This window comes from Geodermatophilus sp. SMS 5-13 (assembly GCF_059428245.1).
In genome coordinates this window covers 1,241,767-1,351,340 of sequence record NZ_CP165729.1, presented here as the reverse complement: position 1 = coordinate 1,351,340, position 109,574 = coordinate 1,241,767, and the positions used below count along the sequence as shown (strand labels likewise).

The following is a 109,574-nucleotide window of genomic DNA, read 5'->3' as shown; positions in this document are numbered from 1 at the left end:
CGACCTGTCCTTCGAGGCCGGCACGCCGGTGGAGAACCTGGACACCAACGGTCACGGCACCGCCATGGCCGGCATCATCGCCGGTCGCGACGCCGACGCCACCGCTCCCTACAGCGGTGACTCGGACAGCTACGTCGGCATGGCGCCGGACGCCCGGATCGTCAGCATCAAGGTCGCTGACGCCATGGGGCGCACCGACGTCTCGCAGGCGATCGCCGCCATCGACTGGGTCACCGAGCACGGCCAGGAGAACGGGCTGAACATCCGGGTGCTGAACATGTCGTTCGGCACCGACGGTGTGCAGAGCTACCTGCTCGACCCGCTGGCCTATGCGGCCGAGCAGGCCTGGCACAAGGGCGTCGTCGCCGTCGTCGCCGTCGGCAACGAGGGCTTCGGCACCCAGAAGGTGAACAACCCGGCCTACGACCCGTACGTCCTCGCCGTCGGCAGCGCCAACGCCAACGGGACGGCCACCACGGCCGACGACACGGTCTCGTCGTTCTCTAACGACGGTGACGGCACCCGCAACCCCGACCTGGTCGCTCCCGGTGAGCGCGTGGTCAGCCTGCGGAGCCCGAACTCGTTCCTCGACCAGGAGCACCCGGCCGCGCGCATCGGTGACCGGCTGTTCCGCGGGAGCGGCACCTCGCAGGCGGCCGCGGTCGTCTCCGGTGCCGCGGCGCTGCTCATCTCGCAGCGTCCCGACATCACGCCGGACGAGGTCAAGGCGCTGCTCATGGGCTCTGCCCAGGAGATCCCCGGTGCCAGCGCGGCCCGTCAGGGCAGCGGCCTGCTCGACCTGGCCACCGCCCTGAACACGCCCACGCCGACGAACGCGGTCCAGAACTACCCGCGCTCGACGGGTGACGGTTCCCTCGAGGCCGCGCGTGGCTCGGTCCACGTCGAGGTCGACGGTGACAAGGTCACCGGCGAGGTCGACGTGACCGGCACGGACATCGAGGACTCCTCGGCCGAGACGATCGCCGAGGGCGTCACCGAGCAGCAGGCCGCGCCGGCCGAGCAGCCCGAGCTCTCGGGCGTGACGTGGTCCGGGGTGACCTGGTCCGGTGTCACGTGGTCCGGGGTGACCTGGAGCGGCGTGACCTGGTCCGGGGTGACCTGGAGCGGCGTGACGTGGTCCGGGGTGACCTGGTCCGGTGTCACGTGGTCCGGGGTGACCTGGAGCGGCGTGACGTGGTCCGGGGTGACCTGGAGCGGTGTCACGTGGTCCGGGGTGACCTGGTCCGGCACCGACTGGTCCTGAACCGATTCTGAACCGATAAGGAGGTGACGACGATGGCGAACGGTGTTCCTGCTCAGGGATCGCGTGCGATCCGGCTCAATGTTCCCCAGCGGATCATGCTGCTCACGGCCGCACTGGCCGCGGTGGCGGTGGCGCTGTTCGCCGTCGTCGTCCGTCCGCTTCCCGGAGCCCCCACGGCCGTGTCCCTGCCGTGGGTGCTCTGGGCGGCAGCCTTCGCGATCAGTGAGGCCTTCCCGGTCCACGTCCAGGTCAAGAAGGACTCGCACAGCTTCTCCGTCAGCGACCTGGTGATGGCCGCCGGGCTGATGCTGACCACCCCGGGCGACCTCGTCATCGCCTACTTCGCCGGCGTCGCGGCCGCCCTGTTCATCCACCGCAAGCAGCGGGGCCTCAAGCTCTGCTTCAACACGGCCCTGTGCGCGCTGACCGGCTGCGTGGCCACGGTCATCGACGCGGTGCTCTCCGCGCCGCTGGCCACGTCCTGGTACTGGCTGGCCGCGCTGGTCGCCGTCGTCACCGCGACGCTGGTCGGCAACGCCTGCATCTTCGCGGTCATCAGCGTCTCCGAGGGCCGCGTCGACCTCAGCAAGTTCGTGGAGATGTGCACGCCGACCGTGCCCGCCGCGATCGCGGCGGCGGCCGTCGGCCTCGTCGTGGCCCGCACCGCGACGGACGACCCGGCCGCGCTGGCCCTGCTGGCCCTGCCGACCACCCTGATCATCGTCGCCTACCGCGCCTTCACCAAGGCCCACCAGCAGCAGGAGAACCTGCGCCGGCTGCACGAGGTGACCGCGCTGCTGCACCACAGCGACAGCCACGCCGCCCTCGGCGAGTTCCTGACCTCGGTGCGGTCGGCCTTCCGGGCCGAGATGGCCGAGCTGGTCCTCCTGGACACGACCGACCGCGAGGCCATCACCGTCAGCAGCAGCCGCGAGGGCGTCGAGCCCACCGTGCTGGCCCCGCTCGAGGACCGCGAGGCCTTCCAAGGCCTGCTGCGCCTGGCGATGGCCGCGGGCGTGCTCACCACCCGCACCGGCGTGGGCCGGGGCGGGCTGGAGACCTACGCCTCTGACCGCAGCCTCAAGGACGCCATCGCCGCGGTGCTGCGCACCGACGACCGGGTGCACGGCCTGCTCGTGATCGGCGGCCGCCACGGTGAGGTCTCCACCTTCACCGACAGCGACCTCGCGCTGCTCGAGACGTTCTCCCGGCACGTGGGCACGTCCCTGGAGCGCGGCCGCCTGGAGGAGACGCTGCGCCAGGTCACCGACCTCAAGGAGCAGCTGCGCCACCAGGCGCTGCACGACCCGCTGACCGGGCTGCCCAACCGCACGCTGTACCTGGACCGCGCCAAGCAGGCGGTCGAGTCGGCCGCGCGCTCGCAGGTGTGGCCGGCGATCCTCTACATCGACCTCGACGGCTTCAAGCCGGTCAACGACACCTACGGCCACGACGCCGGCGACCTCCTGCTGCGCACGGTGGCCGACCGCTTCCGCGCCTGCCTGCGGCCGTCGGACACCGCGGCCCGCCTCGGCGGCGACGAGTTCGCGATCCTGCTGGGCGGCCCCATCGACCGCGAGGGCGTCGAGCGGGTCATCGGGCGGATCCGCTCGCAGCTGGAGGTCCCGGTGGACCTCGGCGACGGCCGCATGGCCACTGTCGGCATGAGCATCGGCATCGCGCTCGGCGAGGAGGGCATCGGCGACGCCGACACGCTCATCCGCCAGGCCGACGCCGCGATGTACGCCGCCAAGCGCGGCGGCGGCAGCGCGCACCTGTTCTACGAGCCCGGCATCGGCGAGCACACCGACACCCGGCAGGACGCCGAGTCCGAGCTGGCCGCGGCCGTGCGCAACGGCGAGTTCGTGGTGGCCTACCAGCCGCTGATCGACATGCGCACCGGCCGGCCCATCGGCGCGGAGGCCCTGGTCCGCTGGGAGCACCCGACCGACGGCCTGCGGACGCCGGACCAGTTCATCCCGCTGGCCGAGGACACCGGCCTGATCACCGACATCGGCGTCATCGTGCTCCGCGACGCCTGCCGGCAGGCTGCGCGCTGGGTGCGCTCGATCGCCCCGGACGACGAGCTGCTGGTCACCGTGAACCTCTCGGCGCGGCAGCTGCAGCACGCGGAACTGGTCGACGAGGTCCGCGCCGCGCTGAGCGAGTCGCAGCTCGAGCCGCACCGGCTGGTCCTGGAGATCACCGAGACGATGCTCATGCACGACCGCGACACCGCGGCGACCACCCTGTGGGCGCTCAAGGGCCTCGGCGTGCGGATCGCGATCGACGACTTCGGCACCGGCTACTCGTCGCTTGCCTACCTGCGCCGCTTCCCGATCGACATGCTCAAGGTCGCCCGCGAGTTCGTCGACGGCCTCGGCCGGGACGCGCACGACGACGTCATCACCCGCGCGATCGTCGAGCTGGCCGGCACGCTCGGCCTGCTCACCGTGGCCGAGGGCATCGAGACGACGCAGCAGCAGGAGCACGTGGCGGCGCTGGGCTGCGACCTGGCGCAGGGCTACCTGTTCTCCCGGCCGGTGGACGCCGACATGGTCATGTCGCTGGTCCGCGGCGAGTCCTGGGAGGAGATCCCCGGCCAGGAGACGTCAGCGCAGGAGACCTCGGAGGACCTGACCACCAGCGCCTGACCGGCTACGGGACCAGGCCCGCGGCCTCGATGAGGCGGGCCTGCTCCCGGCACCACGGGGACCAGGCCTCGCCCTCGGTCTCCTGCCGGCGGCGGAACGCGGCCCAGTCGAGCAGCTCCCAGTCGGCGACCTCGGTGGGGTCCGGCGCCGGGGTGCCGCCGAACCGGCCGAGGTAGACCGGGCACACCTCGTTCTCGACCACCCCGCGGAACTCCGCGCGGTACCGGTAGCCGGGCAGCGCCGGCCGCAGCTCGGCGACGTCGAGGCCGAGCTCGAAGTCCGCGCGGCGGGCGATCGCGGCGGCGTCGTCCTCCCCCGGGCCGGGGTGGCCGCAGACGGTGTTGGTCCACATGCCGGGGAACGTCTGCTTGTCCTCCGCGCGGCGGGTCACCAGCAGCCGGCCGGCGTCGTCGAACAGGTAGGCGGAGAAGGCGCGGTGCAGCGGGGTCTCACCGTGGTGCACCTGCGCCTTGGGCAGCGTGCCGATCGCCGTCCCCTCGTCGTCGACCAGCACGATCAGCTCCTCCGCCACGCCCCCATCGTTCCAGGCGGCCGCCACCTGGGATCAGCCCAGCTGATCCCAGCTGCTCCTGGCTCACGGTGCACCGTGAGGGAGGACCCGCTGCGGTGAGCCAGGACGGCGGCCCGCGCACGCGGACCGGTGCGCCGAGCGGCAGAGTGAGCCCGTGGACAGCTTCCGGCGCGGTGACATGGTCTTCGACGTCCAGGACGGCGGACCGCGCGACGGCGAGGCCGTCGTCCTGCTGCACGGTTTCCCGCAGGACTGCACCGCCTTCGACCGGGTCTCCCCCGCCCTGCACTCCGCCGGCCTGCGCACGCTGGCGCCCGACCAGCGGGGCTACTCCCCCGGCGCGCGGCCGGTCGGCCGGGCGCACTACCGGATCCGGGACGCGGCCGACGACGTCCTCGCACTGCTGGACGCCGCGGAGATCGACCGCGCGCACGTCGTCGGGCACGACTGGGGCGGCGCGGTGGCCTGGGCGCTCGGCGCCTGGCACCCCGACCGGCTGCGCACCCTCACCTCCCTCTCCACGCCGCACCCGGCGGCGATGCAGCAGGCGCTGCTGCGCAGCGACCAGGGGCTGCGCGCCTGGCACATGGCCTTCTTCCAGCTGCCGTTCGTGCCGGAGACCCTGCTGATGGCCCGGGACGGCGCGGCGCTGCGCCGGGCGCTGACCCGCGGCGGCCTGCCGCCCGAGAAGGTCGACCAGTACGTGGGCCGGCTGCAGGAGCCGGACTGCCTGTCCGGCGCGCTGAACTGGTACCGGGCGATCCCGTGGAGCGCCCGCCACCCGGTCGGCACCGTGCGGGTGCCGACGCTGCACGTCTGGAGCACCGGGGACGCCTTCCTCGGCCGCGCCGCCACCGAGGCCACCGCCGCCTTCGTCGACGCGCCCTACCGGCTCGAGGTGCTCGAGGACGTGCCGCACTGGATCCCGGAGCTGGCCCCCGAGCGCACCGCCGAGCTGATCACCGCGCACGTCCGGACGGCGTGACCCCCGGCTCAGGCCCCTGACTCGACGCGCGTGCGCAGGCCGGCGGCGAACTGGTCGAACGAGGGCTGCAGATCGGGCATCGACCGCCCGATGAGCCCCAGCAGCGGGCCGGTGTACTCCTCGCGCATCCGGAACAGGGTGCCGTCGCCGTCGGCGGTCAGCGTGTAGGTGCGCTCCCCGCGGAACAGGCCGAGCGGCATGCCGCCGCTGAACACCAGCCGGCGGAACGGCTCGACCGTCGTCACCCGGACCGGAAACGCGCGGCCGGGCGCGGCCGCGGACCGGATGGTGATCTTCTGCCCCTCCGCGATCGTGCCGTCGACGGCGGTCACCCCGGAGTCCCAGGACGGCCACGCGGCCGCGTCGACGAGCACCGCCCAGACGTCGTCGGGGCTCGCGGCGATCGACGCCGTCGACTCGTAGGACCTCATGCCGGCTCCTCGGCTCGGTGGCGTGGCGGCTGCCGCAACCCGCAGGTTACGGAGCACGAACTCCCGCCGCCGCGTGACGGGCGGCGCGCACGCGGGTATCCGGGCCGGTCATGACGACCACGACCGGCGCGCCGACCCGCGCCGAGCGCCTGGACCGGCTGCCCTTCACGCGGGAGCACGGCCGGCTGGTCGTCGGCTCCGGGCTGGGCTGGGCGCTCGACGCGATGGACGTCGGGCTGATCTCCTTCGTCATGGCGGCGCTGGCCGCGCAGTGGTCGCTGTCGGCCGGCCAGCTGTCGTGGATCGGCTCGATCGGCTTCGTGGGGATGGCGCTCGGCGCGACCCTCGGCGGGCTGCTCGCCGACCGGTTCGGCCGCCGCCAGGTCTTCGCGCTGACCCTGCTCCTCTTCGGCGTCGCGACCGGCGCCGCGGCGCTGTCGTGGTCGGTCGGCGCGCTGCTGGTCTTCCGCTTCCTCATCGGGCTGGGCCTGGGCGCCGAGCTGCCGGTCGCCTCGACGCTGGTGAGCGAGTTCGCCCCGGCGCGGGTGCGCGGCCGGGTGGTCGTCGCGCTCGAGGCGTTCTGGGCGGTCGGCTGGGTGCTGGCCGCGCTGATCGGCTACCTCGTCGTCCCGCGCAGCGACGCCGGCTGGCGGTGGGCGCTCGCGCTCGGTGCGGTGCCCGCCGTCTACGCGGCGCTCGTCCGGCGGACGCTGCCGGAGTCGGTGCGCTTCCTCGAACTGCGCGGGCGGACCGACGAGGCGGAGGCGGCGGTGCGGCGTTTCGAGGACGCCGCCGGCGTCCCCACGCCGGCCGCTCGCGCGGTCGCCCCGGCCGCCGCACCACGGGCCCGCGGGCTGTGGGCGGCCGGCACGCGGCTGCGCACCGCCGCGCTCTGGGCCGTGTGGTTCAGCATCAACTTCTCCTACTACGGCGCCTTCATCTGGCTGCCGACCCTGCTGGTCGAGGCAGGCTTCTCGCTGGTGCGGTCGTTCGGCTACACGCTGGTCATCACGCTGGCGCAGGTGCCCGGGTACGCGGCGGCGGCGTTCCTCATCGAGAAGTGGGGACGGCGGCCCACGCTGGCGGTCTTCCTCGTCGGCTCCGCGCTCGGAGCGGCGCTGTTCGCCGCGGCGGACGGCGCGACCGCCGTCCTGCTCACCGGGATGGTGCTGTCGTTCTTCAACCTCGGCGCGTGGGGCGCGCTGTACGCCGTGACCCCGGAGGTCTACCCGACCGCGCTGCGGGCCCGGGGCGCGGGCGCCGCCGCCGGCTTCGGCCGGATCGCCTCGATCCTCGCGCCGCTGTCCGTGCCGCCGCTGCTCGACGCCGGCGGCAGCGGGCTGGTCTTCGGCGTCTTCGCCGCCTTCTTCGCCCTCGGCGCGCTGGCCACCTGGGGCCTGCCGGAGCTGCGCGGCCGGGCGCTGGAGGGATGACCGAGAGCTGTCAGAGCTCGAACGCCAGCGGGTGGCGGGCCTCGTAGACGCCCAGCCGCCCACCGCCGGGCAGCCTCAGCGTGGTCACCCGGCCCCAGCCCTCGTCGCTGACCGGCGTCTCGAACTCGACGCCCTTGGCGCTCCACTCGGCGACCGTCGCGTCGACGTCGTCGCACACGAGGTACAGCTCGACCGCCCCGGAGGCCTCGGCCGGGTGGACGGCGACCTCGGCCGGCGGCAGCTGGGCGATCAGCCACCCGCCGCCGGCGTCGACCGACGGCCGGTCGAGCAGGTCGAGCAGGAACGCCCGGTCGGCGTCGGCATCGCTGCTGTACAGGATCACGTGTGCGCCCTTGATCACGGGTGCGACCGTAGGTTCCCGGCGGTCCGGATGGGTAGCGGCAGCGCATGGCGAAGCTCTCTCCCGGCCACCTCCAGGGGCTGACCGTCGCGGTCACCGGCGCCAGCGGCAACGTCGGGACGGCGCTGGTGCGGCGGCTGACCGCACCGGGGAGCGGCGTGGCCGAGGTCCGCGGGCTGGCCCGCCGGCAGCCGCCCGACCTCGCGCCGTACGACCGCGTGCGCTGGCACCACGCCGACCTCGGGGAGGCGGCCAGCGAGCAGGTGCTGCCGGAGTTCCTCGACGGGGCGGACGCCGTCGTCCACCTGGCCTGGGCGCTGCAGCCGGGGCGGCATCCCGAGCAGCTGCGCCGGGTCAACGTCGAGGGCACCCGCCGGGTGGTGCGGGCCGCGGTGGCGGCCGGCGTCGGCCACGTCGTCCACATGTCCTCGCTGGGCGCCTACGCCGCCGGCGCCCCGGCGCGGAAGGTGACCGAGGACTGGCCCACCACCGGCATCCCGACGTCGCAGTACAGCCGGGACAAGGCGGAGGCGGAGCGGGCGGTCCGCGAGATCATGACCCGTCACCCGGACGTCGTCTCGAGCATCGTGCGCCCGACGCTGGTGCTGCAGCCGGAGGCGGCGAGCGAGATCGGCCGCTACTTCCTCGGGCCGGTGCTCCTCGGCCTCGGCCGGATGCTGCCCCCGGCGGTGGCCCACCTGCTCCCCCTGCCGCTGCCGGGCGTCTCGGTGGCGTTCGTGCACGCCGACGACGTCGCCGACGCGGTCAGCCGCATCCTCGACCGGCGGGCGTCCGGCGCGTTCAACCTGGCGGCCGAGCCGCTGATGGACGGCGACGCCATCGCCCGGGCGCTCGGCGTCGTCCGGGTCCCGGTGCCGGCGGTCGCGCTGCGGACGGCGCTGCGCGCGGCGTTCACCGCGCGGCTGGTGCCCACCGAGCCCGGCTGGCTGGACATCGGCCTGCAGGCGCCGGCGCTGGACAGCACGCGGGCCCGCAAGCTGCTCGACTGGGCGCCGTCCCACCGCGGCGACGAGGTGCTCGCCCAGTTCGTGGCCGCGCTGGGCCGCGGCGAGGGCGCGCCCGGGCCGCTGCTGGAGCCGGCCGGCGGCCCCGCGCGCGACCCCGCCGGCGATCCCGCGAACGCCCCCGGCCCCCGCGCGCACTGACCCAGGCGTGCTTTCGCGCGATAAAGCACGCGTGCTTTATCGCGCGAAAGCACGGGGAGACTGGGCTCAGCCGGGGAACGCCTCGGGGCTGGGGCCGAAGGAGCCCGGCGGTCGTTCCGGCCAGACCACCGTCTGCGCGGGCGCGCTGCCGAGCAGGACGCGGGTCATCGCGTTGCGGCTGTCGAGCAGCTCGTCCAGCGCCTCCGCCAGGTCGTCGGCGGAGACGTGCAGCGCGGTGGCGTCCGGGGTGCGGGTGGCGGCGACCAGCGCGGCGCGGCGCAGCAGCTCCTTGAGGAAGGAGGCGGTCACGCCCTCGGTCCGCACGAGGACGTCGTCCAGCCGGGAGGTGTCGACGTCGAGGTCGCCGCGGTAGAGCTCGAACAGCGCCCGCCGCGCCCCGGCGTCGGGCAGCTCGAGGGCCACCGCCTGGTCGACCCGGCCGGGCCGGGCGGCCAGCGCCGGCTCCAGCAGGTCCGGCCGGTTGGTGGTCAGCACGAAGACGACGTCGGCGTCCTCGGCCAGCCCGTCCATCTCGTTGAGCAGCTGGAACAGCAGCGGGTGCTGGCCGGGGTGCATGCCGCGTTCCTCGGCGATGAGGTCGACGTCCTCGACGACGACCATCGCCGGCTGCAGCGCGCGGGCGATCGAGCAGGCCTCGGCGACGAACCGCAGCGCATCGCCGGTCAGCTGGACCACCGTGGTGCCGACCAGCCGGCTCATCAGGAACCGGACGGTGTGCGTCTTCCCGACCCCCGGCGGCCCGAAGAGCAGCAGCCCGCGCTTGAGGTGCTGGCCGGCGGCGAGCAGGCGGTCCTTGTGCCGCGCCACCTCGACGGCCTGCCGCTCCACCTCGGCCAGGGTCGCCGGGTCCAGCACGAGCTGGTCGACCGACAGGGTGGGACGGCGGTGGAAGGCCAGCAGGGCCTCGCTGGGGCCGAACACCTCCCCGCCGAACACCTCGCCACCGAACGAGAGCACCTGGCCGCGGAAGACGTTGCGCGCCAGCGCCTCCGCCCGGATCTCGGCGGCCGCCCGCCGCGCCCGCTCCGGGTCGGTGCCGGCGAGGTGCAGCGACGTGATCGGCATGCCGATCTCCGGCTCCGGCCCGCGGAAGAACACGGCCAGCCGGGTCTCCCCCTCGGTGACCAGGTACAGGGCGCACCGGATGCACGCCCGGACCTCGCCGTCCGGGCCCGCCGCGCGGTTGATCCGCGACGGGTTGCCCGGCCGGGGTCCGAACGGGTCGTGTCTCGAGCCCTCCATGCCGGTGAGCAGCTCCCCCAGCCCGAACGGCCGGTGCTGGTAGCCGACGATGCCGATCAGCTGCGAGGTGCGCGCCGGATCGGCGAGCCACGCGTCGAGCCCGGCCTGCATGTTGACGTGCTCGTAGCTCGGCCCCCGCTCCTGCACGACCTCCAGCTCGGCGGCGCCCTCGCCGAGGTGGTCGGCCAGGATCCGGGACAGCGTGACCGGCTCGTCGGCGCGGGCGGCGCCCACCACCGCTTGCACACCACGGCGCAGCAGCCGGCCGACGTCGGCCAGCTCGGGCCGCAGCGGCTCGGGCGCCCCGCCGTCCGGCGCCGGAGCCGAGCCGTAGGTCACCCATCCCGCACCGTGCTCCACGGCCGCGGACGGTAGCCGAACCGAACCGCGTCGTCAGCCGCCTTTCGCCCGGTCAGCCGTCCGAGGACTTCGACGTCCAGGCGCCCACCGCGCGGCCGGTCCGGGCGAAGACCTCCGACGCCCGTTCGGCGCGCAACGACACGAGCACACCCTCGGCCTCGGCCAGTGTCGTGGCCGGGTCGTCCTCTGCCACGAGGCGCCCGACGGCCCTCGCCCGCCGGCCGTCGACCGACTGAAGCTCGCCGGTGACCACGAGCGGGACCCCGAGGTGCACCGGTCGCCGGTAGATGACCGTGAGCGTCGCGGTCAGGCCGCCGTGGCCGGTGACGCGGGCCGACCGGGCCACCACGTGGTCCAGCAGCGTCGCGACGACGCCGCCGTGGACGAGGCCGGGCGGCCCCTCGTGCGGCTTGCCCACCGTGACCCGGCCGACGCAGCGGCCGTCCTCCGGAAAGTCCTCGACCGCCATCGGCGGCGACACCGGGCTGCCCGGCCCGTACACCGGGCTGTACCAGCGCTCGCCCGTCTCCGGGTCGTCGACCGACGCGATCTCGTGCACGTCCCGGAGGTCTGCCGCCAGCAGCTGGGTCACCTCCCTGGCCAGCAGGGCAGCCTTCTCGAGGTCGGCCACCGGCACCTCGGTGCGGACGGCGACGTCGACCAGCTCGCGCAGCGCCTCGCCCAAGGCCGAGACCGCCTCCCGACGGGCGGCCCGCTCCTCAGCCACGGGCCATGCCGGCCTCGCGCAGCAGCGCACCGCCGATGATCAGCCGCTGCACCTCGCTCGTGCCCTCGTAGAGCCGGAACAGCCGCGCGTCGCGGTAGAAACGCTCGACCGCGGTGGTGCGCAGGTAGCCCATGCCGCCGTGCACCTGCACCGCCCGGTCGACGGCGCGGCCGACCATCTCGGTGCAGAACAGCTTGGCCGACGACGGCCCGACCGAGGTGTCCTCGCCGGTGTCGTAGCGGGCGGCGACGTCGAGCACGAGGCTGCGGCCGGCCAGCAGCTCGGCGTGCATGTCGGCGAGCATCGCCTGGACCAGCTGGAACCGGCCGATCGGGGCGCCGCCCTGCTTCGCCGCGGCCGCGTAGGCGACCGACTCGTCGAGCACCCGCTGCGCCATGCCGACGCAGAGAGCGGCGATGTGCAGCCGCCCGCGGGAGAGCACGGTGAGCGCCTTCGCGTAGCCCCGGCCCTCCTCGCCGATCAGCGCCTCGGCCGGCACGTGGACGTCGTCGAAGAACACCTCGGCGGTCCACGCGCCGGACTGCCCCATCTTCTTGTCCTTGGGGCCGACGCTCACGCCCGGCGCCGACGTCTCGACGACGAACGACGAGATCCCGCGGCCGCCCTTCTCCTCGGGGTTGGTGCGCGCGAACACCATGAAGACGTCGGCGATCGGCGCGTTGGTGATGTAGCGCTTGGACCCGTTGATCACCCAGCCGTCGCCGTCCCGCCGGGCGGTGGTGCGCAGCCCGGCCGGGTCCGAGCCGGCCTCGGCCTCGGTGAGCGCGAACGAGCCGATCAGCTCGCCTGCGGCCAGCCGCGGCAGGTAGGCCTTCTTCTGCTCCTCGTTGCCGAACTTGGCGATCACCTGGCCGGCGATGCCGTTGTTGGTGCCGAACAGCGAGCGGAACGCCGGCGTCGTGTAGCCGAACTCGAAGGCGAGCTGCACGTCCTCGGACATGGTGACGCCGAGCCCGCCGTACTCCTCGGGCAGCGCGTAGCCGAACAGGCCCATCGCGGCGGCCTGGGCGCGCAGCTCGTCGGGCACGCGATCGTCGTCCTCGATCTGCTCCTCGCGCGGGATGACCTCCTCGCGCACGAGCTGGCGGACGGCGTCGCGGATCTGGCGGAAGTCCTCGGCGTCCATGCCGCTCATGGTGGCCCCTCCGTGGCGCTGCGGCCGCGCCGGGTCACGGCCCGGCGCGCGGTGGCCGGCTGGCGAACTCCTCCAAACACAACGGAGTCAAGTCATGACAATGTGTTGTGCCCAGGCAGTGGAACGGCATAGGGTCGGAAGCGGCTGCAGCCCACCGGCCCCTGACACAGCGCCCCGTTCGGAGACCCTGTGCCACTGCTCAACGTCGTCCTCGTCCCTGCTCCCGACCAGGTCGTCGTCCGCCTCACCGGCGACGCCGACCTCTCCACCGTCCCGCTGCTCTCCGACGCCCTCGCCCAGGCCGCCGGCCTCGGCACGCCGCACGTCGTGGTGGACGTCGCCGCCGCCCGCTTCTGGGACAGCTCGGCGCTGCGCGCGCTGGCCGACGTCAGCGCCGAGCTGGCCGGGACCGGCCGCGGCTGCCGCATCGTGGGCGCGAGCGCGGCCACCCGGAGGCTGATCCGCGCGGCCGGCCTGGGCGACGTCCTCACCCTCGACGGCCCGGTGTACCAGCGGGTCGCGCCGGAACCGCCCGCGCCGGCCGGGCCGGGACGGCGCCCGGCGAGCCTGCGCACGCGGCCCAGCCTGCGGCCCGCGCGCACCCCGGTGGGCGCGATCCCGCTCCACCGCTGGAGCTGACCGGCCGTGGAACGGTAGGAATGGCCCCGTGGGCGAGCTCGTCGTGCTGCGGCACGGGCAGACGGAGTGGAGCCGCAGCGGTCAGCACACCAGCGTGACCGACCTGCCGCTGCTACCCGAGGGCGAGGAACAGGCGCGCGGGCTGGGGCGCACCCTGGCCGGCCGGTCGTTCGCCGAGATCTGGGTCAGCCCGCGACAACGGGCCCGGCGCACCGCCGAGCTGGCGGGCCTGTCCCCGACGGCGGTCGACGAAGACCTCGTCGAGATGGACTACGGCGGCTACGAGGGCCGGACGACGAAGGAGATCAGCGCGGAGCTCGGCCAGGAGTGGTCGGTGTGGCGCGATCCCGTGGTGCCGGGGACGACGCCGGGCGAGACCCTGCAGCAGGTCGCCGCGCGGGTGGACCGGGTGCTGGAGCGGCTCCGCCCGCGGCTGGCGGACGGCGACGTCGCCCTCGTGGCGCACGGGCACGTGCTGCGCGTGCTCACCGCGCGCTGGCTGCGGCTGGGCCCGGAGGCGGGCGCGCTGTTCGCCCTGCCGGCCGGCTCCTTCGGGATACTCGGGCACGAGCACGCCCGGCCGGCGCTCACCGGCTGGGGACTGCGCTAGGTGTACTGACCAGAGACGTTGGTCGAGGGCGTGTGACCACTCGATCTGACTGATCGATCTTGTGGAGGGAGGACCTCCGGACGTGGAGTGGGGCTGCTGAAGGCACCCGCTCACCAACCCGGAGGTCCTCGTGTCTCACGCTAACGCTGCCCTGACCCCTCGTCACCGGCTGAAGCTCGGCCGCGCCGTGGTCGACGAGAACTGGTCGATCAGCTACGCCGCGGCGGTGTTCAACGTCTCCTGGCCCACAGCCAAGCGCTGGGCCGACCGGTACCGCCGGGGCGGCCCGGCGGCGATGCAGGATCGCAGCTCACGACCGCATTCCTGCCCGCGCCGGACGCCGCGGCCGGTGGTGCGCAAGATCGTGCACCTGCGCTGGAAAAAGCGCCTCGGCCCAGTCCAGATCGCCGACCGCGTCGGCCTGGCGCCCTCGACCGTGCACGCGGTGCTGGTTCGCTGCCGGCTCAACCGGCTCTCCCATGTCGACCGGGCCACCGGCGAGCCGATCCGCCGCTATGAACATGAGTACCCCGGCTCGCTGCTGCACGTCGACGTCAAGAAGCTGGGCAACATCCCCGACGGCGGCGGCTGGCGCTACGTCGGGCGCCAGCAGGGCAAGAAGAACCGGGCGGCCACGCCCGGCACGCCCCGCAACGCCCACCACAACCCGGTGATCGGCACGGCATTCGTGCACACGGTGATCGACGATCACAGCCGCGTCGCCTACGCCGAGACCCACGACGACGAGACCGCCGCCACCGCGATCGGCGTGCTGCGCCGCGCGGTGGATTGGTTCGCCGCGCGGGGCGTCACCACCCAGCGGGTGCTGTCCGACAACGGCTCGGCCTACCGCTCGCACGCCTGGCGCGATGCCTGCGCCGAGCTCGGGATCAATCTCAAGCGGACCCGGCCCTATCGGCCGCAGACCAACGGCAAGATCGAACGGTTCCACCGCACCCTGGCCGACGGCTGGGCCTTCGGCCGCATGTTCCTCAGCGAATCAGCGCGCCGAAAGGCACTGCCGGCCTGGCTGCACGAGTACAACCATCACCGGCCCCACACCGCGATCGGAAACCGTCCCCCGATCACGCGCTTGACCAACCTGTCCGGGCAGCACAGCTAGGACGCCCTCACCGGCTGCCAGCCGCTGACCGGCTGCTCGACCGCGGCGCGCGGCCGCGACGGGCGGCCGAACAGCCAGCCCTGACCGAGGTCGGCGCCGAGCTCGGTGACCGCGGCGGCGATCCGCTCGGTCTCCACGCCCTCGGCGACGACGACGGCGCCGAAGGTGTGCGCCTGCTCGACGACGGCGTGGATCATCGTCCGCGCGCCGTCCTCCGGGAGCTGGCGGACCAGCGCCTTGTCCAGCTTGACCACGTCCGGGCGGACCGCCGACAGCAGCGAGCGGCTGGCCCAGCCGGCGCCGACCTCGGCGAGGGCGACCCGGAAGCCGGCCGAGCGGACGTGCTCGAGCACCGAGTCCAGGTGGCCGCGGTCCGCGATCGCCTCTGCCTCGCCGATCTCGAGGACGAGCCGGCGGGGCTCGATCCCGGCGTCGTGGGCCGCTCGCTCGGTGCTGGCCAGGCAGACCTGCGCGCGGAACACCGAGCGCGGCGAGAAGTTGACGAACAGGTCGGCGTCGCCCAGCCACCCGGCGGCGCCGTTCACCGCCGCCTCGCGGCCGATGCGGTCGAGCCGGTGCAGCCAGCCGGCCGACTCCGCCACGAAGAACAGATCGCCGCCGGACACCTCGCGGCCGTCGACGATGCCGCGGAGCAGGGCCTCGTGCGCGACCTTGGCCCGGCCGTCCAGCGCCACGATCGGCTGGTAGACCGACCAGAACTCCGCCTCGGCCAGGACGCCGATCTCCACGGTGATGCCGCGGCGGGCCAGCTCGACGGCGAGCGTGGGCGCGTTGAGCAGCGCGGTGGCGAAGGCGTCATCGTCCGCCGGCGGGTCGGTCGCGACGCGGACCACCTGGGTCTCGGCGTCGGTCAGCTCGTGCGCCAGGCGGGCGAGGAGCCGGTCGAGCCAGCGGCCGCCGCGCTCGTCGACGATGTCGAGCATCCGCGGCGCGGCGTGCACCGACAGGCCCATCGCCCGCGCGGTGCGCGCGATCGCCGGGAGGACGTGGCTGATCGGGGTCGCGAGCAGGATCCGGGTCGCGCGGCCCGGCAGCTCCCATCGCTGGTCTTGCGCAGTGCCCACGAATCGAGGATGACCGATGCCCGACCCCTGTCCGGACAGGCGCGCGGTGCGGCAGGATCAGTTCCGGGCCGGGAAAGTTCCAACTCGGGCACAGACCTCTGGTGTTCCTGACTTAAGTGTCTAAAGTCTTGCCCCATGACCGCAGTTTCGACCCTCGATCCGCCCCGATCCAGCCGGGGTGGTCGCCCCCGGGACCCGAGCCGGGACGGCGTGATCCGGGCCGCGATCCTGCGGTTGCTCGCCGATGTCGGCTACGGCGCGTTGACCATGGACGCCGTCGCCGCCGAGGCCGGCGTGGGCAAGGCGACGATCTACCGGCGGTGGCGCACCAAGCAGGACCTCGTCGTCGACACCATCGCCGAGCTGAACCGCGAGGAGGCGGCCGCGCCCGACACCGGGTCGCTGGAGGAGGACCTCCGGGTGATGCTTCACCGGCTCGTATCGGTGATCAACGGGCCGGTGGGCGCGGCCACGCTGTCCCTGCTCTCGACCGTGCCGCACCAGCCCGCGCTGGCCGAGGCCTTCCGCACCGGCCCGCTGGAGGTCTGGCGCAGCGCGTTCGACCAGGTGTGGGCGCGCGCCGAGCAGCGCGGCGAGCTGCGGGCGGGGGTCAGCGGCAGCCTGTCGGCCGAGGCGACCAGCGCGCTGCTGGTGCAGCGGTGGCTGCTCACCGGCGAGCCGGTCGACGACGCCTACGCCGACCAGGTGCTGCAGACCGTCGTCCTGCCGCTGCTGAAGAGCGCGGGCGCGGCGACGGCCTGAGTCACCACCCGAGCGTGGTCGGCCCGCCCTTGAACGGGCCGACCACCTCGTCGGTGATCCACCCGCCGTAGAAGTCCCCCGGCTGCGGTCGCACCACCTCGCCGTCGACCAGCGCGCGATCGACCCGGCCTGGGTAGAAGGCGACGGCGCCGAGCAGGTGCTCGTAGCCGGCGGTCGGCTGCTCGTAGGACCACGCGACCGCGCGGACCCGCCGGCCGCCGACGACGGCGTCCCAGTAGGTGGCCTCGCCCTTCCACTCGCACCACGAGGTGCCCGCCGCGCGCTCGAGCACGCCCGCGGCGAGGTCCGCGCGCGGGACGTAGTAGACCGGCGGGTGGCTGGTCTCGCAGACGCGGACCGCACGGGTGGTGTCGGCGACGACGCGGCCGCCGAGCTCGACGACGACGTGCCGCGGGGTCACGAGAGCCGAGGGCGGGCGCGGGTAGTCCCACACCGACTCCTGCCCGGGCCCGGCGGGATGGGGCTTCACGCCCCCTTGTTCGGCGTCAGTCGTGGTTTCGGATGCGCCGGACGACGGCGACGGTCAGCAGCAGCCCGACCGCGCCGATGGTGGCCATGCCGACGGGGGTCTGCAGGAAGTTCTGGACGGCGGCCTGTCCCTTGGCCCGCAGCCGCGTGGGGCTGCTCCGGTAGACCAGCTGGTCCAGGGTCCCCGCGAGCGACTCACGGGCGGCGTCGATCTCCAGCTGGATCTGTCGAGGGTCGCGAGGCACGGCGACAGCCTGCCAGACGGCATTGCGTCCAGCGCGTCTGCGTATCTCAGCGGCACCCGTCCGGGCGAGTTCCTAGACTGCTGGTCACGCGGGAGTGGTGTAACGGCAGCCACGCCAGACTTAGGATCTGGTGCCTTCGGGCGTGGGGGTTCGACTCCCCCCTCCCGCACTCGGTCGTCGCCGGTCGCGCGACGTACGGACCCGCGTCAGCTGCGCAGCTGCCGCCAGGCCGCGGGGACGGCGGAGCCGTACGCGAGCCCGATGATCCGGAAGGCCTCGGTGCTCCGCGGCCGGTCCCGGCGCAGCCGCCGCAGCCGAACGGCAAACCGAGAATGCGGACGTGAGCCACGCGTCACCCGAACGTGTGCGTCCGCCCCGCCGGGACGACGAGGTGAGAGAGGCGGCCCCGCTGCCCTCCATCTCGAGCAGCGGGGCCTCGCCGCGGCGGTCCCCCGGGAGACCACCGCGGCTGCTCTTGTCCCCGTTGCCCTCCCGGAGGCCGCCCGTCTCCGGTCAGCGCTTCTGGCCGCGCAGCTCGCCGGTGCGGACGAGGTGGTCGGCGACGTCGCGGACCTTGGTGTTGGTGGTCATGGACGCGTGGGCCAGCAACTGGAACGCCTGGTCGGCGGTGACCTTGTGGCGCTCCATGAGGATTCCCTTCGCCTGGTCGATGACGGCCCGGGAGTCCAGCGCGGCCTGCAGGTTCCCGGCCAGCTCGCGGGCGCTCTCGTACTCCCGCATGTTGCCGATGGCGACGGCAGCATAGGGAGCGAAGCCCATGGCCGCCGCTCGGCTCTCCTCGTCGAAGGCGGCGGCCTCGCGGGCGTAGATGTTGAGCGCCCCCGAGGTGGTCCCGTCGATCATCAGCGGCACCGACAGCGAGCTGAGGTTGCCGCGCTCGGCCGCATGGTGCGCGTAGTCCGGCCAGCGGTCCTCGGTACGGGTGTCCACGATCTCGGTCAGCTCGTGGGTGGCGGCCGCGTGCAGGCACGGCCCGTGGCCGTGGCCGTACTGCACCTCATCGAGATCCATGGCCAGCTGACCGGTGTAGGCGACGGTGGCCGCCCGCCCGGGGGTGAGGACGGAGATCGATGCCTCGGGGTGGCCGGGCATCACCGTCCTGGCCGAATCGACCACCGCCTGCAGCAGCGATTGCATGGATTGCTCGCGCAGCGCCAGACGGCCGAGCCTCTCCAGGGCGGCGGCGCCGTCCCCGTGGGTGTCGGGTTGGCTGTCGCTGGACATGTCGCACTCCGCGGCGGGCCGCGCCCACTGTCGGACGCGACGACGCGAGCTCTCCTCGCTCGGGGCCGGAGCCTACGCCGCCGAGGGGGCGTTCGGGCCCGTCGTCAGGCCGAGCGCTCGGGCTGCCGGTCAGGGAGGTCGCCGGTCGCGGAGAGCTCCGCGGCGATGTCGAGGAGGCGGCGGTTGGTGCGGGAGGACGCCCCGACCAGCAGCGCGAACGCCTGGTCGCCGGTGAGCCGGTAGCGCTCCATGAGGATGCCCTTCGCCTGCCCGATCAGGTCCCGGCTGCTCACCGCTCGCTGGAGGTTCTCCTCCTGCTGGGCACCCGAGAGCGCGACGGCGGCGTGCGCGGCGAAGACCAGTCCGACGTTCTCGGACTCCTCGCCGAAGGCGTGCGCGTGGGAGGCGTAGAGGTTGAGCGCACCCAGGTTGTCGCCGTCGACGAAGAGCTGGAGGCTCAGGCTGCTGCCGACCCCGAGGGCGCTCGCCTCGCCGGCGAACCGCGGCCACCGGTCCTCGACGGCCATGTCGTCGATGCGCACCGTCTTCTGTTCCCACACCGAGCTCAGGCACGGGCCTTCCTGCAGCCGGGTCTGCGCGTCGTCCAGTCTCTCGGGGAGATCGCTCGTCGCCGCACGGGACTCCACCCGCCGCCGGCCCTGCACGTAGGTGATGCTGGCCTCCTCGGCGCCCGGCACGGCCCCGACGGCGCCCACGGTGATGGCATCGAGGGTGGCCGCGACGTCGCCGTGCTGACGCTGCAGCGAGCGCGCCAGCTGGCCCATGACCTCGCCGAGGGTCGTGATCGTCTCGCCGGCGGCGGCAGGGGCGTGTCCCCGCTCCCGCTGGCTCTGCTCGGACCTGCCACCCCGGTCGGGTTGGCTTTCCATTGGGCGAATCTAGACCTGTCAGGTGCCGATGAGCGCCTGGTTGAGGACGGCGATCAACTCGGTCCGGGTGACGATCCCGGCAAGCCGCCCGGCGTCGTCCACGACCGGCAGGTGACGCAGCCCGAGGTCGGTCATCAGCGACACCAGCCGGGCGACCGGGGTGTCGACGGCGACCGTGGTGACGGGGCTGCTCATCACCTTCGACACCGGGTCGAGGTCGACGACGTCGAGGTTGAACAGGTCGTAGACGGTCACGATGCCGACCACGCGCCGTTCCTCGTCGACCACCGGCAGCGCCTTGACGTGGTGCTGGTTCATCAGCAGGCGGGCCCGGTACAGCGACTCCCCCGCGCGGACGGTCTGCACGTCGCGGGCCATGAGCGTGCCCACCTGCAACTGCCCGAGCCGGCGGTCGAGCGCGTGCGCCTCGGCCTCGCGCACCAGCGCGAGGACGTCGCCGGGCATGACGTCGAGGCCCCGGTCGAGGCGGGCCATCGCCTGGCGGATGTCGTCGGTCCGCACACCGACCCGCTCGCTCGGTGCGGGATCGGTGCCGGCGGTCCGCGGCGCGGGCTCCGGGACGTGCGGATACGGCCGGCCGGTCAGGTTGTTGACCAGCGCGCCCACGGCCAGGAGCACGACGGTGTTGACGCCGACCGGCAGCACCGCGAAGGCGTACCCCTGCTCGGCGACCGCCGCGCCGCCCACGGCCGCGAACAGCGCGCACGCGCCGCCCGGCGGGTGCACGCAGCGCAGCGCCATCATCAGCGCGATCGCGACGGCCACCGCCACCGCGGCCGCCGTCGTCACGTCGTCGAACAGCCGGCCGGCGGTGACCCCGACCAGCGTCGAGACGACGTTGCCGACCAGCAGCGACCACGGCTGGGCGAGCGGGCTCGCCGGCGCCGCGAACAGCAGCACCGCCGTCGCCCCCATCGGCGCCACGATGAACGGCAGCGCCTCGGGGCCGCCCGGGAGGGCACGCGCGGTCAGCGCCGCCAGCCCGATCCCGGCCAGCGCCCCGAGCGCGCCGCGCAGGAACTCCGCCCGGCGATAGCCGATCGGGCCCGGCCGCAGCGACGTCCGCCAGGCCCGAAGGTCCGCGTGCACCTGAGCACTCCCCTTCCGTCGACGGCGGGACGGTACGCGGACGGCAACGGTTGGTGAGTGAAAAGCGCCGTCTCTCTCGAGCCGGCCGCCACCCGCCTTCCCGGGCCGGAACGGTGCAGGTCTGGCCACGCAGCCGCCCCTGGAGCCGGGCCACGGCGCCGCTCCGGAGACGCCGGACCGGCTCGACCCACTGCACGCATGAGTCCGCGCGGGGAGCCGACCGATGACCGCCTGTCGGCAGATGTACCTACCGAACGCGAGAGCGACGGATCCTGGTCACGGCCGCGACGGTGGACGCGGCGCGCCGAACAAGGAGGAGGACGCGTGCCGTCGTTGCAACTCGACCTTCCGCTCCGGCTGGACGCGGACGCGAAGAAGCACCTGGCTCGCGAGCTGGGCGCGATCTACGCCGAGGTGATGCAGGTCCGGACCGACATCATCACCGTCTCCATCCACGACCTCGGCCCCGGTGGCGTGTGGCGCTGCGGGGACGACGAGCCGAGCCCCGCCGGACTGGTCATGTGCGACGTGCGCGCCGGGCGGTCGGCCGAGACCCGCGGCCTCCTCGCGCGCCGGATCGTCGAGGCCTGCGCCCGGGCCTGCGGACTCGACGAACACCACCTCAAGGTCGAGTTCACCCAGCACTCCGGCGACGAGATGTTCCACCCGCACCTCGGCGGCTTCAACCAGGATTGGCACCCCGGGGAGCCCGGCGGAACCGGCTGAGCCCGGCGGGCCGGCCGTGCTCAGCGCGGGCCGAGCGCCTCGGCGACGACCGGCACCAGCGCGGCGAACGCCTGGCCGCGGTGGCTGCGGGCGTCCTTCTCCTCCGGCGGCAGCTCGGCCGAGGTGAGTTCGAGGCCCTCGGGCACGAACACCGGGTCGTAGCCGAAGCCGTTGGTGCCGCGCTTCTCGCGGATCACCCGGCCCCGCCACTGCCGCTCGAGCACGTGCTCGGCGCCGTCGGGGGTCACCAGCGCCGCGGCACACACGAACGCGGCGCTGCGCCGCTCGTCGGGCACGTCGGCGAGCTGGCCGAGCAGCAGCGCGGTGTTCGCGTCGTCGTCCCCGTGCCGGCCCGACCACCGGGCCGACAGGATGCCCGGCATGCCGTTCAGCGCGTCCACGGCGATGCCGGAGTCGTCGGCGACCGCGGGCAGCCCGGTGTAGCGGACCGCCTCGCGGGCCTTGAGCAGGGCGTTGTCGGCGAACGTCGCGCCGGTCTCCGGCACCTCGGGGTACTCGGGGACGTCGGCCAGACCGACCACCGCCACCCCCGGGACGGCGGACTCCAGCAGCCGCTGCAGCTCGGCGAGCTTGCCCTTGTTCCGGGTGGCCAGCAGGAGCTTCACCGGGTCAGCGCTTCCTGCTGGGCCTTCGTCAGCTCGGCACAACCCGCGACGGCGAGGTCGAGCAGCTGATCGAGCGTGCGGCGGTCGAACACGGCCGCCTCGGCGGTGCCCTGCACCTCGACGAAGCCGCCGTCCCCGGTGCAGACCACGTTCATGTCCGAGCCCGCGCGCACGTCCTCCTCATAGGCGAGGTCGAGGCGCGGCTCGCCGTCGATGACGCCGACGCTGACCGCGGCCACCGAGGTCACGAGGGCGTTCTTCTTGGCCAGCTTCTTGCGGTCGCCGAGCCACGAGACGGCATCGGCCAGCGCCACGTAGGCGCCGGTGATCGCGGCGGTGCGGGTGCCGCCGTCGGCCTGCAGGACGTCGCAGTCGATGGCGATGCTGTTCTCACCGAGCGCCCCGAGGTCGATGGCCGCGCGCAGCGAGCGGCCGATCAGCCGGCTGATCTCGTGGGTGCGCCCGCCGATGCGGCCCTTCACCGACTCGCGGTCGCTGCGGGTGTGCGTGGCCCGCGGCAGCATCGCGTACTCGGCGGTCACCCAGCCCAGGCCCGAGCCCTTGCGCCAGCGGGGCACGCCCTCGGTGACGCTGGCCGCGCACAGCACGCGGGTGCGGCCGAACTCCACCAGCACCGAGCCCTCGGCGTGGTCGAGCCAGTTGCGGGTGATCGTTACCGGGCGGAGCTGGTCGGCCGCGCGGCCGTCGGGGCGGGTCACGGGTGGCCAGCCTAGTTCGGCCGGCCGGTCACCCCGTCCGCGCGGCCAGGAAGACGTAGCGGTCGAGGCTGAAGAACCAGTCCGGTCCCTGGGCGCGCAGGTCCGCGGCCCACGCCTGCGCGTCGGCCTCGGTCAGGCCGTCCCGGCCGGCCACGAAGGCGGTGATCACGCCGAGGATCCCGGCGCTGTAGGACCGCGGCTCGTAGCCGACGTTGAGCAGCGTCAGCACGTGCACACCCCGCACCTCGAAGCCGGCCTCGCGCAGGCAGCCGGAGAGCCGGCGCGGCAGGTGCGGGTCGGCGAGGTGCTGGTCCCACGTCGTCAGCACCCGCCGGGTCCGGGCGTCGTCCCCGGAGCGCCAGACGATCGAGTCCCAGTCGGTGTCGAGCAGCAGCACCCGCCCGCCGGGGCGTACGACCCGGTGCAGCTCGGCGAGGGCGGCGGGGACGTCGGTGACGTACTCCAGGACCTGGGTGGACACGGCGACGTCGAAGGCGGCGTCGGGGTACGGGATCGCGGTGGCCTCGCCCTCGCGCAGCTCCAGCGTCGCGCCACCGGCCACGCTCGCCCGCCGCTGCGCGAGGGCCAGCATGCTGGGGCTGACGTCGATGCCGCAGACGCGGCCGCCCGGGCCGACCGCGCGGGCGGCCTCCGCGGCCAGCAGGCCGGGCCCGACGCCCACGTCGAGGACCCGCTCCCCCGGCTGCAGCGCGAGCCGCTCCAGGAGGCCGCGGCGCTGCCCCACGACGTCCTCGGTCGTGTAGACCTCCTCGAGGCGGCGGGAACCCTCCTCGTCGTACACGAGCACCGCGCCACTCTGGCACGCAGACCCTGGGCCCGGCGGCCGCCGGAGCGTCGCCCGTGCGGACCCGGCAGGATCGCGCCATGCGATCGGAAGTGCGTGCCGTGCGCACCGGCGGCGTCCCCTGCGTGGTCGACCTGACCGATGAGTGCGCCGAGTTCGTCTCCGCGGAGGCCGACGGGCTGCTGCACGTCTTCGTCCCGCACGCGACCGCCGGGCTGGCCGTCATCGAGACCGGGTCGGGCAGCGACGACGACCTGCTCGCCCAGCTCGACGAGCTGCTGCCCCGCGACGACCGCTGGCGGCACCGGCACGGGGCGCCCGGCCACGGCCGCGACCACGTCGTCCCCGCGTTCGTGCCGCCGTACGCGAGCGTGCCGGTCCTCGAGGGGCGGCTGATGCTGGGCACCTGGCAGCGGATCTGCCTGGTCGACACCAACACGGACAACCACACCCGGCACGTCCGCTTCTCGTTCCTGGCGGGGTGAGCTCCCCCGTGTCCCGCCGTCGCCTGGACAGGGCAGGATGCCGGACATGACCGAGACCGACAGCGGCGTCCAGGAGGCACCGGCGCGCCTCTCCCCCGGCGACCCGGCGCCGGACTTCACGCTGCCCGACGCCGACGGCAACGCCGTCTCGCTGTCCTCGCACCGCGGCCGCCGCGTGATCGTCTACTGCTACCCGGCCGCGCTGACCCCGGGCTGCACCACCCAGGCCGTCGACTTCACCGCCGCGGCCGGTGAGCTCGCCGAGGCCGGGCTGGACATCATCGGCATCTCGCCGGACCCGCCGGAGAAGCTGATGCGCTTCCGCGAGAAGGAGAACCTGGGCATCACGCTGGTCTCCGACCACGACAAGGCGGTGCTGCGGGCCTACGGCGCCTATGGCCCGAAGAAGATGTACGGCAAGGAGGTCATCGGCGTGATCCGCTCGACGTTCGTCGTCGACGCCGAGGGCCGCATCGAGCGGGCCGCGTACAACGTCAAGGCCACCGGGCACGTCGCCAAGCTGCGCCGCGACCTCGGCCTGGCCTGACCTCTCCCCCGACGGCCCCGGGACCGGGGTGTCCCCCGGCCGGGGGTGTCCGGCACGATGCCCGGCATGACCTCTCAGATCGGCGTCACCGGCCTCGCCGTCATGGGTGCGAACCTGGCCCGCAACCTCGCCCGCCACGGCCACCAGGTCGTCCTGCACAACCGCACGCAGGCGCGGACGGACGCGCTGATGGCCGCGCACGGCGGCGAGGGCGACTTCGTGCCGACCACCACGACCGAGGAGTTCGTGGCCGCGCTGCAGCGGCCCCGCAGCATCCTGATCATGGTGCAGGCCGGCCCGGCGACCGACGCGGTGATCGACGAGCTGGTGCCGCTGCTCGACGAGGGCGACATCGTGATCGACGGCGGCAACGCACTGTTCACTGACACGATCCGGCGGACGAAGGCCCTGGCCGAGCGCGGGCTGCACTTCGTCGGCACGGGCGTCAGCGGCGGCGAGGAGGGCGCGCTCAACGGCCCGAGCATCATGCCCGGCGGCTCGGACGAGTCCTACGCGATCGTCGGGCCGATGCTGGAGAGCATCGCCGCGGTCGTCGACGGCACACCGTGCTGCACGCACGTGAGCACCGACGGCGCCGGCCACTTCGTGAAGATGGTGCACAACGGCATCGAGTACGCCGACATGCAGCTGATCGCCGAGGCCTACGACCTGCTCCGGCGCCGGCTCGGGCTCTCGCCGCGGGAGATCGGCGACGTCTTCGCGGGGTGGAACGAGGGCGACCTGGACTCCTACCTGATCGAGATCACCGCCGAGGTGCTCCGCCACGAGGACGCCGCGACCGGGCAGCCGTTCGTCGACGTCGTCCTCGACCAGGCCGAGCAGAAGGGCACCGGCCGGTGGACCGTGCAGTCGGCGCTCGACCTCGGGGTGCCGGTGAGCGGGATCGCCGAGGCGGTGTTCGCCCGGGCGCTGTCCGGCCACGCCGAGCAGCGGGGCCCGGCGCAGAAGGTGCTGCCCGGCCCGGCGGCCGAGCCGGAGCCGGTCGAGGACCGCGACGGCTACATCGAGGCGGTCCGCCAGGCGCTGTACGCCTCCAAGGTCGTCGCCTACGCGCAGGGCTTCGACCAGATCGCCGCCGGCGCGAAGGAGAACGGCTGGGACATCGACCGCGGCGCGCTGGCCACGATCTGGCGCGGCGGGTGCATCATCCGGGCCCGGTTCCTCGACCGGATCCGCCAGGCGTTCGCCGACGACCCGGACCTGCCCACCCTGCTGGTGCACGACTACTTCCGCGACGCGGTCGCCGCCGGCCAGGACGGCTGGCGGCAGGTGGTCGTAGACGCCGCCCGCTACGGCATCCCGGCCCCCGGCTTCGCCAGCGCGCTGGCCTACTACGACGGGCTGCGCGCGGAACGGCTGCCCGCCGCGCTCATCCAGGGGCAGCGCGACTTCTTCGGCGCGCACACCTACCGCCGGGTCGACCGGGAGGGCACCTTCCACACCTTCTGGGGCGCCGACCGCCGGGAGGAGCCGGCCTGACCTACCGCACCAGCATCCCGGCGTCGACCGGCAGGGCGACGCCGGTGATGTAGCGCGCCTCGTAGGAGGCGAGGAAGGCGACGGCGGCGCTGATGTCCTCGGGCTCGACGAGCATCACGTCGAGCAGGTTGGTGACGTCGTCGGCCGGCTTCGGCGGCTCGTGGTCGAAGCCGCCGCCGAAGAGCTCCTCGACGGCGGGGTTGAGCACCATCGGGGTGGCGACGCCGGTCGGGTGGACGGAGTTGACCCGGACGCCATGCGGCGCGAGCCAGGTCGCGAAGGTGCGCATCAGCCCGACGACGCCGTGCTTGCTCGCCACGTACCCGTCGTCGCCGCCGCGCCCGCTGCCGCCCCGGCCGGTCAACCCGAACACCGAACTGGTCAGCACGATCGCGCCGCCGCGCCCCTGCTCGATCAGCAACGGCGCGGCCGCCTGCACGGTGTTCCAGACACCGACGAGGTTGACCTCGAGCTGGTCGCGGAAGGCCTGCCGGGGGTCGGCGGCGCGGTCCATCAGCCCGATCCCGGCGTTGGCCAGGACGACGTCGAGCCCGCCGAGCTCGGCGACGCCGTCCCGCACGACCTTCCCCAGCGCCTCGGCGTCGCGGACGTCGACCTGCGCGGTGACCACCCGCCGGTCCTGCGCCTCCACCAGCCGGGCGGTCTCGGCGAGGTCGGCGGGGGTGGCCAGCTCGTAGGCGACGGTGGGAATGCCGGCGCACAGGTCGACGGCGAGGACGTCCGCGCCCTCGCTCGCCAGCCGGACGGCGTGGCTGCGGCCCTGCCCGCGGGCGGCACCGGTGATGAACGCGATCTTCCCGTCGAAGCGACCCATGTCAGCACCGACAACTCGGGGGGCCCGGACTCATCGCCATCAGTCGTGCCCGTGCTCGGCCCGGACGGCCGCGCGGGCCTCGGCGTAGCGCACGACCTCGAAGCAGATGAGCGCGACCAGGACGGCGGCCAGGACGCCCAGCTGGGCCAGCGCCGGCAGCGTGCGCACCGCCAGCGGTGCCAGCAGCAGGACGACGACGGTCACCGCGCGCGGCCGGTTGATCGACCCGATGTTGCGCTCGCGGAAGGCCAGGTGCGCCAGCAGGTAGACGGCCACGCCGGCGTAGAGCGCCCACAGCGGGGTACCCGTCAGCGGGTCGGCCAGCGTGTGGTGGCCGGTGTCGGAGACGTACTCGGCGACCTTCTTCAGGCCCAGGGCCAGGTAGATGATCCCGGCGACCATCGGGAAGTGCAGGTAGGTGTAGGAATCGCGGGCCAGCCGGACCCGCTCGGCGCCCTGCTTGCCGCGCAGCACCCGCTCGGCGACCGGCGCCACGACATCGAAGTACAGCCACCACAGCGCGACGCTGACGGTCAGCCCGAGCAGCCCGGCGACGACCGTGGGCACGGTGACCGGCAGGTCGCTCGCGCCGACGCCGACCGCGATGAGCGACTCCCCCAGCGCGATGAGCACGATCAGGCCGTAGCGCTCGGCGAAGTGCCCGGGCGCGGGCAGCCGCCAGCCGCCGCCGAGCAGGTAGACGCCCGAGTAGTCCACGAGCAGCGCCAGCGCCCACAGCGCGGTCTGCGCCGCGCCGCCCAGCACCGCCCCGACCACCAGCAGGACGGCGGCGGCCGCCACCGGCACCGCGGTGCGCAGCACCGTCCGCCGCAGGGCGGCGTCCCCCTCCGCGGCGATCACGTAGACCGCGAGGTGCCCGAGCCGGACCACCGCCAGGCAAGCCGCCAGCAGCACCGGGGCGCTGATGCCCCCGCCCTCGTCGCCCCACGCCTCCGGGATGGCCAGCGCGACCAGGAACAGCGCGGCCATCGCGAGGATCACGGCCGCGCGCACCACGCCCTCGTCGGCCCGCGCCTGGTTGCCCAGCCAGGCGTAGCTGCACCAGGCCCACCACAGCAGCGCGAGCAGCACGAGCCCGCGCAGCGCGCCGCGCCAGCCGAGGTCGTCGGCCATGAACGCGGTCACCTGGGTGATCGCGAAGACGAAGACCAGGTCGAAGAAGAGCTCCAGCGTCGTGACGCCCGAGCTCTCGCTCGTCGGCCGGATCCAGATGTGGCCCCGGCGCCCGGAACCGGCGGACCCGTGCGGCGCCGCCTCGGCCGTCACGGTCGGGCGGCGGCCCGCAGCCGGAGCCGAGCCGAGCTGTTGCTCTTCAGGGGCACTGCCCGGCCCGCGGCCGCCAGCCCCGCCTCGGGCAGGTCGCTGTAGATGGCCTCGTACTCGCCGGCCCGCACGAGGAAGGTCTCGTGCCAGATGCCGGTGCGCCCGTTCGGATCCCGCCGGAACCAGCTCAGCCAGGCCTCCCGGTGCAGCAGCTCGTCGTCCCGGGCGAAGGCCTCGAGGTGCTCGAAGCTGCGCCAGTACTGGACGATCGTGGCGAAGCCCATGCGGTAGCCGAGCAGCCCCTTCTCGGGGTGCGCGGTCAGGTAGTTCAGCATCGCCTGCATCCCGCGCCGCCGGCCGCCGAGGTCCAGGAAGCTCTGCACCGCCAGCCACGGCCTGTTCAGCCGCGCGCCGATGAGGAACACGACGAAGTCTCCGTCGATCTCGGCGGCGTACCGACCGCGGTGGATGCGGGCCATGGAGCTCTCCTCTCGTCCGCGCGCCCCGGGCGGACGCCGGTCATCGTGCGAGGAGTGCGCCGCCGGCCTCCAGAGGCGCTCATCCCCGGACGACCGGCCCGGCCGCCCCGCGGCGCGCCGGAGGCACACGGTCAGTCCGCTGTCGCGCTCGGACACGACCCCCGCCCCGGTCAGGCCCGCCACGTGCCCGGTCGCGGCTGGCAGTCCGGCCCGCACGGGTAGCCGTCGTCCCACGGGAACGAACCGTCGCGGTGCGGCCAGGCGAGCTGGTAGGCGGGCACCGAGAACTCCTCGGGGCGGTGGTAGAAGCGGTTGGCGCCGAAGAGGATGCCGCCGGGGTTCGGCAGCACCTCCACGACCAGGCTGCCCTCCCAGTCCGGCCAGGTCAGCCGCTCGCCAGCCACCAGGTCGCGGCCGCCGACGACCAACCGCGCCGTCCGGTCGAGGTGGTGGTGCGTCGGCTCCTGGCTCAGCCCCACGATCACGAGCTCCGGGTGGCCGAGGCCGAACAGGCCGGTCGTGTAGCCGAAGGCCGGCTCGTCCGGGCCCTCGCCCCGGACGTAGGTCACGGTGAAGCGGTGCTCCCGGATCAGCCGGGCGGTGTGCGCGTCCTCCTGGTCGAGCCAGGCGGTGAGCTGCGGATCGGTCGTCATGCGCGGAAGGGTGCGCGCGGGCACCGACAACCGGACCGGAGCCGATCCGGTTCTGTGGACGACGCCCGCCCCTGTGGACGGCCCCCGGCTCGCCGCCGTCCTGGCTCACGGCAGGACGTCCTGGCTCACGGTGCACGGTGAGCCAGGAAACGCTCGGATCAGCTCAGCTGATCATGTTGCGCCGCCCGCTTCCGGCGCTTGCCCTCGTGCATGGCCGCCACGCGGGCGACCGGGATGGTGTGCCCCTCCGCGACCAGGCCGGCCGGCAGCTCCTGCGGCTCCGGGAGGGTCGCCGCCCACGGGTCGGCGTCCCCGAGCCGGCCGGCCGCCGTCGTCACGGTGACGTCCCCCGGGCGGACGTCGGCGAGCGCGTCCCAGGCGACCGGCGTCGACACCGGCAGGCCTTGGCGGATCCGCGGGCTGTAGGCGGCCACGATCGTCGACGAGCCCGAGCGGGTGGAGTCGAGGAAGACGCGGCCGTGCCGGTCCTCCTTGATGTACGCCGTCGTCGCGAGCTCCGGGTCGTGCGCGGCGGCCCGCGCGGCCAGCGCCCGGGTGGCCGCGGCGACGTCCTCGGGGCCGGCCCCACGCACCGGCACCACGATGTGCACGCCCTTGGAGCCGCTGGTCTTGACCGCGCCGGCGAGCCCGCTGTCGTCCAGCGCCTGCCGGACCAGCCCGGCGGCCCGCACCACCACACCGAAGTCGGCGCCCTCCGGCGGATCGAGGTCGATCACCAGGCCGGTGGGCTCGGTCTCCGCGCCCGCCCGGAAGAACGGCACGTGGTACTCCACCGCCCGCTGGTTGGCCAGCCACAGCAGCGTCCGCCGGTCGTCGCAGAGCACCTGGTGCACCTCGCGGTTCGCCCCGAACGACCACACCGCGACGGTGCGCACCCAGTCCGGCGCGCCCTTGGACACGTTGCGCTGCATGAACGGCGCCTGCCCCGGGCGCACCCGCTTCACCGACAGCGGCCGCCCCGCCAGCTGCGGCAGCAGGCGGTCGGCGAAGGCGTCCACGTAGTCGACCAGGTCCCCCTTGGTCACCTCGAGGCCGTCGCCGAGCGGCGCGTCGAGGCTGCTCAGCGCGACGCCGTCCCGCTCCTCGTCGCTCACCGCACCTCCTCAGACGTCGTACGAGGCACCCGGCGCCACCAGCTCGGCCGCCGCGAAGACCGACCGAGCGTGCGACAGCTGCGCCTCCGCGTCCACCCAGGCCGGCACGTGCGTGACCAGCAGCCGGCCGACGCCCGCGGCCGCGGCGTGCTCGCCGGCCTGCCGGCCGGTCAGGTGCAGACCGGAGGGCTGGACGCGATCGCCGTCGGGATGCGCCGCTTCGGCGAGGAAGATGTCCGCACCGCGCGCCAGGTCGATCACCTCGGGGCTCGGCCCGGTGTCCCCGGTGTAGACCAGCGAGCGCCCGCCGGCGGTGAGCCGGATCGCGTAGCACTCCACCGGATGGGCGGTGCGGGCCAGCGCCACCTGGAACGGGCCGATCTCGAGCGTGCCGGGGCCCACCGGCACGAAGTCGAACACGTCGCTCAGACCGTCGCCGTCGAGGTCGTAGGCCAGAGCCAGCCGGCGCTCGGCGCCCACCGGCGCGTAGAGCGGCACCAGCCGCCGGCCCGACCGGCCCGAGTACCGGTGCCAGACGACGAACGGGGCGACGTCGAGGCAGTGGTCGGCGTGCAGGTGGGAGAGGAAGACGGAGTCGACGGCCGCCGGGTCGACCACCGCCTGCAGCGTGCCGAACGCGCCGTTGCCCAGGTCCAGCACCAGCCGGAAGCCGTCGTGGTCGACCAGGTAGCAGGACGCCGGCGACTGGGGGCCGGGTGCGCTGCCGGAACAGCCGACGACGGTGAGCCTCACGCGGCGCCCACCGAGGAGGCGTGCAGGACCGCGCCGACCTCCGGGCCGAGGAAGCGGCGGCCCAGCCGGGCGAACGGTTCCGGGTCGCCCGTGGCCAGGAAGACGTGCTCGGGCGGCGGGGCGTCCTCGTCGCGGAGCAGGTCGGCGCGGGTGAGCACCCGGTAGACGTCCTTGGCGGTCTCCTCGGCGCTGGAGACCAGCGTGACGTCCTCGCCCATGACCAGCGAGATCACGCCGGTGAGCATCGGGTAGTGCGTGCAGCCGAGGACGACGGTGTCGACGCCGGCCACGAGCAGCGGGTCGAGGTAGGACTGCGCCAGGCCGAGCAGCTGGCGGCCGCTGGTGACCCCGCGCTCGACGAAGTCGACGAAGCTCGGGCAGGCCGCGCTGGTGACCTGGATCTGCGGGGCGGCGGCGAAGGCGTCCTCGTAGGCGCCGCTGGTGACCGTGGCCTGGGTGCCGATCACGCCGACCCGGCCGTTGCGGGTGGCCGCGGTCGCCCGGCGGACGGCGGGCAGCACGACCTCCACCACGGGGACGTCGTAGCGCTCACGGGCGTCGCGCAGCGAGGCGGCGCTGGCGGAGTTGCACGCGACGACGAGCATCTTCACGCCGCCGGCCACCAGGTCGTCCATCACCGCGAGCGAGTGCCGCCGCACCTCGGCGATCGGCAGCGGGCCGTACGGGCCGTGCGCGGTGTCGCCGATGTAGCGGACCGCCTCGTGCGGGAGCTGGTCGAGGACCGCCCGGGCGACGGTGAGCCCACCGACCCCCGAGTCGAAGATGCCGATGGGGGCGGTGCTGTCGGGGCGGGGGCCGGCTGCCTGCGTCGTCCTCATGTCGCAGGTGAGGCTAGCCGTCGGCGTCGCCGGGTGCGGCACGGTCGGCAGCCCTGGCAGACCCGGACGCGTGAAGGGCCCCCTCCCGTCCTGGGAGAGGGCCCTCGTGGTGCAACGGCGGCGGGTCAGCCCGACAGCCTGCTACGCAGCAGGGCCTTGCCCTGCTCGGCGCCCTTGCGGCTGTCGGCCTGGGCCTTGCGGAACAGATCCACGACCTCGTTGTCCCCGTCGCGCTCGGCGTCCTGGATGTAGGTCTCCAGCCGCAGTGCGTTGCTCAGGCACTGCTCGGTGAACCAGACAAGGTTGTAGTCCTTGTCCTTGGTGCCGGTGACGCCGCCGGCCTCGCCCGTGGATGTCATCTGCGTTGCCTCCTCGTCTCAGGCGACTGCGGAGAGATGCGCCGATGCCGCGGCACCCGCGCACCGACTAGTGCAGCGCACCCGACGGGTGGGCGCCACTCACGCCCAGAGCTGGCCTTCGAGCTGCGCGGTCGCCTCCTCGAGCGTGCCCGCGTAGGCGCCGGTGGACAGGTACTTCCAGCCGCCGTCGGCCACCACGAAGCAGATGTCGGCCCGCCGGCCCGCCGCGACCTCCTTGTCGGCGATGCCGAGCGCCGCGTGCAGGATCGCGCCGGTGGAGATGCCGGCGAAGATGCCCTCCCGCTCCACCAGCTGCCGGGTGCGGTGGATGGCGTCCTCCGGACCCACCGAGAAGCGGGAGTCCAGCAGGTCGGGGTCGTAGAGCTCGGGGATGAACCCCTCGTCGATGTTGCGCAGCCCGTAGACCAGCTCGCCGTAGCGCGGCTCGGCGGCGATGACCTGCACCTCGGGCTTGTGCTCGCGGAAGTAGCGCGAGCAGCCCATGAGCGTGCCGGTGGTGCCGAGCCCGGCGACGAAGTGCGTGATCGACGGCAGGTCGGCCAGGATCTCCGGCGCCGTCCCGTCGTAGTGCGCCTGGGCGTTGGCCGGGTTGCCGTACTGGTAGAGCATCACCCAGTCGTCGTGCTCGGCGGCCAGCCCCTTGGCGACGGCGACGGCCTGGTTGGAGCCGCCGGCCGCCGGCGAGGAGATGATCTGCGCGCCGTACATCTCCAGCAGCTGCCGGCGCTCGATCGAGGTGTTCTCCGGCATGACGCAGATCAGCTTGTAGCCGCGCTGCCGGGCCACCATCGCCAGCGAGATCCCCGTGTTGCCGCTGGTCGGCTCCAGGATCGTGTCGCCCGGCTTGAGCTTCCCCTCCTTCTCGGCGCTCTCGATCATCGAGATCGCCGCGCGGTCCTTGATCGAACCGGTGGGGTTGTGGTCCTCGAGCTTGGCCCACAGCCGGACGTCCGGGGTCGGCGACAGGTTGGGCAGCCCCACGAGGGGCGTGCCACCGAGGGAGTCGACGAGTGAGGCGAAGCGGGCCATGAAGGGGGTCTTTCCGGGAGGGGGACGGGGGCGAGGGGCGAACCCCTCAGCAGCCGCCCGCGACCGCCGGGAGGATCGTCACCGAGTCGCCGTCCTTGACCTCGGTGTCCAGCGCGCCGGTGAAGCGGACGTCCTCGTCGTTGACGTAGACGTTGACGAACCGGTGCAGCTTGCCCTCCTCGGTCACGAGGCGGTTCTTCAGACCCGGGTGCTTGCTGTCGAGGTCGTCGACGAGCGCGGCGAGGGTGCTGCCGCTGCCCTCCACGGTCTTCGCGCCGCCGGTGTGGGTGCGCAGGATGGTCGGAATCCGGACCTCGATGGCCATGGGTTGCGGTTCTCCTCGGAAGGGTGGGGGCTCGCTGCGCAGAGTGCGCCGGCGATCCTGGCGGGTTGATCGGGGGAACGCCTCGCCGTCCCGGCTGATTCCGGACGGCGAGGCGGATCACTCGTCAGTCGTAGACGACGGTGGTCGGCGAGTGGCCGAACAGGTAGGACTCGACGACCTCGACGTCCTCCTCGCGGACCTCACCGTCGACGATGCGGAAGCTGCGGAACTCGATCTCATCGTCCACGAGCCCGGTCTGCTGCCCGTGGGCACGAGTGGAGACGAGCACGTAGTGCGCGTTCGGCTCGGAGGCGTAACTGATGTCCGTGCGGGAGGGGTAGGCCTCGGTGGCGGTGTGCGAGTGGTAGATGACCACCGGCTCCTCGTCCCGGTCGTCCATCTCCCGGTACAGCTTCAGCAGGTCGGCCGAGTCGAACTCGTAGAAGGTCGGCGACCGTGCCGCGTTGAGCATCGGGATGAACCGCTCCGGGCGGTCGCTGCCCTCGGGGCCGGCGACGACGCCACAGGCCTCGTCCGGGTGGTCCTCCCGGGCGTGGGCCACGATGGCGTCGTAGGTCGCGCGGTCGATGCGCAGCACGCCGCCAGTCTAGGTGGGCGTTCCGACGGCCCGGCCGGACGGCCCGGCCGGGCCGCGGGACGGCGCTATCCGACGGTGACCTGGATCTGCTGCATGACCGGCGCCCCGTTGACCACGACGGGCGGGTCCGCGCCCTCGACCTCGCCGAACTCGTAGGTGCCGATCGTCCCGTCGTCGAGGTGCAGCATCGGCCAGTAGGCCCCCGAGGCGATCGGTTCGTCGGCGGTGATCTCGACGTTCGTCGACGTGCCCTCGGGGATCTGGGCGAAGTAGTGCACCGGGCCGGGCTTGCCGTTGTCGTCCTCGTGCAGCGCGATCCACCCGCCGTCCGGCGCGCCCTCCAGGGTGACCGAGGCGACGACGACGGTGGTGCCGTCGCTGTTCTGGTCCTCGGCCGTCAGGGTTCCGGTCGCCGCGGCCCCCGAGGCGCTCGCCGACGCCGACGACGAGGCGGACGACGAACCGGTGTCCGCGGCGCTGGAGGTGGCCGCGGACGTGCTCTCGTCGTCGCCGCCCCCGCAGGCGGCGAGCGCGCCGGCCGCCGTGACGAGGATCGTGACGCCCAGCAGGAAGGATCGGGTTCGGGGCACGGCCATGGTGGCTCCTCCGGCGAGAGACTGCAGGCAGGGCGGCCGCCCGCGCACACAGGCGGTCACCAGGGGGTACGCGCGGGACCGGGGGTTCGGTTCAGCCGGGGACGGCCGGATACGGTGCGGTCTCGTGTTGATCGAGTCGCTCCTGATCGCCGGCGTGGTGGTGCTGCCCCTGCCCGCGATGGCGCTCGGGGTGCGCGGCGTGAGCCGGCGGCGCGGGCTGCGTGCCGAGGACCGCGCCTCGTTCGTGACGCTGGTCGCGCTGCGGGTGCTCGTCCTGCTGCTGGTGCTCGCCCTCTCGGGCATCACGCTGCTCTCGGCGATCGGCGCAATGGTCCGCGACCTGGAGCTGCCGAGCCTGGTCTACACGTTCTTCGGCCTCGACCTGCTGTTCGGCCTGCTCATCCTGCTCACCTTCGGCCGGCGCGACCGGCGGCGAGTGCGTCGACCAGCGAACCCTGCAGCGCGGTGAGCCAGTAGTAGACCGCCAGCTGCTGGCCCTCGTCGCCGGTGAGGTCCTCGGGCGGCTCGGTGTCCTCGGTGATCTCCAGCCGGGTGCCCAGCGCCAGGCGCAGGTCGTTGGTGCTGCGCAGCCAGGCGCCGGCCTGGTCGGGGTCGAGCCGGACGTCGCCGCCGTCCGGCGGCAGGGTCGCGCGGACGGTGGCCAGGTCGTCGGCCTTGCCGCTGCGCAGCGCCGACTCGGTCAGCTCCCGGTAGTCGGCGGCCAGCCGCGGGTCGCCGCGGTGCCCGTCGGGCAGCAGCCGGGCCAGCACCGGATCGTCGCCGACGTCCTCGGCATCGGCGGCCAGCAGCTGCTCGAGCTGGTCGAGCAGCAGCCCGAGGATGCCCGCCTCCGCGGGATCGAACCGGGCGACGACGTCCTCGCCCTTGCGCTTGAACGGTTTCATGAGTCCCGCTGGTAGCTGGCCCACAGCCCGTAGGCGTGCAGCCGGCTGGTGTCGTGCTCCATCCGCTCCTTCGGGCCCGAGCTGACGATCGCCCTGCCCTCGTGGTGCACCTGCAGCATCAGCTTCGTCGCCGTCGCCTCGTCGTAGCCGAACAGCTCCTGGAGGACGTAGGTCACGTAGGTCATGAGGTTGACCGGGTCGTTCCACACGACGGTGACCCACGGGCGGTCGAGTTCGGTCTCCTCGTCGACCGTGACGTCCGGGGTGCGAGCAGGCGCGAGCGGTCCGGCCACGACCCCACTCTAGGACGCCCGCCGTCCCCCGGACGCCGACGCGGCGTACCCCGCCTACGCTCCGGGACCATGCCGTTCACCGAGGCGCCGCCGACGCACCCCGCGCTGCTCACCGACCGGTACGAGCTGACCATGGTGGCCGCCGCGCTGGCCGACGGCACCGCCGACCGCGACTGCGTCTTCGAGGTGTTCGCCCGCCGGCTGCCGCACGGCCGCCGCTACGGCGTGCTCGCCGGCACCGGGCGGCTGCTCGAGGCGCTCCCCCGCTTCCGGTTCGGGGACGACGAGCTCGCCGCGCTGCGCGAGCAGGGCATCACCGACTCCCGGCTGCTGGACTGGCTGGCCGACTTCACCTTCACCGGCGACGTCGAGGGCTACGCCGAGGGCGAGCTCTACTTCCCCAACTCCCCCGTGCTGAGCGTCCGTGCCCCGTTCGCGCAGGGCGTGCTGCTGGAGACCCTCGCCCTCTCGGTGCTCAACCACGACAGCGCGATCGCGTCCGCCGCGGCCCGCATGGTGGCGGCGGCCTGCGAGCGGCCGTGCATCGAGATGGGCTCCCGGCGCACCCACGAGGAGGCCGCCGTCGCCGCGGCCCGGGCGGCGTACCTGGTCGGGTTCGCCTCCTCCTCGAACCTGGAGGCCGGCCGGCGCTACGGCGTCCCCACGACCGGCACCAGCGCGCACGCCTTCACCCTGCTGCACGACGACGAGGCGGCGGCCTTCCGCGCGCAGGTGGCCACCCTCGGCACGAGGACGACGCTGCTGGTCGACACCTACGACGTCGACCAGGGCATCCGGACGGCGGTGGAGGTGGCCGGCCCGGAGCTCGGCGGCATCCGGCTGGACTCCGGGGACCTGCCCACGGTCGCCGCGCACGCCCGCGAGCTGCTCGACTCCCTCGGCGCCACGCAGACCCGGATCATCGTGACCAGCGACCTCGACGAGTACGCGATCGCCGGGCTGATGGCCTCCCCGGTCGACGGCTACGGCGTGGGCACCTCGCTGGTCACCGGCTCGGGCTCGCCCACGATGGGCATGGTCTACAAGCTGGTCGAGCGCGAGGGCGTGCCGGTCGCCAAGAGGTCCGAGGGCAAGAACTCGGTGGGCGGGCGGAAGTCCGCCGTCCGCCGGCACGACGCCACGGGGACGGCGACGGCCGAGGTGATCAGCAGCGGGCGGATCGAGCCGCAGGACGGCGACCGCGACCTCGTCGTCCCGCTGGTGAAGGGCGGCACGGTGCTCAGCTCAGCCACCCCGGCCGAGGCGCTGGCCGAGGCGCGGGCGCACCACGAGCGGGTGCGCGCCGCGCTGCCGCCCGAGGCCTGGGCCCTCTCCCGCGGCGAGTGCGCGGTGGAGATCATGACCGCATGACTCGGGCACTGATCGTCGTCGACGTCCAGAACGACTTCTGCGAGGGCGGCAGCCTCGCCGTGGCCGGCGGCACCGCGGTGGCGAGCGCGATCACCGAGCACGTGCGCTCCTCCGGCTATGACCACGTGGTCGCCACCCGTGACCACCACGTCGACCCGGGCGGACACTTCGCCGAGCACCCCGACTTCCTGGAGACCTGGCCCGCGCACTGCGTCGTCGGCACCGGTGGGGTCGAGCTGCACGAGAACCTCGACCGCGGGCCGATCGAGGCGGTGTTCGACAAGGGCGAGTACGCGGCGGCCTACTCCGGGTTCGAGGGCCGGGCGGACGGTGTCCCCCTCGCCGACTGGCTGAGGCAGCACGGCGTGGACGCCGTCGACGTCGTCGGCATCGCCACCGACCACTGCGTGCGCGCCACCGCCCTCGACGCCGTGGGCTCCGGGTTCGCCACCCGGGTGCTGCTGCCGCTCACCGCCGGCGTTGCCGAGGCCTCCACCGACGCCGCGCTGGAGCAGCTGCGCACCGCCGGGGTGGAACTCGAAGGTCAGGTCCACCGCCCCTAGGGTGCCGCGTCGAGGACCTCGTCGCGGGTGAAGCCGAGCACCTGCAGGACGGCGTCGAGGTAGGGCTGGTTGAGCGCGGCGTGCGCCTGCTCGCGGACGACGGGCTTGGCGTTGAACGCGATGCCCAGGCCGGCGGCGTTGAGCATGTCCAGGTCGTTGGCGCCGTCCCCGACCGCGACGGTCTGCTCGAGCGGGATGCCGTGCTCCTCGGCGAACCGCGCCAGCGCCTTGGCCTTGCCGGGGCGGTCGACGATCTCGCCGACGAGCCCACCGGTCAGCCGCCCGTCGGCGACCTCGAGGGTGTTGGCCGCGGCGAAGTCCAGGCCCAGCTCCTCGGCGAGCGGGTCGGTGATCTGGGTGAAGCCGCCGCTGACGATGCCGCAGCGGAAGCCCAGCCGTTTGAGCGTGCGGATCAGCGTGCGCGCGCCCGGGGTGAGCACCAGCGCCGCCCGGACCTCGTCGAGCACCTCGACCGGGAGGCCGGCCAGCGCCCCGACCCGCTTGCGCAGCGACTCGGCGAAGTCCAGCTCACCGTTCATGGCCGCGGCGGTGATCCGGGCGACCTCGGCGGCCCGCCCGGCGCGGGCGGCCAGCTCGTCGATGACCTCGCCGCGGACCAACGTCGAGTCGACGTCGAGCACGATGAGCCGCTTGCTGCGCCGGGCCAGCCCGGCCTGCTCGACGGCGATGTCGGCGCCGGTGGCGGCGGCGATGTGCGCCAGCTCGGTGCGCAGGGCGGTGGAGTCCGCGCCGGAGACGGTGAGCTCGAAGCTGGTGACCGGGTAGTCCGACAGCCGCCGGATCGCGTCGATGTTGCCGCCCAGCGCGGCGATCGCCCGGGCCGCGCCGGCGACCGCGCCGGGGGGCACCGGCCGGCCGAGGACGATCACGTGGTGCGGGCGGCCGGGCCGCTCGGGCTCCGGGTCGGACGCCGGCTCGACGCGCACCTGCACGCCGGTGGCCGCCGACACCTCACCGGCCAGCCGGACCAGCCGGGCCAGCAGCGCGTCCTCGCTCTCCTGGCCGGCGCCGTCCACCGGCAGCGCGCCGACGACCACGCCGAGCACGAGCTGACCGTGGACGACGACCTGCTCGACGTCGACGACCACCAGCGGCGGCGTCCCGTCTGCCGGCCCCGCCAGCGCGCCGAACAGGCGGGCGGTGACGCCGGGGCGGTCGACCCCGGTCACGGTCAGCAGGGCGCGGGGGCCCTCGCCCGTGACGACGGCCGGGACCTGCGAGGCGGGGTGGAGCGACACGTCGTCATGGTGCCCCACGCGCTGCGCCGGCCCGGGCACCGGCTCGGCGCCGTCCCCTCACGGGCGGTCACCCACGCCGCGTCGCCGCGACCCGCGCGGTGTGCCGCGAGGGCGGCGACCACACCGCGAGGGTCGGCCACCAACGCGAACGCCCCGCCGGCCGACTGGCCGACGGGGCGTCGCGGTGCTGTGGAACTAGCTGGGGTCGGGGTCGTTCGGCCCCTGCCGCCGGCCCTCCGTGAGGCCCAGCTCCGAGGCGTACGGCTCGTGCCGCTTGCCGGAGTGCGCCTCGGCGTGCAGCCGCTCGATGAGGTGCGGGTAGTGCGCCTCGAACGCCGGCCGCTCCGAGCGGATCCTCGGGATCTCCAGGAAGTTGTGCCGCGGCGGCGGGGACGACGTCGCCCACTCCAGCGAGTTGCCGTGGCCCCAGGGGTCGTCGCGCAGCGCCAGCTGCCCGTACTTCCAGGACCGCACCACGTTGTAGAGGAACGGGATCACCGAGGCGCCGAGCACGAAGCTGAAGATCGTCGAGATCGTGTTCAGCGTGGTGAACCCGTCGCTGGCCAGGTAGTCGGCGTAGCGCCGCGGCATGCCCTCGTTGCCCAGCCAGTGCTGGATGAGGAACGTGCCGTGGAACCCGACGAACGTGAGCCAGAAGTGGATCTTGCCGAGCCGCTCGTCCATCATCCGGCCGCACATCTTCGGGAACCAGAAGTAGATGCCGGCGTAGGCGGCGAACACGACGGTCCCGAACACCACGTAGTGGAAGTGCGCCACGACGAAGTAGGTGTCGGAGATGTGCCAGTCCAGCGGCGGGGAGGCGAGCAGGACGCCGGTCAGCCCGCCCAGGAGGAAGGTGACCAGGAAGCCGAGCGACCACAGCATCGGCGTCTCGAAGGTCAGTTGCCCCTTCCACATGCTGCCGATCCAGTTGAAGAACTTGATCCCGGTCGGGACGGCGATCAGGTAGGTCAGGAAGCTGAAGAAGGGCAGCAGCACCGCGCCGGTGGCGAACATGTGGTGCGCCCACACGGCCAGCGACAGGAAGCCGATCGCCAGGGTGGCGAAGACCATGCCCTTGTAGCCGAACAGCGGCTTGCGGCTGAACACCGGGATGATCTCGGTGATGATCCCGAAGAACGGCAGCGCGATGATGTAGACCTCGGGGTGGCCGAAGTACCAGAACAGGTGCTGCCACAGCATCGGGCCGCCGTTCTCATCCGAGTAGATGAGGGCGCCGAGGTTGCGGTCGGCCAGCAGCCCGAACAGGGCGGCGGTGAGGATCGGGAACGCCAGCAGGATCAGGATGCTGGTGACCAGGGTGTTCCAGGTGAAGATCGGCAGCCGGAACATCGTCATGCCAGGGGCGCGCAGGCAGACGATCGTGGCGACGAAGTTGACGCCACCGAGGATCGTGCCCAGGCCACTCACGGCGAGGCCGGCGATCCAGAGATTGGCGCCGGCCCCGGGGCTGTTCACGACGTCCGAGAGTGGTGTGTAGGCCGTCCACCCGAAGTCGGCCGCACCTCCCGGGGTCAGGAAGCCGGAGACGGCGAGCATGCTGCCGAACAGGAACAGCCAGTACGAGAAGGCGTTCAGCCGCGGGAACGCCACGTCGGGCGCCCCGATCTGCAGCGGCATCACCAGGTTCGCGAAGGCGAAGAACAGCGGCGTCGCGAAGAACAGCAGCATGATCGTGCCGTGCATCGTGAACAGCTGGTTGTACTGCTCGGGTGAGAGGAACTGCAGACCCGGCCGGGCCAGCTCACCGCGCATGAGCATCGCCATCAACCCGCCCACCAGGAACCAGGTGAACGCGGTCGTCAGGTACATCAGGCCGATGAGCTTGTGGTCCGTGGTCCGCAGCAGGTTCGAGAGCCGCGACCCCTTCTGGGCCACATGAACCGGGCTGGGCCGGCTCACGATGGGCGCAGGTGCGATCGTCACAGCCGGAGCTTAGACGGTGGCTGACAGCTCGCCCGTCGGGTCCCTGGAGGCGCGCCGATGATCGCGACCGGGTCGTTACGACCCGGCGGCGGGCACACTCCCGGCATGCCGAGACCGACCGTCAGCCGCGCCCAGGTGCTGGCCTGGCGGCTGTCGGCCCACGGCCTGGCGGCCCGCCTGCCGGCGCGGCGCCGAGCCGAGGCGGTGCGCCCGGCCGGGTTGCGCACCGGAGGGCCGGACTCCGCCGTCGTCGGCTGGCACGCGCGAGCGGACGGCGTCCGGGCGGACGACGTCCGCGACGCCCTGGACGCCCGCCACTGGGTCGAGGCCCCGACCGCGCGCGGCGCCCGGGTGCTGGACCCGCGCGACCACGGCGCCATGACCGCGGGCGCGCTGCCGGTGGACGACGAGGCCCTCGTCGACCGCCTCCGCCGCCGGGGCGTGGCCGCCCGGCAGCACCCCGGGGCGCTGCTGCGGAACGGGGCGGACGCGGCGCGGACCGCGCTCGACGCCGCGCCCCGGACGCAGGGCCAGCTCTCCCAGGTGGTGACGGCCGCGCTGCCGCCCTCCGTCTCGGCCTTCTGCGCGCCCTGCCGGGCCGTGCACGTCGACACCGGGCTGTTCGCGATGGTCGGGCTGGCCGTCGGCTGGGTCCGCGCGGCCGACCGGGAGGACGGCGCCTTCGTCCGGCCCGAGCAGTGGCTGGCCGATCCGCCCGACCGGGATCCCGCGGCGGGCGCCGCGGCGCTGCTGGCCTGGTTCCTGCGCGCCCACTCCCCCACCACCCCGGGCGAGCTGGCGACGTGGCTCGGCCTGGGCGCGGCCGAGGCGCGGCAGCGCTGGGCCGCTGCGCCCGCGCTCACCGAGGTCGAGCTCGACGGCCGCCGCGCCTGGGTGCCGGAGGCCGACCTGGCCGGGCTGACGGCGGCGGAGCCGGCGGAGGGGATCCGGTTGCTGCCGCCCTACGACGCGGCGCTGGAGGGCCCGGACCGGGCGACGCTGGTCCCCGACCGGGCGCAGCAGAAGGAGGTCTGGCGGATGGTCGCCAACCCCGGCGTCGCCCTGGTCGACGGCGCCGTCTCCTGCGCGTGGCGGGCCCGCAAGCAGGGCCGGCGGCTGGACGTGCGACTCGTGCCGCTCGACGGCTGGCGGCCGGCCCACGGGCGCCGCATCACCGACGAGCTGGCCGCCGTCGCCGCGCTGCGCGGGGCCGAGCTCGGCGGCGTCGTCGTCGACTGAGGAGATCCGGCGCCCCGCGTCGAGTGGTTCGAGTGCCCCGGAGGCGAGCCGGTCGAGCTGAAGCAGCGGCTCGCGGCCGCGGTCGGCACCGACCGCGCCGCGTACACCGAGGCCACGTCCGCGGGAGGTCGCGACGTCAGCTGACCGGTGACCAGGTCGTGACGTCGACGGCCACCGTGACCCGCACCGGCTCCGGCAGGACGGCGAGGCGCGCCGCCAAGGCGCCCGGGGCGACGTGCCGCGCGTGCGGACCCATGCCGACGAGTGTGCGCACGGCCGCGTGCCCCAGCTCCAGAACCTCGCGGTGCCCGGCCGAGGCCACCGGCCGCAGGTGCGGCTCGAGCGCGGCCGCGGTGCGGGCGCCCTTGTCCGGGTCGACGCGCAGCAGCCCGAGCGGCGTCACCAGCTCGGCGAGGTGCTCCGCGGCGGGGGTGACCACGACCAGCCGCCCGTCGGGGCGCAGCACCCGCGCGGTCTCGGGGCCGTTGCGCGGCGCGAAGACGACGAGCACGCGGTCGACGGCGCCGTCCCGGACCGGCAGCCGCGCCCAGGTGTCGGCGACGACGGCCATCGCCCGCGGATGCGCGCGGGCGGCCCTGCGTGCGGCGTAGGGCGAGGAGTCGAGCACGATCCCGGCCGCGTCGGGCGCCCGGTCGAGGACGGCGGCCAGGTGGTGCCCGGTACCGCCGCCGAGGTCCAGGAGCGTCCCGGGCGGCCCGTCGGCGAGCACCGCCGTCGTCAGGGCCGCCGTGACCCCGGCGTAGGCGCCGGCGGCGAGGAAGGCGACCCGGTCGGCGACCATCTCGGCCGAGTCGCCGGACGGCGGCCGGTGACCCGGCGGCAGCAGGGTGACGTGCCCCTGCCGGGCCCGGTCGAACGCGTGCCCGGCGGTGCAGCGCAGCCCGTCGGCCGTCGCCGCCATCCCCGCGCCGCAGACCGGGCAGGCGAGCAGCGCAACCGCCCGTTCGGGCAGCGGAAACCGGGCCGACACGTCAGCGCGGCACGGTGTGGAACGTGACCTCGTGCAGCGCGCCGTCCGCGGCGACGGCGGTGACGAAGGTGCCGTGCGGCTGCCGGCGCCGGTCGGTCGGCGAGCCCGGGTTGAGCAGCCGCAGGCCGGTGGGCGCGGTGGTGTCCCAGGGGATGTGGCTGTGCCCGAAGACGAGGACGTCGGCGTCCGGGAAGCGGGCGGCGCAGCGCTCCTCCCGGCCTTTCCTGTCACCGGTCTCGTGTACGACGGCGAGGTGGACTCCCTCGATCTCGGCCCGCGCCACCTCGGGCAGTCGCTCGCGGAGCGGGCCGTGGTCGTTGTTGCCGTGCACCGCGACCAGCCGGCGGGCGCGCTCCTCGAGCAGGTCGAGCAGCGCCACGTCGACCCAGTCGCCGGCGTGGACGACGACGTCGGCCGCCTCTATCGCCGTCCACAGGGAACGGGGGAGGTCGCGTGCGCGCTTCGGCACGTGCGTGTCGGAGATCACCACGAGCGAAACAGGCACGACGACATGCTCGCAGCCCGCTAGGTTCATCGATCGGCCGGCGACCCGGCCGTTCCGTAACCGCAACTGAGGACGACCCGTGACAGACCCCGCGCCCATTCCCTCGACTCCCGTCGCCGGGGACCCCGGCGAGCCCTATCCCCGGCGCTGGCTGGCCCTGGCGGTCATCGCCGTCACGGTGCTCATGATCATCCTGGACGCCACGATCGTGAACATCGCGCTGCCGTCGGTCTCCGCCGACCTGGAGATCAGCGCGGCGACGCAGCAGTGGATCGTCACCGCCTACACCCTCACCTTCGGCGGCTTCCTGCTGCTCGGCGGCCGGATCGCCGACTTCTGGGGCCGCAAGCGGACCTACCTGGTCGGCGCCGCCGGCTTCGCGATCGCCTCCGCCGTCGGCGGCCTGGCGGTCAACGAGGGGATGCTGTTCATCGCCCGCGCGGCCCAGGGTGCGTTCGGCGCGCTGCTCGGGCCGGCTTCCCTGGCCCTGCTGACGGTCCTGTTCACCGACGCCAAGGAGCGCGCGAAGGCGTTCGCCGTCTACGGCGCGATCGCCGGCGGCGGGTCCGCGGTCGGGCTGCTGCTCGGCGGCGTGCTCACCGAGTACGCCGACTGGCGCTGGTGCTTCTGGGTGAACGTGCCCGTGGCCATCGTCGCGATCGTGGCCGCGATCCCGTTCGTGCCCGAGAGCAAGGCCCCCGGCGACTCGAGCTACGACGTCCCGGGCGCGATCCTCGTGACCCTCGGCCTCACCTCGTTCGTCTACGGCTTCACCAAGGTCGCGCAGGCGGCCCAGGAGCACCCGACGGAGAACGCGTGGGCCAACGGCTGGGCCTGGTTCTTCATCATCGGCGGCGCCGTGCTCGTCGCGGCCTTCGTGCTCGTGGAGCTGCGGGTGAAGAACCCGCTGCTGCCCATGCGGCTGATCCTCGACCGCAACCGCGGTGGCGCGTACCTCACCTCGACCCTGGTGGGCGCCGGCCTGATCGGCGCGTTCTTCTTCCTGAGCCTGTACTTCCAGCTGGTGCTGGGCTACAAGCCGGTGGAGGCCGGGTTCGCCTCGCTGCCGACCACGCTCGGGGTGCTCGTCTCCGCCGGCGCCGCGAGCGCCCTGGTCCCGAAGTTGGGGCCGAAGCCGCTCATGGTGGTCGGGGGCCTGCTGGCCGCGGGCGGCCTGTTCCTCATGTCCTTCCTCGATGTCGACACGTCGTTCTGGGCGCTGGCCTTCCCCGGTGAGCTGCTCCTCGGCCTGGGTCTCGGGTTCACCTTCGTGCCGTTGTCGAACCTGGCGCTGGTCGGCGCGGGCGCGCACGACGCGGGCGCGGCGAGCGCGGTGCTGCAGGCGGTCCAGCAGGTCGGCGCCTCGATCGGCACCGCGCTGCTGGCCACCATCTCGGTCGCGGCGATCACCGCGTCGCTGATCGCGGACCCGAGCAAGGGCGTTCCGAACCCGGCGGCCCCGGGCACCCTGGTGCCCGGCCCGCAGGCGCTGACCGACGGCTACACGACGGCGTTCGTCTGGGGCGCCGTCCTGCTGCTCGCCGGGGCGCTGGTCTCCGCCGTCCTGGTCAAGGCGACCAAGGAGGACCTGCCGGCCGAGGGCGACGCCCTGGTCCACGCGGGCTGAGCTCGCCGGCGGCCGTCGCCACGATCAGCTCAGCTCACCGGAGCGCGTCCTGGCTCACCTCGCACGGTGAGCCAGGACGCGCTGCGGTGAGCCAGGACGGCGCCGGCGCGGCGCGGGTGGTGACCACACCCAACGGGTGGTCGTCGTCCGCCACGGGTCAGCTCGTGGGCTGACGGCGCTCAGCCGCGGTTCTGGGCGGCCATCGCCCGCAGCCGGGCGTTGTAGGCCTCGAGCTCGGCGTCGGCGTCCCGCTCGGCCTGGCGGTCCAGCCGGCGGCCGCGGCGTTCCTCCGACCCGGCCCACGAGAAGAAGACGATCGCCAGCACGACCACGTTGGGCAGCTCGGCGAAGGACCACGCGATGCTGCCGGCGGTGCCCTGGTCGGCCAGCAGGTCCACCCCCCAGGACGCCGGCGGCGCGGCGAAGGAGCCGACGACCAGCGACCCGGCCATCATGATCGCGACCCCGAAGAAGGCGTGGAACGGGATCGGGACGAGCAGCTCCAGCATCCGGCCGGGATAGCCCAGGGTCCGCGGCCACGGGTCCTGGCCGAGGATCGGGCCGAAGAACAGCAGGCCGGTGACCAGGAAGTGGGCCAGCATGAACTGGTGGCCGAGCGAGTTGGCCATCAGGTCGTCGAAGATCGGCGTGAAGTAGACGCCGTAGAGGCTGCCGAGGAACAGCGGCACCGTGAAGAACGGGTTGGCGAGGAACCGGGCGACCCGGCTGTGCAGCGCCTCCAGCAGCAGCGCCCGCGGCGCCCCCGCGGTGCCCTTGCCGCGCGGCAGCGCCCGCAGCGCGAGCGTCACCGGCGAGCCGCAGAGCAGCAGCAGCGGCACGATCATCGACAGCGCCATGTGCTGGACCATGTGCACGCTGAACAGCACCATGCCGTAGCCGGACAGCCACGTGCCGGTGACCGCGAACAGGCACACCGCGCCGGCGACGAAGGACGCCGTCCGCCACCACGGCCAGGGCACGCCGGAGCGGCGCAGCCGCACGACGCCGACCAGGTAGAGGACGAGCGCGGCGATGCCGGCGAACGCCAGCAACGACCAGCCGTCGAGGTGTGGCAAGAACATCCGGCCCCACGTGGGCGGCTCGTCGGGCATCCACATGCCCGAGTGGTCCGCGTGCTGCACCGACGCCTCCTGCCGTGCCGATCAGTTGTGCGTCCCCACTGTCCCACCGAGGGACGTCAATCGTGGACGGGCGCCTCGTGCTCGGCGTGCGTCTCCGCCTCGAGCTGGAAGGTGCAGTGGCCGACGTCGAAGTGGTCGCCGAGGCAGGCGCAGAGCGCGTCGAGCACCCGCCCGCCGTGCCCGGCCTCGAGCGCCTCGTCGGTGACGACGACGTGCGCGGAGAGCACCGGCAGCCCCGAGGTGATCGTCCAGGCGTGCAGGTCGTGCACGCCGAGGACGCCCTCGACCCCGAGGATGTGCGCGCGGACGTCGTCCAGGTCGACTCCCCGCGGCGCCGCCTCGAGCAGCACGTCGAGGGCCTCGCGGAGCAGGTGCCAGGCCCGCGGCAGCACGAGGACGGCGATCGCCAGGGAGGCGAGCGCGTCGGCGTAGGTCCAGCCCGTCGTGGCGATGATCACGCCGGCGACGAGGACGGCGACCGAGCCGAGGGCGTCGCCGAGCACCTCGAGGTAGGCGCCGCGCACGTTGAGCGACTCGGTGCGGCCCCGGTGCAGCAGCGCGAGGGCGATCAGGTTGACCAGCAGGCCGACGCCCGCGACGGCGAGCATGAGTCCCGAGCCGATCTCGGTGTCCTCGCCGATGCGCAGGATCGCCTCGACCAGCACGTAGCCGGCGACGCCGAGCAGCAGCAGCCCGTTGGCGACGGCGGCGAGGATCTCGATCCGCTGCCAGCCGAAGGTCCGCCGTCCCCGGGCGGGTCGCTGGGCGAGGGTCACCGCGCCGAGCGCGAGCGCGATGCCCGCAGCGTCGGTGGCCATGTGGCCGGCGTCGGCGAGCAGCGCGAGCGACCCGGACAGGACGGCGCCGACGACCTCCGCGACGAGCACCCCGAGGGTCAGCACGAGGACGACGAGCAGGCGCCTGCGGTGCGCGGCGCCGGCGGTGCCGCCGTGGGCGTGGGCGGCGTGGTCGTGCCCCATCAGGCGGCCTCCCTCCCTGCCCACTGCACACCGCGCAGTGTGCCCGACGCGCGACGCCCCCGGCCGGATCGATCCGGCCGGGGGCGTCGTCGGGCGGTCGCGCGGATCAGATCTGGACGCCGCGGTCCCGCAGCCACGGGATCGGGTCGATCTTCGTGCCGTTGATGCCGCCGACGTGCACCTCGAAGTGCAGGTGCGGGCCGGTGGACTGGCCGCGGTTGCCGAGCAGCGCGATCGTGTCGCCGGCCTTCACCACCTGGCCGGGCTGCACGAGGATCTGCTCCATGTGGCCGTAGACGGTCACGTCGCCGTTCTCGTGCTGGATGTAGACGGCCAGCCCGAAACCGCTGGCCGGACCGGCCTCGAGGACGACGCCGTCGGCCGCCGCGTACTCCGGGGTGCCGATGGGCGCCGCCAGGTCGATGCCGGCGTGCAGTGTGCCCCAGCGGGACCCGAAGCCGCTGCTGAGCCGCGCCCCGGTGACCGGCAGGACCGCCTTGGGCCGTGCCGCCTCGGCGATGGCCGCCGCGGCCACCCGGTCCGCCTCCTGCTGGGCCGTCACGGCGGCGTTCTGCTCGGCCTCGCGGGTGGCCCGGCTGGCGGCGAGCTCGGCCAGCCGGTCGGTGTCGTGGGCATCGGGGGCGAGCGCCGTCTGCTGCGAGGAGAGGCCGAGCTCGGCGGCGACGCTCATCGAGTGGCTGGGCTGCTCGGCGGGGTCGGCCTGAGCGGCGGAACCCGCGGAGACCGCGCCGACGCCGATCGCGCCGATCAGGGCGGCGGCGAGGTACATCGCCGGACGGCGTCGCAGCCGGCTCCAGCGACCGGGCGCCGAACCGGTGGCGGGCTCGATCTCCTTGACGACGACGTCGGCGGGGGCCTCGGTCAGCTCCTCGACGACGGCGAGGCTGCGGGCCTCCTCGGCGGCGACGAGCGCCGCGGTGTCCGCGAGGTCACGGACGGTCCTCGCGGCGGCCACCGCGACGACCTCGGGTGCCGGCTCGGCCGCGGCGGGGCGCGGGCTCGGGGTGGGCCGGGGCCGGGGCGTGGGCCGGGGCCGGGGCCGGGGCGCCTCGGCGGCCGGGGTGGCGGCGGGCTTCGCCGTCGCGGGCTTCGCCGTCGCGGACCTGGCGGTCTTCGCGGTCGCGGCCTTGGTCGTCGCCGCCTTCACGGCCTTCGCCACCGCGGGCTTCGCCGTCGCGGCCGTGGCCGTGGCCGCCTTCGCGGCCTTCGCCGCCGTGGGCTTCGCGGTCGCGGCGACCTTGGTGCCGGCCGTGCGCGTGGCCTCGGCCGCCGACCGCGCCGCGCCGGCGGCCTTGGTCACCGTCGCTCTGGCCGTCGCGCGTCCGGGAGCCGAGGCGCCCCCGGCCGGCCGCGCCTGCCGCTGGCGCGGCTTCGAGGCGCTCCCTGCTGCCTTCTCCCCTGCGCGGGCGGCCGGCCGCCGCCGGGTCCGCGTCCCACCGGCTGGAGCGAGGGATGATCCGCCGCGCGTGCTGGGCCGCGGGCCCTCGTCGAGAAGGTGGTCGTGGTCGAGCGAGCTCATGCACCTGGCTTCCGTCGGCGGACAGGACAAGGCCTCGGGGAGGAGGCGGTGGAGCCCGCCGCGCTGCGGGCGGGAGCCATGTAAACATGCCGTGACCTGTTCGTGACCTGACCGGCCTGGGTATAGGCCCTTAAATGGTGGCCGTCGTCACAAAGGCCCATCGATGTCGTTCGGCGGACTGTCGCTGCTACAGCGACAGAGAGTCACGGACACGCCGCCTGAGAACGATTCAGAGCGCGACCCGGGTCACGAAGGGGCAGGAGGCCCTCTCGACAGCCCCTTTCGGGCCCCTATCGAGGGAGACGCCTTCATGCGCGCAGTCACCTGGCACGGTCGTGCCGACGTTCGAGTCGAGACCGTTCCGGATCCGATGATCGAGGAGCCCACCGATGTGATCGTCGAGATCACCTCGTCCGGGATCTGCGGCTCCGACCTGCACCTGATCGAGGTCATGGCGCCGTTCATGACCGTCGGCGACGTGATGGGCCACGAGCCGATGGGCGTCGTCCGCGAGGTGGGCTCCGAGGTCACCGCGCTCAGGCCCGGCGACCGCGTCGTCGTCCCCTTCAACATCTCCTGCGGCACCTGCTGGATGTGCTCGCAGGGCCTGCACTCGCAGTGCGAGACGACCCAGAACCGCGACCAGGGCTTCGGCGCCTCGCTGTTCGGCTACACCAAGCTCTACGGGCAGGTGCCCGGCGGCCAGGCCCAGTACCTGCGGGTGCCGTTCGGCAACACGCTGCCGATCAAGGTGCCCGACGGCCCGCCGGACGACCGGTTCGTCTACCTCTCCGACGTCCTCCCCACGGCCTGGCAGGCCGTGCAGTACGCCGGCATCCCGGAGGGCGGCAGCGTGCTGGTGCTCGGCCTCGGCCCGATCGGAGACATGAGCACCCGCATCGCCCAGCACCTCGGCGCCGGTCAGGTGTTCGGGGCGGACGACGTCCCCGAGCGGCTGGCGCGGGCCCGGGCACGTGGCGTCTCCACGATCGAGACGACGAAGCAGGACGAGGTGGTCGCCGCCGTCCGCGACGCGACCGACGGCCGCGGGCCGGACGCGGTGATCGACGCGGTCGGCATGGAGGCGCACGGCTCGCCGCTGGCCAGCATCGCGCAGAAGGCGACCGCGATCGTGCCCGACGCGATCATGGAGAAGGTCATGCAGGTGGCCGGCATCGACCGGCTGGCCGCGCTGAACACCGCGATCGAGGCGGTCCGCCGCGGCGGCACGATCTCGTTGTCCGGTGTCTACGGCGGAGCCACCGACCCGCTGCCGCTCATGCGCATGTTCGACAAGCAGATCCAGCTGCGCATGGGCCAGGCCAACGTGTGGCGCTGGATCCCCGAGATCCTGCCGCTGGTGGAGGCCGAGGACTTCCTGGGCGTGGAGAGCTTCGCCACCCACCACGTGCCGCTCGAGGAGGCGCCGCAGGCGTACATGAACTTCCGCGAGAAGAAGGACGGTGCGGTGAAGGTGCTGCTCAAGCCGTGAGGCACGGCGCCCGGGCCGGGTTTTCCCGGCCCGGGCGCATGGCGGGGCCCGGCGGGGGCAGGTGTGGAGCATGACCGTCACCGCGGAGAAGTCGGGCCAGTTCCCCCTCGGGGACCACAAGGTGCACCGCATGGGCTACGGCGCCATGCAGCTGGCCGGCCCGGGCGTCATGGGTCCGCCGGCGGACCGGGCGGGCGCCGTCGCCGTCCTGCGGCGTGCGGTGGAGCTGGGCGTGGACCACATCGACACCAGCGACTACTACGGGCCGCACGTGACGAACGAGATCATCCGCGAGGCGCTGCACCCGTATCCGGAGCACCTCACGCTCGTCACCAAGGTCGGCGCCCGGCGGACCCCCGACGGCCACTGGCCCGAGGCGCTCACCCCCGACGAGCTGCGCCAGGCGGTGCACGACAACCTCGACCGGCTCGGCGTGGACGCGATGGACGTCGTCAACCTGCGGATGCCGGGCTTCGAGGCGCCGGTGCAGCGATCGCTCGCCGAGCCGTTCGAGACCCTCGCCGAGCTGCAGCAGCAGGGGCTGATCAAACACCTGGGCGTGAGCAACGTGACGACGCAGATGTTCGCCGAGGCACAGGCGATCGCGCCCGTCGCGTGCGTGCAGAACCACTACAACCTGGTGCACCGGGACGACGACCCGCTGATCGACGCCCTGGCCCGCGCGGGCCTCGCCTACGTGCCGTTCTTCCCGCTCGGCGGGTTCACCCCGATCCAGTCGGCCGCGCTGGAGACGGTGGCCCGGCGCCTGGAGGCCACGCCCATGGAGGTCGCGCTGGCCTGGCTGCTGGCCCGCTCCCCCAACATCCTGCTCATCCCCGGCACCAAGTCGATCGCGCACCTCGAGGAGAACCTGCGGGCGGCGGCGCGCGAGCTGGGCCCGGTCGAGCTCGCGGAGCTCGACCGCATCGGCGGCACCGGCGAGCCCGACATCGACCTCTGACTCCCTGCGCTTTATCGCGATAAAGCGCGCGTGCTTGATCGCGCGAAAGCGCGCGTGCTTGATCGCGCGAAAGCGCGCGTGCTTGATCGCGGTCAGGACCGGCTCGGCGCGCCGTCACCTCACCCCAGGACCCGGTCGAGGTGGTCGTTGCCCAGCAGTCGCGTGGGGTCGAGCCGGTCGCGGACGGCGGTGAACTCGCCGAACTGCGGATACCGCTGCCGGAGGACGCCGGCGTCCAGGCCGTGCAGCTTCCCCCAGTGCGGCCGCCCGCCGACCTCGCCGGCGATCTTCTCGAGGGTCTCGAACCAGCGGCCGGGATCGGTGTGCGCCGGCACGTGCGCGGCGATGTAGGCGCTGTCGCGACCCGAGGCGGTCGACAGCGGGATGTCGTCGGCGGCGGCCACCCGCACCTCGACCGGGAACGCCTCGCGCCAGTCGCTCGCCTCGTGCGCGCGGCGCAGCTCGCCGAGGACGGCGGGGGCCTCGGCGCGCGGCACCGCGTACTCCATCTCCAGGAAGCGGACCCGGCGGCGGCTGACGAAGACCCGGTGGGCGTGGTCGGTCCAGGTGCGCGGCGTCAGCGCCCTCGCCGACAGCCGCGCCAGCGGGGGCACCAGCGCCGGGACACGCTTGCCGGCGGCGATCACGCCGGCGAAGGCGGCGTTGGAGAGGACCTCGTCATCCCACACGGCGCGCCAGCGCGGCAGGGGGTCCAGCCCGTCGGCCAGCGGCACGCGGGTGTTGCACTTGATGAGGACGGCGTCGGTGTGCGGGAACCAGTAGAACTCGACGTGGTCGCTGCCGGTCATCAGCTCGTCGAACTCGGCCAGGGCCCGGGTGAGGGTGCCGGGGCCCTCGACTGCGCGCAGCGCGAACGCCGGCTCCGCCTGCAGGGTCAGGGCGGTGACCACGCCCAGCGCGCCCAGGCTGATCCGTGCGGCGGAGAAGACGTCGGCGTGGTGCCCGGCGTCGCAGCGCAGCACCTCCCCGGCGGGTGTCACGAGCTCGAGCTCGCGGACCTGGGTGGCCAGCCCGCCGACGCGCGCGCCCGTGCCGTGGGTCCCGGTCGCCAGGGCGCCGGCGACCGTCTGGCGGTCGATGTCGCCGAGGTTGGTCAGTGACCAGCCCTGGCGGGCGAGCTCGGCGTTGAGCCGGTGCAGCGGCGTCCCGGCGCCGACGGTGACCAGCCCGTCGTCGGTGATCTGCCTGATCCCCACCAGCTGGTCGGTGACGAGCTGCACGTCCTCGGGCCGGCCGATGCCGGTAAAGGAGTGGCCGCTGCCGATCGGGCGCACCCGCCGGCCGTGTGCGGCGGCCCGGGTCAGCACGTCGGCGACCTCGTCGGCCGAGGAGGGGCGGACGACGTCCACGGTGGCCTGCTGGTTGCCCGCCCAGTTCCGCCAGCGGGTGCGTTCACCGCTCGGGCCGGCAGGTTCTGCTTCCTGCTCCACGGCGCCGCACTCAACACGGGTTCCGTGTCCGCGGTCAACGGGTTGACCAGGCGTGATCGAGCCAGCACGCTGCCCCGACATGGTCACCTCGACGCCCGCGGAGGTCGCGCCGCGTGCGGAGCGGCAGCGGCTGGACCGCGCGACCGCCGACCTCGACCCGCCGTTCGCGGTCGTCGACTTCGACGCCCTGGACGCCAACGCCGGGGACCTGGTGCGGCGGGCCGGCGGCAGGCCGGTGCGGGTGGCGAGCAAGTCGGTGCGCTGCCGCGCGGTGCTGCGGCGGGTGCTGGCCGGGCCGGGGTTCGCCGGCGTCCTCGCGTACACGCTGCGCGAGGCGCTGTGGCTGGCCGGTGGGGACGACCCGGTCAGCCGGGACGTCGTGGTCGGCTACCCGACCGCCGACCGCGCCGCGCTGCGCCGGCTGGCCGGCGACCCGGAGGCCGCCGCGCGCGTCACGCTGATGATCGACTCGGTCGAGCAGCTCGAGTTCGTCGACGCCGTGGTCGCCCCCGGCGCGCGCCCGTCGTTGCGGATCTGCCTGGACCTCGACGCCTCCTGGCGGCCCGCCGGCGGCCGCGTGCACGTGGGCGCCCGTCGCTCGCCGGTGCACGCCCCGCCGACGCGGCCGCCCTGGCGCGGGCGGTGGCGCAGCGGCCCGGGGTCCGGCTGGTCGGCGCCATGGCCTACGAAGCGCAGATCGCCGGCGTCGGGGACGCGCCGCCCGGGCGGCCGCTGCGCGGCTCCGCCGTCCGTGCCATGCAGCGGCTCTCCGGCCGGGAGCTCGCGGCCCGTCGCGCCGAGGCGGTCGCCGCGGTCCGCACCGTGGCCGACCTGGAGTTCGTCAACGGCGGCGGCACCGGCTGCCTCGAGCGGACCGCCGCCGAGGACGCCGTGACCGAGGTGGCGGCCGGTTCGGGGCTCTACTCCCCCGGCCTGTTCGACGGCTACCGCGCCTTCCGCGGCCGGCCGGCGGCGCTGTTCGCGCTGCCGGTCACCCGCCGCCCGGCGCCGGGGCTGGTCACCGTGGCCGGCGGCGGGTGGATCGCCTCGGGTCCGCCGGGCGCCGACCGGGTGCCGGTCCCGACCCACCCGGCCGGGCTGCGCCTGCTGCCCGCCGAGGGTGCCGGGGAGGTGCAGACGCCGCTGCGCGGGCCGGCGGCCGATGACCTGCGCATCGGCGACCGGGTGTGGTTCCGGCACGCGAAGGCCGGCGAGCTGTGCGAGCACGTGAGCGAGCTGCACCTCGTGGCGGTCGACGCCGTCGTCGACGCCGTCCCCACCTACCGCGGCGAGGGCCGGACCTTCTGACGCGTCAACGGGGCCGGTCGCCGGCGAGGGAGCGGGCGGCCGCAGCGTCGTCGGCGTCGAAGCCGATCTCGCCGGCGGTGCCGTGCTGGGCGGCCTGCTGGTCGATCCAGCGCCGGTGGGCCTCCCAGGCGGACTGCCGCGTGGTGCCGAGCGCCGTGCCGATCGCCGCCCACGAGGCCCCGCGGGCCCGCGCCGTCCGGACGGCGAGCTGGCGCCCGTAGCCGCTCTTGCGGGCGATGACCTCACCGAGCGCCAGCAGTTCCAGCGCCTCGTCGTGGTTCAGCGGCGGCTCGTCCAGCGTGTCGCGCAGCCGCAGCTCCTCGAACCGGGCGACGGCCGCCGTCAGCGTGCACCGCTTCTCCAGCTCCGCGACGTCCATGGCTCAGCATCTGTCAGGAGAACCTGACAGTCAAGGCATCGTGACGCCGACCGACTGTGCAGCTGTGCTCGTCCCGTCCGGCGTGCCGGCGCGTGTCGGCGACCGCAACTGCTCACTCGACCGGCTGGGCCGCGGAGGTCAGCGGGCGCGCTGGACCCGGGTCTCGTCGAAGACGGGCTCGGCCGACTCGTACACCCGCCCGTCGGCGCCGAAGACGAGGAAGCGGTCGAACGAGCGGGCGAACCAGCGGTCGTGGGTGACCGCGAGCACCGTGCCGTCGAACGCCGCGAGCGCCTCCTCCAGCGCCTCGGCGGAGAGCACGTCGAGGTTGTCGGTCGGCTCGTCGAGCAGCAGCAGCGTCGCGCCGGAGAGCTCCAGCAGCAGGATCTGGAACCGCGCCTGCTGCCCGCCCGAGAGGGTGCGGAACAGCTGATCGCCCTGCTCGGCCAGCCCGTACCGGCGCAGCGCGGCCATCGCCCGGCCGCGGTCGACGCCCGGCCGCCCGGGCTCGCCGTGCCAGAGCAGGTCGACCGGCGTGTGGTCGGACCACTCGGGATGGGCGTGCGTCTGGGCGAAGAACCCGGGGACGACGCGGGCCCCCAGCCGCCAGCCGCCGGTGTGCGCGACGTCGTCCCCTGCCAGCAGCCGCAGGAAGTGCGACTTGCCCGCGCCGTTGGCCCCGAGGACGCCGACCCGGTCGCCGTACCAGACCTCGAGGTCGAACGGCCGCATGAGCCCCGTCAGCTCCAGCTGCTCGGCCATGACCGCCCGGACGCCGGTGCGCCCGCCGCGCAGCCGCATCGCCACCTTCTGCTCGGGCGGGCGGTCCGGCGGTGGACCGGCCGCCTCGAACTTGGCCAGCCGGGTCTGCGCCGCCGAGTAGCGGGACGCCATGTCGGGCGAGTTGGCCGCCTGCTGCTGCAGCGTGCGGACCAGGTCGATCAGCCGCTGGTGCTCCTCGTCCCAGCGCCGGCGCAGCTCGGCCAGCCGCTCGTGCCGGGCGGCCCGCGCGTCGTGGTACGAGGCGAACCCGCCGCCGTGCACCCACGCCGTCCCGCCCTCGACGGTGACCACCCGGTCGGCGACGCGGGCCAGCAGCTCGCGGTCGTGGCTGACGAACAGCAGGGTCTTGCGGGTCTCGAGCAGCCGCTCCTCCAGCCACCGCTTGCCCGGGACGTCGAGGTAGTTGTCCGGCTCGTCGAGCAGCAGCACCTCGTCGGGGCCGCGCAGCAGCGCCTCGAGCGCGAGCCGCTTCTGCTCACCGCCGGAGAGCGTGGACAGCTCCCGGTACTTGCACCGCTCGTAGGGCACGCCGAGGGCGGCGACCGTGACGGTGTCCCAGGTGACCTCTGCCTCGTAGCCGCCGGCGTCGCCCCACTCACCGAGCGCGTGCGCGTACGCGAGCTGGGCCGGCTCGTCGTCGGTCTCCATGAGGGTCAGCTCGGCGGTCTCCACGGCGTCCCACGCCGCGCGGACGGCGGGCGGCGACAGGTCGACGAGGAACCGCTGCACCGTGGTGTCGTCGCGGACGGAGCCGATGAACTGCCGCATCACGCCGAGGCCGCCGCCGCGGGCCACCGTCCCGGCCTCGGGGGTCAGGTCGCCGGCGATGATCCGCAGCAGCGTCGTCTTCCCCGCGCCGTTCTCGCCGACCAGGGCGGCGCGGACGCCGTCCCCCACCCGGAACGAGACGTCGTCGAGGAGCACCCGCCCGTCGGGCAGGGTGTGCCGCACACCGGAGACGTCGACGAAACCCACCCGGCCATCCTCCCGGCACGGGCAAACGGGTTTCAGCGGACCACCACCGTCGCCTTCGGGATCCCGTTGAACTCGCAGGCCGTCACGCTGGTGTAGGCCCCCATGAAGGGCGCCACCACGAGCTCGCCGGCGTCCAGCGCCGGGAGCTCCGCCGCCGTCGTGATGACGTCCGTGCTGTCGCACGTCGGCCCGGCCACGACGCTGGGGAGCGTCTCCCGGCCCGCGGCCCCGTAGGCGTAGAGCGTGGGGTGGACGTGGTCGCTGAGCACGTTCGAGAAGCTGCCGTACACGCCGTCGTCCAGGTAGTACCAGGGCGTCCCCCCGCGCCGGGTCACCCCCACCACGGCGGCCACCGCCAGCATCGCCGGCGCGGCCACGAACCGCCCGGGCTCGGAGATCACCCGGATCCCCCGGCCGATCAGCGGGCGGATCTCCTCCTCGATCGCGGCGACGAAGCCGTCCAGGTGCGGGACGGCGCTGTCGTAGGGCACCGGCAGGCCGCCGCCGATGTCGAGGACCTCCAGGGGGAAGCCCACCCCCGCCAGGCAGTCGAGCAGCATCGCCGCGTGCCGGATGTCCTCCACCAGCGGGGCGACGCTGCTGAGCTGGCTGCCCGGGTGGAACGACAGCCCCGCCACCCGCAGGCCCCTCCGGCGTGCGGCGCGCAGCAGGTCCAGGGCCTCGTCGGGCTCGGCGCCGAACTTGTAGGAGAGGTCGATCAGCGCCGCGGGGTTGCGGTACCGCAGCCGCAGCAGCAGCTCGACGCGGTCCTCGACACCGGCGAACTTGTCCAGCTCGCGCTCGTCGTCGAAGACGAACGTCCGGATGCCCGCGCGCACGGCCGCCGCGACGTCGGCCGGCTTCTTGACCGGGTGGGTGTAGATGCACCGGTCCGGCGCCACACCCAGCTCCCTCACCAGCGCGACCTCCTGCGGCGAGGCGACGTCGAAGCAGCCACCGTCGTCGCGGAGGGCGGCCAGTGCCGCCGGATGCGCCAGGGCCTTCACCGCGTAGTACGGCCGCACGTCCGGCAGCGCCGCGCGCAGGAGCCGGTACTGCTCGGCGAGCCGGGCCGGATCCAGCACCAGCAGCGGCGTGCCGTGCCGTGCCACGAGCTCCGGCAGGTCGAGCGCGGCCAGCTCCCGGCCCAGCTCGGCCGGCGTCGGCACCGCCCACGTCGGCTCGGTGAGGGTGGCCATCACGCGGGCGTCCGGCCGAGGAGGTAGATCCCCACCGTGCCGGCGAGGATGAGCCCCAGGCACACGTACTGCGCCGCCGAGATCGTCTCGCGCAGGAAGATCCGGCCGAGCAGCACCACCAGCACGATGCTCGCCCCCGCCCACACCGCGTTGGCCAGGCCGGCCGGGATCGTCCGCGTCGCGAACGAGAACATGACGAACCCGAGCAGCAGCGCGAGCACGCCGCCGATCAGGTAACCCGGCCGGTCGAAGCCGTGGGCCGCGCCCAGCAGCACGACGCCGACCACGTCGGCCACCACCGTGAGGGCCAGGAACACCATGCCCGGAAGGAGCGTCCGGGCCGCGCGCCAGATACGGGCGGGTCAGCCCGAGGTGGCGGCGTTGCGTCCCGCGGCGGTCGCCGCCACCGCGTCACGGACGACGGCGGAGAGCTCCTCGGCGTCCACCTTGTCCAGCGAGCTGAACCGGATGCAGCTCTTCCCGCAGGAGACGCTGCCCAGCCGGTCGGCGCGGGCCTCGGCGAGGTAGGCGCCGTCGACCACCGCGAACACGTACAGCGACAGGTGCCGCTTCTGCGCGGCCAGGGAGATCAGCGGCGTCCGGGTCTCGACCTTCGCCGATCTGGGCTTGTACGGCATGAGGCCGTAGCCGAGCATCCGGCCGCTGCCCGCCGGCACGAGCTGGCGGTCGATTCCCGGCGCGGCCGCCATGACCAGCGCGTCGACCCGGCGCAGCTCCGCCTCGCGGGGCCCGGCGGCGGTGAACCAGTCCTCGATGTCGTCGGCCATCGCGGTCATCTCGAGAGCACTGACACGAGGACGGCGGCCCCGCCCAGGACGAGGGCGAGCACGAGGACCGCGGCGACCAGCCGCCGCCGCCGCTCACCCTGCGGGCCCGAGGTACCACCCATCCCCATCACGGGCGGCAGGCTAGCGGCAACCGCCGTCCCTAGTTGACCGACTCCTGCAGCCGGTACCGCGCCAGCCGCTCCACCAGCTCCGGCATCGCACCCACCGGCGACCCACCGAGGTCCCGCCGGCTCTGCCGCACCACCCGCACGATCAGCTGCGGACGCAGCGTGTCGCTGAACTCCTCGGCCAGCCGGGCGACGGCCAGGTCGACGGAGGGGTCGGCGGTGGGGACGACCGAGGTCATGGGCGGTCCTCTCGCGTTGGGGTCATCGGGCGGCGCGCGGTCTGCGCCGTTCCGTATCGGCTGCACACCATGACCGATGGGTCGGGCGTGGCGCCAGGGACCAAGGTCCAATCGGCAGCTCACGCGTCCGCCGTCCCCACAGGGAGCGTGCCGGGGACGACGCCGCCCCCGGCGTCCCCCGTCGCACCTGCTCGAGCCGGCCCACCGCCGGCCCCGGCGGGCGCGTCCCACTCCCGCTCCGCGGCGCGCAGGCCGCCGGGTCGGGTCAGTGCACGGCCATCCCCCCGGCGACGTTGAGCGCGTCACCGGTCAGGAAGTCGGAGTCGTCGGAGGCGAGGAACAGCGCCGCGCGGGCGACGTCCTCCGGCTCGGCCAGCCGACCCAGCGGCGAGAGCGCCGACCAGGCCGCGATGTCCTGCACGGTCCGGTCCGCCGTCCCCATGTCGGTGCGCACGAACCCCGGGCACAGGCAGTTGACGGTGATGCCGTGCGGGCCGAGCTCCTGGGCCGACGCCTGGGTGAGCGCGATGACCGCCGCCTTGGAGGCGGCGTAGTGGGCGTACCCGGCGCCGCCGGTCCGGCCGCCGGCACCGGCCATGTTCACGATCTTGCCGGCGCAGTCGTCGGACGGCGTGCGGAACGCGATCATCGCGCGGGCCGCTATCTGGGTGGTCACGAGCATCGCCCGCGTGTTGACCCCGAAGACCTCGTCCCACTCGGCCGGATCGAGGTCGAGCAGCGCGCCGAAGCGCAGGATCCCGGCGTTGTTCACGAGGACGTCGAGGCCGCCGAGCCAGGCGATCGCGCGGTCCATGGCCTCGCGGGTGGCGTCGACGTCGGCGAGATCGACGGTCCAGGCCCGGCAGCCGCGGACGGCGCCGGCCAGCGAGGCCGCCTCCTCGGCGCGGCGGTCGAGCAGCGCCACGCGGGCGCCCTCGGCGGCGAAGGTACGAACGATGGCAGCGCCCACCCCGCGGGCGCCGCCGGTCACGATGACGCGGCGGCCGGCGAGTCGGGTCACGAGAACAGCGACATGGGGCGACATCCCTCCTTCGGGCACGCGGTACCCACGAATGCGCGTCCCTCACGGTCCGGCGGCGGGGAATTACGGCCGGATGTCGTACCGGCCTGCCACAGTCGCGGAATGACGACGCCGCACGAGGTGGCGCTGCTGCGGCTGGTCGCGCAGCGCCTCGCCGGCCCGCCGCTGCCCAGCGCGGCGGGGGCGGTCCGGTGGCTGACCGCCGTCCAGGCGCAGGACTACACCGGCGCACTGACCTCGGTCGCGCTGCGCACCGGGGGCGGCACCCGCGCCGGCGTGGAGGCGGCCCTGGACGCCGGCGAGGTCGTGCGCTCATGGCCGATGCGCAGCACGCTGCACCTGGTCGCCGCCGAGGACCTCGGCTGGCTGCGGGACCTCTGCGGCCCCCGCGTCCTGGCCGGCGCGGCCAAGCGGCGGGCCGGCCTCGGGCTGACCGAGGCCGACACCGAGCGGGCGCGGGAGCTGGCCCTCGACGAGCTGACCGGCGGCGGCCGCCGGACCCGCGCGCAGCTGCTGGAGCTCTTCGACAAGGGAGGCGTCGCCCCCACCGGCCAGCGCGGCTACCACCTGCTCTGGTACCTCGCCCAGACCGGCACGCTCTGCCTGGGGCCGACCGCCGGACCGGGCGGCGAGCAGCTGTTCGTCCTCGCCGACGAGTGGATCGCGGCGCCGCGCCGGCTCGCGGGTGAGGAGGCCGTGGACGAGCTCGCGCTGCGGTTCTTCCGCGGCCACGGCCCCGCCACGGTGGCCGACCTCGCCCGCTGGTCCGGCCTGACCCTCACCGCCGTCCGGGCGGGGCTGACGCGGGTCCGCCCGCAGCTGGCCGCGCTCGACGTCGACGGCGTCGAGCACCTGCTCGACCCGGCGACGCCGGACCTGCTGGCCGATGCCCGCCGCGCGGCGCGCGGGGTCCTCCTGCTGCCCGGGTTCGACGAGTTCGTGCTGGGCTACGGCGACCGCAGCGCGATCCTCGACGCCGCGTTCGCCGACCGGATCGTCCCCGGCGGCAACGGCATGTTCCGGCCGACCGTGGTCAGCGACGGCCGGATCGTCGGCACCTGGCGGTGGAACGGGAAGGGCGCGAAGCGGGCCCCGGCCGCCGAGCCGTTCACCGCCTTCGCCGACGACGTCCGGACGGCGATCGCGGCCCGGGCGGCCACCTTGCCTTAGACGATCCCGTTGCGCCGGAGGACGGAGACGGCCTCGACCGTCGCGTAGCCGCGCCAGTCCACCGCGGCGGCCGGCGAGTAGGACGCGAAGTCGACCCGCCAGCCCCCATCGGGCTGCTGCGCCGCGGCCAGCCGGGCCAGGTCCGCCTCGACCACGCCGGCGCCGAACAGCCGGCGGGACGGCGTGTCGGGCTCGGGGCTGAGGTCGAGCGGGTGCAGCGCCTCCCCCGGCGAGCCGCCGGCCACCGGCACCGCGCCGTCCGGGGGCACGAACCCGCCGAGCACCTCGAGCAGCTCGTCGGCTTCCGGGACGGCACCGGCCGCGGCGTCGGCGAAGCGCACCGCGAACAGCAGCTCGTAGGCGTGCGGGGGCTCCGTGACCTTGCGGATGGCCGCCGCGCAGTACGCGCTCGCCGTGCGCAGCCACGGGGACGACGCGACGTCGGGCCGCAGCCGGGCCAGCCGGTGCGCCTGCGCGGCGACCTGGCTGGTGGTCTGCAACGCGGACGCGGTCGGGTCCCCGCTCACCCAGAACGGCGCGCAGCCCGCCGGCTCCCGCACCGGCAGGGCGAACGGCAGCCCGCCGTCGGGCAGGGTCACCCGCTGCAGCCAGTCGAGCAGGGCCGGTGCGCGCGGCTCGTCGGGGTCGGCGGCCTCGACGAGCACCTCGAGCGCGAGCATCGCGCCGGCCGGCTGGCTCTCCGGCGCCCGCAGGTCGGGCTCGAGGCCCCAGCCGTAGCCGCCGTCGGCGTTGGCGTAGCCGTCGAGCGCGGCGAGCACCGCACCCGGGTCGCCGTCCCCGAGCAGCAGGTCGAGGCGCCGCCGGTCGAGCAGCCGGGCGGAGCCGGTGACGAAGGTGGTCGCGGCGCGCAGGTCGACGTCCATGCGGGCAAGCCTCCCGCCCTGGTCAGCCCCCGTCTTGCACGTTTCCGACATCGGCGCCGCGCAGCCGCCGCGCGCGCTCGCGCAGGTGCGCCGGGGTGCGCCCGGAGAGCTCGACGGCGTCCCGGGTCAGGTGGGGCTGGTCGGCGTACCCGGCCGCGACGGCGGCCGCGGCGAGGTCGGCGTCCGGCGACGCGGCGAGCCGGCCGAGGAAGCGCTGGAAGCGCAGCACCCGGTGCAGCCGCTTGGGCCCGTAGCCGACCGCGAGCTCGAAGCGCCGCAGCAGCTGCCGCTCGCCGAACCCCGTCGAGCGGCTCAGCGCCCGCACCAGGCCCGGGCCGCGCCACCGCCGGGCACCGGCGACCGCCGCCAGCACCGCGGCGTCGGGCTCCCCCGCCTGCGCTCGCCGGTCGAGCGCGAGCCGCTCGAGGACCGCGGCGGCGTCGGCCGGCCGCCGCGCCGCGGCGAGAGCGTCGGTCCACCGGTCCAGCGGACCCCACAGCTCCTCGAGCGGCGGACGCCGGTCGACCAGCACCGAGGCCGGGACCCCGAGTAGCGCCGGCCCGCTGCCCGGCGGCAGCCGCAGCCCGACGACGAACCCGGAGGCCGGCCGCGGCGGGACCCACCACCGCCGGTCAGGGCCGGCGACCGAGAGCCGCGCGCCGTCCCAGAGCAGGTCGGTGCAGCCGTCGGGCACGACCGGGCCCACGTCGCCGCGGACCGCCCACACGCGCGTGGCGAGACCGGTCAGCGCTGCGCCGACCGGGCGCTCGGCGTAGCCGTGCACCTCGACCACGGACCCGAGCCTGCCACGCCCGAGAGGTGGCAGCGCGGCCGTCGGCGCACCAGGGTGGACACATGGAGTACACGCGCCTGGGCGCCACCGGTCTCGAGGTCTCGCGGATCTGCCTGGGGATGATGAGCTTCGGCGAGCCGGACCGCGGCGCCCACCCCTGGAGCCTCCCGGAGGAGGAGAGCCGCCGGCTGATCGAGAAGGCGATCACCAGCGGCATCACGTTCTTCGACACCGCGAACGTCTACTCGGCCGGCTCCAGCGAGGAGATCACCGGCCGCGCCATCCGCGACTTCGCCTCCCGCGAGGACGTCGTCCTCGCGACCAAGGTGCACGGCCGGATGCACCCCGGGCCGAACGGCGCCGGGCTCTCCCGCAAGGCGATCCTGCGCGAGCTCGACGACAGCCTGCGCCGGCTCGGCACCGACTACGTCGACCTCTACCAGATCCACCGCTGGGACCCGCACACGCCGATCGAGGAGACCCTCGAGGCGCTGGACTCCGCCGTCCGCTCGGGCAAGGTGCGCTACCTGGGCGCCTCGTCCATGTGGGCCTGGCAGTTCAGCAAGGCCCTGTACCTCGCCGGCGAGCACGGCTGGCACCGCTTCGTCTCCATGCAGGACCACTACAACCTGCTCAACCGCGAGGAGGAGCGGGAGATGCACCCCCTCTGCGCCGACCAGGGCATCGGCGTCATCCCGTGGAGCCCGCTGGCCCGCGGCCGGCTCACCCGCGACTGGGACGAGACGACGAACCGCTCGGACACCGACCGGTTCGGCCAGACCCTCTACGACGAGCGCAGCGACCGCGCGATCGTCGAGCGGGTCGCCGAGATCGCGCGGGAACGCGGCATCCCGCGGGCGCAGGTGGCGCTGGCCTGGGTGCTGGCCAAGCCGGTGATCTCCGCGCCGATCGTCGGGGTCACCAAGGACGCGCACCTCGACGACGCCGTGGCCGCCGTCGACGTCCGGCTCACCGACGAGGAGATCGCCCGGCTCGAGGAGCCCTACACCCCGCACGCGGTGGTCGGCTTCTAGACGTCTGCGACACGCGCGGTCTCGTGGCCATGAGCGCCGGGTAGCCACGAGACCGCGCATCTCGGCCGGAGTGCGTTCGTTTTGCGCCGCAACCGATTGCGAGTAACCGTGAACAACGGCATATCGCGATCGACAGGAGAGGAGCTCCTGATGACGACGAACGCCCCCACCCCCGACGACCCGGCCGAGGCCCGGCTCCGCCAGCAGGGCACGACCGTCCGCTCGCAGCGGACCAAGGCCGCCGTCGCGAGCACCGTCGGGACGACGATCGAGTGGTACGACTTCTTCCTCTACGGCACCGCGGCGGCGCTGGTCTTCCCCACGGTGTTCTTCCCGGGCGAGTCCGTGCTCGCCGGCACGCTGCTGTCCTTCTCGACGCAGTTCGTCGGGTTCGTCGCCCGGCCCATCGGCGCGGCGATCTTCGGCCACTACGGCGACCGGCTGGGCCGCAAGGGCGCGCTGATCACCACGCTGGCCCTCATGGGCACCGCGACGGCGCTCATGGGCGTGCTGCCCGGCTACGCCACGATCGGCATCGCGGCGCCGATCCTGCTGACCCTGCTGCGGATCGTGCAGGGCATCGGCGTCGGTGGCGAGTGGGGCGGCTCGGTGCTGATGTCCATGGAGTGGGGACGGCGCAAGCGGCACGGGTTGATGGCCAGCCTGCCGCAGCTCGGCGTCCCGATCGGCCTGCTGCTCTCGACCGGCGCGGTCCGGCTGGTCTCGGAGGCCGGCGGCGAGGACTTCTTCCTGTCCTGGGGCTGGCGGCTGCCCTTCCTCGCCAGCGTCGTCCTCATCGCCGTCGGCCTGTACGTGCGGCTGTCGGTGCTCGAGACGCCGCACTTCGCGCGGGTCCGCGAGCAGAAGGCCGTCGTGAAGCAGCCGGTGTGGGAGGTCATCAGGACCCAGCCGCGGGCGATCATCACGTCGGCGTTCGTCCGGATGGCCGAGCAGGCGCCGTTCTACCTGTTCATCACGTTCGTGCTGACCTACGGCACGGAGGCCCTCGACCTCGAGCGCACCGACCTGCTCAACGACACCCTGGTCGCCGCCGCGATCGGCTTCATCACCGTGCCGCTGTTCGGCCACCTCTCCGACGTCTTCGGGCGGCGGCTGGTCTACGGCGTCGGCATCGTCGCCGTGGGGATCTACGCCTTCCCGTACTTCGGGTTGCTCAACACGAAGGAGTCCGGGCTCGTCCTGCTGGCCATCGTGGTGTCGCTGGCCGTGCACGACATCATGTACGGCCCGCAGGCGGCGCTGATCTCGGAGACCTTCGGCACCGGCGTCCGGTACAGCGGCGCCGGGCTGGGCTACCAGCTCGCGTCGGTGGTCGCCGGTGGACCCGCCCCGCTGATCGCCACGGCGATCTTCGCGCGGACGCAGTCCTCGACCGGGATCTCCTGGTACATCGTCGGCTGCGCGGTCGTCTCGATGATCGCGCTGCTGCTCATGCCCAAGCCGCACGCCAGCGTCGAGGACGTGCCCGAGACCCAGGAGCAGCAGCTGGCCCGGTGACCGCGAGGCCGGCCTCGGAGGCCCCGCTGCAGGGCCCCGCCGCGAGCGTGCGAGCGGTGGGGTGCAGCGGGGTCCTTCTTCAGGCCGCTCGCTCGACGACGAAGACCGGGATGAGGCGGTCGGTCTTCTCCTGGTAGTCGGCGTAGGACGGGTAGGCCGCGACGGCGCGCTCCCACCACACGTCGCGCTCCTCGCCGGAGAGCTCGCGGGCCACGCCGTCCCAGGGCTCCGGGCCGTCCTGCACGGTGACCTGGTCGGGCGCCCGGCGGACGTTGCTGACCCACGCCGGGTCGTTCGGGGCGCCGCCCACCGACCCGACCATCGCGTAGGCGCCGCCATGCTCGACCCGCATGAGGGCGTTCTTCCGGACCTTTCCCGACGTGGCGCCGCGGGTCCAGAAGATCGCGATCGGCAGGCCGGTGTCGCGCAGCGTGTTGGCCTCGCGGCCGCCGGTCGCCTCGTAGCGCGCCACCTGCTCGCGGACCCAGTCCTGGGCGCTCGGCTCGTACTCACCTTCCAAGGGCATGCCCCGAATCTAGGTCGGCCGCCGCGCCCCGGCAGGACGACGGGAGAATCGCCGGCGTGCCCCCGACTCCCCCACCCGGCGTGACGCGGCGGGTGCTCGGGCCGGCGCTGCCGGGAACGCGCGCGCTGTGGGCCACGGGGGGACGACGGGCCCTCTCGGCGGCGTGCTGCGTCGCCCTGCCGCTGGCCGTGGGCGTGCTGGCCGGCCGCCCCGATCTCGGTTCGGCGGCCGGTCTCGCGGGGTTCACCGCCGTCTACGCGCACGCGCTGCCGTTCCGCCGCCGCGCGGTCGTGCTCGCCGGCGTCGGCACCGGCCTGGTCGCCGCGTTCGGGCTCGGCGCGTCCGCGGGGCAGCGGCCGCTGCTCCTCGCGCCGATCCTCGGCCTGCTGGCGGCGGCCGCCGCGGCGGCGACCACGGTGTGGCGGATCGGCCCGCCGGGGCCGCTCGGCGCCGTCCTGGTCGGTGGCGGCGCGAGCGCGCTCGGGACGGCGCCCGGCGAGCTGACCGCGCACCTGCTCGCGGCGGCCGCCGGCGCGCTGTTCTCGTGGCTGGTCTGCATGCTGCCGTGGCTGTGGTCCCCCGACGGCCCGGAGCGCCGGGCGGTCGCCGTCGCCGAGACGGCGGTGACCGCGGCCGAGCGCGGTGCGCTGCGGACCACCCGCCCCGGCGCCGTCGCGCACGCCGTCCGCCTCGCGCACACGGCCGTGGCCTCCGGCTCCCGGCGGGGCGGTCCCCGGCGCCGGGAGGAGCTGGCCGGGCGGCTGCACGAGGTCGAGGAGCGCTTCCTCCGCGCGCTGCCGCACGGCGACATCCCGCTCGAGGAGCTCCAGCGGCTGCCGCGCGTGATCGAGCCGACCGGGCCGCCGCGCTGGTGGGCGGTCGCGTGGCTGCCGGGTGTGCTCCGGCTGGGGCTGGCCACGACGGCGGCGGGGCTGTTTGCCGTCGCCCTCGGCCTGTCCAGCTCCTACTGGGCGGCCACCACGGCGGTCGCGGTGCTGCTCGGCACCGACGTCCGGCAGACCCGCGCCCGCGCCGCGCAGCGGACCGTCGGAACCCTCCTCGGGGTCGCGATCGCGGCCGGCCTGCTGGCGCTGCACCTCCCGGTCGGGGTGTCGATCCTGCTGGTCGCCCTGCTGCAGATGGCCGTCGAGCTGCTCGTCGTCCACCAGTACGTCCTCGCCGTCTCGGCCATCACGCCGCTCGCGCTGCTGCTGGTGCACGTGGGCAACCCGGCGCGCTCGGTGCCCGAGCTGGTCACCACCCGGCTGGCCGAGACGGTCGTCGGGGTGGTGGTGGCGCTGGTCGCCGGCAGCCTGCTGTTCCCCCGCGCCGCGAGCCGCCGGCTTCCCGCCGCGGTGACCCGGGCGACCCGGTCCGCGCTGGCCGCCGCCGACGGCGGGCCCGGCGGCGCGAGCGACCGCGCGCTGCACGACGCGCTCCTGACGCTGCACGAGGTGGCCGCGGCCGCCCGCGCCGAGCTCTCGCCGGTCCGCGGGACGTCGGTCTGGCTGCGCCGCTCGCGCCGTGTCGGCGACCTCGGCTGGGGCCTGCTCGGCGCCCGCGCCCGGGACGACGAGCAGGTCGCGCACCGGGTGGCCGCCGCCATCCGCGCCGACCTGGGCTGAGCGCCGGCGTTTCCGGGGCCGCGATCCGGGAAGCCAGCGCAGATGAGGTTCAACGAGGGTGCCGACCTCGACACGTCGGACGTCACCGACATCCGCGGCAGCGGCGGCGGTGGGGGGTTCGGTGGCCGCGGCATCGCGGTGGGCGGTGGCGGTCTGGGCCTGGTCGGGCTCGTCATCGTCATCCTCATCAACGTGCTCGGCGGCGGCAGCGGCTCGGGCACGGGCGCCGTGAGCGGGTTCCCGGCGATCGACCAGGGCGGCTCGGCGGACAACACCGAGCTCGAGCAGGACTGCCGGAGCGGTGAGGACGCCAACCGCGACGTGCAGTGCGCCGCCGTCGCCGAGATCAACTCGATCCAGAACTTCTGGGAGCAGACCCTCAGCGGGCGCTACCAGCGCACCGACGCCGTGTTCTTCTCCGGGCAGGTGAACACCCAGTGCGGCGGGGCCACCAGCGGGTCGGGGCCGTTCTACTGCCCCGCCGACCAGCTGGTGTACATCGACCTGACCTTCTTCGACGACCTGCGCACCCAGTTCGGCGCCCAGGGCGGGCTGTTCGTCGACGCCTACGTGCTCGCCCACGAGTACGGCCACCACGTGCAGAACCTGCTCGGCACCAACGCGCAGGTGCAGCCCGGGGACACCGGCCCGACCAGCGGGTCCGTGCGGCTGGAGCTGCAGGCCGACTGCTACGCCGGCGTCTGGGCCAACCACGCCACGACCGTGCCGACCGAGACGGGCAGGCCACTGATCACCGACCTCACCCAGGACGACGTCGACCGCGCGCTCGACGCCGCCTCGCGCATCGGCGACGACTTCATCCAGCGCAACCTGGGCGGCGGCCGGGTGGACCAGAACAGCTTCACGCACGGCTCGTCGGCGCAGCGGCAGAAGTGGTTCACCACCGGCCTGCAGACCGGCGACCCGGACCAGTGCGACACGTTCGGGACCAATAACCTCGGCTGAGTGAGCGACCTGCTGACCGTCGAGCGGGACGGCGCGGTCGCGGTCCTGACCGTCAACCGGCCCGCCAAGCGCAACGCCATGACCGCGGGCATGTGGGCGGCGCTGCCCGACCTGCTCACCGGCCTGGCGGGCGACAGCGCCGTCCGGGTGCTCGTCGTCACCGGTGCGGGCCCGAGCTTCTGCGCCGGCGCCGACATCGCCGACCTGCTCAGCGGGCCCGACGCCGAGGACCCGATGGCCGCCGTCCGCCGGGACAACCTGGCCGCCCAGGCGGCGCTGCGCGCCTTTCCGCACCCGACGGTCGCGGCGATCCGCGGGCACTGCATCGGCGGCGGCGTGGAGCTCGCGGCCTCCTGCGACCTGCGGTTCACCGACCCGACCGGCGTGTTCGGGGTGACCCCGGCCAAGGTCGGCGTGGTCTACGCCCCGGCGTCCACCCGGGCGCTGATCGACCTGGTCGGGCCCGCGACGACCAAGTACCTGCTGTTCAGCGGCGAGCTGATCGACGCGCCGACCGCGCTGCGCGCCGGGCTGGTCGACCGGCTGGTGCCGGCCGACCAGCTGGACGCCGAGGTGAGCCGGTTCGCCGACGTCCTGGCCTCGCGCTCGGCGCTGAGCCAGCGGGCCACCAAGGAGGTCGTCGCCGCGCTGACCGACGGGCGGGACGGCGAGGCCGAGGTCGCCCGCTGGTACCGGGAGACGATCAGGAGCGGCGAGCTCGCCGAGGGGGTGGCCGCCTTCGCCGAGCGGCGGTCCCCGCGCTTTCCCTGGGCCGGCTGAGCCGCCGCCCGGCTGGTCGGTTCCGTTTCGGTTGGGCGCTACCGGGTAGCAGCCCGTCGCACGACGACGCTCCCCCGCCCGCGGCGCACGGATGCGCCCGGTGACCCCCTGCTGCCCCCGTCCGGACCGGTGGGGCACGTGTTGGGAGATCCACTGCGGGGTAGCGCCAGATGCGACCCCACACGACCGCCGAGGAGACCCGATGACTCACTCCATCGACGCCCCATTCCCGCCCCCGCCCGCAACCACGACCACGACCACGGGCACCACCACGAGCACCAGCGGAGCCACCAGCGTCGGCGGGACCTCGTCCACGACGGACGTCGCCAAGGACGAGGCGAAGAACCTGGGCCAGACCGCCCAGCAGGCCGGCAGCCAGGTCGCCTCGACCGCCGCCGACCAGGCCAAGGAGGTCGCGCAGGAGACCCAGCGGCAGGCCAAGGACCTGCTCGAGCAGGGCCGCTCGCAGCTGAAGGACCAGACCATCACCCAGCAGCAGAAGGCCGCCCAGGGCCTCTCGTCGCTGGCCCAGGAGATGCGCGGGCTCGCCAACGGCACCAGCCAGGGTGCCCCTGGCCCCGCCCGTGACCTGCTGCACCAGGCCGCCGGCTACATGGAGACCTTCTCCGACAAGCTGCAGAACCGGGAGCCGGCCGACCTCCTCGACGAGGTCCGCAGCTTCGCCCGCCGCAAGCCGGGCACCTTCCTGCTCGGCGCCGCCCTGCTCGGCGTCGCCGCCGGCCGGCTGACCAGCGGCGTCAAGGCCGCGCACACCGACAACGGCCCGTCCGGCAGCCAGTACCGGATGGCCGACACCGGGTACACGTCCAACTACGTGGACCCGGCCCCGACCTACTCCGGGTACACCACCGAGACGACGACCTACGCCGAGCCGGCCTACACCGAGCCGACCTACACCGAGACGGTCACCACCGGAACCACCGGCACCGCCGGCGGGGCCCCGCTGCCGCCGCCGCCGTACGGCACGGTGCCCCCGGCCGGCAGCGCCGTCCCGCCGACCACCCCGGCCGGCTGGGACGACCCGAACCGCGGCCCGGGCGGGGTGTGATCGATGACGTCCCCCTACACCGGCGCCTCCGCCGCGGGGGCACGCCCGGGCGACACGCAGGGCATCCCCACCGTCGGTTATCAGGGCGCCGACCCGAACTACGCGGTGCCGCCGGAGTCCTACGGCGCCCACAGCGGGAACCTGGGCACGCCGGTGACCGAGACCGGCCGCCCCGACGTCGAGGGCACCTCGGTCGGCCAGCTGATCGGTGAGGTCAGCAAGGACCTGTCGACACTGATGCGCCAGGAGCTCGAGCTGGCCAAGGCCGAGCTCAAGGTCGAGGCGAAGAAGGCCGGCCAGGGCGCCGGGATGTTCGGCGCCGCGGGCTTCGCCGGCTACATGGTGCTGCTCTTCCTCTCCTTCGCCCTGTGGTGGGCGCTGGAGAACGTCCTCGACGCCGGACTGTCCGCGCTGATCGTCGCGGTGATCTGGGCGGTGATCGGGGCCGTGGCCTTCGTGATGGGCCGGAAGAAGTTCCGCGAGGTCAACCCCAAGCCCGAACGCACCGTGGACACGCTGCAGCAGGTGCCCAGTGCCCTCAAGCCGAACTGATCAGACTCAGGAGCAGCGAGACATGACCAGCAGTGACCCGGACGTCATCCGGCGGCAGATCGAGGACACGCGGCGCGAGCTGAGCTACGACGTCGACGCCCTCAACGAGAAGGTCAACCCGGCCCGCGTCATGGACCGGCGGGTCTCCGCCGCCAAGGGCCGTTTCACCCGGGCCAAGGAGAAGGTGATGGGGAGCGCTTCGGACACGACCTCGTCCATGCAGTACAAGGCCCAGGACGCGGCCGGCTCGGTGCAGAACGCCGCGTCCAGCGCGGCCGACTCTGTGCAGAGCGCGGCGTCCTCCGCCGTCAGCACGGTGCAGGAGACGCCGGACATGGTCGTCCGGCAGACCCAGGGCAACCCCCTGGCCGCCGGGCTGATCGCCTTCGGCGTCGGCTGGCTCGTCTCGAGCCTGCTGCCCGCCTCGGAGAAGGAGAAGCAGCTGGCCCAGCAGGCCGAGCAGGCCGTCCGCGAGAACAAGGACGCGCTGCTGGCACCGGCCAAGGAGGCCGCGCAGCAGATGGGCGAGCAGCTCAAGCCGGCCGCGCAGGACGCCGTCGAGTCGGTGAAGGCCACCGCCCAGGACGCCGCCCAGACGGTCAAGGAGGAGGGCCAGATGGCCGCCCAGGACGTGCAGGGCCAGGCCCAGCAGTCCAAGGAGACGGTGCAGAGCCACTCGTCCGGCACCTCGTACTGACCGCTCGCTGACGGCGCCGTCCTCACCCGACCGGGTGGGGACGGCGCCGTCGTGCTGCAGGCGCCCCGTCCGGACGCCGTTGCCCTCCTCGTGGACGATCCGACGGCGCCGCGCGTGCTCGTGGCCGACGACGAGGAGGACATCCGCGCCCTCGTCGGCCTGGCCGTGCGCAAGGCCGGCTGCACCGTCGCGGCCTCCGTCGCCGACGGCGACGCCGCGCTGACCGCCGCCCGCGCCGAGGCCCCCGACCTCGCCGTTCTCGACGTCTCCATGCCCGGCCGCACCGGGCTGGAGGTCTGCACCGCCCTGCGCGCCGACGCGGCCACCGCGGGCATCCGCGTGCTGCTGCTCTCCGCCGGCGCCTCCGCCGACGACGTCGCCCGCGGCCTCTCCGCCGGTGCCGACGCCTACCTCGCCAAGCCCTTCGGCGTCGCCGCGCTGGTCGGCCGGGTGCGGGAGCTCGCGGCATGACCGAGCTGGCGAACCCGACGCACGTCATCTCCGAGCTGCGGCGCACGGTGGCCCGGCAGGCCGCGCAGATCGAGCGGCTGGAGGCCGAGCAGGCGACCCTGCACGCGCAGATGCAGACCCGCGGCGAGGAGCTCGAGGTCGCCACCCGCATGCTGCGCGCCCGCGCGCGCACGATGACCAGCGTCATCGACGCGGTCACCGAGCAGTCGATCATCGGCACCGACCGGGACGGCGTCGTCCGCGTCTGGAACCCCGGCGCGGAGCGGATGCTCGGCCTGCCGCGGGCCGCCGTCGTCCGCCAGCGGTCGATCACCGAGTTCCACCTGCCCGAGGAGTTGGAGGAGGCGGCCGAGGCGACCGGCGTCCCTGCCGGCATCGAGGCTCTCGTGCACGCCGCTCAGGAGAACGGCAGCGACGTCCGCGACTGGACGTACGTGGCCGCGGACGGCACCCACCGCGCCGTCTCGGTGGCCATCACGCCGCGCACCGACGACCGCGGCGTCCAGGCCGGCTGGAACTTCGTCGGCACCGACGTCACCGAGGCGCGGGCGACCGAGCGCATGAAGGACCAGTTCGTGAGCCTCATCAGCCACGAGCTGCGCACCCCGCTGACGTCGATCCTCGGCTACCTCGAGCTGGTCCTCGACGACGAGGACGAGCCGCTGACCGACACGCAGGCCGGCTACCTGCGCACCGTGGAGCGCAACGCGCAGCGGCTGCTCGCGCTCGTCGGCGACCTGCTGTTCACCGCGCAGGTCGAGGCCGGCCGGTTCACGCTCACCCCCGAGGACGTCGACCTCGCCGCCGTCGCCCGGGCCGCGGAGGAGACCGTCCGCGTGACCGCCGCGGCCGGGGGCGTGGACGTGCGGGTCGACGTCCCCGCGGAGGGGCTGGTCGTCTCGGGCGACGCGATGCGCCTGGGCCAGGCCTGCGACAACCTCGTCTCCAACGCCGTGAAGTTCACGCCCGCCGGCGGGCGGGTGACGATCGCGCTGCGCGCCGCCACGCGCGACGGCGTCCGCGTGGCGGAGCTGTCGGTCAGCGACACCGGCATCGGGATCCCCGCCGGCGAGCAGGGCAAGCTGTTCACCCGCTTCTTCCGCGCCTCCACCGCGCGGCGCGCCGCCGTCGCCGGCGTCGGCCTGGGCCTGTCGATCACCAAGGCGATCACCACCGCGCACGGCGGCACGCTGGAGCTCTCCAGCGTGGAGGGCGAGGGCACCACCTTCACGCTCGCCCTGCCCCTCCCCGCCTGATCCGTACTTTCGCGCGACAAAGCACGCGTGCTTTGTCGCGCGAAAGCGCCTCGCTGGGGGCTGAACCGCCTGGATCGGGCCCGCATGCGGGATTCCCGAACGAGCCTTGCGGATTCCTTGCGGATTCCGGGCGGGTGCCCTGCGGTTGCCCGCTCAGAGTTCTCCCTGTCGCCGGGAACGCCCTGCGACGACACGGACACAGGGAGAACGGACATGAGCAGCAAGACCCGCCGGAGCACCACCCGCAAGGTCGTCGGTTCGCTGGCCATCGCCGGCACCGCCGCCGCCGTCGCCGGCCTCGGCACCTTCGGTACCTTCACCGACAGCACCACCCCGGTCGCGACCACGGTCCAGACCGGCACCCTGGACATCAACCTGACCCAGGCCGGGTCCTACGCGATCCCGGTCAGCACGCCGAACTTCGTCCCGGGCGACTCGGTCACCCGCGCGGTGAACCTGTCGAACGACGGCAGCACGGCGCTGTCCTCGGTGACGCTGACCGCGGGGGCCACCGGCACGCCCAGCGTCCTGACCACCGACACGATCAACGGCCTCCAGCTCTCGCTCAAGGCCTGCTCCGTGGCCTGGACCCAGGGCGGGACGCCGGCCGCGCCGGCCTACACCTGCTCCGGCACCGAGCGCAGCCTGTTCGCTGGCCCCGCCGCCGCCGGCAACATCACCCTGTCGAGCCCGGCCAGCCTGAACCCCGGTGGCGTGGACTACCTCGCCTTCTCGGTCTCGCTGCCGACGTCGGCGGACAACACGTTCCAGAACAAGACCGCCTCGCTCAGCCTGACCTTCACCGGCACGCAGCGCGCCGCTGCCGCCAAGTGATCGCGGTCTGACGACTCCTAGGGATCTCCGATGACCGCCGTGCTCCCCGTCCGCCGTCCGGGGGCAGCCCTCGCGCTGCCCCCGGAGGTCGGGACGACCACCCCCGCAACCGCCCGCCGGGCCGACCTGGCGCGCACGCTGCTCGCCGGCACCACCCGCTGGTTCGTCCGCGGACTGGTCGTCGTGGCAGCGCTGGCGTTCGCGATCCTGGCGGTCGGCCCGCACGTCCTCGGCTACCGCACGATGACGATGCTGACCGGCTCCATGTCGCCGCAGATCGACCCGGGCGACGTCGTCATCTCGACTCCGCTGGAGATCGGGGACGTCACCGAGGGCATGGTGATCAGCTACCACATCCCGATCGACGACCACCGGGTCGTCACCCACCGGGTCATCTCGGTCGAGCACGGGGACGACGGCAGCATCACCGTCCAGACCAAGGGCGACGCGAACAATGCGGCCGACCCGTGGAAGGCGACGCTGCAGGGCGACACCGCCTACCAGGTGCGCGCCGTGATCCCCGAGCTCGGGCACGCCATCCAGGTGCTGCGCGACCCGGTCGTCTCGAAGGCGCTGATCTACGGCGCCCCCGCGCTGCTCGCCGGCTGGCTGATCCTCTCCATCTGGCGGCCGGCCGAGGACGACGAGGACGACGAATGACCCGCATCGTCCTGGACGAGGACGGCGTGCGGCGGCTGCTGGCGCGGCTGGCCCACCCCTCCTCGGCCCTCGACCCCATCCACGACGCCGACGACCTGCACGAGGTCGACCTCGACGCCGAGCTCTGGAACCGCCTGCCGGAGACACCCTCCGGCTCCCGCACCCACTGAACCAGCCGCATCCGAGGGGAGGACCCGACCATGACCCGCATCCGTCGCACCGCCGTCCTGCTGGGCACCGCCGCCGCCGTGCTCTTCGGCTCGGTGCTCCCGGCCGACGCCCAGTTCTCCAACAGCGCCTCCGCGCCGACGATGGCCATCAGCAGCGTCGACGTCCTGGCCCCCACGGGGGTGAGCGCCGCCGGCACCAAGTGCGTCACCAACTGGGACCCGAACACCGCGTCCTGGAAGACCATGCTGCAGGCGAAGGTCGACTGGAACGCCAGCACCTCGCGCGGAGTCACCGGCTACGTGCTGATGGCCTACTTCGCCGACGGGACCCGGTACCCGGTCGCCCAGACGAACGCTGCCACCACCTCGCTGAGCGGCACCTACGACGTCTACTACGCGTCGCAGAACATCCGCGTCAGCGTCACCACCCTCACCTCCTACGGCTGGACCGAGGAGTCCGGACTGTCTGGAGCCATCAAGTGCTGACCGCCCTCGTCGTCGACCCCTCGCGCAACGGCCGCCACCGCGTCGGCGTCCTGCTCCGGCTCGGCGGCTGGCAGGTCGTCGAGGCCGCCAGCACCGAGGACGCGCTGCGCGTCGCCGCCGGCCGCGACCTCGACCTGGTCGTCACCGAGGTGGTCCTGCGCGCCGAGAGCGGCCTGGCCCTGCTGACCGAGCTGCGACGGTCCGGCTCCCGCGCCCGGTTCCTGGTCGTCACCGCGGACCCGACCCAGCGGATCCGCACCGCGGCCGCCTCCGCCGGCGCCCTCGGGTGTCTGGCCAAGCCGATCGACCCGCGGGCCCTCATCGACTTCCTCTGCAGCCGGACCGCGCGGCCCGCCGCACCGGCCCGGCACCTGCGGGTCGTCCGCGAGGTGGAGGACCTGCACCAGGCCGACATCGACGCCGACACGATGGACCGGCTGCAGGAGATGTACGTCAGCGCGCTGCCGCACCGCCTGTCGCTGATCACCGACGGCGCCCGCTCCGGCGACGCCATGGCCGTGGCGTCCGCCGCGCAGACCCTGGCCGGGGCCAGCGGTCAGCTGGGCCATCCGGAGATCGCCACGGTGTGCCAGGACATCGCCGCCGAGGCCCGCCGCGGCGTGGTCACGCAGAGCCGGCTGATGAAGCTGCAGCTGCTCAGCCTGCGAGCCACCAGCGGGAGCCGGTCCGCGACCAGCGCCCTGCTGGCGAGCGTCTGAGAGAGGACCCCGTCCTCCCCACCCTTCGCACGCTCAGGGCGGGACCGGGGACGGGGCCGACACGGGCGTCGGGGTGGGCACGGGGCCACCTCGGCGCCCGCTCGCGTGTGCGGCCCGCTCTCAGGCGACGAGGCGGTAGCCGACGCCGCGGACGGTCTTGATCTCCGGCGAGCTGAGGCCGGCGGCCTGCAGCTTGCGGCGCAGGTTGGACATGTGCGCCTCGACCAGCCGGAGGTTGCCCTCCCAGTCGGTCTGCCAGACCTCGCGCAGCAGCGTCTCGCGCTGGAGCACCCGGCCCGGTCGTGAGGCCAGCGCCGCGAGCAGGTCGAACTCGGTGCGGGTCAGGTCGACGACGGCGCCGTCCACCCGGACCTCGCGGCTGTCCTCGTCCACCTCGAGCTCGGCGAGCCGGCGCACCGTCTCCTCGATCGGCTCGCGCGGGGTGGGGACGACGGCGCGCGGACGGCGCAGCATCGCCTGCACGCGGGCGACCAGCTCGCGGGGCGAGAACGGCTTGGCCATGTACCCGTCCGCGCCGACGGCGAGGCCGATCAGCAGGTCGACCTCCTCGGCGCGCGCGGTGAGCATGAGGACGTAGCACTCGGTCTCGGCGCGCACCTGGCGGCAGATCTCGGTGCCGTCGGCGTCCGGGAGGCCGAGGTCGAGCACGATCAGGTCGGGCGCCTGCCGGCGGACCTCCGCCATGGCCTCCTCGCCCGTGCTCACCGCACGGACGTCGAACCCGGCCTTGCCGAGGACCGTCGCGACGAGTTCGCGGATCTCGTCGGTGTCCTCGACGACGAGCACGGACTGTTCGGGCAACGACCTCTCCTCCTCACGTCTCGGTCGCAGGCAGGCAGGGCGGTCCTGCGTCACCTGCTCGGGTGATCGGCAGGTCGCTGTCCGTGCTTGAGCGGGAGGACGACGGTCACCCGGCGCCCCTCCCCCGTCCGGGTGAATACGACGAGCGGCCGCCGGGTACATGAGACGCGTCACATCGGGAGCCCACCGACCGGGGAGGATGACGGAGAGCTACTGGACGGCTCCTCTCTTCCCCTGCGAGCGCCAGCGGCCGCCCCTACCGTCGACAGACGATGCCTTCGCTTCGGAGACACCGCACCGCGCCGGCCGCGGGCGCAAAGAGCCGCCGCCTCGATCTGGACGTGGTCCGGGGCACCGCGATCGTGCTCGCCCTCGGCTGGCACTTCAGCGGCCCGAGCGGCAACGTCGTCGTCGACGTCCTGCAGTGGCCGGGCAAGCAGTTCGGCTGGGCCGGGGTCGACCTGTTCTTCGTGCTCAGCGGCTTCCTCATGGGCCGGATCGTGCTCGGCGAGCACGCCCGCACCGGCACCTTCGACGGACGGCGGTTCACCGTCCGCCGCGTCTTCAAGCTCTGGCCGGTGCTGTACCTCTTCCTCGCGGTGCACGCGCTGTTCGGCGCCGAGCCGCTGGGCTCCTACCTGTGGCAGAACGCGCTGCACGTGCAGAACTACGCCGGCACGTCGCTGACGCACCTGTGGTCGCTGGCCGTCGAGGAGCACTTCTACCTGGCGCTGGCGCTGCTGTTCCCGGTGTTCGCCCGCCGCCGCGGGTCGCTGAAGCTGCTCGCGGGGATCCTCGTCGGGGTGCTGGTCGCGGCCCTGGTGTTCCGGGTGACCGGCAGCCTGTCCGGGGTCAGCGAGACGCGGCTGCAGTGGCGGACGCACTTCCGGGTCGACTCGCTGGCCGCCGGTGTGCTGCTCGCCGTCGTCAGCGTGCGCTGGCCGGAGCGGTTCGAGGCACTGCTGCGGCGGCGCCGGCTGTGGCTCGGCGTCGCCGCGCTGGGGGTCGGGTTCCTCGCCACGGTCGGCAAGTCCGGAGCGGTCGGCAGCACGCTCGGCTTCACCGTCGCCTACCTGACCGCGGCCGCCGTCCTGCTGCTGCTGTACCAGGCGGCCTGGGTGCCGCGGCTGCGCCTGGTGACCGCGCCGATGGCCGCCCTGGGCCGCTTCTCGTACGGCATCTACATCTGGCACGTGTTCGCGGCGCAGATCGCGCTCGGCCGGCTGGGGCTGGACTGGGAGGCGTCGACGCCGGGAGCCCTGGCGGTGAAGTACGGCGCCGCGATCGGGGTCGGCATCGCCGCGACGGTGCTGGTCGAGCGCCCGGCCCTCGCGCTGCGCGACCGCATCCTGCCGGCGACGCCGACGCAGCAGCTGGTCGCCGACCCCGCGCCGCGGCCGGTGCGGCCGCGGATCGAGCGGCCGCACCATGCGCACGTGCTGGAGGGGCCGGTGCTGCCCGCGCGCCTCGTCGGCGTCTGACCTCCCGCGGTTTCGCGCGATCAAGCACGCGCGCTTGATCGCGCGAAACCGCGCCGGACCGTCAGTTCAGGGTGCGCGTGCCGGCCGGCAGCGTGCCGCCGGCGAGCAGCTCCGCCGTCGCGTCCTGCAGCGCGGTCAGCGCCACCCGCTGGGTGAACGGGCCGGTGGAGACCCGCGCGACGCCCAGCTCCTCCAGTTCGCGCACCGACGGCGACACCGACGGCACCGCGATGACGCTGACCCTGCGCGGGCCGAGCCCGTCGACCAGGCCGGCGATCTCGTCCCGGTCGACCGCGCCCGGGACGAACACCACCGGGGCGCCCGCCTCGAGGAACGCCCGGCCGCGGCGGACCGCCTCGGCCACCAGCGACCCCCGGTCGGCGTCCCGGCCGGCGTGCAGGAAGGCGTCGGTCCGGGCGTTGAGCACGAAGTCGATCCCGGCGTCCCGGCCGGCGCGCACGACCGCCTCCACCGCGGCGACGGCGTCGTCCAGCGGCCGCATCCGGTCCTCGAGGTTGCCGCCGACGGCGCCGGCCGCGATCGCCCGCCGCGCGGTCTCCGCCGGGTCGCCGTAGCCGGCCTCGAAGTCCATGGTCACCGGCAGGTCCACGGCCGCGGCGATGCGGGCGACCATGTCCAGGTGCAGGTCGAGCGGGATGTTCTCGCCGTCCTCGTAGCCGAAGGTCGCCGCGATCGAGTGGCTCGCGGTGGCCAGCGCCCGCACCCCGTCGGTCGCCGCCACCACCCGCGCGGAGACGACGTCCCACACGTTGGCCAGCACCAGGATCTCCGGCGCGGTGTGCAGGTCGAGCAGCGTGCGGGCGCGGGCGGCGAGATCCGGCATGACCGACAACCTAGGCGGCCAGCAGCTCCGCGAGGTCGTCGAGGATCAGGTTCGCCGCGGTCAGGCCGATGCCGGTGAAGAAGACGTCGTCGTCCACCGCGTGCGCCCGGCCCGCCTCGACCGCGCCCAGCCGCGGCCACAGCGGCCCACCGACGACCGCCTCCTCGCCCGACTCCGCCGCGTCGCCGTAGGAGGAGTGGAGGACGACGTCGGCGTCGGCCAGCGTCAGCTCCTCCGGGCTCAGCTCGGCGAACTGCGGCACCTCGCCGGCCGGCAGCTCCGGCTGCGGCAGCCCGACGTCGGCGAGCACCGTGCCCAGGAACGACTCCGGCGTGTACGCCCGCACGGTGCCGGCGACGAAGCGCACCGGGCTCACCGTGGGCAGCGGCTCCCCGAGGCGCGCACCCAGCTCGGCGGCCCGGACCTCGTACTCGGCCAGCGCCGACACGGCCTCCTCGTCGCGGCCGAGCGCCTCGGCGGCGAGCAGGAAGTTGTCCTTCCACACCGCGCCGACCCGCTCGGCGAACACCGTCGGCGCGATCGCCGACAGTTCGTCGTAGAGCTCCTCGTGGCGCACCTTGTTCGACAGGATCAGGTCCGGCCGGAGCGCCGCGATCGCCTCGAGGTTCGGCTCCCCGATGGTGCCGACCCGCTCGACGCCGGCGGCGCCCTCGGCGAGATGGCTCAGGAAGCCGGAGGCCACGTCGGTGGTCACCGCTCCCACCGGGGTCACGCCCAGGGCCAGCGCGGAGTCCAGCTCGCCGGTGTCGAGGACGACGACCCGCTCCGGCCGCTCGGCGAGCTCCGTCGAGCCCATCGCGTGCTCCACCGTCCGCGGGAAGGCGCCCTCGGAGGGTGCCGGCGACCCGGCGGCCGCCTTCTCCGCGGACGTGCCGCCACAGGCGGCGAGCGGCAGGGCGGCGGCCAGGACCAGGGCGGCCAGCCGGAGGGGGCGGTGCGCGATCACGCTTCTCCTTGCAGTCGGGACGTGCGGGAACTCCCGACCGGCACGACGAGCACGCCGTCGGACACCGGATCGGGCAGGACGACGGCCTGCAGGCCGAAGACGTCGGCGAGCAGGTCCGGTGTGATCACCTCGCGCGGCGGGCCGGCGGCGACGATCCGCCCGTCGCGCATCGCGACCAGGTGGTCGGCGTAGCGGGCGGCGAGGTTGAGGTCGTGCAGCACCATGACGACGGTGCGGCCGCGGATGTGCAGCCGGTCGACCAGGTCGAGCACCTCGACGGCGTGCGCGAGGTCGAGGTGGGTCGTCGGCTCGTCGAGCAGCAGCAGGTCGGTGCCCTGGGCCAGCGCCATGGCGATCCAGGCCCGCTGGCGCTGGCCGCCGGAGAGCGCGTCCACCGGGCGGTCGGCGAGGTCGAGGACGCCGGTCTCCTCCAAGGCGTGCGCCACCACCGCCTCGTCGTCCCGGGACCACTGCCGGAACCACGCCTGGTGCGGGTGCCGGCCCCGGGTGACCAGGTCGGCGACGGTGATCCCCTCCGGCGCGACCGGCGACTGGGGCAGCATGCCGAGCACCCGGGCGACCTCGCGGGTGGGCTGCCGGTCGATCCGCTTGCCGTCGAGCAGCACCTCGCCGCCGCGCGGGCGCAGCAGCCGGCCGAGGGCGCGCAGCAGCGTCGACTTGCCGCAGCCGTTGGGCCCGATGACGGCGGTGACCGCACCGTCGGGGACGGCGAGGTCGAGGTCGCGGACGACGACGCGCTCGCCGTAGCCGAGGGTGATCCCGCGGGCGGCCAGCCGGGAGGTCACGGGGACGGCCTCGGTGAGAGTGCTCATGCGTCGGTCCTCCGGGTGCGGCGGGCGAGCAGGTAGATGAGGTACGGGGCGCCGATGACGGCGGTGAGGATGCCGACCGGCAGCTCGGCGGGCAGCAGCGTCCGCGAGACGACGTCCCCGCCGACGACCAGCAGCGCGCCGAGCAGGCCGCCGGCCAGCACGGGCGGGCCGGCGGAGCGGACCAGCCGCAGCGCCACCTGCGGGGCGATGAGCGCGACGAACGGGATCGGCCCCGCGGCGGCGACCGACACCGAGGCCAGCGCCACCGCGAGCGCGAGCTGCCCCGCCTGGGCGCTCTGCAGCCGGATGCCCAGCGACCGCGCGCTGTCCTCGCCGAGCCGCAGGGCGCGCAGCGACGGGCTCGTGACGACGCACAGCAGCGCCGCGAGCCCGACGACGATCCCGACCGGGACGACGTGCTCCCAGCCCCGGCCGTTGAGGCTGCCGGTGAGCCAGACGGTGGCCCGGGTCGCCTCGGTGATGTCGGCGAGGATCAGCAGGTAGTTGGTCAGCGACGCGAGCACCGCGGCGACGGCGATGCCGACCAGCACGAGCCGGAAGCCGGTCACCCCCTGCCGCCAGGCCAGCGCGTAGATCACCGCCGCGGTGAGCAGCCCGCCGAGCAGCGCGGCGATCGGCAGCCCGACGCTCGCCAGTGCGCCGCTCGCTCCCCCGCCGACCACGATGACCGCGACCGCCGCGGCCGAGGCGCCCCAGCCGATGCCCAGGATGTCCGGGCTGGCCAGGGGGTTGCGGGCCACCGACTGCAGGAGGGCCCCGGACATGCCGAACGCCAGCCCCACCAGGACGGCGGTCAGCGACCGGGGCAGCCGCAGTTGCAGCACGATGAACCGGTCGGCGTCGGCGCCCCCGCCGGCGAGCACCCGCAGCACCTCCGGCACGGTCAGCGGGAAGTCGCCCCGGCCGATGTTGACGGCCATCAGCAGCAGGACGACGGCGGCCAGCAGCACCGGCACGACCACCGCCCGCGGCCGCCAGGCGGCGGAGACCGGCCCGAATCGGACGGCTCGGATCGCGAGGGTCACAGGGTCACCAGCTTGCGGCGGCGCACCAGGGCGATGAAGAACGGCGCCCCGACGAAGGCGAGCACGAGCCCGACCGGCAGCTCGGCGGGCCGGACCAGCAGCCGGCCGGCGGCGTCCGAGACGAGCAGCAGGATCGCGCCGAGCAGGCCGGCGTAGGGCAGCAGCCAGCGGTGGTCCGGGCCGGTGATCGTGCGGGCGAGGTGCGGCACGACCAGCCCGACGAAGGCGATCGGCCCGGTGACCGCGACCGCGGCGCCGGTGAGCAGGGTGACCGCGGCGATGCCGGTGGCGCGGGCGAGCGCGATCCGCTGGCCGAGGCCGCGGGCGACGTCCTCACCGAGCTGCAGGGTGTTGAGCGCGGGCGCGTTGAGCGCGGCCAGCAGCAGGCCGGCGAGCAGGAACGGCAGCACCTGGACGACGACGTCCTCGCCCCGGCCGACCAGCGAGCCGACCACCCAGAACCGGTAGGCGTCCAGCGTGGTCTGGTCGCTGAGCACGAGCGCGCTGGTCAGCGCGGAGAGCAGCGCGGTCACCGCCGCCCCGGCGAGGGCCAGGGTGACCGGCGTCCCCCCGCCCTCGCCGAGCGTGCCCAGCACGAAGACGACGACGCTGGCGACCAGCGCCCCGGCGAGGGCGAACCACACCGAGCCGGTGACCGAGGTGACGCCGAAGGCGTAGACGGCCAGGCAGACGGCGAACGCCGCGCCGGAGCTCACGCCGAGCAGCCCGGGGTCGGCCAGCGGGTTGCGGGTGTGCCCCTGGATCAGCCCGCCGGCGACGCCGAGGGCGATCCCGACCGCGAGCCCGAGCCCGGTGCGCGGCAGCCGCAGCGACCGCACCACCACGTCGTCGTCCGACCCGGTCGGGGAGAACAGCGCCGACCAGACGTCGCCGAGGGAGATCGCGCGGGCGCCGATCGCGATGCTCGCCGCCGCCGCGACCGCGAGCAGCACCAGCAGTGCGAGCAGGCCGCCGTGCAGGAGTGCGCGCCGCCGGGACGCGGGCGCCTCCCGCGCGGGCGCCCGCACCGCCGGTGCCTGGACCACGGTCAGGCCGCGGCGTTCTGCGCGGCCGTGGCCAACTGGCCGACGAGCTGGTCGAGCACCCACGGGATCGACAGCACGCTGACCGCGCTCATCCCGGCGGCGACCTCCTGGTCGTCGACGATCACCGCCGAGTCGCGCTGGATCGCCGGGACCTGGGCGTACACGGGCAGCGCCTTCACCTCGTCGGCGGTGATCCCGTCCGCGAAGCCCACGACGACGTCGGCGGTGATCTCCGGCGCCTTCTCCAGCGAGATCTCCGAGAAGAAGGTGCCGGTGTCCCCGCCCCCGGCCAGCGTGTCGACGCTCGGGTCGAGGGTCAGGCCGAGCCTCTCGACCAGCTGCACGCGTGGGTCCGCGCCCAGGTAGAGGGAGAGCCGCTCGGCCCCCATGCTGGTGTACGCGAACGTCAGGTCGGCGAACTCGGGGTGCTCGTCGGCGATCCGCCGGACTGCGGCGTTCGTGTCGTCGATGAGCTGCGCGGCCTCGTCGCTCTTGCCGAGAGCCTCGCCGATCATGCGGGTCTGCACTTCCCACGGCGTCGTCCACGCCTCACCCGGGTAGGCGACGGTCGGCGCGATGCCGCGGAGGTCCTCGTAGACCGACTCCTCGAAGCCCTCGTACGGCGCGAGGATCACGTCGGGGCGCAGCGCCGCGATCTCCTCCAGCGGCGGGCCGTCGGCGGTGTCGAGCAGGGTGGTCTGCTCCGGGTCGTAGAACTCGTCGTCCCACGGCAGGACGCCGTCGTCCCCGCCGCCGTACGGGAAGGACGGCATGCCGACGGAGGTCACGCCCAGCGAGTAGACGATGTCCTGCGCGCTCCACCCGAGGACGACGACCCGCTCGGGCTGCTGCTCGATCTCGGTCGACCCGAAGGTGTGCTCGATGGAGACCGGGAAGGCGCCGCCGGACGCGGCCGTGCCGGCGTCGTCGCCCCCGCTCTCGGTGCTGCTGCCGCAACTGGCCAGCACGGGAAGGGCCGCCAGCGCAGCCACGGTCGCACGGATCCGCATCGACGTTCTCCTCGATCTCGTCGCGAGGCCTTCCCCGCGCAAGTGAGGGAAGGCTAGCCTAACTTCGATCAAGGTCCGCAACCACCGGGGAGAGCGCCGATGACCGTCCAGACCGTCGAGGCGGTGCCGGCCTACCGGCCGTTCGCCGTCCGCGCCGTCCGCGTCCAGCGGCTGACCCCCGGCTTCGTCCGGGTCACCTTCGGCGGCGCCGACCTCGACGAGTTCGCCTCGGGCGGCCTCGACCAGCGGATCAAGGTGCTCCTCCCCCTGCCCGGCCGCGGCCTGATCGACTGCCCGACCGGGCCGGACTGGTACGGCGAGTGGCGGGTGCTGCCGGAGGAGCGGCGCAACCCGATCCGCACCTACACCGTGCGGGCGGCCCGGCCGGCCGAGCGGGAGGTGGACGTCGACTTCGTGGTGCACGAGGGCCCCACCGGGCCGGCCGGCGCGTGGGCGCTGGCCGCGCGGGCCGGTGACGAGGTCGTGCTCATCGGCCCCAACGCGCGCTACGGCGGGGACACCGGCGGGATCGAGTGGCGGCCGCCGGCCGGGCCGGTGCGGCTGCTGCTGGCCGGCGACGAGACGGCGGTGCCGGCGATCTGCGCGATCGGCGAGGCGCTGCCGTCCGACGCGACCGGCCGCATCGTCCTCGAGGTGCCGTCGGTCGAGGACGTCCTCCCGGTCCGCGCCCCCGCCGGCGTCCAGGTCACCTGGCTCCCCCGCCGGTCACGGGCCGGCGCCGCGCCGCACGGCGAGCGGCTGAGCGCCGCGGTGCTCGCCGCCGCGCCGCTGTCCGGCGAGACGACGGCGGCCCCGGCCGACCCCGAGTACGACCACGCGCTGTGGGAGGTGCCGGAGACCCCCGCGGCGGCCACCGGCCACTACGTCTGGCTGGCCGGCGAGGCGGGCATGGTCACCGCGCTGCGCCGCCGGCTGCTGGCCGACACCGGCCTGGACCGGGCGGCGGTGGCGTTCATGGGCTACTGGAAGGCCGGTCGCGCCTCGGTGTGAGTGCTCGCCGGGTTCTGATCCGTTCGAGTGGATCTTTCCGCGGTTCCGCTGGAGATCGCTCCGCCCGGCGCCGATGAGGCGGGTGCCCACCGCAGGGCGACGTCGGGGCCCGCTGCCCCGCCGACCGAGAAGGGACCGCTCATGATCGGTCTCACCCGCACCACCGGCGAACGCTGCCGCCTGGACCCGGCCGCCATCGAGCGCGTCGAGGCACACCCGGAGACGGTCGTGTTCCTGACCGACGGCGCGAAGTACGTCGTCACCGAGTCGCCGGACCAGGTCGCCGACAAGGTGCGCGCCTACCGGGCCGCGGTCATGGTCAGCGCCTGGCGGCTGATCGACACCCCGACGCAGCGGGCGGAGGTCACCGGGGCCGGCATCGTGCCGTTCTCCCCGCGCCGATCGCGCTGAGCCGGCCGAAGACCCAGCGACTTCGTACCCGGCGTTCAGCCACCTCACAGCGATGCCGGGCACCCTCGTCGACGGGATCGGCCCGGCGGAGGACCCGCCCGGCGACGCCCGAGCGCCGACCTGCGCGCGCCGCCGCACGGGCATACCCTTGGCGTGCACCAATAGTTGTAGAACCCAAGGAGATCCGGCGGGGGTTTGACGAGGGAGGACCGGTGGCCGGGGCCATCGAGGACTACGGGTTGATCGGCGATCTGCAGACCGCAGCGCTGGTCGGCCGCGACGGGTCGATCGACTGGCTGTGCCTGCCCCGCTTCGACTCGCCGGCCTGCTTCGCCGCGCTGCTCGACGACGAGCGCGCCGGCCGGTGGCTGCTCGCACCGGCATCCGGCGGACCGTGCACGCGGCGCCGGTACCGCGGTGAGTCGCTGGTGCTCGAGACGGAGTGGGAGACCCCCGAGGGCACCGTCCGGCTGCTGGACTTCATGCCGCCGCGCGGCGAGGCGCCCGACGTCGTCCGGATCGTCGAGGGCGTGTCCGGCCGCGTGCCGATGCGGACGGAGCTGCTGCTGCGCTTCGACTACGGGAACGTCCCCCCGTGGGTGCGCACCCTCGACGGCGAGGTCGCCGGGGTCGCCGGCCCGCACGCGGTCTGGCTGAGCAGCCCGGTGCGACTGCGCCACGGGAACCGGCGGCCGGACGAGGACCAGCGCATCGACGCCGAGTTCGAGGTCGGCGCCGGCGAGCGCATCCCCTTCGTGCTCACCTACGCCGCCTCGCACCTGCCGCACCCGCGGCCGGCCGACCCGGACCGCTCCCTCGACGACACCCTGACGTTCTGGGCCCGCTGGATGGGCCGGTGCGACTACGACGGCCGCTGGGACGACGCCGTCCGCCGGGCGCTGCTCACCCTCAAGGCGCTGACCTACGCCCCGACCGGCGGCATCCTGGCCGCCGCGACGACGTCGCTGCCCGAGCAGCTCGGCGGCTCCCGCAACTGGGACTACCGGTACTGCTGGCTGCGCGACGCCAGCTACACGCTGCAGGCGCTGCTCGGCACCGGCTACCTGCAGGAGGCCCGCGAGTGGCGCGACTGGCTGCTGCGCGCGGTGGCCGGCGACCCGGCCGACCTGCGGATCATGTACGCGCTCGACGGGGCCCGGCGCATCCCCGAGCAGGAGATCCCCTGGCTGGCCGGGTACCAGGGCGCCGCTCCGGTGCGCGTGGGCAACGCGGCCGCCGAGCAGTTCCAGCTCGACGTCTGGGGCGAGACCCTCGACGGCCTGCACCTGGCCCGCGCGGCGGGGCTGCACAGCACGGACGACGCGTGGGAGCTCCAGCGGGCGCTGCTGGACTTCCTGGAGGGCGCCTGGGCCGAGGACGACAACGGGCTGTGGGAGGTCCGCGGCCCGCGCCGGCCGTTCGTGCACTCCAAGGTCATGGCATGGGCGGGGGTCGACCGGGCGGTCCAGGCCGTGGAGCGGTTCGGCCTCGACGGGCCGGTGGACCGGTGGCGGCGGCTGCGCCAGGAGATCCACGACGACGTCTGCGCCAAGGGCTACGACGCCGACCGGGGCACCTTCACCCAGTTCTACGGCTCGCGCGGCCTCGACGCGGCGCTGCTGCTCCTCCCCCGGGTCGGCTTCCTCGACTGGGGCGACCCGCGCGTGGTCGGCACCGTCGAGGCGGTGCAGCGGGAGCTGACCGAGGACGGCCTCGTGCTGCGCTACCGGCCCGACGCCGACGGGGGCGTCGACGGGCTGCCCGGCGACGAGGGCGCCTTCCTCGCCTGCAGCTTCTGGCTGGTCGACGCGCTGGCCGGCATCGACCGCACCGGCGAGGCCGAGGACCTGTTCACCCGGCTGCTCGGGCTGCGCAACGACCTCGGCCTGCTCAGCGAGGAGTACGACCTCGGCGCGCGCCGGCAGGTGGGGAACACGCCGCAGGCCTTCAGCCTCGTCGGCGTCGTCAACGCGGCCCGGCACCTCTCCGGCTCCCGGCCGGCGCACGCCGCCGGCCGGTCCGGCACCGATCGTCCCGAGGGCGGGGAGAAGCCCCTGGGCTGAGTCCCGATCGAACGGAGTTCGCCATGACCCAGACCGTCGCCGACGTGCTGCTCGCCCGGCTGCGCGAGTGGGGGGTGCGGCAGGTCTTCGGCTATCCCGGGGACGGCATCAACGGGCTGCTCGCCGCCTGGGGCCGGGCGGACGACGACCCGCGGTTCGTGCAGGCCCGGCACGAGGAGATGGCCGCCTTCGAGGCCGTCGGCTTCGCCAAGTTCGGCGGCGGGTTCGGCGTCTGCGCGGCCACCAGCGGGCCCGGCGCGATCCACCTGCTCAACGGCCTCTACGACGCCAAGCTCGACCACGTCCCGGTCGTGGCGATCGTCGGCCAGACCGCGCGCTCGGCGATGGGCGGCTCGTACCAGCAGGAGGTCGACCTGCTGACCCTGTTCAAGGACGTCTGCAGCGACTACGTGCAGATGTGCACGGTGCCCGAGCAGCTGCCCAACCTGATCGACCGCGCCATCCGCATCGCGGTCGGCGCGCAGGCCCCGACCTGCCTGATCTTCCCCTCCGACGTCCTCGAGCTCGAGTACACCGCTCCCGGCCACGCGTTCAAGATGGTGCCCTCCAGCGTCGGCACGGCCGACTCCGCGCCGGTCCCGGCCGCCGCCGCGGTGCAGCAGGCGGCCGACCTGCTCAACGCGGGCGAGAAGGTGGCGCTGCTGGTCGGCCAGGGCGCCCGCGGCTGTGCCGCCGAGCTGACCGAGGTCGCCGACCTGCTCGGCGCCGGCGCGGCCAAGGCGCTCCTCGGCAAGGACGTGCTGCCCGACACCCTGCCCTGGGTCACCGGCTCGATCGGCCTGCTCGGGACGACGGCCAGCTACGAGCTGATGATGGGCTGCGACACGCTGCTCACCGTCGGCTCCAACTTCCCGTACACGCAGTTCTACCCGGCCCTCGACCAGGCCAAGGCCGTGCAGATCGACCGGTCCGCCGCCTGGATCGGCATGCGCTATCCCTACGACGTCAACCTCGTCGGCGACGCACGGACCACCCTGCGGGCGCTGCTCCCCCTGTTGGAGCGCAAGACCGACCGCACGTGGCGGGAGAAGATCGAGGGCGACGTCGCCGACTGGTGGCAGACCGCGGAGCGGCGGGCGCTGACCGACGCCGACCCGATCAACCCGATGCGGATCGTGCACGAGCTCTCCGCGCGGTTGCCGGCGAACGCGATGGTGGCCAGCGACTCGGGCAGCGCGGCCAACTGGTACGCCCGGCACCTGAGGTTCACCGGCGACGTCCGCGGCTCGCTGTCGGGCAACCTCGCCACGATGGGCCCGGGCGTGCCGTACGCGATCGGCGCGAAGTGGGCGCACCCCGACCGGCCCTCGATCGCGATCGTCGGGGACGGCGCCATGCAGATGAACGGCATGGCCGAGCTGATCACCGCCGCCAAGTACTGCCATCAGTGGGGCGATCCCCGGCTGGTGGTCGCCGTCCTGCACAACGACGACCTCAACCAGGTGACCTGGGAGATGCGGGCCATGGAGGGCGCGCCCAAGTTCGCGGCGTCGCAGACCCTGCCCGACGTCGACTACGCCGCCTTCGCCCGGTCGATCGGGCTGCAGGGCATCAACGTGGAGAAGACCGACGAGGTCGGCCCGGCCTGGGACGCCGCGCTCGCCGCCGACCGGCCGACCGTGCTCGACGTCCGCTGCGACCCCGACGTCCCGCCGATCCCCCCGCACGCGACCTGGGAGCAGGTGAAGGCGACCGCCTCGGCGGTGCTGCACGGCGACGAGGACTCCGCCGGGTTCATCAAGCAGGGGATCAAGCAGAAGGTGCAGCAGTACCTGCCCGGCAGCAAGGACGGCGACTGACATGGGGCTGCTGTCCACCGCCGTCCGCGACGTCCGCACGGGGCGCTTCGAGCGGACCCTGTCGGCCCTGACCGCCGCCGGCGCCGCGGTCACCGCCGGGGAGATCTTCTTCTCCCACGACGGCGCCAGCTTCGGCAACAAGGTCATGTGGTGGCCCGTCGTGGTGATGCCCACGGCCGTGCCCGCCGGGGTCGCCGCCGTCTTCTCGGAGCGGGCGGCGCGCACGGTGCTGCCGCTGACCAGTGCCGCGATCGTGGTCAACGGGCTGCAGGGCACCTACCTGCACTGGCGGGGCATCGCCCAGCGACCCGGCGGGATCACCCGCTACAACGTCGAGTCCGGGCCGCCGCCGTTCGCGCCGCTGCTGGCCTCGCTGGTCGGCGGCATGGGGCTGCTGGCCGCCGTCCTGCGGCGGGAGGGACGGCGCTGATGCCCTACCGCCCACCGCACCAGCACGCGGTCACCCCGCAGGGGCAGGGCCGCTTCCCCGGCTTCGACGTCCTCGACTCGGTCGACGCGTGGGACGACGTCACCGCCGGCGCGGTGCTCGAGCGGCTCTCGCACCCGACCGGGCTGTCCTTCTTCACCCCTCCCGAGTTGGCCGTCGCGCGCCCGCTGCTGGACCTGCTGCTCGGCCAGGACGGCGAACCGCGGGTGCCGGTGCTGGAGATGGTCGACCGCCGGCTGGCCGTGGGCGAGACCGACGGCTGGCACCACGACGACCTGCCCGAGGACGCGCAGGCGTGGCGGGAGACCCTCGCCGCGCTCGACAAGGCCGCGCACAGCCGCTTCGGCTGCAGCTTCGCCGACCTCGCCGCCGGCGAGCAGGCGTCGCTGGTCGACGAGGTGCGGCAGGCCGACAGGTGGCAGGGCTACGCCGCCGCCCACGTCTGGAGCCTGTGGACCCGCTACGCGTGCACCGCCTTCTACTCCCACCCCTGGGCGTGGAACGAGATCGGCTTCCCCGGCCCCGCCTACCCGCGCGGCTACCTCAACCCGGGGCTGGACGCGCGGGAGCGGTGGGAGGTCGCCGACGCGGGGGACCCACGGTGAACGCCGTCCGGGCGCGCAACGAGTCGGCCTGGCTGGTGCCCAACGACGGCAGCCGCACCAACCACCGGCTGCGCGCCGGCATGCGCCGGTTCGACCGCGACGACGAGGTCGACCTCGTTGTCGTCGGTGCCGGCGCCGGCGGCTCGGTGCTCACCCAGCGGCTGGCCCGCGCCGGCTGGCGGGTCGTCTGCCTGGACGCGGGCCCGTTCTGGGACCCCGACCGCGACTGGGTCAGCGACGAGCGCGGCTCGCACGGGCTGTACTGGACCGAGCCGCGGCAGATCGGCGGCGCCGACCCCGTGCCGCTGGGCAGCAACAACTCCGGCCGCGGCGTCGGCGGCTCGATGGTCCACTACGCCGGCTACACGCCCCGGTTGCACCCGTCGGACTTCCGCACGCGGAGCCAGGACGGCGTCGGCGCGGACTGGCCGATCTCCTACCCCGACCTCAAGCCGTACTACGAGCAGATCGAGGTGGAGCTGCCGGTGGCCGGCGAGGACTGGCCGTGGGGGGATCCGCACCGCTATCCGCACGCGCCGCACCGGGTCGGCGGCAACGGGCTGGTCTTCCTGCGCGGCGCGCGGCTGGCCGGCATCGAGGCGCGGGTCGGCCCGGTCGCGATCACCAACGGCCGGTTCGGCAACCGGCCGCACTGCATCTACCGCGGCTTCTGCCTGCAGGGCTGCAAGGTCAACGCCAAGGCCAGCCCGCTGATCACCCACGTGCCGGACGCGCTGGCGCACGGCGCGGAGATCCGCCCGGACTGCCACGTCAGCCGGGTGCTGGTCGACGACCGCAGCGGCCGGGTCACCGGCGTGACCTACTTCTGGCAGGGCCGGGAGCTGCGGCAGCGGGCGCGGGCGGTCGCCGTCTGCGGCTACAGCATCGAGACGCCGCGGCTGCTGCTCCTCTCGGCCACGCCCCGCTTCCCCCAGGGGCTGGGCAACGAGCACGACCAGGTCGGCCGCTACCTGATGGTCCAGGGGGCGCCGCAGACCGCCGGGCGGTTCGCCGAGGAGGTGCGCATGTACAAGGCGCCGCCGCCGGAGGTCAGCAGCGAGCAGTTCTACGAGACCGACCCAGGCAAGCCGTACCGGCGCGGCTGGTCGATCCAGACGATCAGCCCGCTGCCGATCACCTGGGCCGAGCACGTCGTCGCGCAGGGCCACTGGGGCCCGTCGCTGCGCGAGTACCTGCGCGACTACGTGCACTGGGCGACCCTGGGCTCGCTCTGCGAGTTCCTGCCGCGGCCGGGCAACCGGGTCACGCTCGCCGACGAGACCGACCGGCACGGCCTGCCGGTGGCGCACGTCTCCTACAGCCAGTGCGACAACGACCGGCGGCTCCTGGCCGCCGCCCAGGAGTCGATGGAGCGCATCCTCACCGCGGCCGGCGCCACCGAGCTCATGACGGTGCAGCGCTACGCGCACCTGGTCGGGGGCGCCCGGATGGCCGCCCGCCCCGAGGACGGCGTGGTCGACGCCGACCACCGCGCCTTCGGCGTCGCCGGGCTGCACGTCGTCGACGGCAGCGTGCTGCCCACGCAGGGCTCGGCCAACCCGGCGCTGACGATCATGGCGCTGGCGGCGCGGGCGGCCGACCGCCTGGCCGCCGGCGCCCGCTCCGGCCTCGGACACGAGGTGGCGTCGTGACCCGGACCGGACTTTCGGCGCCGAAAGTCCCTGCGGCGCACCGGACTTTCGGCGCCGAAAGTCCCCGGGGGGTCGTGCCGTGACGGCCCCGGTCACCGCGGTCCGCACCGGCGTGCACCGCTTCCCCACCCCGACGCCGGAGGCCGACGGGACCCTCGCGTGGGACGCCACGACCGCGGTCACCGTGGAGGTCGACGCGGGCGGGTGTACCGGCCTGGGCTGGACGTACAGCTCGGGCGCCGCGGCGGCCGTCGTCGACGACGTGCTCGCCGGCGTGGTCTGCGGCCGCGACGCGTTCGACGTCCCCGGGGCCGCGGAGGCGATGCACCGGGCCGGGCGCAACCTCGGCACCCGCGGGCTGTTCGCACAGGCGCAGAGCGCCGTGGACATCGCGCTGTGGGACCTCAAGGCCCGGCTGCTCGACCTGCCGCTGGCCGACCTGTTCGGCCGGGTGCGCGACCGGGTGCCGGTCTACGGCTCGGGCGGGTTCACGACCTACGACGCGGCGCACCTCGCCGAGCAGGTCGACGGGTGGCTGGCAGCCGGCTGCGCCGCGGTGAAGATCAAGGTCGGCGAGTCGTGGGGCACCCGCACCGACCGGGACCTCGCCCGCGTGCGCCGGCTGCGCGCGCTGACCGGGGACGGCGTCGCGCTCATGGTCGACGCCAACGGCGGCTACTCCCCCGGTCAGGCCCGCCGGATCGGCGCGGCGCTGGACGAGCTGGGCGTCGTGTGGTTCGAGGAGCCGGTGAGCAGCGACGACGTCGAGGAGCTCGCCGCGCTGCGGAACACCCTGCGCTGCGACGTCGCCGCCGGCGAGTACGTCGCCGACGTGCGGGAGGCCGCGCGCCTGGCGCCCGCGGTCGACTGCCTGCAGCTCGACGCCACCCGCTGCGGCGGCTACACGGGCTGGCTGCGGTGCGCGGCGGTGGCGGTCGCGGCGGGCCGGCAGGTGTCCGCGCACTGCGCGCCGTCCCTGCACGCGCCGGTGGCCGCGGCGCTGCCCGAGCTGCGGCACGTGGAGTGGTTCGCCGACCACGCCCGCCTCGAGCCGGAGCTCGTCGACGGCGCACCGCCGGTGGTCGACGGCGCGCTGGTCGTGCCGGGCACCGCGGGGCACGGCATGACCCTGGCCGCGCACCGGCGGGGCCGGTGACCCGCTCGCGGCCGGGCGGCGGGAACTTCGCCGAGGAGCTCGACTGGGACGGCGCCACCATCCGGGCCCGCGGCCACCTGACCGAGCAGGGCGCGGATCTCATCCAGGGCGCCGTCGAGGTGCTCCGCCGGGCGGGCCGGCACTCCATCACCGTCGACCTGGGCGCCGTCCGAGCCGCCGACGACGGGGCCCTCACCGCGCTGGATGCGCTGGCCCGGCGCCTGCGGGTACTGCACGACGAGCTCGTCGTCCTGTCCGAGGAGAGGAAGGAATCGCTGTGAAACCGCAGTACGTCGTCGTCACGGGGGCCAGCGCGGGGATCGGCCGGGCGGTCGCCACCGCCTTCGGCCGCCGCGGCGCGACCGTCGGCCTGGTCGCCCGCGGCGAGAAGGGCCTCAAGGGCGCCGCCGAGGACGTCGAGCGGGCCGGCGGGCGCGCCGTCGTCCTGCCCACCGACGTCGCCGACCCCGACGCGGTGTTCGCCGCCGTCGACCGCTTCGAGAACGAGGCCGGCCCGATCGACGTGTGGGTCAACGTCGCCTTCTCCTCCGTGTTCGCGATGTTCGACGACGTCACCCCCGGGGAGTTCCGCCGCACGACGGAGGTGACCTACCTCGGCTACGTGTACGCGACCCAGGCCGTGCTGCCGCGGATGAAGGCCCGCGGCCGGGGCACGATCGTGCAGGTCGGCTCGGCGCTGGCCTACCGCGGCATCCCCCTGCAGACCGCGTACTGCGGCGCCAAGCACGCGATCCAGGGCTTCCACGAGGCGCTGCGCTGCGAGCTGCTGCACGAGAGGAGCCCGGTGCGCGTGACGATGGTGCAGATGCCGGCGGTGAACACCCCGCAGTTCTCCTGGGTGCTCGACCGGCTGCCGCGGCACCCGCAGCCGGTGGCGCCGATCTACCAGCCGGAGACCGTCGCCGAGATGGTGCTCTTCGCGGCGGACCACCCGAAGCGGCGGGAGTACTGGGTCGGGTCGAGCACCGCGGCCACGCTGGCCGCCAACGCGCTGTTCCCCGGCCTGCTGGACCGCTACCTGGCCCGCACCGGCTTCGACTCCCAGCAGAGCGACCGGCCGCACGACCCGGACGCGCCGGCCAACCTCTTCGAGGCAGCGGACGACGACCACGGCCACGACTTCGGGGCGCACGGCGAGTTCGACGCCCGATCGCGCACCTCGGACCCGCAGCTGTGGGCCTCCCGGCACCACGGCACCCTCGCCGCGGCCGGCGCCGCGCTGGCCGGGGCGACCGCCTGGTGGCGCCTCCGCCGGCGGTGAACCGTCGGGCCGGGCGGATTCCGCACCGGGAGGGGTAAGACCGTGGCGGCCCGCCGACACTCATCAGACATGCGCACCGACTGGCAGAGCACGCGGGCCGCCGTGCTGGAAGAACAGGTCGTGGCCTGGCGCCGCGGCCGGCTCCTCGAGGCCGGCTTCGGCTTCGACCTCGCCGACGCCCTCGCCGGCGAGTTCCGGGTGGACCTGCACGCGTTGCTCGAGCTGGTGGAGCGGGGCTGCCCGCCGGTGCTCGCCGCCCGCATCCTGTCCCCCGTCGACGGCGACGGAGCCCACCGGTGAACGACGCCGACGTGGTGCCGCAGGGCGCCGTCCGCCCCCGCCGCGCGGCGGACGACGGCTCCCGCGCGGACGACGCCGAGACCTGGCTGTCGCCGCTGCGGGCCGGGGGCGAGCAGCGGGAGCTGGCGATCGGCCGGCTGCACGCGCTGCTGCTCCGGGCGGCGCGGTTCGAGGCGGCCCGCCGGCGGGCCGCCCTCTCCGGGATCGGCGGCCGCGAGCTCGACGACCTGACCCTGCAGGCGGCCGACGACGCGCTCGTCGCCGTCCTGGCCCGGCTGGACACCTTCCGCGGCGCCAGCCGCTTCACCACCTGGGCCTACAAGTTCGCCATCTACGAGACCTCCGTCAAGCTGCGGCGACGGGCCTGGCAGGACCGCGAGGTCCCGCTCGAGCCGCAGTCCTGGGCGCTGGTCCCCGAGCGCGGCGAGCAGCCGCAGCAGCACGCCGAGACGGCGGAGGTCCTCGCCGCCGTCCGCCACGGGATCGCCGCCCTGACCCCGCACCAGCGGCACGTCCTGGTGGCGCTGACCGTCAACGACGTGCCCATCGACGTCCTCGCCGAACGGCTGGGGACCACCCGCGGCGCGCTCTACAAGACCCTGCACGACGCCCGCCGCGCCCTGCGCGGCCGGCTCGCCGAGCGAGGCCTGCTGTCCACTGCCACCGCCATCGCCGAGGAGGCGCGGTGAACGACCCACGACGTGCGCCCGCACTGAGCCGTCTGCTCGGCCCCGGCCGGCCGGAGGTCACCTGCGAGGTCTGCTTCGACGAGCTGGACCGCTACGTCGATCTGGAGCTCGCCGGGGCCGACGCCGAGGCGGCCGTGCCCGGCATGGCGGCCCACCTGGAGGGCTGCCCCGCCTGCTCCGAGGAGCACGCCAGTCTCACCGCGCTGCTCGCCCCCGGGGCAGCGCGGTGACCCACCGTCAGAACGCCCTGCCGAGGATGCGGCAGGGATCCCTTCCAGCCCCCTCCGGGAGTAGGCCATGAGTCTCCTGACCCTCGGACACGGCGGTGCGAGCCGGCTCCACCGGGTGTCCTTCCTTCTCCACCGGCCGGCACCGGTCGCCGCCGTCCCCACGACCGCGGACGGCGCACCGGCGGTCGACGGGCGGGTGTTCGCCGTCCAGCGGCTGGGGGCCGTGGGCGTCGGGACGTTCCTGCTGGTCTTCGGGACGCTCGGCCTCACCAGCGGCATCCCGTTCCTCACCACCCACGGGCAGCGCCTGCTCGGCCTGTCCTCCAACGGCCTGCTGTCGGTCCTGTCGGTGGTCGTCGGCGCGGTGCTCGTCGGCGCCGCGATGCGCGGTCCGCGGGTCGCCTCCACCGTGATGATGGTGCTGGGGTCGCTGTTCCTGCTCTCGGCGCTGGTGAACCTGGCGCTGCTGCAGACCAGCGTCAACGTGCTGGCCTTCCGGATGAGCAACGTGCTGTTCTCGATCGGCGTCGGCGTGCTCCTGCTCGTGCTGGGTGCCTACGGCCGGGTCAGCGGCAACCTGCCGGAGACCAGTCCCTACGCGCATCCGCACCCCCACGCCGTCGAGCCGCCCGAGCTGCCGGCCACGCCCGCGGAGGTCGCCGCGGAGGCGGCGATGCGGCAGGCCGAGATCGCGGTCGTCGAGCACCGCGCGAGCGAGGACCAGCGGCGCCGCGTGGCGGCCATGGCCCTCGTGCACTCGCGGCCGGACCGGCGCCACGTGTGGATGGAGTTCGACCGGCCGATGACCGGCGGCGCCGTCCTCCCCCGGTGACGAGCGTCGCCGCCGTCCCCGCTCAGCTCGTGCCGGGGCGGAGCAGCGGCATCATCACCCCGTCGACGACGGCGGCCGGCAGGTCCGGGCCGATCTCCCGGCCGCCGAGCAGCCAGCGCTGCAGCACGATGGACGGTCCGGCCTCGGCGGCCAGGCCGGCTCCCGCCTCCGGCGCCACCTCCCCGCGGGCGGCCGCCCGGGCGAAGGCGTCGGCGAAGGCGCGGTCCCAGCGGTCCAGCGGTCCCCGGCGGTAGGCCTCGGCGAGCGCCGGCTCCTCGTCGAGGACGCCGAGCAGGGCGCGGCTGGCCCCGCCGCCGGGCCCGGCGAGGATCTCGGTCAGGGCGCCCAGCAGCGCCACGAGGTCGTCGCGCAGCGACCCGGTGTCGACGACGACGAGGGTGTCGTCGCTGGCCGCGTCGATGACGCTGACCAGGAGGTCGACCTTGCTGGGCCAGCGCCGGTAGATCGTCGCCTTGCTGACCCCGGCCACCATCGCGACCTCGTCCATGGTCAGCCCGCGGTAGCCCACCTCCGAGAGCACCCGGAGGACGGCGGACCGGATCGACTCGTCGAGCGACGGGTCGAGCGGGCGCCCGCGACGAGGGCGGTCCGCGGTCACCCCCGAACCGTACCGATCACGCCGACCGGCCCGACGGCGCTCCCGGGACCACGGCGCGCGCAATGAGGAACTCGCCGGTTTCCGTGGTCGGTCCCTACCGTCGCGCCGACGAGGTGCCGTCCGGCACCGACAGACCGCGGCACGGGCGCCGCGGACGGGGGGAAGCGTGCACAGCCGGCTCAGCTGGGAGTCCCCGAGTTCGCGGCTGGTGCTGCTCGCCGTCCTCGAGGCGCTGGTCCACCACGGGTACGCGGGCGTGACGGCCGAGACCATCGCACTGCGGGCCGGCGCGGCCGCGAGCGCGCTGGGCGAGGATCCCGACATCGAGGACCTGGTGGCCACCGCGGTCTCCGGCATCGAGCTGTTCGACACGCCGCCACAGACCGGCTCCCTCCGGGGCGACCTGCGCGCGCTGCTCCACCCGTGGCGCAGTCCCCGCACCTCCGACGAGATGGCCGTCGCCGCAGTGCTCAGCGCCGCGGAGTGGAGCGCGCCGCTCAAGGCCGCGACCGCGCAGGCCCTGGACTTGCCGCTCGCCCAGGCGCTCGGCACCGTGCTCAGCCGGGCCGCGGAGCGCGGCGTGCCGCAGTCGGCGCTGCAGACGCTGAGCTGGGTGCTGCGCGGGCTCGTGCTCGAGCGGCTGCGCTCGGGCTCGCGGTCGGCGGTGGACCTGGACCTGCTGGTGGACTTCCTCGTCGCCGGCCTCGAGCGCCGAGCGGCGGGGACGACGGACTGACGTCCCCGCCGCTCCCCCGTCGTCAGACGCCGGCCGGGCTTCGGGCCGGCACGGCCTCGCCGAGGGCCTGCGCGATCGTGGCGGTGTCCATCACCTCGGTGAACGACGTGACCCTGCCGTCGCGGAAGGTCCAGACGTGCACCCACGGGACGCCGTCGAAGGAGTTCCCGGCGACGGTCCGGCCCCGGTGCCGGCCCCGGACGACGACGGTGTCGCCCGCCTCGAGGTAGCTCTCGGGCGCCACGACGAGCTCGGCGAAGTTCTGGGCCAGCTTGCCGAAGAACTCCCCCGCGCCCTGCGGCCCGCGGTAGTCGCCACCGAAGGAGATGCTCTCCGGCGTGGACCACACGAGGTCGTCGGCGAACAGGCCGAGCACCGTGGGGATGTCGCCGGCGGCGAAGGCCGCGTAGCCGCTCCGCGCGAGGTCCGCGTTCCCGGCCGCGGCGACGTCGGGCGTCCCGGTGGCGGTGAGGACACCGGCCCGCGGGGTGAACACCTCGTGCGCCGGGTGGAAGGTGACCTCCGGCTGCACGTCCAGGCCGAGCTCGGCCATCGCCGGGCCGAGCCGCTGCTCGCCGAAGGCGCCGAAGGCCGCCTCGCTCTCCCACGCGTCGGCGTTGTGGCAGTCGGCCCCCTCCCACCAGGTCAGGTGCGCGTGCCCGCCGTCCGGCGGCCGCTCCAGCCACCCGGTGCGCCCGCGGACGGCGTCGTACTGCTCCGGCGTGATGCCGCGCAACACGACCTCGGCGATGACCGTCATGTCGAACCTCCTCCGATGACCCCTGTCGACGTGCAGCAGTGCGCCGCGGCCGATCAGGCCGGATCACCGAGAACGCGGTGATCCGGTGGCGGGTCCGGTGACGCATCGAGGACGTGCAGGCGCCCCTGGCCGCCGACCCGCCGGCCGTCCGACCGCGTCACCGCGTGCGGCCGAACGGCTGTCGTCCCGGGTGGCGCAGCGGTACGGTCCGCGCCGTGGAGTCCTCCGGCTCCCTGCTCGCCGCTCGGCTCGCTGCCGGTGACGACCGCGCCCTCGCCGAGGTGTTCGACCAGCTCGGGGCGGCCGTCCATGCGACCGCGCTGCAGATCCTCGGCAGCTCCGCGGCGGCGCAGGACGTGGTGCAGGACGTGCTCGTCGAGCTGTGGTGCCACCCGCAGCGCTACGACCCGACGCTCGGCAGTCTGCGCACCTACCTGACCCTCTGCGCGCGGCACCGCGCGCTGGACGTCGTCCGCAGCGAGCTGCGCCGGGCCGGCCGGGAGGAGCGGCACCAGCGGCTGGTGCCCGAGCCGCGCCAGCCGACGCCCGGCGAACAGGTCGCCGACGCCGACACCGCCGCGGCCGTGCGCGCCGCGGTGCGCTCCCTGCCACCCGACCAGCGGCGCGTGGTGGAACTCGCGTACTTCGACGGGCTGAGCTACCGCGACGTCGCCCAGCGGATCGGGATCCCGGAGGGGACGGCGAAGTCGCGCCTGCGCCTCGCCCTCGCCAAGCTCGAGCACCTGCTCGACCGCCAACTCCTGGAGCCGTCGTGATCACCGGTGCGTCGCTGCCCGCGGGGCTGCGCGAACGCGTGCTGACGGCCGCGCGCGAGGCCCGCGCGGCCGGCCGAGCCCTGCCCGAGACGCCGGCCATCTCCCCCGTCGAGGCCTTCAGCCGGGCCGCGGACGCCTTCGCCGGCCTGCTCGCGACGCTCGACGACGCGCACTGGCGGCTGCCGGTGCTCCGCGACCTCGACGTCCAGGGCCTGGCCGGGCACCTGGTGGGCGTCGAGGACGACGTCCAGCGCGCGCTCGCCGGGGATCCCGGCGTGGCCCGCGTCGACCACGTCGCGTCGACCCAGCCGGTGGCCGAGGAGCAGGCGGGACGGCCACCGGAGGAGACCCGCCGGACCTGGCGCGACGCCGCTGAGCGCACGGTGGCGCAGGTGCGCGGCCGCCGGCTCGACGAGGTCATCGCCGTCCACGGGCTGCGGCTGCCGCTGGGCGCGCTGCTCGTCGTCCGGGCGTTCGAGCTGTGGACGCACGAGAACGACATCCGCACCGCGGCCGGCCTCCCGGCCTCCGTGCCGGACGGGTCGACGCTGCGGCTGATGACCGACCTCGCCGTGGGCATGCTGCCCTTCGGGGTGGCCCGGGTGGCCGACGACCTGCCGGCGCTCGACGTGCACCTCGTGCTCACCGGCGCCGGCGGCGGCACGTGGGACATCCCGCTCGGGTCGCGGCGGGCCGGCGAGGTGCCGGAGGTTGCGATCGTCGCCGACGCGGTCGGCTTCTGCCGGCTGGTGGCCGACCGCATCGGACCGGAGCAGCTGGGGGCCCACGTCAGCGGGGACGTCGCGCACGCTGACGCCGTCCTGGCCGGGGCCGCCGCGCTCGCGCTGGACTGACGGCACCCGCCTGCTAGAGCGTTCCCGGCGCGCGGTCGAGGCCAGGCAGGTGCTGCGCTCAGTGGCGGACCTCTGACCGCCGCCGGCGGCGGGCCACCGCGCCTGAGCCCGTACTGCCGCCGAACGCGCACGAGATGCCCAGCACGTAGCCGAAGTCGTACCAGTTGCCGTTGTTCTGCACCTCGTAGACGTTCACGTGGTCGGTGAACAGCGAGATCACGAACGTGACCGGGACGATGAACCCCTGCCAGAGGCCGAGCCAGAACCCGGCCGGCTCGGTGCCGGTGTCGACGGCGGGGTTGGGTCCGGCCGCGCATCCCGCCAGGACGACGACGGCCACGGCGAGCAGCGCGCACGCGACGATCCGGGATCTGGACATGGGACACCTCCGCCGGCGAGCCTGCGCCGGCGGAGGGGTCGCGGGTCAGTCCCGAAGGTCCCGATTCTCAGTGCACGTACTCCGCCCGCCGCCACCAGACCATCGGCACGGCCATCGCCGGCAGCATGAGCAGGTGCCCGCCGGTGACCACGGCGCCGGCCGAGATCGCGCCCGCCCAGTAGGGCACGAGCAGGACGAGGAACGGCAGGTACATCGCCGCCGCCATCTCCGCGATCGCCACGGCGGAGTGCTTGCGGAAGGCCATCCACGCGGCCATGCCGATGGCCATGTTGGTGGCCATGCCCAGGACCATGACCTCGGTGGTCGCCGACCAGCCGGGCCAGACCAGGCCCCAGACCGGGCCGAGGGCGAACATCCCGGCGAACATGGCCACGACCATCTCCAGGTAGTGGCGGACGAGGTGCCACGCGACGTGCGTGCGGCTGTGCTGCGGGAGGGTCTCGGTGGTCATGGCGGAAGCGTCGCGGCCGCCGGCCTCCGCCGGACGTGCCGGAGGTCATGACCGGGGGTCACGACCGGGCATGACCCCGGGTCAGAGCAGGTCGAGAGCCCGGGCGCGCAGCGCGGCCTGGGTGCGGTCGCGCGCGCCGAGCTTGGCCAGGACGTTGGTGACGTGGTTCTTCACCGTGCCCTCGGCGAGGAACAGCGTCTGCGCGATCTCCCGGTTGCTGCGGCCGCCGGCGAGCAGCCGGACGACGTCCAGCTCGCGCTCCGACAGCGGCACCACCAGCGGCTGCGGGCGCGGGCGCGGTTCGTCGGAGAGCCGGGCGAACTGGGCGACCACCTTGGCCGCGACCGAGGGCTGCAGCACCGACTCGCCGCGCTCGGCGGCGAGCAGCGCCTCGACCAGCCGGTCGGAGGCGACGTCCTTGAGCAGGTAGCCGACCGCGCCGGCCCGCAGCGCCGCGAACACGTCCTCGTCGTCGTCGAAGGTGGTCAGGGCGAGCACCCGGACCTCCGGCTGCTCCAGGCGCAGCCGGCGGGTGGCGGCGATGCCGTCGAGCACCGGCATGTGCAGGTCCATGAGGACGACGTCGGGCCCCAGCGCCGCCGCCCGGTCCAGCGCCTCGGCGCCGTCCCCGGCCTCGCCGACGACCTCCACCTCGGGCCGCGCCTCGAGCAGGGTGGCCAGCGCCTCGCGGAACAGCGCCTGGTCGTCGGCGAGCAGCACCCGGACGGGGCTCACCCGGGCACCTCGACCAGCAGCGTCGTCCCGGCGCCGGGCGTGGAGGTGACGTCGAGCCGGCCGCCGAGCCCGACGGCCCGCTCCCGGATCCCGACCAGGCCGAAGCCGCCCCCTCGCGTGCCGGGCAGGCCGCGACCGTCGTCGCAGACCTCGAGCCGCACGGTCGCCGGGCCGCGGAAGTCCAGCACCACCGTCGCCGAGCGGGCCTGGGCGTGCTTGCGCACGTTGGTGAGCGCCTCCTGCGCGGCGCGGAACAGCGACTCCTCGGCCTCGGCCGGCAGCGGCCGCGCCTCGCCCTCGACGTCCAGCCGGGTCGGGACGCCGGCGGCCGACGCCTCGGCGGCGAGCGCCTCCAGCGCGGTCCGCAGCGGCGGGCGGGTGCGTTCGGCGCGCAGCGCGGCCACCGACCGCCGGACCTCGGCGAGCGCCTCCGTCGCGGAGTGCTGCGCCTTGGCCAGGACGGCGTCGGCGCGGGCCGGGTCGCCGGCCAGCACGGCGCGGGCGGCCTGGACCTGCATCTGGACGACGGTGAGGTGGTGGCCGAGCCCGTCGTGGATGTCGCGGGCGACCCGGTTGCGCTCCTGGGTGGTGGCCAGCTCCTCGGCCTGGGCGGCGTACGCCCGCAGCTGCTCGTGCGCCGCGGCCAGCTCCTCCCGGGCCCGCTGCTCGCGCTGCAGCAGCACGGTGACGACCGCGGTGAACACGGCCGCGCCGAGGATGCCGAACCCGTTGCGGACGAAGTCGCCCCAGCCCATGCCGAGGTGCACGAGCGGGACGACGGCGGTGAGCGCCACGGCAGCCGGCAGGGGCAGCAGCAGGTAGCCCTGGCTGACCAGGATGAGCAGGAGGAGGGTCGCGCCGACGCCGGCCCCGCCGAGCCCGAAGACCGCGTAGCCGATCGTGAGCTCCAGGAGGACGTACGCGACCGCGAGCCGCCGTCTCCGCCGCGGCGGCTGACGGTCGACCCAGGCGAAACCGAGGACCAGGATCAGCGTGTAGACCACGCCCGCCGCCACCGCGGCGAGCGGCTGGGGGTCGGCGGTGACCTCCACGGCGAGGACGATCAGTGCCACGCAGGCCATGACCGCCAGTGCTCGCCTCACGTGATCACTCTGCTTCCGGGCGAACCCGCGGTCAACGCCCCTCCGTCCCCGGCGGGTTGGGCACCGGTGGGCCACCGTCCGGAACCACTGCGTTTCGCTCCGGCACGGCGTCCCGTGCACCGTGGACATCGTCTCTGCAGACATGGTCGCCGTCCGTCCCTGGGTGTACGAGGGTGCATGCCCGCGCGCCGTGCGGTCGTCACCGCGGCGGCCATGACGACCGCACTCCTCACCACCGGCTGCGGTGGCAACAGCAGCGGCGGCGACGGTCCGAGTCCCACCACGAGCAGCAGCATGGTCACCGACACGGGCGACTCGGTGCCGGCGACGTCGTCCGCGTTTCCCTCGTCGTCGCGGGCCGAGGAGAACACAACCGGGCCACCGACGCTGACGACACCGGCCACGACAGAACCGACGACGACGCCCTCAACGGACGAGCCGGACACAGGTTGACATGGCCTCGGCGTGGTCCGCGCGGCCGGCGGGAACTGAAGCCCCGACCGCGGACGCAAGCTCGCCGACGGATGCGGCTGCCCGCGCCTCGGCGTTGAAGCAAGTCGTCGGGCTGGTCCTCGGCCAGCTGGGCGCGGTCACCGCGCTCGCCGTCTACTTCGGGTGGGCCCGCACCAGCGCCTTCCTCCAGTACTTCGGCCTCGACAGTTCCGTCGCCGGCCTCACCACAACCGACTACGTCCTGCGCAGCGTCGGCGCGGCGTACTGGCCGCTGATGGCGCTGGGAATCCTTGCCTTCACGACTTTGACGCTGCATCCGCGGATCAGCGCACACGTGACCGGCTCACGACACTGGCTCCTCGCGCTCATGGCAGCAGGAGCGACGATGCTCGCCATCGCCGTCGCCGGGCTGTTCCAGCTCTGGGTCTTCCCACCCTCGATCCCGGTCATACCGCTGCTGATCTCGGCGGGGCTGGCGCTCCTCACGTACGTCACCGTGCTGCGGGCGGACGGGTCGGGCACCGGTTCGGGGCTCCGCGGCAGGGCCCAGTTCGTCGCGTTGGCCGGTCTCGTCGCTGGTGGGCTCTTCTGGCTCTGGGGTGCCTACGCCGCCGCAGGCGGACGATCGACCGCCGAGGACATGGCTGCCGATCTGCCGTTCCGCACGGAGGTAACGGTCTTCAGTGCCCAGCGGCTAGGACTCAACGGCCCAGGCATCCGGGTCGACCCGATCCCCGATGACGCGAGCGCCTACCGGTTCCGCTACACCGGACTGCGTCTGCTCCTGCACTCCGGCGACCGGTACTTCCTCCTGCCCAAGGACTGGCAGCACGGGCGGGACCCGCTCTTCGAGCTGGCCGAGTCGGGCTCCGTCCGCCTGCAATTCGTGGCGTCCCCATTCGACTAGTGCCGCGTCAGGCATCCTTCGCCTCGGGCACCGGGCGGGACTCGGTTGCCGATGCCGACGGGTGTCGACTCGTGGCGGTATCGCGCGCCCATGAGACCACCGGGATCCGACACTCGGTGGCATCCGCCGGTCCACCGGCACTCCGTTGACAGAGCGTGCAGTACCAAGCCACCCGTTGATCGCGAAAACTTAGGCTAGGCTAACCAATAGCCAGCGGCCGTCGGGAGGCGACGCCGTCCCGACATCGAGGAGGCGGTCCACTGATGGCCGAGCGACGGCCGCGGATCCCGCGGATGGCCGAGGTGCTGCGCACGTCGTACGTGACCCCGCACATGATCCGGGTCGTGCTGGGCGGTGAGGGGCTGGCCGGCTTCCCGGCCGGCGAGTTCACCGACCACTACGTGAAGCTGCTCTTCCCGCCGGATTCACCGGACCCCGAGCGGCCGGTCACCCGCACCTACACCGTGCGGGCCTGGGACGACGCCAGCGGCGAGCTCACGCTCGACTTCGTCTGGCACGGCGACGAGGGGCTGGCCGGACCGTGGGCCGCGGCCGCGCGGCCCGGCGACCGGATCTCGTTCTTCGGCCCCGGTGGGGCGTACGCGCCGTCCCCGGACGCCGACTGGCACCTGCTCGCCGGCGACGAATCGGCGCTGCCCGCCATCGGAGCGGCGCTCGAGCGGCTGCCGGCCGGGGCCCGCGCGCTGGCGTTCGTCGAGGTGGCCGGCGCCGAGGAGCAGCAGAGCGACCTGGTCATCGGGGACGGCGTCGAGTTGGTCTGGGTGCACCGCGGGGACGCCGCACCGGGCACGGCCCTGGTGCACGCGGTCCGGTCCGCTCCGCTGCCCGAGGGCGCCGGCCACGTGTTCGTGCACGGGGAGGCCGGCGCCGTCCGGGAGCTGCGCCGGCACCTGCGGGCCGAGCGCGGGCTGGCGCCGGAGCTCACCTCGATCTCCGGCTACTGGCGCCGCGGCGACAGCGAGGAGCGCTGGCAGGCGACCAAGCGGGAGTGGAACGCCGCGATCGAGGCCGAGGAAGCGGTGCTCGGCGCCTGACGTGGGGCGAATCACAATGCGGTGTTCGCCCAGGTCAGGCCCGTACTGAGCGTGGGAATGGGGCAGACGCCGGGACTGCTGAACCCGTAGCCTGGACGGGCAGCCCGCTGTGCGCCGCCGCCGGCCGGGCGCCTCTCCCCTGCACGCTCCCGTCCCCTCCCCCGGAGCTCATGACTTCCCCGCGCACACAGATCGCTCCCCAGACCGACGAGACAGAGAAGCCGAAGGCCGGCGGGCTGTCCGCCGTCCAGATCGCCTCCGGCGCGCTCGCCGCGGTGTCCTCGGCGGTGCTGCTCTCCTTCTTCGGCGTCGCCGGCACCCTCACCGGCGCCGCACTGGCCAGCGTCATCAGCACGGTCGGCGCCTCGCTGTACACGACCTCGCTGAAGAAGACCAACGAGGGACTGCGCCGGGTGATCACCCGCGAGCAGGCCGCGGCCACCGAGCCGGGCGCCCCGGCCACCCAGGCCCTCCCGGCCACGCCGGCCCTCCCGGTCACCCAGGCCCTGCCCGCCCCCCAGGCCCTGCCGCCCCGGCTCGACCCGCGGCGGGCGCCGGCCAAGCGCTTCCAGCCGCGCTGGGGCCGGGTGGCCGCCTACGCCGTCGGCGTCTTCGTGGTGGCCATGGGCATCGTCACGGGCATCGAGCTCATCGGTCAGCAGCCGGTGTCGGCGCTGGTGGGCAACTCGTCGTCCACGGGGACGACGACGCTCGGCGAGCTGACCAACGCCTCGTCGTCCTCGGACACCACGCCGTCGACGCCGTCCTCGCCGACGACGTCCGCCCCGGCGACGTCCACGGCCGACAGCTCGCCCGCAGAGCCGACCGAGGCGACCCCGACGGACGAGGGGGACTCGGAGTCGGCGTCCCCGTCGACCGCGACGTCGTCCTCGAGCTCGTCCGCGTCGAGTTCCGCGACCACGCCGACCCGCTCCGCCGGGACGAGCTCGGCGCCCACGCAGGGCGCGGCGCCCACGCCCTGACCCGCTCGACCCGAGAAGCCCCGGCCGATTCCGGCCGGGGCTTCTCGGGTCTACAGGGCGACGGGCATGGCCGGGACGGGGAGCCTCTGCTCGGAACCCGACCCGGTGCCCCGGCCGGGGAGTTCCCCCTCTACCCGGCCGGCGCGTGGTCCTGGACGGCTCCCGGGCCGTGAGCGGCCCCGGAACCTGCGCCTACCTTCGCACCGACGGCGCGCTCTCACATCCCGAGCCGCAATTCAGCCGCCGCCGCCGTCCCGCCCGCCGCCGTGGCCGTTGCCGCGACCGGCGCCGGGACGCCTCGGAGCCGTCGACAGCGTCGGCTCGGCCGTCGCGGGGGCGGACGGCGCAGCCGTCGAGACCGGGGCGGCGGGTGCGGCGGGGACGGATGCTGTCGTCGCCGCGACGGCGGGCGCGGTCGCGTACGTCACGTCGACCAGCTGGCCGGGCGCGAGTTCCCCCACGGGGTCGAGCGCGAGAACCTGCCCGGCCGGGACATCGGCGGTCCCCTCCGGCCGCAGCTGCACCGCGACCCCCAGCGCGATCAGCCGGCTGCGCACCTCGGCGACGGGGCTGCCGACCAGTCCGTCCGCCGTGACGGAGATCGTCGTACCGGCGACCGTGCTGCCGCTCGCGGTGGCCGACGGCGTCGCGCTGCCCCGTGCGGCCGTGACCGGAGAGTCCGGGGCCAGGAGCAGGCCGCCCGTGACCGCGACGCCCAGGACCACGAGCGCGGCCACGAAGGCGACCGCCAGCCGCGCGCGGGCCGGTACCCGCGTCGGACGGGTCAGTGCCTCGGTGACGGCGAAGGCGTTCGGGCCCGGCGGAGCGGAACGGGTCGCACCCGTGGCGAGAACGGTCGTCCGGTGCTGCTCCACGTCGGGAGCCGCACGCTGCGGGCAGAGGGCGTCCACGGCGTCGCGAAGGGCGGCGCCGTCGCGGATGCGGTCCTCGGGCCGCCGCGCCATGGCGCGGGCGACGAGCGCGCGGACGTCATCCGGCACCTCGGGCGGGAGCGGTGGCGGAACCTCGCGGACGTGCCTCAGCGCCGTCTGGACGCTGTTGTCCCCCTCGAACGGACGCCGTCCCGCCAGGCACTCGTAGGCGATGACCCCCAGGGAGTAGACGTCGCTCGCCGGTGTCGCCGGCTCGCCGTCCACCCGCTCCGGTGCCAGGTAGTGCACCGAGCCCATCACCTGGTCGGCGCGGGTCAGCGGCACGTTCGCCGCCGACCAGGCGATGCCGAAGTCGGTGAGCTTGACGGCGCCGTCCGGCCGGACCAGCACGTTGGCCGGCTTCACGTCCCGGTGGACCACGCCGGCGGCATGTGCCGCGGCGAGTGCCGACGCGGTCTGGCGGACGATGCTCAGGCTGCGCGCCACGTCGAGGACACCGTCCCTGCGCCGGAGCGCCGCGAGCGTCTCCCCCTCGACCAGCTCCATCACCAGGTAGGCGACGTCCTCGCCGTCCACGTCCGTGGTCTCGCCGTAGTCGTGGACCGTGGCGATCGCGGGGTCGCCGAGCAGCGCGGCGTGCCGCGCCTCGTAACGGAACCGGGTCAGGAAGGTGGGATCCTCACCGAACTCGCTGCCCAGGACCTTCACCGCGACGTCCCGCCCGAGGAGTGTGTCGCGCGCCTGCCACACGCGCCCCATGCCCCCTGTGGCGATGAGCGAGTGGAGCTCATAGCGGTCCCCGAGGAGGTCACCCCTCCGGCCCCGGGACCTGTGCCCTCCCGCGGGCGGGGTTCGCACGTCCACACCGGTCCTTCCGGTCGGGCGGGGCGACTCCCCCGCAAACGGATCCTCGCGAAGGGACAGTCTCTCCCTCCGTGACCTCACCGTAACCATTTGTAGTGGGAGGGCAGGTGCACCGCCGGTGCGACACACCCCACTACCCCCCGCGTCGGCGGGCTCCCGCGGATCCGCCCGAGCAACGGCGGCTCGTCCCGGGCACGCCGTCTGGCAGGTTGACGCCATGGCCGATGCCCCGCCGGTGCGCCTGCTCTACGTGCCCTACGACTCGGCGGTCTTCGACACACGCATGGGTGCCGGCCCGCTGACGCTGGCGCGGGGCGGCGCCGCGGCACGGCTCCGCGAACGCGGGCACGACGTCGGCGAGCAGGTGCTCGAGCCGTCGTCCGCCTGGCGCGCGGAGGTGCAGACCGCCTTCGAGCTGCAGCGGTTGATCGCCGACGCGGCCGGCGAGGCCCGCCGTGCCGGCCGGCTGCCGCTGCTGCTCGCGGGCAACTGCAACACCACCCTCGGCGTGCTGGCCGGCCTGGCCGGACCGGGCCGGCGGCTGGGCCTGATCTGGCTCGACGCCCACGGGGACTTCAACACCCCCGAGCTGACCGAGTCGGGATTCCTCGACGGCCAGGCCCTCGCCATGGTGGTCGGCCGCTGCTGGCGGGCCATGACCGGCACGGTCGGCTCCTTCGCGCCGCTGCCCGAGGACCGGGTCCTGCTCGTGGGCGCGCGCGACCTCGACGCCGCGGAGCGGTCCGCGCTGGAGGGGTCCGGGGTCGGCCGGCTGCCACCGGCACGGGCGCGGGACGCCGACGCCGTGGCCGCGGCGCTGGACGACCTGTCCGGCCGGGTCGACGCCGTGCACGTGCACGTGGACCTCGACGTCCACGACCCCGACGCGGTCGCCCCGGCCAACGGGTTCGCTGCCCCCGACGGGCTGCTGGCCGACGACGTGCAGCGGATCGTGCGGCAGGCCGCCGACCGGCTGCCGGTCGTGTCCGCCACCCTGGCCGCCTTCGACCCGGCCTGCGACGACGCCGGCCGGATGCGGGAGACCGCCCTCGACCTGCTCGACCTGCTCGCCGCCGTCGGGACGTGCGGCTGAGCCGGCCGCGTCAGGGCGCGAGCCTCCTCGTCAGGGCTCGAGCCGCCGCTTCAGCTCCTCGAGCGAGCCGCGGTAGATGTCCGCGATGGCGGCGGCGAGCTGGGTCTCCTCCGCCGGGGACCCCGCGGTGAACTCCGCCGCCCAGACCACCTCGGCGCCCCGCTCGTGCTCCCGGACCGACAGCCGCGAGAGGTAGACCTCCA

General features: G+C 74.4%; 124 protein-coding genes and 1 tRNA gene (2 of these 125 only partly in view). 62 read left to right on the top strand and 63 right to left on the bottom strand.

Going from position 1 to position 109,574, the window contains the following annotated elements; all coding sequences use genetic code 11:
- On the top strand, positions 1-1,264 hold the 3' portion of the coding sequence (locus AB3388_RS06715; protein ID WP_495409985.1) for a S8 family serine peptidase. Its footprint begins 785 nt before the window's first position; the window shows 1,264 of its 2,049 coding nt (coding positions 786-2,049); the start codon falls outside the window, past its left edge; it ends in the stop codon at positions 1,262-1,264.
- Between the two features lie 95 nt (positions 1,265-1,359).
- Positions 1,360-3,918 (top strand): putative bifunctional diguanylate cyclase/phosphodiesterase, encoded by a 2,559-nt coding sequence (locus AB3388_RS06710; protein ID WP_495409984.1) that lies wholly within the window; start codon positions 1,360-1,362, stop codon positions 3,916-3,918.
- Between the two features lie 4 nt (positions 3,919-3,922).
- Here the strand turns inward: AB3388_RS06710 and idi are convergent, their stop codons facing one another.
- The gene (gene idi, locus AB3388_RS06705; RefSeq protein WP_495409983.1) at positions 3,923-4,450 is read right to left on the bottom strand and encodes an isopentenyl-diphosphate Delta-isomerase; all 528 of its coding nucleotides are present in this window, start codon (positions 4,448-4,450) and stop codon (positions 3,923-3,925) included.
- A 154-nt stretch (positions 4,451-4,604) separates the two neighbouring features.
- On the opposite strand from idi, the gene AB3388_RS06700 reads away from it, so the two are divergent.
- Positions 4,605-5,435, top strand: a complete 831-nt coding sequence (locus AB3388_RS06700; protein WP_495409982.1) for an alpha/beta fold hydrolase — start codon at positions 4,605-4,607, stop codon at positions 5,433-5,435.
- 8 nt (positions 5,436-5,443) lie between these two features.
- On the opposite strand, the gene AB3388_RS06695 is transcribed toward AB3388_RS06700, so the two are convergent.
- Positions 5,444-5,866, bottom strand: coding sequence for an SRPBCC family protein (locus tag AB3388_RS06695; RefSeq protein WP_495409981.1), 423 nt, complete (start codon positions 5,864-5,866; stop codon positions 5,444-5,446).
- Between the two features lie 110 nt (positions 5,867-5,976).
- On the opposite strand from AB3388_RS06695, the gene AB3388_RS06690 reads away from it, so the two are divergent.
- The gene (locus AB3388_RS06690; protein WP_495409980.1) at positions 5,977-7,299 is read left to right on the top strand and encodes an MFS transporter; all 1,323 of its coding nucleotides are present in this window, start codon (positions 5,977-5,979) and stop codon (positions 7,297-7,299) included.
- A gap of 10 nt (positions 7,300-7,309) precedes the next feature.
- Here the strand turns inward: AB3388_RS06690 and AB3388_RS06685 are convergent, their stop codons facing one another.
- Complete coding sequence (locus AB3388_RS06685; RefSeq protein ID WP_495409979.1) at positions 7,310-7,660, bottom strand: VOC family protein; 351 nt, start codon at positions 7,658-7,660, stop codon at positions 7,310-7,312.
- 47 nt (positions 7,661-7,707) lie between these two features.
- Between AB3388_RS06685 and AB3388_RS06680 the strand changes: the two genes are divergently transcribed.
- Positions 7,708-8,826: an NAD-dependent epimerase/dehydratase family protein gene (locus AB3388_RS06680; protein WP_495409978.1), complete on the top strand. Its 1,119-nt coding sequence runs from the start codon at positions 7,708-7,710 to the stop codon at positions 8,824-8,826.
- A 66-nt stretch (positions 8,827-8,892) separates the two neighbouring features.
- On the opposite strand, the gene AB3388_RS06675 is transcribed toward AB3388_RS06680, so the two are convergent.
- The 3 genes from AB3388_RS06675 to AB3388_RS06665 are packed head-to-tail and all read right to left on the bottom strand — an operon-like array spanning position 8,893 to position 12,332.
- The gene (locus tag AB3388_RS06675; protein WP_495409977.1) at positions 8,893-10,449 is read right to left on the bottom strand and encodes an AAA family ATPase; all 1,557 of its coding nucleotides are present in this window, start codon (positions 10,447-10,449) and stop codon (positions 8,893-8,895) included.
- A 52-nt stretch (positions 10,450-10,501) separates the two neighbouring features.
- Positions 10,502-11,176, bottom strand: coding sequence for a PaaI family thioesterase (locus AB3388_RS06670; protein ID WP_495409976.1), 675 nt, complete (start codon positions 11,174-11,176; stop codon positions 10,502-10,504).
- Positions 11,169-12,332, bottom strand: a complete 1,164-nt coding sequence (locus tag AB3388_RS06665) for an acyl-CoA dehydrogenase family protein (RefSeq protein ID WP_495409975.1) — start codon at positions 12,330-12,332, stop codon at positions 11,169-11,171. Before AB3388_RS06665 ends, AB3388_RS06670 begins: the two co-directional genes overlap by 8 nt.
- Positions 12,333-12,521: 189 nt before the next feature.
- Between AB3388_RS06665 and AB3388_RS06660 the strand changes: the two genes are divergently transcribed.
- The 3 genes from AB3388_RS06660 to AB3388_RS06650 all read left to right on the top strand — a co-directional run bounded on the left by AB3388_RS06660 (position 12,522) and on the right by AB3388_RS06650 (position 14,704).
- A complete protein-coding gene (locus AB3388_RS06660; protein ID WP_495409974.1) occupies positions 12,522-12,971 on the top strand; it encodes an STAS domain-containing protein in 450 nt (149 codons plus the stop codon).
- A 28-nt stretch (positions 12,972-12,999) separates the two neighbouring features.
- Positions 13,000-13,581, top strand: a complete 582-nt coding sequence (locus AB3388_RS06655) for a histidine phosphatase family protein (protein ID WP_495409973.1) — start codon at positions 13,000-13,002, stop codon at positions 13,579-13,581.
- A gap of 130 nt (positions 13,582-13,711) precedes the next feature.
- Positions 13,712-14,704 (top strand): IS481 family transposase, encoded by a 993-nt coding sequence (locus AB3388_RS06650; protein WP_495405976.1) that lies wholly within the window; start codon positions 13,712-13,714, stop codon positions 14,702-14,704.
- Here AB3388_RS06650 and AB3388_RS06645 read toward each other — a convergent pair.
- On the bottom strand, positions 14,701-15,789 hold the full coding sequence (locus AB3388_RS06645) for an EAL domain-containing protein (protein ID WP_495409972.1): 1,089 nt from the start codon (positions 15,787-15,789) through the stop codon (positions 14,701-14,703). The two genes, AB3388_RS06650 and AB3388_RS06645, sit on opposite strands and share 4 nt — an antisense overlap.
- Before the next feature lie 135 nt (positions 15,790-15,924).
- Between AB3388_RS06645 and AB3388_RS06640 the strand changes: the two genes are divergently transcribed.
- Positions 15,925-16,551, top strand: coding sequence for a TetR/AcrR family transcriptional regulator (locus tag AB3388_RS06640; protein WP_495409971.1), 627 nt, complete (start codon positions 15,925-15,927; stop codon positions 16,549-16,551).
- 1 nt (position 16,552) lies between these two features.
- Here AB3388_RS06640 and AB3388_RS06635 read toward each other — a convergent pair whose 3' ends face one another.
- Together AB3388_RS06635 and AB3388_RS06630 are read right to left on the bottom strand one after the other, a co-directional pair.
- On the bottom strand, positions 16,553-17,041 hold the full coding sequence (locus tag AB3388_RS06635) for a DUF427 domain-containing protein (protein WP_495409970.1): 489 nt from the start codon (positions 17,039-17,041) through the stop codon (positions 16,553-16,555).
- A 16-nt stretch (positions 17,042-17,057) separates the two neighbouring features.
- On the bottom strand, positions 17,058-17,285 hold the full coding sequence (locus AB3388_RS06630) for a DUF3618 domain-containing protein (protein ID WP_495409969.1): 228 nt from the start codon (positions 17,283-17,285) through the stop codon (positions 17,058-17,060).
- 88 nt (positions 17,286-17,373) lie between these two features.
- Here AB3388_RS06630 and AB3388_RS06625 point away from each other — a divergent pair.
- A tRNA-Leu gene (locus tag AB3388_RS06625) sits at positions 17,374-17,454 on the top strand.
- 344 nt (positions 17,455-17,798) lie between these two features.
- On the opposite strand, the gene AB3388_RS06620 is transcribed toward AB3388_RS06625, so the two are convergent.
- From AB3388_RS06620 to AB3388_RS06610, 3 genes are all read right to left on the bottom strand, one after another.
- Positions 17,799-18,530 carry an ANTAR domain-containing protein gene (locus AB3388_RS06620; protein WP_495409968.1) on the bottom strand — a complete coding sequence of 244 codons (732 nt, stop codon included), beginning with the start codon at positions 18,528-18,530 and terminating at the stop codon, positions 17,799-17,801.
- 104 nt (positions 18,531-18,634) lie between these two features.
- On the bottom strand, positions 18,635-19,420 hold the full coding sequence (locus tag AB3388_RS06615; protein ID WP_495409967.1) for a GAF and ANTAR domain-containing protein: 786 nt from the start codon (positions 19,418-19,420) through the stop codon (positions 18,635-18,637).
- A gap of 18 nt (positions 19,421-19,438) precedes the next feature.
- On the bottom strand, positions 19,439-20,530 hold the full coding sequence (locus AB3388_RS06610) for an HPP family protein (RefSeq protein WP_495409966.1): 1,092 nt from the start codon (positions 20,528-20,530) through the stop codon (positions 19,439-19,441).
- 324 nt (positions 20,531-20,854) lie between these two features.
- Here AB3388_RS06610 and AB3388_RS06605 point away from each other — a divergent pair, with 324 nt between their 5' ends.
- On the top strand, positions 20,855-21,256 hold the full coding sequence (locus AB3388_RS06605; protein ID WP_495409965.1) for a tautomerase: 402 nt from the start codon (positions 20,855-20,857) through the stop codon (positions 21,254-21,256).
- Between the two features lie 20 nt (positions 21,257-21,276).
- On the opposite strand, the gene rdgB is transcribed toward AB3388_RS06605, so the two are convergent.
- The 3 genes from rdgB to AB3388_RS06590 are packed head-to-tail and all read right to left on the bottom strand — an operon-like array spanning position 21,277 to position 23,409.
- A complete protein-coding gene (gene rdgB / locus AB3388_RS06600) occupies positions 21,277-21,882 on the bottom strand; it encodes an RdgB/HAM1 family non-canonical purine NTP pyrophosphatase (protein ID WP_495409964.1) in 606 nt (201 codons plus the stop codon).
- Positions 21,879-22,601, bottom strand: a complete 723-nt coding sequence (rph, locus tag AB3388_RS06595) for a ribonuclease PH (protein ID WP_495409963.1) — start codon at positions 22,599-22,601, stop codon at positions 21,879-21,881. Before rph ends, rdgB begins: the two co-directional genes overlap by 4 nt.
- A gap of 28 nt (positions 22,602-22,629) precedes the next feature.
- Complete coding sequence (locus tag AB3388_RS06590) at positions 22,630-23,409, bottom strand: methyltransferase domain-containing protein (protein WP_495409962.1); 780 nt, start codon at positions 23,407-23,409, stop codon at positions 22,630-22,632.
- A 77-nt stretch (positions 23,410-23,486) separates the two neighbouring features.
- Here AB3388_RS06590 and AB3388_RS06585 point away from each other — a divergent pair, with 77 nt between their 5' ends.
- From AB3388_RS06585 to gnd, 3 genes are all read left to right on the top strand, one after another.
- Positions 23,487-23,891 carry a YjbQ family protein gene (locus tag AB3388_RS06585; protein ID WP_495409961.1) on the top strand — a complete coding sequence of 135 codons (405 nt, stop codon included), beginning with the start codon at positions 23,487-23,489 and terminating at the stop codon, positions 23,889-23,891.
- 46 nt (positions 23,892-23,937) lie between these two features.
- Positions 23,938-24,438: a thioredoxin-dependent thiol peroxidase gene (bcp, locus tag AB3388_RS06580; protein WP_495409960.1), complete on the top strand. Its 501-nt coding sequence runs from the start codon at positions 23,938-23,940 to the stop codon at positions 24,436-24,438.
- A gap of 66 nt (positions 24,439-24,504) precedes the next feature.
- Positions 24,505-25,938: an NADP-dependent phosphogluconate dehydrogenase gene (gene gnd, locus AB3388_RS06575; RefSeq protein ID WP_495409959.1), complete on the top strand. Its 1,434-nt coding sequence runs from the start codon at positions 24,505-24,507 to the stop codon at positions 25,936-25,938.
- Between the two features lies 1 nt (position 25,939).
- On the opposite strand, the gene AB3388_RS06570 is transcribed toward gnd, so the two are convergent.
- The 12 genes from AB3388_RS06570 to AB3388_RS06515 form a co-directional block, all read right to left on the bottom strand.
- A complete protein-coding gene (locus AB3388_RS06570; RefSeq protein ID WP_495409958.1) occupies positions 25,940-26,773 on the bottom strand; it encodes a mycofactocin-coupled SDR family oxidoreductase in 834 nt (277 codons plus the stop codon).
- A 39-nt stretch (positions 26,774-26,812) separates the two neighbouring features.
- On the bottom strand, positions 26,813-28,060 hold the full coding sequence (locus tag AB3388_RS06565) for a low temperature requirement protein A (protein WP_495409957.1): 1,248 nt from the start codon (positions 28,058-28,060) through the stop codon (positions 26,813-26,815).
- Complete coding sequence (locus tag AB3388_RS06560; protein WP_495409956.1) at positions 28,057-28,536, bottom strand: DUF4188 domain-containing protein; 480 nt, start codon at positions 28,534-28,536, stop codon at positions 28,057-28,059. The genes AB3388_RS06565 and AB3388_RS06560 overlap by 4 nt, the downstream gene beginning before the upstream one ends.
- 170 nt (positions 28,537-28,706) lie before the next feature.
- On the bottom strand, positions 28,707-29,189 hold the full coding sequence (locus tag AB3388_RS06555; protein ID WP_495409955.1) for a DUF4262 domain-containing protein: 483 nt from the start codon (positions 29,187-29,189) through the stop codon (positions 28,707-28,709).
- Positions 29,190-29,347: 158 nt separating this feature from the next.
- Entirely contained in the window at positions 29,348-30,304 is a 957-nt protein-coding gene (locus AB3388_RS06550) for a DNA polymerase domain-containing protein (RefSeq protein ID WP_495409954.1), read from the bottom strand.
- A 9-nt stretch (positions 30,305-30,313) separates the two neighbouring features.
- Positions 30,314-31,057 carry an MBL fold metallo-hydrolase gene (locus tag AB3388_RS06545; protein WP_495409953.1) on the bottom strand — a complete coding sequence of 248 codons (744 nt, stop codon included), beginning with the start codon at positions 31,055-31,057 and terminating at the stop codon, positions 30,314-30,316.
- The gene (murI, locus tag AB3388_RS06540; RefSeq protein WP_495409952.1) at positions 31,054-31,896 is read right to left on the bottom strand and encodes a glutamate racemase; all 843 of its coding nucleotides are present in this window, start codon (positions 31,894-31,896) and stop codon (positions 31,054-31,056) included. The genes AB3388_RS06545 and murI overlap by 4 nt, the downstream gene beginning before the upstream one ends.
- A 125-nt stretch (positions 31,897-32,021) precedes the next feature.
- The gene (locus AB3388_RS06535) at positions 32,022-32,255 is read right to left on the bottom strand and encodes a hypothetical protein (RefSeq protein WP_495409951.1); all 234 of its coding nucleotides are present in this window, start codon (positions 32,253-32,255) and stop codon (positions 32,022-32,024) included.
- A gap of 99 nt (positions 32,256-32,354) precedes the next feature.
- Positions 32,355-33,305: a PLP-dependent cysteine synthase family protein gene (locus tag AB3388_RS06530; protein WP_495409950.1), complete on the bottom strand. Its 951-nt coding sequence runs from the start codon at positions 33,303-33,305 to the stop codon at positions 32,355-32,357.
- Positions 33,306-33,351: 46 nt separating this feature from the next.
- Positions 33,352-33,630: a MoaD/ThiS family protein gene (locus tag AB3388_RS06525; protein ID WP_448624840.1), complete on the bottom strand. Its 279-nt coding sequence runs from the start codon at positions 33,628-33,630 to the stop codon at positions 33,352-33,354.
- A 124-nt stretch (positions 33,631-33,754) separates the two neighbouring features.
- Positions 33,755-34,228: a M67 family metallopeptidase gene (locus AB3388_RS06520; protein WP_495409949.1), complete on the bottom strand. Its 474-nt coding sequence runs from the start codon at positions 34,226-34,228 to the stop codon at positions 33,755-33,757.
- Positions 34,229-34,293: 65 nt separating this feature from the next.
- Complete coding sequence (locus AB3388_RS06515) at positions 34,294-34,824, bottom strand: DUF7282 domain-containing protein (protein ID WP_495409948.1); 531 nt, start codon at positions 34,822-34,824, stop codon at positions 34,294-34,296.
- Positions 34,825-34,948: 124 nt separating this feature from the next.
- Between AB3388_RS06515 and AB3388_RS06510 the strand changes: the two genes are divergently transcribed.
- Complete coding sequence (locus AB3388_RS06510; RefSeq protein WP_495409947.1) at positions 34,949-35,293, top strand: hypothetical protein; 345 nt, start codon at positions 34,949-34,951, stop codon at positions 35,291-35,293.
- Here the strand turns inward: AB3388_RS06510 and AB3388_RS06505 are convergent.
- Together AB3388_RS06505 and clpS are read right to left on the bottom strand one after the other, a co-directional pair.
- Entirely contained in the window at positions 35,232-35,729 is a 498-nt protein-coding gene (locus AB3388_RS06505; protein WP_495409946.1) for a DUF2017 family protein, read from the bottom strand. The two genes, AB3388_RS06510 and AB3388_RS06505, sit on opposite strands and share 62 nt — an antisense overlap.
- A complete protein-coding gene (gene clpS, locus AB3388_RS06500; protein WP_495409945.1) occupies positions 35,726-36,022 on the bottom strand; it encodes an ATP-dependent Clp protease adapter ClpS in 297 nt (98 codons plus the stop codon). Before clpS ends, AB3388_RS06505 begins: the two co-directional genes overlap by 4 nt.
- A gap of 69 nt (positions 36,023-36,091) precedes the next feature.
- Between clpS and AB3388_RS06495 the strand changes: the two genes are divergently transcribed.
- Entirely contained in the window at positions 36,092-37,393 is a 1,302-nt protein-coding gene (locus AB3388_RS06495; protein ID WP_495409944.1) for a nicotinate phosphoribosyltransferase, read from the top strand.
- The gene (locus AB3388_RS06490) at positions 37,390-37,956 is read left to right on the top strand and encodes a nicotinamidase (protein ID WP_495409943.1); all 567 of its coding nucleotides are present in this window, start codon (positions 37,390-37,392) and stop codon (positions 37,954-37,956) included. The genes AB3388_RS06495 and AB3388_RS06490 overlap by 4 nt, the downstream gene beginning before the upstream one ends.
- Here AB3388_RS06490 and serB read toward each other — a convergent pair.
- Together serB and ctaD are read right to left on the bottom strand one after the other, a co-directional pair.
- The gene (gene serB, locus AB3388_RS06485; RefSeq protein WP_495409942.1) at positions 37,953-39,215 is read right to left on the bottom strand and encodes a phosphoserine phosphatase SerB; all 1,263 of its coding nucleotides are present in this window, start codon (positions 39,213-39,215) and stop codon (positions 37,953-37,955) included. The genes AB3388_RS06490 and serB overlap by 4 nt on opposite strands.
- Before the next feature lie 195 nt (positions 39,216-39,410).
- Positions 39,411-41,162, bottom strand: a complete 1,752-nt coding sequence (gene ctaD / locus AB3388_RS06480; protein WP_495409941.1) for an aa3-type cytochrome oxidase subunit I — start codon at positions 41,160-41,162, stop codon at positions 39,411-39,413.
- 105 nt (positions 41,163-41,267) lie between these two features.
- On the opposite strand from ctaD, the gene AB3388_RS06475 reads away from it, so the two are divergent.
- Complete coding sequence (locus AB3388_RS06475) at positions 41,268-42,401, top strand: DNA glycosylase AlkZ-like family protein (RefSeq protein WP_495409940.1); 1,134 nt, start codon at positions 41,268-41,270, stop codon at positions 42,399-42,401.
- Between the two features lie 136 nt (positions 42,402-42,537).
- On the opposite strand, the gene AB3388_RS06470 is transcribed toward AB3388_RS06475, so the two are convergent.
- Both AB3388_RS06470 and AB3388_RS06465 read right to left on the bottom strand, forming a co-directional pair.
- The gene (locus tag AB3388_RS06470) at positions 42,538-43,374 is read right to left on the bottom strand and encodes a putative RNA methyltransferase (RefSeq protein WP_495411440.1); all 837 of its coding nucleotides are present in this window, start codon (positions 43,372-43,374) and stop codon (positions 42,538-42,540) included.
- A gap of 19 nt (positions 43,375-43,393) precedes the next feature.
- Positions 43,394-43,897: a metallophosphoesterase family protein gene (locus tag AB3388_RS06465; protein ID WP_495409939.1), complete on the bottom strand. Its 504-nt coding sequence runs from the start codon at positions 43,895-43,897 to the stop codon at positions 43,394-43,396.
- A gap of 79 nt (positions 43,898-43,976) precedes the next feature.
- Here AB3388_RS06465 and AB3388_RS06460 point away from each other — a divergent pair, with 79 nt between their 5' ends.
- Positions 43,977-45,524: an MFS transporter gene (locus tag AB3388_RS06460; RefSeq protein WP_495409938.1), complete on the top strand. Its 1,548-nt coding sequence runs from the start codon at positions 43,977-43,979 to the stop codon at positions 45,522-45,524.
- 179 nt (positions 45,525-45,703) lie between these two features.
- Here AB3388_RS06460 and AB3388_RS06455 read toward each other — a convergent pair whose 3' ends face one another.
- The 3 genes from AB3388_RS06455 to AB3388_RS06445 all read right to left on the bottom strand — a co-directional run bounded on the left by AB3388_RS06455 (position 45,704) and on the right by AB3388_RS06445 (position 48,967).
- Positions 45,704-46,666: a cytochrome c oxidase assembly protein gene (locus AB3388_RS06455; RefSeq protein WP_495409937.1), complete on the bottom strand. Its 963-nt coding sequence runs from the start codon at positions 46,664-46,666 to the stop codon at positions 45,704-45,706.
- 56 nt (positions 46,667-46,722) lie between these two features.
- A complete protein-coding gene (locus AB3388_RS06450) occupies positions 46,723-47,646 on the bottom strand; it encodes a cation diffusion facilitator family transporter (protein ID WP_495409936.1) in 924 nt (307 codons plus the stop codon).
- A 106-nt stretch (positions 47,647-47,752) separates the two neighbouring features.
- Positions 47,753-48,967, bottom strand: coding sequence for a M23 family metallopeptidase (locus AB3388_RS06445; RefSeq protein ID WP_495409935.1), 1,215 nt, complete (start codon positions 48,965-48,967; stop codon positions 47,753-47,755).
- 589 nt (positions 48,968-49,556) lie between these two features.
- On the opposite strand from AB3388_RS06445, the gene AB3388_RS06440 reads away from it, so the two are divergent.
- The gene (locus AB3388_RS06440; RefSeq protein WP_495409934.1) at positions 49,557-50,678 is read left to right on the top strand and encodes an alcohol dehydrogenase catalytic domain-containing protein; all 1,122 of its coding nucleotides are present in this window, start codon (positions 49,557-49,559) and stop codon (positions 50,676-50,678) included.
- Positions 50,679-50,748: 70 nt separating this feature from the next.
- Positions 50,749-51,639, top strand: coding sequence for an oxidoreductase (locus AB3388_RS06435; protein WP_495409933.1), 891 nt, complete (start codon positions 50,749-50,751; stop codon positions 51,637-51,639).
- A gap of 119 nt (positions 51,640-51,758) precedes the next feature.
- Here the strand turns inward: AB3388_RS06435 and AB3388_RS06430 are convergent, their stop codons facing one another.
- Complete coding sequence (locus AB3388_RS06430) at positions 51,759-53,090, bottom strand: D-arabinono-1,4-lactone oxidase (protein ID WP_495409932.1); 1,332 nt, start codon at positions 53,088-53,090, stop codon at positions 51,759-51,761.
- Positions 53,091-53,142: 52 nt separating this feature from the next.
- Between AB3388_RS06430 and AB3388_RS06425 the strand changes: the two genes are divergently transcribed.
- Both AB3388_RS06425 and AB3388_RS06420 read left to right on the top strand, forming a co-directional pair.
- Entirely contained in the window at positions 53,143-53,985 is an 843-nt protein-coding gene (locus AB3388_RS06425) for a type III PLP-dependent enzyme domain-containing protein (protein ID WP_495409931.1), read from the top strand.
- Entirely contained in the window at positions 53,913-54,398 is a 486-nt protein-coding gene (locus AB3388_RS06420; protein ID WP_495409930.1) for a type III PLP-dependent enzyme domain-containing protein, read from the top strand. Before AB3388_RS06425 ends, AB3388_RS06420 begins: the two co-directional genes overlap by 73 nt.
- Before the next feature lie 4 nt (positions 54,399-54,402).
- On the opposite strand, the gene AB3388_RS06415 is transcribed toward AB3388_RS06420, so the two are convergent.
- From AB3388_RS06415 to AB3388_RS06380, 8 genes are all read right to left on the bottom strand, one after another.
- On the bottom strand, positions 54,403-54,777 hold the full coding sequence (locus AB3388_RS06415; RefSeq protein ID WP_495409929.1) for a hypothetical protein: 375 nt from the start codon (positions 54,775-54,777) through the stop codon (positions 54,403-54,405).
- A 138-nt stretch (positions 54,778-54,915) separates the two neighbouring features.
- Positions 54,916-56,535 (bottom strand): ABC-F family ATP-binding cassette domain-containing protein, encoded by a 1,620-nt coding sequence (locus tag AB3388_RS06410; protein ID WP_495409928.1) that lies wholly within the window; start codon positions 56,533-56,535, stop codon positions 54,916-54,918.
- Positions 56,536-56,567: 32 nt separating this feature from the next.
- Positions 56,568-57,734, bottom strand: a complete 1,167-nt coding sequence (locus AB3388_RS06405) for an alanine racemase (RefSeq protein WP_495409927.1) — start codon at positions 57,732-57,734, stop codon at positions 56,568-56,570.
- Entirely contained in the window at positions 57,734-58,054 is a 321-nt protein-coding gene (locus AB3388_RS06400; RefSeq protein ID WP_495409926.1) for a DMT family transporter, read from the bottom strand. The genes AB3388_RS06405 and AB3388_RS06400 overlap by 1 nt, the downstream gene beginning before the upstream one ends.
- Before the next feature lie 42 nt (positions 58,055-58,096).
- The gene (locus AB3388_RS06395; protein WP_495409925.1) at positions 58,097-58,522 is read right to left on the bottom strand and encodes a DUF1801 domain-containing protein; all 426 of its coding nucleotides are present in this window, start codon (positions 58,520-58,522) and stop codon (positions 58,097-58,099) included.
- A 5-nt stretch (positions 58,523-58,527) separates the two neighbouring features.
- Positions 58,528-58,650: a hypothetical protein gene (locus AB3388_RS06390; protein WP_495409924.1), complete on the bottom strand. Its 123-nt coding sequence runs from the start codon at positions 58,648-58,650 to the stop codon at positions 58,528-58,530.
- Positions 58,651-58,682: 32 nt separating this feature from the next.
- Positions 58,683-58,889, bottom strand: a complete 207-nt coding sequence (locus tag AB3388_RS06385) for a three-helix bundle dimerization domain-containing protein (RefSeq protein ID WP_495409923.1) — start codon at positions 58,887-58,889, stop codon at positions 58,683-58,685.
- A 265-nt stretch (positions 58,890-59,154) separates the two neighbouring features.
- Positions 59,155-59,910, bottom strand: a complete 756-nt coding sequence (locus AB3388_RS06380) for an SDR family NAD(P)-dependent oxidoreductase (RefSeq protein ID WP_495409922.1) — start codon at positions 59,908-59,910, stop codon at positions 59,155-59,157.
- A gap of 123 nt (positions 59,911-60,033) precedes the next feature.
- On the opposite strand from AB3388_RS06380, the gene AB3388_RS06375 reads away from it, so the two are divergent.
- Positions 60,034-61,101 carry a winged helix DNA-binding domain-containing protein gene (locus tag AB3388_RS06375; protein WP_495409921.1) on the top strand — a complete coding sequence of 356 codons (1,068 nt, stop codon included), beginning with the start codon at positions 60,034-60,036 and terminating at the stop codon, positions 61,099-61,101.
- Here AB3388_RS06375 and AB3388_RS06370 read toward each other — a convergent pair.
- Together AB3388_RS06370 and AB3388_RS06365 are read right to left on the bottom strand one after the other, a co-directional pair.
- Positions 61,098-61,985, bottom strand: a complete 888-nt coding sequence (locus tag AB3388_RS06370; RefSeq protein ID WP_495409920.1) for a hypothetical protein — start codon at positions 61,983-61,985, stop codon at positions 61,098-61,100. The two genes, AB3388_RS06375 and AB3388_RS06370, sit on opposite strands and share 4 nt — an antisense overlap.
- A gap of 22 nt (positions 61,986-62,007) precedes the next feature.
- Entirely contained in the window at positions 62,008-62,778 is a 771-nt protein-coding gene (locus tag AB3388_RS06365) for a helix-turn-helix domain-containing protein (protein ID WP_495409919.1), read from the bottom strand.
- Between the two features lie 62 nt (positions 62,779-62,840).
- On the opposite strand from AB3388_RS06365, the gene AB3388_RS06360 reads away from it, so the two are divergent.
- Both AB3388_RS06360 and AB3388_RS06355 read left to right on the top strand, forming a co-directional pair.
- The gene (locus AB3388_RS06360) at positions 62,841-63,812 is read left to right on the top strand and encodes an aldo/keto reductase (protein WP_495409918.1); all 972 of its coding nucleotides are present in this window, start codon (positions 62,841-62,843) and stop codon (positions 63,810-63,812) included.
- Between the two features lie 150 nt (positions 63,813-63,962).
- Complete coding sequence (locus AB3388_RS06355) at positions 63,963-65,330, top strand: MFS transporter (RefSeq protein WP_495409917.1); 1,368 nt, start codon at positions 63,963-63,965, stop codon at positions 65,328-65,330.
- Positions 65,331-65,409: 79 nt separating this feature from the next.
- Here AB3388_RS06355 and AB3388_RS06350 read toward each other — a convergent pair whose 3' ends face one another.
- Entirely contained in the window at positions 65,410-65,856 is a 447-nt protein-coding gene (locus AB3388_RS06350; RefSeq protein WP_495409916.1) for a nitroreductase family deazaflavin-dependent oxidoreductase, read from the bottom strand.
- 56 nt (positions 65,857-65,912) lie between these two features.
- On the opposite strand from AB3388_RS06350, the gene AB3388_RS06345 reads away from it, so the two are divergent.
- From AB3388_RS06345 to AB3388_RS06285, 13 genes are all read left to right on the top strand, one after another.
- Positions 65,913-67,481: an FUSC family protein gene (locus AB3388_RS06345; RefSeq protein ID WP_495409915.1), complete on the top strand. Its 1,569-nt coding sequence runs from the start codon at positions 65,913-65,915 to the stop codon at positions 67,479-67,481.
- 42 nt (positions 67,482-67,523) lie between these two features.
- Complete coding sequence (gene ypfJ, locus AB3388_RS06340) at positions 67,524-68,447, top strand: KPN_02809 family neutral zinc metallopeptidase (protein ID WP_495409914.1); 924 nt, start codon at positions 67,524-67,526, stop codon at positions 68,445-68,447.
- Positions 68,448-69,227: an enoyl-CoA hydratase/isomerase family protein gene (locus AB3388_RS06335; RefSeq protein WP_495409913.1), complete on the top strand. Its 780-nt coding sequence runs from the start codon at positions 68,448-68,450 to the stop codon at positions 69,225-69,227. It abuts the gene before it with no gap.
- 202 nt (positions 69,228-69,429) lie between these two features.
- Positions 69,430-70,296 carry a hypothetical protein gene (locus AB3388_RS06330; RefSeq protein ID WP_495409912.1) on the top strand — a complete coding sequence of 289 codons (867 nt, stop codon included), beginning with the start codon at positions 69,430-69,432 and terminating at the stop codon, positions 70,294-70,296.
- Positions 70,297-70,299: 3 nt separating this feature from the next.
- Positions 70,300-70,848 (top strand): phage holin family protein, encoded by a 549-nt coding sequence (locus tag AB3388_RS06325; RefSeq protein ID WP_495409911.1) that lies wholly within the window; start codon positions 70,300-70,302, stop codon positions 70,846-70,848.
- Positions 70,849-70,870: 22 nt separating this feature from the next.
- On the top strand, positions 70,871-71,545 hold the full coding sequence (locus AB3388_RS06320) for a DUF3618 domain-containing protein (protein ID WP_495409910.1): 675 nt from the start codon (positions 70,871-70,873) through the stop codon (positions 71,543-71,545).
- A gap of 90 nt (positions 71,546-71,635) precedes the next feature.
- Positions 71,636-72,016 (top strand): response regulator transcription factor, encoded by a 381-nt coding sequence (locus AB3388_RS06315; RefSeq protein ID WP_495409909.1) that lies wholly within the window; start codon positions 71,636-71,638, stop codon positions 72,014-72,016.
- A complete protein-coding gene (locus AB3388_RS06310; protein ID WP_495409908.1) occupies positions 72,013-73,272 on the top strand; it encodes an ATP-binding protein in 1,260 nt (419 codons plus the stop codon). The genes AB3388_RS06315 and AB3388_RS06310 overlap by 4 nt, the downstream gene beginning before the upstream one ends.
- Positions 73,273-73,485: 213 nt before the next feature.
- A complete protein-coding gene (locus AB3388_RS06305; protein WP_495409907.1) occupies positions 73,486-74,106 on the top strand; it encodes a TasA family protein in 621 nt (206 codons plus the stop codon).
- Positions 74,107-74,136: 30 nt separating this feature from the next.
- The gene (locus AB3388_RS06300; protein ID WP_495409906.1) at positions 74,137-74,766 is read left to right on the top strand and encodes a signal peptidase I; all 630 of its coding nucleotides are present in this window, start codon (positions 74,137-74,139) and stop codon (positions 74,764-74,766) included.
- On the top strand, positions 74,763-74,936 hold the full coding sequence (locus AB3388_RS06295) for a hypothetical protein (protein ID WP_495409905.1): 174 nt from the start codon (positions 74,763-74,765) through the stop codon (positions 74,934-74,936). Before AB3388_RS06300 ends, AB3388_RS06295 begins: the two co-directional genes overlap by 4 nt.
- A gap of 30 nt (positions 74,937-74,966) precedes the next feature.
- Positions 74,967-75,422, top strand: a complete 456-nt coding sequence (locus AB3388_RS06290; RefSeq protein WP_495409904.1) for a hypothetical protein — start codon at positions 74,967-74,969, stop codon at positions 75,420-75,422.
- On the top strand, positions 75,416-76,141 hold the full coding sequence (locus AB3388_RS06285) for a response regulator (protein WP_495409903.1): 726 nt from the start codon (positions 75,416-75,418) through the stop codon (positions 76,139-76,141). The genes AB3388_RS06290 and AB3388_RS06285 overlap by 7 nt, the downstream gene beginning before the upstream one ends.
- A 120-nt stretch (positions 76,142-76,261) precedes the next feature.
- Here AB3388_RS06285 and AB3388_RS06280 read toward each other — a convergent pair whose 3' ends face one another.
- Positions 76,262-76,963 carry a response regulator gene (locus AB3388_RS06280; protein ID WP_495409902.1) on the bottom strand — a complete coding sequence of 234 codons (702 nt, stop codon included), beginning with the start codon at positions 76,961-76,963 and terminating at the stop codon, positions 76,262-76,264.
- 341 nt (positions 76,964-77,304) lie between these two features.
- On the opposite strand from AB3388_RS06280, the gene AB3388_RS06275 reads away from it, so the two are divergent.
- Complete coding sequence (locus AB3388_RS06275; protein WP_495409901.1) at positions 77,305-78,444, top strand: acyltransferase family protein; 1,140 nt, start codon at positions 77,305-77,307, stop codon at positions 78,442-78,444.
- Positions 78,445-78,505: 61 nt separating this feature from the next.
- On the opposite strand, the gene AB3388_RS06270 is transcribed toward AB3388_RS06275, so the two are convergent.
- The 6 genes from AB3388_RS06270 to AB3388_RS06245 are packed head-to-tail and all read right to left on the bottom strand — an operon-like array spanning position 78,506 to position 84,190.
- Positions 78,506-79,288 carry an isocitrate lyase/PEP mutase family protein gene (locus tag AB3388_RS06270; protein ID WP_495409900.1) on the bottom strand — a complete coding sequence of 261 codons (783 nt, stop codon included), beginning with the start codon at positions 79,286-79,288 and terminating at the stop codon, positions 78,506-78,508.
- Positions 79,289-79,298: 10 nt separating this feature from the next.
- Entirely contained in the window at positions 79,299-80,255 is a 957-nt protein-coding gene (locus AB3388_RS06265; protein WP_495409899.1) for an ABC transporter substrate-binding protein, read from the bottom strand.
- Entirely contained in the window at positions 80,252-81,088 is an 837-nt protein-coding gene (locus AB3388_RS06260; protein ID WP_495409898.1) for an ABC transporter ATP-binding protein, read from the bottom strand. The genes AB3388_RS06265 and AB3388_RS06260 overlap by 4 nt, the downstream gene beginning before the upstream one ends.
- Positions 81,085-82,134, bottom strand: coding sequence for a FecCD family ABC transporter permease (locus tag AB3388_RS06255; RefSeq protein WP_495409897.1), 1,050 nt, complete (start codon positions 82,132-82,134; stop codon positions 81,085-81,087). The genes AB3388_RS06260 and AB3388_RS06255 overlap by 4 nt, the downstream gene beginning before the upstream one ends.
- Positions 82,131-83,180: a FecCD family ABC transporter permease gene (locus AB3388_RS06250; RefSeq protein WP_495409896.1), complete on the bottom strand. Its 1,050-nt coding sequence runs from the start codon at positions 83,178-83,180 to the stop codon at positions 82,131-82,133. Before AB3388_RS06250 ends, AB3388_RS06255 begins: the two co-directional genes overlap by 4 nt.
- 2 nt (positions 83,181-83,182) lie before the next feature.
- Positions 83,183-84,190, bottom strand: coding sequence for an iron-siderophore ABC transporter substrate-binding protein (locus tag AB3388_RS06245; RefSeq protein ID WP_495409895.1), 1,008 nt, complete (start codon positions 84,188-84,190; stop codon positions 83,183-83,185).
- Positions 84,191-84,289: 99 nt separating this feature from the next.
- Here AB3388_RS06245 and AB3388_RS06240 point away from each other — a divergent pair, with 99 nt between their 5' ends.
- The 14 genes from AB3388_RS06240 to AB3388_RS06175 all read left to right on the top strand — a co-directional run bounded on the left by AB3388_RS06240 (position 84,290) and on the right by AB3388_RS06175 (position 96,689).
- Positions 84,290-85,201: a siderophore-interacting protein gene (locus AB3388_RS06240; protein WP_495409894.1), complete on the top strand. Its 912-nt coding sequence runs from the start codon at positions 84,290-84,292 to the stop codon at positions 85,199-85,201.
- Positions 85,202-85,342: 141 nt separating this feature from the next.
- On the top strand, positions 85,343-85,612 hold the full coding sequence (locus AB3388_RS06235) for a flagellar FlbD family protein (RefSeq protein WP_495409893.1): 270 nt from the start codon (positions 85,343-85,345) through the stop codon (positions 85,610-85,612).
- Positions 85,613-85,824: 212 nt separating this feature from the next.
- Positions 85,825-87,675: a glycoside hydrolase family 15 protein gene (locus AB3388_RS06230; protein ID WP_495409892.1), complete on the top strand. Its 1,851-nt coding sequence runs from the start codon at positions 85,825-85,827 to the stop codon at positions 87,673-87,675.
- A gap of 23 nt (positions 87,676-87,698) precedes the next feature.
- Positions 87,699-89,495 carry a thiamine pyrophosphate-requiring protein gene (locus AB3388_RS06225; protein WP_495409891.1) on the top strand — a complete coding sequence of 599 codons (1,797 nt, stop codon included), beginning with the start codon at positions 87,699-87,701 and terminating at the stop codon, positions 89,493-89,495.
- Between the two features lies 1 nt (position 89,496).
- Positions 89,497-89,925 (top strand): hypothetical protein, encoded by a 429-nt coding sequence (locus AB3388_RS06220; protein WP_495409890.1) that lies wholly within the window; start codon positions 89,497-89,499, stop codon positions 89,923-89,925.
- On the top strand, positions 89,925-90,548 hold the full coding sequence (locus AB3388_RS06215) for a gluconate 2-dehydrogenase subunit 3 family protein (RefSeq protein WP_495409889.1): 624 nt from the start codon (positions 89,925-89,927) through the stop codon (positions 90,546-90,548). Before AB3388_RS06220 ends, AB3388_RS06215 begins: the two co-directional genes overlap by 1 nt.
- The gene (locus AB3388_RS06210) at positions 90,545-92,200 is read left to right on the top strand and encodes a GMC family oxidoreductase (protein ID WP_495409888.1); all 1,656 of its coding nucleotides are present in this window, start codon (positions 90,545-90,547) and stop codon (positions 92,198-92,200) included. The genes AB3388_RS06215 and AB3388_RS06210 overlap by 4 nt, the downstream gene beginning before the upstream one ends.
- A gap of 79 nt (positions 92,201-92,279) precedes the next feature.
- On the top strand, positions 92,280-93,356 hold the full coding sequence (locus AB3388_RS06205) for an enolase C-terminal domain-like protein (protein ID WP_495409887.1): 1,077 nt from the start codon (positions 92,280-92,282) through the stop codon (positions 93,354-93,356).
- The gene (locus tag AB3388_RS06200) at positions 93,353-93,637 is read left to right on the top strand and encodes a hypothetical protein (RefSeq protein WP_495409886.1); all 285 of its coding nucleotides are present in this window, start codon (positions 93,353-93,355) and stop codon (positions 93,635-93,637) included. The genes AB3388_RS06205 and AB3388_RS06200 overlap by 4 nt, the downstream gene beginning before the upstream one ends.
- Positions 93,634-94,638 carry an SDR family oxidoreductase gene (locus tag AB3388_RS06195; protein ID WP_495409885.1) on the top strand — a complete coding sequence of 335 codons (1,005 nt, stop codon included), beginning with the start codon at positions 93,634-93,636 and terminating at the stop codon, positions 94,636-94,638. The genes AB3388_RS06200 and AB3388_RS06195 overlap by 4 nt, the downstream gene beginning before the upstream one ends.
- A gap of 69 nt (positions 94,639-94,707) precedes the next feature.
- On the top strand, positions 94,708-94,938 hold the full coding sequence (locus AB3388_RS06190) for a hypothetical protein (RefSeq protein WP_495409884.1): 231 nt from the start codon (positions 94,708-94,710) through the stop codon (positions 94,936-94,938).
- Positions 94,935-95,627: an RNA polymerase sigma factor gene (locus AB3388_RS06185; RefSeq protein ID WP_495409883.1), complete on the top strand. Its 693-nt coding sequence runs from the start codon at positions 94,935-94,937 to the stop codon at positions 95,625-95,627. Before AB3388_RS06190 ends, AB3388_RS06185 begins: the two co-directional genes overlap by 4 nt.
- Complete coding sequence (locus AB3388_RS06180; protein WP_495409882.1) at positions 95,624-95,857, top strand: hypothetical protein; 234 nt, start codon at positions 95,624-95,626, stop codon at positions 95,855-95,857. The genes AB3388_RS06185 and AB3388_RS06180 overlap by 4 nt, the downstream gene beginning before the upstream one ends.
- Positions 95,858-95,972: 115 nt before the next feature.
- Positions 95,973-96,689, top strand: a complete 717-nt coding sequence (locus tag AB3388_RS06175) for a DUF4383 domain-containing protein (RefSeq protein WP_495409881.1) — start codon at positions 95,973-95,975, stop codon at positions 96,687-96,689.
- Between the two features lie 22 nt (positions 96,690-96,711).
- Here the strand turns inward: AB3388_RS06175 and AB3388_RS06170 are convergent, their stop codons facing one another.
- Complete coding sequence (locus tag AB3388_RS06170) at positions 96,712-97,308, bottom strand: TetR/AcrR family transcriptional regulator (RefSeq protein WP_495409880.1); 597 nt, start codon at positions 97,306-97,308, stop codon at positions 96,712-96,714.
- Between the two features lie 166 nt (positions 97,309-97,474).
- Between AB3388_RS06170 and AB3388_RS06165 the strand changes: the two genes are divergently transcribed.
- Positions 97,475-98,044: a TetR-like C-terminal domain-containing protein gene (locus AB3388_RS06165; protein WP_495409879.1), complete on the top strand. Its 570-nt coding sequence runs from the start codon at positions 97,475-97,477 to the stop codon at positions 98,042-98,044.
- A 22-nt stretch (positions 98,045-98,066) separates the two neighbouring features.
- On the opposite strand, the gene AB3388_RS06160 is transcribed toward AB3388_RS06165, so the two are convergent.
- On the bottom strand, positions 98,067-98,804 hold the full coding sequence (locus tag AB3388_RS06160) for a nuclear transport factor 2 family protein (protein ID WP_495409878.1): 738 nt from the start codon (positions 98,802-98,804) through the stop codon (positions 98,067-98,069).
- Positions 98,805-99,019: 215 nt separating this feature from the next.
- Here AB3388_RS06160 and AB3388_RS06155 point away from each other — a divergent pair, with 215 nt between their 5' ends.
- Positions 99,020-99,580: a sigma-70 family RNA polymerase sigma factor gene (locus tag AB3388_RS06155; RefSeq protein WP_495409877.1), complete on the top strand. Its 561-nt coding sequence runs from the start codon at positions 99,020-99,022 to the stop codon at positions 99,578-99,580.
- Positions 99,577-100,434: a maleylpyruvate isomerase family mycothiol-dependent enzyme gene (locus AB3388_RS06150; RefSeq protein WP_495409876.1), complete on the top strand. Its 858-nt coding sequence runs from the start codon at positions 99,577-99,579 to the stop codon at positions 100,432-100,434. The genes AB3388_RS06155 and AB3388_RS06150 overlap by 4 nt, the downstream gene beginning before the upstream one ends.
- Positions 100,435-100,492: 58 nt before the next feature.
- Here AB3388_RS06150 and AB3388_RS06145 read toward each other — a convergent pair whose 3' ends face one another.
- From AB3388_RS06145 to AB3388_RS06130, 4 genes are all read right to left on the bottom strand, one after another.
- The gene (locus AB3388_RS06145; RefSeq protein WP_495409875.1) at positions 100,493-100,813 is read right to left on the bottom strand and encodes a hypothetical protein; all 321 of its coding nucleotides are present in this window, start codon (positions 100,811-100,813) and stop codon (positions 100,493-100,495) included.
- A gap of 67 nt (positions 100,814-100,880) precedes the next feature.
- Complete coding sequence (locus tag AB3388_RS06140) at positions 100,881-101,285, bottom strand: hypothetical protein (RefSeq protein ID WP_495409874.1); 405 nt, start codon at positions 101,283-101,285, stop codon at positions 100,881-100,883.
- 81 nt (positions 101,286-101,366) lie between these two features.
- Positions 101,367-102,020 carry a response regulator gene (locus tag AB3388_RS06135; RefSeq protein WP_495409873.1) on the bottom strand — a complete coding sequence of 218 codons (654 nt, stop codon included), beginning with the start codon at positions 102,018-102,020 and terminating at the stop codon, positions 101,367-101,369.
- Positions 102,017-103,123 (bottom strand): sensor histidine kinase, encoded by a 1,107-nt coding sequence (locus AB3388_RS06130; RefSeq protein WP_495409872.1) that lies wholly within the window; start codon positions 103,121-103,123, stop codon positions 102,017-102,019. Before AB3388_RS06130 ends, AB3388_RS06135 begins: the two co-directional genes overlap by 4 nt.
- Before the next feature lie 177 nt (positions 103,124-103,300).
- Between AB3388_RS06130 and AB3388_RS06125 the strand changes: the two genes are divergently transcribed.
- The 4 genes from AB3388_RS06125 (at position 103,301) to AB3388_RS06110 (ending at position 106,521) form a co-directional block, all read left to right on the top strand.
- Entirely contained in the window at positions 103,301-103,576 is a 276-nt protein-coding gene (locus AB3388_RS06125; RefSeq protein ID WP_495409871.1) for a hypothetical protein, read from the top strand.
- 1 nt (position 103,577) lies between these two features.
- On the top strand, positions 103,578-104,483 hold the full coding sequence (locus tag AB3388_RS06120) for a hypothetical protein (protein ID WP_495409870.1): 906 nt from the start codon (positions 103,578-103,580) through the stop codon (positions 104,481-104,483).
- A 263-nt stretch (positions 104,484-104,746) separates the two neighbouring features.
- Positions 104,747-105,538 (top strand): siderophore-interacting protein, encoded by a 792-nt coding sequence (locus tag AB3388_RS06115; RefSeq protein ID WP_495409869.1) that lies wholly within the window; start codon positions 104,747-104,749, stop codon positions 105,536-105,538.
- Positions 105,539-105,708: 170 nt separating this feature from the next.
- The gene (locus AB3388_RS06110) at positions 105,709-106,521 is read left to right on the top strand and encodes a hypothetical protein (RefSeq protein ID WP_495409868.1); all 813 of its coding nucleotides are present in this window, start codon (positions 105,709-105,711) and stop codon (positions 106,519-106,521) included.
- Between the two features lie 236 nt (positions 106,522-106,757).
- Here the strand turns inward: AB3388_RS06110 and AB3388_RS06105 are convergent, their stop codons facing one another.
- Positions 106,758-108,368 (bottom strand): protein kinase domain-containing protein, encoded by a 1,611-nt coding sequence (locus AB3388_RS06105; protein WP_495409867.1) that lies wholly within the window; start codon positions 108,366-108,368, stop codon positions 106,758-106,760.
- A gap of 127 nt (positions 108,369-108,495) precedes the next feature.
- Here AB3388_RS06105 and AB3388_RS06100 point away from each other — a divergent pair, with 127 nt between their 5' ends.
- The gene (locus tag AB3388_RS06100) at positions 108,496-109,371 is read left to right on the top strand and encodes an arginase family protein (RefSeq protein ID WP_495409866.1); all 876 of its coding nucleotides are present in this window, start codon (positions 108,496-108,498) and stop codon (positions 109,369-109,371) included.
- 30 nt (positions 109,372-109,401) lie between these two features.
- On the opposite strand, the gene AB3388_RS06095 is transcribed toward AB3388_RS06100, so the two are convergent.
- Positions 109,402-109,574, bottom strand: partial view of an SRPBCC family protein gene (locus AB3388_RS06095; protein WP_495409865.1) — the final stretch only. Its footprint extends 235 nt past the window's final position; the window shows 173 of its 408 coding nt (coding positions 236-408); its start codon lies off the right edge, out of view — the gene reads right to left on this strand; its stop codon occupies positions 109,402-109,404.

What these genes read in the sequence shown, in the direction of transcription:
- AB3388_RS06100 (WP_495409866.1), top strand. Translation starts at nt 108,496, where the DNA reads ATGGCCGATGCCCCGCCGGTGCGCCTGCTCTACGTGCCCTACGACTCG.
- AB3388_RS06710 (WP_495409984.1), top strand. Translation starts at nt 1,360, where the DNA reads ATGCTGCTCACGGCCGCACTGGCCGCGGTGGCGGTGGCGCTGTTCGCC.
- AB3388_RS06640 (WP_495409971.1), top strand. Translation starts at nt 15,925, where the DNA reads ATGACCGCAGTTTCGACCCTCGATCCGCCCCGATCCAGCCGGGGTGGT.
- AB3388_RS06215 (WP_495409889.1), top strand. Translation starts at nt 89,925, where the DNA reads ATGCCCTACCGCCCACCGCACCAGCACGCGGTCACCCCGCAGGGGCAG.
- AB3388_RS06450 (WP_495409936.1), bottom strand. Translation starts at nt 47,646, where the DNA reads ATGGGGCACGACCACGCCGCCCACGCCCACGGCGGCACCGCCGGCGCC.
- AB3388_RS06615 (WP_495409967.1), bottom strand. Translation starts at nt 19,420, where the DNA reads ATGGAAAGCCAACCCGACCGGGGTGGCAGGTCCGAGCAGAGCCAGCGG.
- AB3388_RS06140 (WP_495409874.1), bottom strand. Translation starts at nt 101,285, where the DNA reads ATGACCACCGAGACCCTCCCGCAGCACAGCCGCACGCACGTCGCGTGG.
- AB3388_RS06260 (WP_495409898.1), bottom strand. Translation starts at nt 81,088, where the DNA reads ATGAGCACTCTCACCGAGGCCGTCCCCGTGACCTCCCGGCTGGCCGCC.
- AB3388_RS06360 (WP_495409918.1), top strand. Translation starts at nt 62,841, where the DNA reads ATGGAGTACACGCGCCTGGGCGCCACCGGTCTCGAGGTCTCGCGGATC.
- gnd (WP_495409959.1), top strand. Translation starts at nt 24,505, where the DNA reads ATGACCTCTCAGATCGGCGTCACCGGCCTCGCCGTCATGGGTGCGAAC.
- AB3388_RS06490 (WP_495409943.1), top strand. Translation starts at nt 37,390, where the DNA reads ATGACTCGGGCACTGATCGTCGTCGACGTCCAGAACGACTTCTGCGAG.
- AB3388_RS06505 (WP_495409946.1), bottom strand. Translation starts at nt 35,729, where the DNA reads ATGAAACCGTTCAAGCGCAAGGGCGAGGACGTCGTCGCCCGGTTCGAT.
- AB3388_RS06125 (WP_495409871.1), top strand. Translation starts at nt 103,301, where the DNA reads ATGCCCGCGCGCCGTGCGGTCGTCACCGCGGCGGCCATGACGACCGCA.
- AB3388_RS06570 (WP_495409958.1), bottom strand. Translation starts at nt 26,773, where the DNA reads ATGGGTCGCTTCGACGGGAAGATCGCGTTCATCACCGGTGCCGCCCGC.
- AB3388_RS06120 (WP_495409870.1), top strand. Translation starts at nt 103,578, where the DNA reads ATGGCCTCGGCGTGGTCCGCGCGGCCGGCGGGAACTGAAGCCCCGACC.
- AB3388_RS06535 (WP_495409951.1), bottom strand. Translation starts at nt 32,255, where the DNA reads ATGACATCCACGGGCGAGGCCGGCGGCGTCACCGGCACCAAGGACAAG.
- AB3388_RS06190 (WP_495409884.1), top strand. Translation starts at nt 94,708, where the DNA reads ATGCGCACCGACTGGCAGAGCACGCGGGCCGCCGTGCTGGAAGAACAG.
- ypfJ (WP_495409914.1), top strand. Translation starts at nt 67,524, where the DNA reads ATGAGGTTCAACGAGGGTGCCGACCTCGACACGTCGGACGTCACCGAC.
- AB3388_RS06375 (WP_495409921.1), top strand. Translation starts at nt 60,034, where the DNA reads ATGACGACGCCGCACGAGGTGGCGCTGCTGCGGCTGGTCGCGCAGCGC.
- AB3388_RS06530 (WP_495409950.1), bottom strand. Translation starts at nt 33,305, where the DNA reads ATGGCCCGCTTCGCCTCACTCGTCGACTCCCTCGGTGGCACGCCCCTC.
- AB3388_RS06350 (WP_495409916.1), bottom strand. Translation starts at nt 65,856, where the DNA reads ATGCCCTTGGAAGGTGAGTACGAGCCGAGCGCCCAGGACTGGGTCCGC.
- AB3388_RS06525 (WP_448624840.1), bottom strand. Translation starts at nt 33,630, where the DNA reads ATGGCCATCGAGGTCCGGATTCCGACCATCCTGCGCACCCACACCGGC.
- AB3388_RS06355 (WP_495409917.1), top strand. Translation starts at nt 63,963, where the DNA reads ATGACGACGAACGCCCCCACCCCCGACGACCCGGCCGAGGCCCGGCTC.
- AB3388_RS06695 (WP_495409981.1), bottom strand. Translation starts at nt 5,866, where the DNA reads ATGAGGTCCTACGAGTCGACGGCGTCGATCGCCGCGAGCCCCGACGAC.
- AB3388_RS06440 (WP_495409934.1), top strand. Translation starts at nt 49,557, where the DNA reads ATGATCGAGGAGCCCACCGATGTGATCGTCGAGATCACCTCGTCCGGG.
- AB3388_RS06395 (WP_495409925.1), bottom strand. Translation starts at nt 58,522, where the DNA reads ATGGCCGACGACATCGAGGACTGGTTCACCGCCGCCGGGCCCCGCGAG.
- AB3388_RS06495 (WP_495409944.1), top strand. Translation starts at nt 36,092, where the DNA reads ATGCCGTTCACCGAGGCGCCGCCGACGCACCCCGCGCTGCTCACCGAC.
- AB3388_RS06105 (WP_495409867.1), bottom strand. Translation starts at nt 108,368, where the DNA reads ATGGTTACGGTGAGGTCACGGAGGGAGAGACTGTCCCTTCGCGAGGAT.
- AB3388_RS06290 (WP_495409904.1), top strand. Translation starts at nt 74,967, where the DNA reads ATGACCCGCATCCGTCGCACCGCCGTCCTGCTGGGCACCGCCGCCGCC.
- AB3388_RS06245 (WP_495409895.1), bottom strand. Translation starts at nt 84,190, where the DNA reads ATGCGGATCCGTGCGACCGTGGCTGCGCTGGCGGCCCTTCCCGTGCTG.
- AB3388_RS06560 (WP_495409956.1), bottom strand. Translation starts at nt 28,536, where the DNA reads ATGGCCCGCATCCACCGCGGTCGGTACGCCGCCGAGATCGACGGAGAC.
- AB3388_RS06235 (WP_495409893.1), top strand. Translation starts at nt 85,343, where the DNA reads ATGATCGGTCTCACCCGCACCACCGGCGAACGCTGCCGCCTGGACCCG.
- AB3388_RS06515 (WP_495409948.1), bottom strand. Translation starts at nt 34,824, where the DNA reads ATGGCCGTGCCCCGAACCCGATCCTTCCTGCTGGGCGTCACGATCCTC.
- AB3388_RS06225 (WP_495409891.1), top strand. Translation starts at nt 87,699, where the DNA reads ATGACCCAGACCGTCGCCGACGTGCTGCTCGCCCGGCTGCGCGAGTGG.
- AB3388_RS06300 (WP_495409906.1), top strand. Translation starts at nt 74,137, where the DNA reads ATGACCGCCGTGCTCCCCGTCCGCCGTCCGGGGGCAGCCCTCGCGCTG.
- AB3388_RS06690 (WP_495409980.1), top strand. Translation starts at nt 5,977, where the DNA reads ATGACGACCACGACCGGCGCGCCGACCCGCGCCGAGCGCCTGGACCGG.
- AB3388_RS06370 (WP_495409920.1), bottom strand. Translation starts at nt 61,985, where the DNA reads ATGGACGTCGACCTGCGCGCCGCGACCACCTTCGTCACCGGCTCCGCC.
- bcp (WP_495409960.1), top strand. Translation starts at nt 23,938, where the DNA reads ATGACCGAGACCGACAGCGGCGTCCAGGAGGCACCGGCGCGCCTCTCC.
- AB3388_RS06585 (WP_495409961.1), top strand. Translation starts at nt 23,487, where the DNA reads ATGCGATCGGAAGTGCGTGCCGTGCGCACCGGCGGCGTCCCCTGCGTG.
- AB3388_RS06435 (WP_495409933.1), top strand. Translation starts at nt 50,749, where the DNA reads ATGACCGTCACCGCGGAGAAGTCGGGCCAGTTCCCCCTCGGGGACCAC.
- AB3388_RS06320 (WP_495409910.1), top strand. Translation starts at nt 70,871, where the DNA reads ATGACCAGCAGTGACCCGGACGTCATCCGGCGGCAGATCGAGGACACG.
- AB3388_RS06325 (WP_495409911.1), top strand. Translation starts at nt 70,300, where the DNA reads ATGACGTCCCCCTACACCGGCGCCTCCGCCGCGGGGGCACGCCCGGGC.
- AB3388_RS06390 (WP_495409924.1), bottom strand. Translation starts at nt 58,650, where the DNA reads ATGGGGATGGGTGGTACCTCGGGCCCGCAGGGTGAGCGGCGGCGGCGG.
- AB3388_RS06405 (WP_495409927.1), bottom strand. Translation starts at nt 57,734, where the DNA reads ATGGCCACCCTCACCGAGCCGACGTGGGCGGTGCCGACGCCGGCCGAG.
- AB3388_RS06160 (WP_495409878.1), bottom strand. Translation starts at nt 98,804, where the DNA reads ATGACGGTCATCGCCGAGGTCGTGTTGCGCGGCATCACGCCGGAGCAG.
- AB3388_RS06330 (WP_495409912.1), top strand. Translation starts at nt 69,430, where the DNA reads ATGACTCACTCCATCGACGCCCCATTCCCGCCCCCGCCCGCAACCACG.
- AB3388_RS06385 (WP_495409923.1), bottom strand. Translation starts at nt 58,889, where the DNA reads ATGACCTCGGTCGTCCCCACCGCCGACCCCTCCGTCGACCTGGCCGTC.
- AB3388_RS06620 (WP_495409968.1), bottom strand. Translation starts at nt 18,530, where the DNA reads ATGTCCAGCGACAGCCAACCCGACACCCACGGGGACGGCGCCGCCGCC.
- AB3388_RS06475 (WP_495409940.1), top strand. Translation starts at nt 41,268, where the DNA reads ATGCCGAGACCGACCGTCAGCCGCGCCCAGGTGCTGGCCTGGCGGCTG.
- AB3388_RS06400 (WP_495409926.1), bottom strand. Translation starts at nt 58,054, where the DNA reads ATGGTGTTCCTGGCCCTCACGGTGGTGGCCGACGTGGTCGGCGTCGTG.
- murI (WP_495409952.1), bottom strand. Translation starts at nt 31,896, where the DNA reads ATGAGGACGACGCAGGCAGCCGGCCCCCGCCCCGACAGCACCGCCCCC.
- AB3388_RS06680 (WP_495409978.1), top strand. Translation starts at nt 7,708, where the DNA reads ATGGCGAAGCTCTCTCCCGGCCACCTCCAGGGGCTGACCGTCGCGGTC.
- AB3388_RS06310 (WP_495409908.1), top strand. Translation starts at nt 72,013, where the DNA reads ATGACCGAGCTGGCGAACCCGACGCACGTCATCTCCGAGCTGCGGCGC.
- AB3388_RS06295 (WP_495409905.1), top strand. Translation starts at nt 74,763, where the DNA reads ATGACCCGCATCGTCCTGGACGAGGACGGCGTGCGGCGGCTGCTGGCG.
- AB3388_RS06240 (WP_495409894.1), top strand. Translation starts at nt 84,290, where the DNA reads ATGACCGTCCAGACCGTCGAGGCGGTGCCGGCCTACCGGCCGTTCGCC.
- AB3388_RS06415 (WP_495409929.1), bottom strand. Translation starts at nt 54,777, where the DNA reads ATGGACGTCGCGGAGCTGGAGAAGCGGTGCACGCTGACGGCGGCCGTC.
- AB3388_RS06305 (WP_495409907.1), top strand. Translation starts at nt 73,486, where the DNA reads ATGAGCAGCAAGACCCGCCGGAGCACCACCCGCAAGGTCGTCGGTTCG.
- AB3388_RS06555 (WP_495409955.1), bottom strand. Translation starts at nt 29,189, where the DNA reads ATGACGACCGATCCGCAGCTCACCGCCTGGCTCGACCAGGAGGACGCG.
- AB3388_RS06270 (WP_495409900.1), bottom strand. Translation starts at nt 79,288, where the DNA reads ATGCCGGATCTCGCCGCCCGCGCCCGCACGCTGCTCGACCTGCACACC.
- AB3388_RS06110 (WP_495409868.1), top strand. Translation starts at nt 105,709, where the DNA reads ATGACTTCCCCGCGCACACAGATCGCTCCCCAGACCGACGAGACAGAG.
- AB3388_RS06115 (WP_495409869.1), top strand. Translation starts at nt 104,747, where the DNA reads ATGGCCGAGCGACGGCCGCGGATCCCGCGGATGGCCGAGGTGCTGCGC.
- AB3388_RS06665 (WP_495409975.1), bottom strand. Translation starts at nt 12,332, where the DNA reads ATGAGCGGCATGGACGCCGAGGACTTCCGCCAGATCCGCGACGCCGTC.
- AB3388_RS06220 (WP_495409890.1), top strand. Translation starts at nt 89,497, where the DNA reads ATGGGGCTGCTGTCCACCGCCGTCCGCGACGTCCGCACGGGGCGCTTC.
- AB3388_RS06145 (WP_495409875.1), bottom strand. Translation starts at nt 100,813, where the DNA reads ATGTCCAGATCCCGGATCGTCGCGTGCGCGCTGCTCGCCGTGGCCGTC.